The organism is Marinilactibacillus piezotolerans (genome assembly GCF_900169305.1).
In the GTDB taxonomy this organism is placed as follows: domain Bacteria; phylum Bacillota; class Bacilli; order Lactobacillales; family Carnobacteriaceae_A; genus Marinilactibacillus; species Marinilactibacillus piezotolerans_A.
Window position 1 is genome coordinate 807,400 of record NZ_FWDP01000004.1, and the last position, 115,343, is coordinate 922,742.

Genomic DNA, 115,343 nt, shown 5'->3' on the forward strand with positions numbered 1-115,343 from the left:
GCTTCGCGGATCCCTTTTTTATTATCTAAAAGGACCTGACGAATATTGGGATGATCAAGCTGTCGATCTAATACGACGATCGAATGCCCCGCATTTGCATATTCAAGCAATTGCTCGTCATGGTAATACCAGTCCATTACGATAATCCCATCGATCATTCCTTGAGGAAGAAACAATCTAGAACGCTCTCCTGAACAGGCGATGATATCATACTGCAGTTCTCGTGCCATGTGCTGAATCCCGTCCAGCAATTCACCATAGAAACTTCCGCTGTAACTGGAAAGATATACACCGATAATATTATTTTTTTTATTCCGCAAGTTCTGACCTGCGCGGTTTGGAACATAATTCATATTTTTAGCTATCGTTAAAATGCGATCCCTTGTTTTTTCACTTACTCTGGGACTTCCATTCAACGCATAGGAAACGGTGGATATGGAGACGTTGGCTTTTTTAGCAATATCTTTGATTCCTACCATATGGCTTACCTTACTTTCTTTTTTCATTCTTAGTTTCTATTGTATCTGCAAAAGAAAGGCTTTACAAGATAATATAAAAGCCTAATTTGGATCCAGCTTCATTTTAAGATGGACGAGAAAGGTCTAAGGCGCCCCTTTGACATTTTTGATAGTGAAAGACTGTTCATTAAAGCCTTCCTCAATTGGTCAGCTTTAATGAACAGTACTTTTGCAACTTCAGTCTATTTACTTAAACCCTATTTCCTGACTATTTAACGTCAGTTTCGTTATCCATAAACGGGATACCGTACTTCGATCACGGTCTCTGAATCGTCCAAGCTTTGTTCTAGAGCCGCTGGAGCAATTCGAACACCGGCATTCCGGTAGGGATTAGAGATTGTTTCTTGATCGACTGTTGACCCATTAATGGTTACTCTTAACTGTTCTTCTTCTGTATAAAGATAATGAATCGTCAGTGGATGACCGTTAAATCGGTACTGTATCTGCAGTCCGTCCATTTCTTTTGTCAGTACCGGATCCAGTACAAGGGACTTTCCTTGTACCCGAAAACCTAGTCCGCTGGCAATGAGCTGGTTCAGATAAATCCCTGGTCCGCTGGAATAAATTCTCCAGCCGCCTTTGACTTTTACTTCACCTTTTTTAACAAGATCAAAGTTCTTCTGCGCTTCATAGCGGTCTGAGAAATCCGCATCTGAACTGCTGAAATAGTTGTTGCTCTGTCTGATTTCTGCATTTTCGACGACTTCAGGAAGGTTGATTGGATTAATAGTCTCGAACCCTTTCCAGACTTCATCCGCTTTACCGATTTTTGCCATGGCTTCAATATAACGAATATGCGCATGTACATACATCAATCCAATCTCACGACCAAAGTTCGCTGCTTGCTCAGCTCGCTTGAACTGATGGCTCACGCCTCCGCGGTATGTTGCCGGACGATTCATCAGCCGCACGCCGTCTGGTGTATTCAAGTGTTTTTGGATAACTTCATAATGCGCCAGTGCTTGTTCTTTGGAGAACAGTTCACTGATCATACCACGAATCATCGGCAGCAGACGATACTGAATGCCGGTCGTCTGATCATCTGGATGAATCATCTTCTCTACTTCTTTTTCACTTGGCATATAGACAAATCCAGGTACCACTTCATTTGAAGAAATGTAGCGATCGAAGTCTGAGCGGATTTTTTCTGCCAAGGTCTTAATAGTTTCAGACCATTTATCTTCTTGCTTTTTCAATACTTGAGCAAATTTTGTAAGTGTCTGATACGTCAACGCAATCGTCCAGCTGCTCGCCATATATTTTTTCAAACTTTGGTCATGCGGCTGCAGGGTATCATCCCAGTCTCCATCGCCATAGGAAGATAAAAATGTATCCCAAAGAAAATGCGACTGTATATAATCAATCTGTTTCTGGACGTGATCTCTGATTGAAGCCGTTTGGGCAGTCCGTTCTTTTGTCGTCTTGTCAAAATAAGGAACCTCAACGTCTAAAATGCTGACGTCATTTGTCGCCTCAATATAATCCGACAGCATTTTAAGCGGCCAGACGATGACATCTCCATGACTCTCATCTGCCTGTACATGCGTATAAGAATCGAACATGAACCATTGCGGCCAGTTGCCATCTTGAACATGTTGATGACCGTATACGCGCTTAACCACTTCTTTTAAGCTGTCATATTTCTGCATCGCCAGCAAGTACTCTGAAGGTCCCTGAGAGACATCTCTGGTTCCCCAAGCTGCACCGCCGAATTGTTCTAAGCCATGCGGTACCAGATAATGAACCAGCATATTGTGCGTGTACCACCAAGTCGTCAAATTCATTTTATCTGAAAGCTTTTCTACTGCATCGGGTCCTGACCATTCCAGTCCATTACTCATTGTTTCAAAAAATTGATGGAAAGCAATGACTTCTTCTGCAAAAGACAGTTTGACATCCGGGAACGATTCACCTTTAAGCGATCCTTGCATCAGCAGCTCAAAACGTTCTGTTTCCGCAATCTTGAAGTTGACTAGATTAGCTGTTCCTTCTCCAGCACCTTCCAGAAATACTTCTTCGCCGACAACTGTGTAGTCAGCTTCTTTAATAGAAAATCGGTATGTCAGATTGGGCAGCTTCTCATGTGCAGCAGTATGCTCGTCAAAGGTAAAGTAAACGCCATCCGCTTTTTCTTCATACCAGATCGGTGTCTGATATTCTCGACTGTTCAGTGTCATCTGATTCGTTACTAAATATTCGTAAGGTTGTCCGCTGGTACTTTCAACCGATAGCTGAATCGCTGATTCATTTGAAGAAGATAAGTTTGTAACAATAAATGTCTCATCGGCTGTTTTGTAAAGCCATTTTACATAATTGATGCCGATCTCCATCAAAGAAGGCAGCGCCAGCAAGTGATACTGTTCATTAATCCAAACATAGACGCGCTGTCCGCTTGTCTTGAAATAATTGACAGCATTTCGTGCATTAGATACTGCTTTATTCATGTCCGTATTGCCCATGACCAACTGAGCATTGAAAATGCCGTACATCCATGACGTTGTACTCATGATCGATTCATCCGGTACAGTATGATTATGCGTAAATAATATTTGTCCATGCGGACGTTCCAATCGTACTTCTTTTTCCTTTAAAGCAACATGCGCTTTTTGATCCGTGAAAAATGACAGCAGTTCACCATCCATTTTTTCTTCTTGGGTTCTAGAAGGATACAGTTCATCCAACTCCGCTTTCGAATATGCTGCAGTGCTCAGCGGTTGTCCAAAGATCGGGTTCTTTTTGACTGGTTCTACCGGCTCTACGGTTTCTTTTGCCAATTGCTGATAGGCCGTTTGAATTTGATCAATTCCTTCAAGTTTTTCAACGGCTTCCGGATGCGACGGCTGATAGTATTGATAGAAAACAATGTTGGTCTGACCCTCTAAGTTGACTTTTTTTGATTTCAATACACTGTAGGCAAATTCATACTGCTTGTTTTTATTATACAGCTCGGCATTCAGCAGCGCTTTTGGAATAGCCGTTTCTTTGTATTCTGTTCCGAAGAATTGGAATCCGTCAGTTAGAAATCCGTCCGCTCCTGTCAGACTCCCTTCCTGCAGATAAGGATGCTTCCCATCTTGCGGCTGGTTTTGTCTGGAACTGATAGAATAGCCTAAATCGGATTCAATGATTTTATGATCTACATATTGGGCAACATAAGCTTCATTCGCTTTCAGTGCTGCTTCTCCTGCCAACCCTAAGTCTTGTCCATAGATCACGTCGACTGTCTGCTGCGCACCGGAAAGTTCTACTTCCCAGAACCAGACTGATTCCTCTGCCAAGCTGAATCGAACCGTATACTCGATTTCTTCAGCCGTTCCCGTCCAGGTTGCCTGGGATTGGCCGGCTGAAAAAGTACTGTTGGATCGAATACCGAGTAAAGGTGTATAGGATTTTATCGTACCGTCTTGGTCGTATGTTCTTAAATACAAATTGTTCAAGGAACCGTCAATCATGTTGCTTTCGACCTGATTGATCATGATGTCTTGGTGTGATAATTTATAAAGATCCCCAGATTGTAAAAAGACTGCTTCAGTGTTTCCCGACGTCAGCGTCGTCATCTGTTCTGCTGATTGCTCTAATTTTTTCATTATACTACTCCTTAAAACGAATGCTTTTTCTTGTCATACTGTTTTATCATCCTGCTAAAATGATTTGAATACTTGCTTTAACTGCTTCTGGTTATTTGGTCAATCGAAAAGCATGTGTCAATTCTAGAGAACTATTAGAGCCGATCCCGACTAAAAATTCTCCTGCATCACTTTTCACTGCATGATCTGAGTGTGTATACCGCAGTTGTTCTTCTGATAGACTGAACGTAATGGTCTGACTTTCTCCTGGTTCTAGTGTTACTTGTTTGAAATCAATCAATTCTTTTACAGGACGAACGACTTCGCCCGCTTTATCTCTTGCATACATCTGAACTGTTTCAGTACCTGAACGTTCACCGGTATTTTTCACCGTAACGGACAGCTCAATCGCTTCTTCGTTTGTCATTTCTGTATCAGACAGTGTTAATGCAGAATACTCAAACTGAGTGTAGGATAGTCCATACCCAAATGGATAAAGCGGTGAATTAGCACGATCGATATAGCGAGAAAAGTATTTTTCGCTTCCTTTGTCTGCTGTAAAAGGTCGGCCGGTGCTGTCTTCGTTATAGAAAATCGGGACTTGTCCAACTGAGCGAGGGAACGTCATCGATAATCTTCCGGAAGGACTGGTTTTTCCATATAAGAGATTGAAGACTGCCTGAGCTCCAGCTGTTCCCGGGAACCAAGCTTCAATCAGACCATCGACCAGCGGCACTACATCTGTCAGATCCAGCGGACGTCCATTGAATAAGACCGCAACCACTTTTTTATTTAATGCTTTCAACTCTTTAAGGAGCAGCAACTGTGATTCTGGCAGCTTAATGTTCGTTCTGCTGGCTGCCTCTCCGCTCATTTCAGAAGTTTCTCCAAACGCTACAATAATTGTGTCCGCTTCTTGTACATCATTCATCAAAAAGCTGTGTGCGCCATTGAAGATTTCAGCTTCTTCGACGATAGTCAACTGTTCTGTCGGTACTTGTGCCGCTAGAATATCTTCCAGTGTCGCCGTTTTCGAGCGATCACCTTTCCATGACCACGCACCCAGAAGATCATTGGACCGTTTCATTGGACCCGTCAAAATAACTTTTTCTTCTTTTGTTAACGGCAATACGCCGTTGTTTTCAAGTAAAACGAGTGACTGTTCAGCCGCTTTTAAAGCAACTTGCTGATTCGCTTCACTATAAATCTCAGCCTCTTCTTTTGCTTGATCTGCTCCTCGATAAGGCTGTTCAAAGAGTCCCAGATCATTTTTCAGTGTTAAAATATTCATGACCGTCTCATCCAGCAAGGCTTTAAGCGTTGAATCTGTCTCGACTAATTTGACAAGATGTTCACTGTACGCAGCTGACATCATCTCAATGTCTACACCGGCTTCCATCGCCAGTTTGGCAGCTTGTTCAAGATCTTCTGCCACACCATGCGGTACTAATTCGCCGATTGCACCCCAGTCAGAGATCAATACCCCGTTAAAGCCCATTTCTTTTCGTAAAATGTCTCGCATCAATCTTTTATTTCCAGTTGCCGGGATATTATCGATCGTATTGAAAGCCGTCATGACTAACTTAGCCCCGGCATCTATTCCCTCTTGATACGCCGGCAAGTAATGCTCTCTCAAGGTATTTTCGTTTAGATCCACAGAATTATAGTCCCGTCCGCCTCGCGGTGCTCCGTAACCGGCAAAATGTTTCACACATGCTGCCAGCTTCGTAAGATCCTGCTTTAAATCGTCTCCCTGATACCCTTCAACAAAAGCTCGGGCATGCCGTTTGTTTAACAGTTTGTCTTCTCCAGTAGACTCCATAACTCGGCCCCATCTTGGATCTCTGACAAGATCGACCATGGGTGAGAAGGTAATATGCAGCCCTTGTGCTGCTGCTTCTTTAGCTGCAATACTGGCTGTTTCTTTAACCAATTCAGGATTCCAAGTCGCGCCCAGTCCTAACGGGATCGGAAAGATCGTGTGATCACCGTGAATAACATCCGCCATAAACAGCAAAGGAATATTTAATCGATGCTGTTCCATAAAGCTTTTTTGCAATTCAATCGTTTCATTTGCGCCTGCTACACCTAATACAGATCCGACTTGATATTTCTTTTCTTCTGTCATCGCCATTTCATTCATAGGGCCCGTGATATCTTCAGACTTATCTGAGAAAAAATCCGCTGACAACTGGATTGTCTGACCGACTTTTTCTTCAATCGTCATTTCATCTAGTAATGCTTTCAGTTCTTCTTTTTTCATCTGTCTGCTCCTTTTTGTATTGCTTTTAGTTTCTCCTGATATCCAAAAGTGCTTATTTGCCGCCGGAAATATTAAATCCGCTGAGGATATATTTTTGGAAGATGATGAATATGATCAAGATCGGAACCACCATGAACGCTGCTCCTGCCATTTGTAAGGCAAAGTTTGTAGCATGCTGTCCCTGCAGCAACTGAAGGCCTACAGATAGTGTGTAGAAGCTTTGATCATTTGCGATAATCAACGGCCATAAGAAAGAGTTCCAACCGGCGATAAAGGTTAAGATCCCTTGTACAGCAATAATTGGTTTGGACAACGGCAAGGCAACTCGGAAAAACACATAAAAGTCACTGGCTCCGTCTAATCTCGCTGCTTCAAAAAATTCTTCAGAAATACTAGAGAAAAATTGTCTAAACAAGAAAATTCCGAATGCGCCGGTCAGACCCGGCAAAACGATCCCTAGGTAGGTGTTTGTCAATCCCATTTGATTCAGCAGCAAGTACACTGGAATCATCGTTACTTGTCCTGGGATCATCATCGTCGCCAGCACTAATATGAATAAGAAGTTTTTGAATTTAAAATCATAATGTGCGAACGCAAAGCCTGCCATGGCGTTAAGGAATAGCCCAACGAAGCCAAGCAGCGTAATGATCGCTGTATTAACTAGATAAACATCGAAGTTCAGACGCTGAAACAGCTCAGCAAAGTTCGCAAGTGTCCATTCACTTGGAAAAAGGTTGGGTTGAGTCGACACGATTTCAGCATTGGTTTTGAAAGCTGATAAAATCATCCACAAAAATGGAATAACGGTAACCAGTCCCCAAAGCCCCAAGACGACCCCTATCGTAATCTTTAGTTTTTTACTGATATTAATCATTGATTGATCCTCCTCTTAATTCTGTCCACGTCTTTGCAGTCTTAACTGAATCATAGTCGCTGCAATAATCACAACGAATAAAAGCAGTGAACCTGCTGCGGCATAACCGAACTGGTTATTTTGGAAACCGTTGCGGTAGATAAATAGCGCCACACTCATTGTACTGTTCAACGGACCTCCGTCTGTCATTACAAATGGCTCTTCGAAGAACTGCAGCCATCCGATGATCGTAGTGATCGTAACGAATGACGTTGAGAATTTAAGCTGAGGAATCGTAATATGCCAGATTTGTTCCCATTTTGTTGCGCCATCCAGTTCGGCAGCTTCATACATGGTTTTGGGAATGTTTTGCAAAGCTGCTGAGAAAATCAGCATATTAATCCCGATCCCTCTCCAAACTGCAAGGATAACTAGTGAAAATTTTGAAACATCAGTGTTTGTCAACCAGCCGATCGGTTGAATGCCCACTGTGCTTAACATTTGATTGATCAATCCGATACTTTCACTAGGGTTAAATAGAAACGCCCAAACAATGGCAACAGCTACAATATTCGTGATTGATGGAGAATAAAACACCACTCTCATAAAGGAAAAGTACTTCGTTTTCCCCATATTGATCAAGATCGCTATCGTCAGTGAAAAAAGAATCACCAGGGGAACACCAAACAAAACATAAAATAAGGTGTTGGTAATAGATTGAATAAAGACATTATCCTGCAAGATATTTTGATAATTTTGCAGACCAAGAAACTCAATTCTTGAATAATCTGCCAAGCCAGCTAGGCTCATATCTGTAAAACTGATCAGCAACGCAATCAGGATAGGGAAAATGGAAAACATCAGCAGTAATATAATAGCTGGTGCAATAAAGAAATAGGGTGCTTTTTTACTCTTCATATAAAACGTCCTCTCTAAAATCAAAATTCAGAGAATGAATAGGATCTATTCAATTCTCTGAATTTATGGAGTTTACTTTTCTAATAATCTGATTGATTATTCGATGATCGATTGTACTTCTTGGTTCAAGTTATCCAGCGTTTCTTGAATGTCTGATCCACCAACCATAATTTGTTCGAAACTTGAAAGATAGGCTTGTGAGACTCTATCCCATCCAACGATCAATGGCATATGTTCAGAGTTTTCAAGCTGTTCTCCAAAGACGGCAACTTTTTCATCTTGGAACGGCTCTTCTTCCCAAGCTGACATCAATGCCGGCAGAGAACTAGTTGTATCATAGTAAGTCAATAAGCTTTCCGTACTGACAATATGCTCAATCAAATCAATTGCCTGATCCGGGTTGTCTGATCCTTCCCATACGGCTAAGTTTGCGCCGCCGGTGTTAGAAACGTTGCTGACAGGTCCTTCTGGAAGTGTTCTGATATCCCATTCACCTTCAATATCCGTCGTCTGATCTTCAATAGCTGTAATTGACCATGGTCCGGAAATAAACATTGGAACGATTCCTTCACCACCGAAGCTTTGAGAAATTTCAATACCTAAGTCCTGCATCGGTGAAGCTCCTGCTTCTGCAAAACTGTGAAGATATTCAATGGCTTCTACAAATTCTGGTTCATTCATTACAGCAGTATTGTCTTCTGTGATCACTTCAGAACCATTTTGCATTGCGAACATAGGTCCAAAGGTCTGCTCTTGTAAGTTGATATCAAATCCGTACATGTTGTCGCCGCGTTCTGATAATTGTACAGCCGCGTCATATAATTCATCCCAAGTGCTCGGTCCTTCTGGATAACCAACTTCTTCCAGCAAATCTGTTCTGTAGTATAGCGCACGTGTTTCTGTATACCAAGGTACAGCATAATAGTTGTCTTCAAACATTGTTGTCGCTACGTTTCCTTCAAAAAAGTTATCAGGACTGAGCGCTTCTTCAGATTCAATATATTCAGAGATATCCATCAATGCACCTGCATCAACAAATTCAGCCATATAAGTTGATCCCATTTGCACAACATCCGGACCTTCTCCGGAAGCTACAGCCGTTAATAAACGGTCATGAACAGCTGACCAAGGAATACTTTGAAGATTGACTTCTACGCCAGTTTCTTCTGTATATGCGTCAAAAATCGGTTGAACAGACTCATTTCCGTCTCCCATTACCCAAACAGATAATGTATCTGACCCGCCTTCTGAAGCACCTTCATCTCCGCCATCTCCACCGTTTCCGCATGCTGCTAGCAAACTCATTGATAGTAGAGATGCAGTTCCAAATACTAATTTATTCATTTTTACCATTGTGGTTCCTCCTAATTTTTTCTTATTTGATCATTTACGCTAATTTTGAAATCTGGTTGTCGAAACGTTTCGACAAAACTTCAAAAAAATTTAATTCACCTAAAATATAGCATGTTCTTTTATAGTTGTAAACCCTTACGTGTTTAGCTGTTCTTTTTCAGTCAGCCAATCTAAAGCTGATATAATCTGCTGATTCCAGAATTCCCAATTATGGTCTCCTTCGTCTTCCACATATTGATGAGGATAGTCTGCTTGCTTCAGATATGCGTGAAATTCTACATTATCTTTATACAAAAAGTCACTAGTCCCGCATGCCATATAAAGTGCTGGTTGCTGACCGCTGTTTTCCGCTAAATGATATAAATCCATTTCATCCGGCATATCTGCTGTCTTGTCACTTCCAATTAATACTTTCATAATGCGATCCGGATAAGTATGCGTCGGATCTTCCGGCTTCCTAGTCAAGATCCGGCTGGATAGTGCAGCAATTTTACTAAATGTCTGATCATAGTACAGACCATTTCTTAACGCTCCGTATCCGCCCATCGAAAGTCCAGCAATCCATGTATCTTCTCTCTTCTCAGAAAGCGGAAATAAAGATCTAGTTTCTCTTACTAATTCTTCTCCAGTAAGCTTTCCGTATCCTAATCCGTTTGGATGATCAACATAGTAACTGTTCTCTCCATTAGGCAGGATGACTGCAATGCCATAATTCTCTGCCAACTGTTCAATCTGTCCTGCATATAACCAATCTTTACGATCACCACTGTATCCATGTAAAAGATAAAGTGTCTGCAATGCACCCGATGCTCTGTTATTTTCAGGAATAATAGCAGAAAAGCTGACTTTCCTTGTTAAATTCTCTGAAAAAAATGAAGCATCAATGATTGTCATATCCAACCACGTCCTTTCGAAACGTTTCGATAAATGAATTATATTAAATCAAATTTATTTTTGCAAGCCTTTTCTTAAAGATGAGATTTTTTTAATAAAACGGTTTCGCTGAATCCATTAATTTGCAGCGAAACCGTTCTCTAATATTTCCCTTTATTCTTCTACCATCCACTGTGCTGCTTGCTCTATATAATGGTCCCAAAAATCCCATTCGTGACCACCGGCTGAAGTTTTATAAATGTGATCAATCTCATTTTCATTTAAGTACCTATGGAGCGCTTGACTATCTTCATAAATAAAATCTTCTGTTCCGCAAGCAATGTATAACTCTGGACGAGGTTGCCCCAGCACAAGCTTGTAAATATCCATTTCTGGCTTGAGATCCTTGTAGGAGTTGGAGCCTATGATCGATTGTAGTTTAGAGTTTAATCGATCCGTAGTGGACAAGTCGTGCAGCGGCTCATCAGCTTTAAGCACTCTACTGGAAAACGCAGCAATTTTTGAGAAGGTTTCCGGATAGGCTAAACCATTTCGCAAAGCACCATATCCTCCCATAGAAAGTCCGCCGATATAAGTTTCTTCTCTTTTAGACGACAAATTAAACAGGTGTCTTGTTTCATTAATCAGTTCTCCCCCAATAAATTTTCCATAATTTTCTCCGCTCGGGTGATCCGCATAGAAACTGTTCTCTCCAGAGGGCAAAATCACTGCAATCCCAAACTTCGTTGCTACCTCCACAATCCTGGAATTTTGAATCCAGTCATCGTGATTTCCGTCCCATCCATGCAGAAGATACAAAGTTTTAAAAGGCCCTTGCGTCGCATATGCCTCCGACTGCGGGTCATAGATCGATTTTGTGCTTGAAGGAAGAATCGCGGAGAATGTTACTTTACGCATCAATTCCTTCGACTGCATCGTTCCAGTAAATGTTGCCATTCAATTCACTCCTTATGTAATTGCTTTCTTTACTTTCAGTTTAGAGATTTTTATTTAGGAAAGCAATTCAGAAGATAGATGGAGCTTGGTATTTTAAAAGGTGGTCATAGAGATTTTAGTCCGCTGCTGCGGAGTTTCATATGTCGGTTTAAGAAGATGTTTTTGGTGCTGAGTTGGAAATTTGATCTGACTTCTTAGGCGAAGTCGCGAATTTTTGGTGCTTAACTTGAATGCTGTGGTGAATTGGTAGAATGTGTTGCGGATTGTCGGTACTCGTTTTGAGTGCTGCGGTGAGTTGGTAGAATACGTCGCAGTTTCTCGGTACTCAATTTGGATGCTGGATTGAGTTCGTAGAGTAGTCCGCCCATTTTTGGTACTCATCCTGTTTGTTGGCTTGAGTTCGCAGAATAAACCGCAAATTCTCGGTACTCATCCTGTTTGTTGGCTTGAGTTCGGAGAATAAGCCGCCTATTCTCGGTGCTCACCCTGATTATTGGCTCGAGTTCGCAGAATAAGCCGCCTATTCTTAGTACTCACGCTAAACGCTGGCTCGGCTTCATAGAATAGCCGCCTATTTTCGGCACTCAGCATAAATTACGATATGAGAGCGCAAAATAAGGAACGGTTCTATGCTGCTTAACGTAACATTCAACTAAGGCCTACAGTATTTGCTACTGGACTTCACTATTATCCTATTGAAAAAAGCCTCTTTCACTTGTCGTTAAATACGATCAAAGCGAGAAAGGCTTCCCAACATTCAATTTAATTTTGTTCGACTTCTTCTCCATTTAAAACGACTTTATAACTCAATTCAGCTTTCAATGAATTAGCCACTGAGCAGTATTTTTCATCGCTTAACTTTACAGCACGCCATACACGGCTTGCCGGAACATCTCCGTCTACATGAACGGTTACTAAGACTTTTTTGAAATATTTTGGAGGTTCTTCATTTCTTTCGCCGTCTGTTTCGATTTCAATATTTTCCAATTTCTCTTGATAGGGTTTTAATATCATATACATATCAATGCCCATACATCCGGCTAGTCCACCCAGAACAGCTTCCATTGGAGAGACTCCATTGCCGTTACCGCCGGCTGCTTCTCCAGCATCCATTTTCAGTTCTTTTCCTTTGCCATTATTCATTGTGAAAGCCAGATTGCCTTCCCATTTCGTAGATACTTTCATGTCTACCACTCCATCTCATTAGTCTTATCGTCATTATATGATAATTCGTCTTACTTTTCTATAGTAGTTAAGAATCCATGTCACCTTTTCAGCAAAAAAAGGAATTTTCTGATATAATAGTTGAGTTACATTCGTTTATTGATTTTTTAAACTGTCATGACCCTATAGCTCAGTAGGATAGAGCAAGTGCCTCCTAAGCACTAGGTCGGGGGTTCAATTCCCTCTAGGGTCGTTTACTTTTCCCTCCGTTTACTTTTACACCACGTTTTGACGATTGCTCGTTTTAAGCCTTTTGAGGATGCGAAAAACTACTAATTAGACTTTTATTCCATATGTTATTTTCAATATTCATACTTATCTCGACGAATAGGTTCATTATTCGGTACGTTATTTCCAATCTTATCTTTTATCTCACTGTATTCATCCTTTATTCTGCATGTTATTCAAATCTCTAACCGATAAGTCGTCGAATCAAGTCATTATTCCACACGTTATTCTCAATATAGATCCGTATCTCGTCGAATACGCATCTTATTCCACACGTTGCTTTAAATTTATCTTCGTAAGTCGTCGAATCCTGTTGTTATTCTACACGTTATTTTCAGTATAGAACAGTATCTCGTTGAATCTATCCTCTATTCACCATGTTACTTCACTTATGCAACGCTAAGTCGCTGAATTTCCCCTTTATTCTACATGTTATTTTCGAGAAGAATCATTAACTCTCCGAATCCTCCCTTTCGCCCTCGTATTATTTTAAAATCTAACCGTACCGCTCTTCACTTTTCTCCAAAAACAAAAAGGAATGCTGAGACACTGCTCAACATTCCTTTTAATATTATGAGACCATTTTTACGCCTTTTTTCTGCATTTGGTACATTTCTGCGTAGGCGCCTTTTTGTGACAGCAAACTATCATGGTTGCCTTGTTCGATGATTTCTCCTTGATCCAATACTAAGATCTGGTCGGCATGTTGGATCGTAGATAGGCGGTGAGCGATGATGAATGTCGTTCTGCCCTCTTTCAACACGTCCATGGCATGCTGGATGATGTCTTCTGTTTCAGTATCAATGGAGCTGGTTGCTTCATCCAGGATCAAAATCTTCGGATTAAAGGCTAAGGCTCTGGCAAATGAAATCAATTGCCGTTGACCGGAGCTTAAGGTGCTGCCTTTTTCGACGACCGGTTCGTCCAGTCCTTTTTCAAATTTTTCCAGCATTTCTTCTCCGCCGACATCTTTCAATGCTTTCATTGCGGTTTCTTTAGAAATATTAGGATTGTCCAATGTGATGTTAGACAAGATGGTACCCGTAAACAAGAATGGATCTTGAAGAACGATCCCCATTTTTTCTCGAACGGACTGTCTTGAATACAGCTTAGTATTCTGTCCATCTATTTCAATGGTCCCTTCTTGCGGATCATAGAATCTGAACAGCAAGTTCATGATTGAGCTCTTACCTGATCCTGTATGTCCGACTAAAGCGACGGTTTGTCCGGGTTCAGCAGTGAAATCAATTTGTTTCAATACTTGTTTTTCTTCATTATATCCGAATCCGACATTTGTAAATTTCACTTGTCCATTTGTCATGGTCATTTTTTCTGAAGCATTCTCTTCGGGTTCTTTGTCCAGCAGCTCAAATACTCTATCTCCAGCTGCAATGGCTTGCTGTACAAATGTCATTTGCTGAATCGTTCCTTTGATCGGTTCATACAAACGACTGATATAATCGCTGAACAAGTAGAGCATCCCGACTGAAACACCTAACGTACCGCCGATGAATTGAGTACTGAAATAGACGAATACAATTAATAGGGTCAGTCTTCTCAGCAGATCGGCTACTGTAAATTGGAAGCTGGCATCGAGTATCACGTATTTTTTCATGACGCCGTACCATTCTTCATTGATTTCTGAAAACTCTTCTTCAATCTTGCCTTCTTGTTCAAAAGCTTGAATAATCGGCATACCCTGGATCGACTCGTTTAATTTAGCATTGATATCTGAGTTTAAGTCCCGTTCTCGGCGATTATATTCACCTGCATATTTCGTATAAATCTTGTTCCAGAAATAAATGACTGGGATCAATAGCAATAAGAGCAATCCAAGCGTTTGGTTAAAGATCGTAATAGCCGCGTACGTTCCGACGACATACATGACGTTCATCAGGATTTGCCCGATTGCAGTAACGTAAAAGCGCTGGCGAAGAGACTCCGTATCATTAGTGATTCGGGCTACGACTTTTCCAGCCGGCAGATTATCAAAGTACTGGACCGGCATTTTTTGAACTTTTTCATATACTTCATCACGAATCATTTTTACGGAACCATTAGCGGCTTTCATTCGAATGATTTGGCTGAAGTACCTGAGTACAGCTGTAGAAAACATCAAAATGGCATAAATGATGACCAGCTGCATCAGTACAGGACCGAATGCTTCTCCACTTTCGGCGGCCGGTGTAATGACATTATCAATGATTCTTTGTGCAATGATCGGTGCACTTAAATCTGTGATGGTTGCAAAAAGCAGTAATAAGATACCGATTCCAAACTGCCATTTAAAATATTTCATATATGAGAGGAGTCGTTTGACTGTTCGCATAAATTATTCTCCTTCCTCATCTATTGATTCTTTGGACTTGATTTCTTGTCGGAGGAACTGTTCATAATACCAGCCTTGCTGCGCAATCAGTTCATCATGCGTTCCCCGTTCAATGATTTTCCCATTATCCATTACAATGATTTCATCGGCTTGTTTCACTGCTGATAATCTGTGTGTAGTGATAATGGTGGTTTTGTTTTTTCTGACTTCCTGGATATTTGAAATGATATTCTGTTCCGTTTTGGCATCCACTGCTGATAAGGAATCATCTAAGATCAGTATCTGCGGATCTTTCAGCAATGCTCTTGCGATTGAAATTCTTTGTTTTTGACCGCCTGAAATGGACATACCTTTTTCACCGATCAATGTATCTAAACCGCGCTCCATTTTTTTCAAATCTTCTTCAAATGATGCGTAGCGAATGCTGGTCATAATTTCTTCATCCGTTGCACCCGTTTTACCAAAGCTGATATTTTCACGGACACTGCGGCTGAACAAAACGTGGTCTTGCGGAACATACCCGATCAGACGGCGCAAGGCCGGATCTTGATAGTGATGATAAGCATTTCCGCCCATATTGAAGGCGCCTGAACCAATGGGATACTGATTCAGCAGTTGACGAATCAATGTTGTCTTTCCTGAACCAGTTTTCCCGACAATACCCAGCATTTTCCCTTTATTCAGATCCAAATCCAGGTTTTCAAGATTGATGGATTCACTGGATCCATAGGTGAAGTTAAAGTGATTAAACTCAATGTCTTCTACTTCTGATATATCTGCTTTTCCATTTAGGTTTACACCATCAGTTGCATCCATAATTTCTTCTACGCGGCGCATTGAAGCACTACCCTGACGCAAAATCAAAATCAGTTCTGAAACGGCAATAATCGGCCAGATTGTCATCCCCAAGTATAGTTGGAACGCTACAATGTCTCCTACCGAGAGTGCTCCAGATGCAACCAGGAAGCTGCCGTAACTTAATGCAACGATTACACTGATGCCTTCAAAAGTTTTGACTGTCGGTCCGAATATCGCACCGGTTTTTGATACTCGATTATTTTTCTCGTATAAATCTTGTGTTTGCTGTTTGAATTTATTGATGAAATCTTCTTCTTTAACATATGCGCGGATGACTCGTGTACCGTCCACCATTTCCAAAACATCATCATTGACTTTAGAAAATGATTGCTGTGATACTTCGAATTGTTCATCGATTTGTGCACCCATTTTTCTAAATACCAGAATAATCGGAATCAGCGGCAGGATCGTAGCTGCCGTCAACGTCCAGCTGACAGATACGCCCATCATCACGATGAGTACACCTAGATAAACAGTAGAAGTCATCAATACTTCCATTCCGTAACCAGCTGTATCTGCTAAGGCACGTATATCCTGCGTTCCGCGGGCCATCAGATCCCCTGTTCTGAATTGTTCAAAATAAGGGGCACGCATCCTTAATAGGTGACGCATCATTTTGCTGCGCATTTGTTTTTGAAGTTTGTAAGCTCCAGAAAATAGTCCGAATACCCAAGAAAAATCTAGTAGGTACGTGATAATAATGAGTGCAGCAAATGCAATACTGTACATTTGCAACCGCTGGGTATTCATTGCTCCACTGACAATATCATCGATTATTCTACCAACAATGTAAGGAATGGTTACTGCACAAAGATTCCCTAATCCTAAGGCGATAAATGATAATATGTACTGAAGAGCATTTTCTTTGAAAAAGAATTTCAGTTTTTTGATTACATCGAACATAACATCTTCCTCTCGTCCTTTTCCTCAAGTGAATGAGGTAGTTGTGTGACCCTAACTTTTTTGTAATTGAGTGCAAAAAAATACAGTCTACCCCTCGAAACTCGAGAAATAGACTGTGGTCACTATGTGTGTTCCTTGAGGTTTTCTATGCGTGCACACTGACACTCATCACTCAAAAAACAAAACTACCATTCTATTTGGGAAAAGGAGGTTTTTGGTCGTAAAATATTAACGTATAATGAATTTAGACTCAGCTGCAATTGAGTAATAATTAAATTTTTCATGATGCAGCGCCTCCTTTCTATGTATGAAATAAACCATTATAATTGCTATTGCTAAGGTAAAGTTAAAATAAATCACTTAACAAAATTTACTATACACAAATTCAATTTCAAAAACAAGCCTTTATTTTAAAAAAATTTAAAAAGTTAAATATGTCCCTTTTTAAAACTAGTTATATTTCATAAAGTGTTCAATTTTACAGTAAAAAACGCTTATGAACCAACGTCGATCCATAAGCGTCTTTCTTATTCTTTATTGGGAAAGTTCTCCCGTTTTACTTACCTGCATGGCTTTTTCTAATATTTTTTCTCCGTTTAGCATACCGTAATCCTTGATCTCTATCACGTCTACAGCAATGTTTCTTTCTTTCAATGTCTTGGTGTATTTGGATCTCATGTAACGAACTTGAGGGCCCAAAAGCAGTACATCAATTTCTCTGGTTGCCAGTTGAGCCTGGGCATCACTAGCAGATACAGCCGTTATAACCGCGTCTATTCCCTTTGCATCAGCAGCTTTTCGCATTTTAGAACTCAGCATTTTAGAACTTAATCCTGTAGCACAAATCAACATGATATGTGTGGCAGCCATATTCCTTCTCCCCTTTATGGAATCCCCTTGACCCTTTCACTGATACACGTCATCGAATGCTGGATAATCAACTATATCTTTATTTTACCTTATTTACTGCTTCCCGTCATTAAAAGACAATTTTGCACTCGTTCTTAGTTTAAACAGCGTACGGTTTACGGCTTTTCCTAATTCTGTCCACTCTGCCAATTTTTCTTTTGATTCTGGTTCTTCTTTCTGGTTGATCACTTTAGCAAAAGCTTTTGCTTCTTCATAGAGTGTGTTCTCAGCTGCTGGGTGAATGTCCACTTTAGATTCTGATCCATCTTGAGTACTGATTTCTTCCAGCGCTTCGATTCCTACCACGCCATTTAATCTCAACGTTTTTTCGATACTGTAAATTTCTGATGGCAAGGTGGATGTTGCCGTTTTTCCAAAAATCAATGTGATGTCAAAGTCAGTATATCTTAAAATCGCAGTTCCTTTACCATCAACTCCTGTGCGAACTTTCTGAGCAAAGTAATGCGCTTCTTCAGGCTCTCCAAACCAGCTGACCGCTGCATATAACGTATAGATCCCAAGATCCATTAATGCCCCGCCGGCAAATTTCGTAGAAAAGATATTCGGTTCTTCGCCTTCCAGTACCAGATTGTACCTTGAGGAGTACTTCATATAAGTCAAAGTCGCTCCTTGAATACTGTCCAGCTGACTGATTTTTTCTTTCACAGTATGAAAGTTATCTTCGTGAATATGTCTGGCTGCTTCCACAAGGACCAGATCATTTTTTTCAGCAAGCTGACTGGCTTCTTCCCACTGATCAGGATTGGTAAAAGCCGGCTTTTCAACGATGACATGTTTCTTGCCGTTCAGTGCCGCCATCGTCTGTTCAAAATGCAGTCCGTTTGGCGAAGCAATATATATGACATCCAGGTCCGGGTGTTGGACAAACTGCTCAAAGTCATCAATATACTCTTCTGCATTAAATGGTTTCCCAAATTTTTCCGCTTTTTCTTTTGTTCTTGAATACACTGCTTTTAATGTATACGCCTCCGTATCCAGCGCCGCTTGAACGAAAACCTCGCTGATACTGCTTGTCCCGATAACACCTAACTGTAGTTTACTCATATCATCGCCTCTTTCATTAATTATTTTAGTTTGAAATCCTTTAATTTAATGTAATCAATACTAGTTCCGGTCGGTTATTCAATCTGAAAGGAAAACTGGAATTCCCGATACCTCTTGTGATGATCATTCTTTTTGAAGCATCTTCTTCATCTGAGAAAATACCGTAGTCATATTTCGGTAAAAATCCTTGTCCCGGGGCAAATGCTCCTCCTATAAAAGGCACTCTCATCTGACCGGCATGGGTGTGCCCAGCCAGTGTTAAAGCAGGAGCTTTGGTTTTATCGTCCAGATATTCTTTGAAATGTTCCGGACGGTGCGCTAATAAAATCTTGGGCTGTTTGCTCATTTCTGGCGTCAGCTCAATATATTTCAGTCTCGGTCTGGGAACTTCTGCCGTTTTGGCACGTTCAGCGAGTCCCATCAGCACAATGCCGCCTTCCTTTTCTCCAAAATCAATCCATTCCGCCTCATCTAAAAGTATTCTTACCCGGGACGTATTCAATACAAAGGTTAAATCTTCAAATTTTGCCGTCTGGATATCGTGATTGCCTGTTATAAAATAAGTAGGGGCAATCGATGTCAATCCATCACATAATTTTCGTATTGGTACATCCGTTAAATCTTCCAGACCAGCTTGAACCAAATCCCCAGTCAATACAATTATATCCGGTTCACAGTCTTTAGACTTTTGGATGATTTGTTCAATATAGCCCTTATTGTATCGAGGTTTTAAATGTATATCAGAAAGATGCAAAATCTTTTTCCCTTTTAAATTTGTATGTAACTTGGGAATCGTTACTGTGTACTGATTTATTTCCAAGTAATAATTCTGCAGATAAAGGTATATCAACAATCCAATACTGAATACTACTAATATAATTAAAAGCCAATCCATCGTTCTTCCTCCTATGCTCCCTCTAGTTTACCATATTTATTGGTTTATTCTTATGAGAATCGATCGGCAGCATATCTATTTTCCGCTTATATTCTTCTTCATTGTATCACAGAATCGTTTCGTAAGCGCTTTTTAATTTTAGATGATACAATAGAAATAGATTTGCGATGAAAAGAAAAAACAGAAAGGTGGATAACGATGCCAAACTCAGATGATCCGTTATTTAAAGGACCCTATCCATTAGGAGACCACAGTGATCAAAACGGTCATATACCTGACCGTGATAAATCCTTATTAGGCGATGAAAATTTTTCGGAAATGAATCACAATGAGGAAGAAACTCGTCCAGAAGATTTTGAAAAATTTGATGTAGACAAGATCGACCAACTGGAAAAAGAAAAAGAAGAAGAACGCAAAGATAGAAAAGAACGAGAATAACGAAAATAAGAAAATATTCGAAAAGATCAATAATAGACTTATCATTTTATAAGCACTTAAACTTCGCCATCCAATCTCTATATACAGCAAAAAGCACAATCGGCTTATATATCTAGCAGTTAGATATATAAGCGATTGTGCTTTTTATTGAGACCTTGCCTCATCTTTAAAAGATTATTTATTTAATCTTAAGTTTTCAAATGAAATACTTCTGATCAATTTACGGGCGCTGCAGGCTTCTTCCATCAATGAAACTGTCGCAACTTTCATCGCAAATAAATCTTCTAACCCTAATTTGTATTTACTGAGTACAGAGTCCAAAGGACAATCGATTTCACCATCTGCATTTTCCAAAATCTCATTGTCTTCAATCAGCAATTCCCTTGACTCTGTAGCGGTTTCTATGACATAAATGAATCTTTTTTGTTGTTCTTGCATCACTTTACAGCCTACTCTCTTAAAACAGTCATAAATATCCACAATATTTTTTGCAGTTTTTTAACGAAGCTCCGTTCATCGCTTATCGATAAATAAAATTATACAACAATCTTTATTAAATGTCTGTGTCCATTTTGCGACTTCTTCTAGTTCACAGTTGGACTATTGTTTCCACTGCTTATCTAACAGGACTCGTCAGCAAATATTCTACTGTATATTCATAAGATATTAACTAACACTTCACTTTACAACCGCTTTATCCTATGTTGGCGTGGCGGCTTTTGTTCATAATGTAACCGCTGTATTCAGCGTCTTTAATTAAGTTAAATTTGAATCAACAAGTTCAAATGTTTTCAATTTTTGTCATTTCTGTGTCGATTTTTTATGGATTAATCAACTGTAAAATGGTCGCTGTAAACAGCAAAAAAAACACGACTTCCCTTATTAGAAAGCCGTGCTTTATCCACCTCTATATCATTAGAAACGATCAGTCATCTGTCTATTTCCTTATTGAGGTTTATTTGGTTTTTTTGGTAAATCTGGTTTTGGGTCTTCATTTTTTGATGCTTTTGGCATTGGGTTGTCCAAGTTTGGTTTTGCGTTCGGATCTCCAGTTTTTTGTGCTTCTTCATCAATTTTTTGATCTAAACGGTGTAATTGTTTCTTAGCAAATTCTCGTCCGCCTAAACCGAATGATAGTGCAAAAGCAACAGCTAATCCACCAATGATAAAGATGAAGGCATATTGAACGATTTGAGAAGCAAAGTTCAATTGATCAAGTGCCATAAAGATTGAAAAGACAATCAAGATATATTTCGTTACAAGTCCAGCCATCATGCTGCCTGTTGTACTCTTGATTGCAGAAGCTAACAATTGGCCTCCGATAAACCCAAGTCCAATAATAATCACTGCGAACAGGACATTTGGAAGGTAACCAATCACTACATTAAGAATCTGGTTCAACATTTCAAGATTTAATGCATTCAATGCTTCAACTAAGAAGAACAAGCCAATTAGTACAGCGACAGTTTGTCCAATAATCTTCGCAAGATCAATATTCATGTTGCTGGATTTTTTCATATAAGAAGTATATCTGTTGACGCCTGTACTTTGCAGCAGATCTGTCAGGATATCCCCAGTAAACTTAGCAATAGCAAATCCTACTGCAAGCAGAACGATTGCTACTAAAATGTTTGGAATCGCTGAAAGAATTGTGTTCAAGACAGAACTAATCGGTTGAGCGATCGTATCAATGTTCAAGACGTCCAATGCTACAAGTATAATTGGAATCAAAATCAAGAAGTAAACGATATTTGCAACCACTGAAGCAAGTGTACCTTTATTTTTCTGGATGTTAGGAGAGTTTTCACCTTGTCCAGTTAATTTAGAAAGATGCTTATCAATGTTTGCAGCCAATAAGATGTTATACACCAGATTCTTAACAAACTTAGCTGCGACAAATCCTACTGCCAATACAATTGCGGCTGCAATCAGACTTGGCAAGAAGTTCAGTACAGTATCCATCATATTTGTGATTGGCTGACTGATTGAATCTAACCCGAATGCAGAAAAGATTGCCGGTAAGAATAATACCCATACTAGATAATAAGCTACTTTGCCTAGTGTATCGACCATTGATGGTGATGAACCATCTGAATCTGAATTCCACATTTTCTCCATGTGCTTTCCAGCACCTGTTGCTTTCAACCCTTTAGTAACTGCTTTACCTACTAATGTAGCAATAATCCAGGCCACTAATATAAGAATAATACCCGAAACTAACTGCGGTAAATAGTTAATAAACGATTGTAGTGCATTTTGGAACATGTCTCCTATGTTCTCCATTTGAACCTCTCCTTTTTGTTTTTTTCTTAACTACTACTTAGTATATAGACAGTGTTTTCTGTATACAAATAATACGCTTATACACAAAAAAACCATCCAGCACGTTGATGCAGGATGGCTTTTTGTGTAATTTATTTTTATAGTTTGTATGTTTATTCTTCTATATACAAATATGTTTCCGGCTCCTCATCGAAGTAAAAGACACCGACGCCTCCGATTCCTAGATGGGCTGCCAGTACTGCACCGATATCAAAAATCTGCGTAGAGGCATTGGGTAAAGCTTCTTTGACCATCTCTTCCAATTTTTGAGCAGATGCCAGATCATTAACATGACTAACGGTAACAAGTTGATCATCAAAGGTTCCGACTCCCTGTTTAACGTCTTGGATGATCTTTTTATAGATTTTTTCTTTTCCTCTGACCAGTTTTTTAACGATAATACCCGTGTGATCGACCGTTAGATAAGGTTTAATGTTTAAGGCAGTTCCAGCTGCACCGGCTACTCTTGATAAACGCCCGCCTTTTACCAGCCAATTCAAGTCACTCAATGTGAAATGATAGCGGATATGCTTGGCATTCTTTCGTGTCTGCTCAACAACGGTTCTAAAAGGCACATTTTGCTTGGCCATTTCCATTGCCTGAAGCGCCAGTAATGCACCTCCACCAGATCCGCCGAGAGAATCTACAAGTTCAACATTCATCTCCGGGTGGTTGGTTTTATACTCATTGATCAGAGAATGCGCCACTTGGAAAGTACCGGAAAATTGGCTGTAGATAGAAATATAGAGAACATCTTCTCTATTTCTTCGGCTTTCTTCAAGAATATCCAGTAAAGACTGTGGAGAGATTTGAGAAGTCTTCGGAAGAATGCCTTGTCTCATATATTCATGAACTTGCTCCAGTGAGATCTCTTTTTGATCCAAGAAGTCTTTTTCATTAATGATGACGCTAAGCGGAAGAAATTGATAATCATACCGTATTCTCATAAATTCATTTTGGTCAATTCCCGAGTCTATTACGATGTTCAAGGTAGATCCCTGCTTTCCTTCAGATTATTGATCAGATAATTGATCATTTATAATGTATTCAATCTCCTGAGGTGTCAACTGTTCTGTGTAGTAGCGATTCCAGACAGTGGAAAGATATTCTGGGGATACATTCCCATATATGTTCTCAGCATTCTGTTTCCATTGATGCAGAAGTGCATAAGATCCTGCTTCTTTATTGAATGTATCCCTTACTGCAGCACCTTCTTCAACGACTTTCGGATCCAGTTCGATAAAAGCTGTTTCTACCTCATCTGTACTCGTATCATTTTGTGTAGATTCCCAAAGTTCATCTGGAATGACCAGCACCAGCAAGTCGTCTTGCTGATAGACAAAGAATATTCCTTTGTTGATCAGGGGAGCTAGCCTTTCTAATTGCTCAACATTGCTGAAGCCTGTCGCTTGTTCCATTTCACTGCTGAATTTATCCAGCAGATCCATAACGACTGGTTTATAAAACTGTTCAAACTTCAGTTGAATGTCTTCAGTAAGTGTATTGATCAACACTTCTTTTTTCGAGCTTTTTTTGATCTCACTTGCAGCTTCTCCTGCTAGTGCCACCAGTTGCGGCTTGGTATAGTTTGCTAATGATCCTGCTAGTGACGTACTGATTTCTTTCGTTATGATTGGAAAACTTGCCTGCAGTTTCACGTTCATTTCATCCTTTACTATAAACTTGACCTATAATATGATTAATATTCCATCATTTCTGTTTCAATGATCTCAACTTCATAGTTTGCTTCTATAAAGTCAATAGTTTTACGCAGCACTTTTTCACAAAGTACGCGATTATTTCCGACGATTCCAATACCGATGACTGCTTTATTCAATGTATCCAGCTCGTCGATTTCAGCTGTACTGACATTATATTGATTGCTTAATTTGTGAAGAATACTTTTAATGACACTTCTTTTGTCTTTTAAAGAATAAGCGTCAAATAAAAGTATTGTCAGCTGCATGCCCATCAATACCATTATCATCCCTGCCTTTTATGTTTGAAAAGTGGCAGTATTCATAAAATGCCACCCTCTTCTTTTAGACTATTTAGACTTGTTTCAACTTAATTATCATACCATATTTTTTATTCTTGTAGAAATTGAATTCATAGAATGTAAGCTGTCAGGTAAATAATTTGTGTTTTTAGTCTATCTTCGATAGTTTTCAATATAGACGCTATATTTTATCTCAGCAAGGAGACCGACAATGAAAAGCTCTCGTACATTTAATATAGAAAAATTAACTTATATTGCACTGGGTATTCTGATTGGATCAATAGTAGGATTGGTGATCAGTGTATTCCGTATCATCGTCGTCTTCTTTTTAAACCACTTAGGAAGCTGGTATCAAATCATTAAAAGTGATCCCCCTCTTTTAATCGGGTGGATTTTATTCATGACAACATTAGGACTCATTGTTTCAAAGCTCAGTAAAGATGAACCGGATATAAAAGGATCAGGTATACAAAATATCGGCGGTCAGCTTTATGACTTATTTGAAATCAACTGGTTTTCTGTAATGTGGCGCAAGTTCCTCGGCAGTCTGATTGCTCTAGGAGCAGGACTGGCTTTGAGTCGAAGAGGCCCAGCTATTCAGGTTGGCGGAGCGATCGGTCAAGGCATTAATGCTTTCATAAAAGGTGACTTAACGCAGAAAAAAATCTTGATTTCTGCTGGCGTGAGTGCAGGCCTTTCTGCTGCGTTTAATGCTCCGATTTCAGGGATAGTATTTATTCTGGAAGAAATTCATCATAAGTTTTCCAGTATTTTACTGCTTTCCGCTTTCTCTGCATCTATCATGGCAAATTTTGTTGTATTGAAGATTGTTGGTCTCAAACCGCCTTTGCAGATCGAAACCTTACTGCAGTTTCCGATCGAACACTATCTTCATTTAGTCATTATGGGCATAATGCTTGCTGTTGCTGGAAGAATTTATCAAGCTTCGCTTCTATTTACGCCCAATTTATATCAGAAATTGCCGATTCCTTCCCACTATCATGGTGTTATTCCATTTCTGCTGGTTATTCCAATTGGTCTTTTTCTACCTGATCTGCTTGGTGGCGGAACCAGTGTCATTACAATGATCACTTCGACACGTTTTCCAACGATCGCTTTACTGGGGATCTTTCTGGTTCGTTTCTTGTTTTCTCAGTTGTCTTATGGTTCTGGCTTACCAGGCGGTATCTTTATTCCAGTGCTCAGTATTGGTGCACTGATTGGAGGAATTTATGGGAACGGTGTATTACATTTTACTGGGATAGAAGATGCTTTTATACGCAGTTTCATCCTTTATGCCATGGGTGGATTTTTGACAGCTGTTACGAAGTCTCCTCTGACCTCTATAATATTAATGATCGAGATGACAGGCAATCTTGCTCAACTGATGCCTCTGGCTATTGTCGTGTTAAGCGCTTATATCGTCGCAGACTTGATGGGCTCTGAATCGATTTACGAAGAATTATTGAATCAAAAACGCGCGTCTCTTAGTGCTTATCCAGATCGTCCGGATTCTTCAAAAAATTAATTATCAAAGTTCTTTAATCTGTTTCTTTAAGCTTCTATGGCTTATCACTTTCTGGATTATTTAAGTTAAAGTTTCTATTCATTCGTATCATTCAGATTTAATTGTTCCTTATTTTGATAAATTTATCCAAGTTTCATTTTTAATGCATCGTTTTGATTCTTAAAATGGCGAAAGTCTTTCTTGTTTGTCTTATTAAACGATAATCGTTTCAGTATTTGTCATCCTTCTTTTAAATTTTTCCGGATTCTTTTCGTTTAATTGTGATAGAATGTAATCTGTGTTCTAAGTTCTATATTCATAAGTTAAAGGAGAAGATTATGCACTATATATGGATGATCATTAAAGGAGTTTTCATTGGGATCACGAATGTCATACCAGGCGTTTCTGGCGGCACTATGGCTGTTTCATTTGGTATATATGATGATGTGATTCATGCAGTTACACATATCAAAAGCGAGTTCAAGTCAGCTAGTAAGATTTTAGGACCATTATTTATTGGAGCTTTGATTGGGGTTGCTGGTTTTTCATACTTCATCGAATTATTGTTGGAACAGTACACATTGGCAACGGCGATCGCTTTCATCGGCTTGATTTTAGGCGGTCTGCCAATTCTCTGGAGCGCTTTCAAAGAAAGCATGCAAAGAGAGCAGCAACAGCTTAATGTTATTCATGGCTTGTTTTTTCTGTTCTTTTTTGGAATTGTGGCATGGATGGCTTTCGTCGAAACCGGCGGCAACACCGGACAATCAATTTCTTTTAGTGTTGGCCATATGATTGCCATGTTTTTAGTCGGACTTGTCTCGGCAGCGGCAATGGTCATACCTGGTGTCAGCGGATCTTTACTGATGCTGATCCTTGGCTACTATTATGCTGTAATTTTTGCAATCAATGGATTTACCGAAGCATTGTCAGCAATGAATTTTGATGCATTGTTAACTTTCGGTACGCTGCTTGGGGCTTATGCTTTAGGTATGCTGTTTGGAATTATTCTGATCAGTAAGGCAATTGATTATTTCTTTAAAACAAAACCGACATATACCTATGCCAGTATTTTAGGGTTAGTTGTCGCTTCACCGATAGCTATTTTAACGAACACCAATTCTCTAGCAGATTTTCAGTCTGACAAATCAATCTGGTATTTCTTGATTGCCTTAATTTTAGGCATTGGATGTTTCGTATTAACGTTCGCTTTAGGAAACACGAAAGATACGGGTGCTTCAGTCGAGCCAGCTCAAGCTGCCGACTAAAAAAAGACGCAAACTTGGTCAGGTACTGTTCAGCATTTGCTGATTCATTCCTTTCAAGTAAGCGTCTTTTTTTAGTTGATTTCTTTTAGTCTATTAGTTATTTTTGATGTTCTTTTACTATTTCCTGGACTCGTCCTACTTGATCTCCCTCTTCCAGCATTACTTTAATGCCATGCGGATGAGTAGGACTGTTAGTTAAAATCCGCTTAACATGCCCTCTTGTCAAGTTCCCAGAACGCTGATCTTTTTTCAAAACAATATCAACTAATGCGCCGATTTGAATATCCGCTCTTTTTTTACCATTCATGAGTTGCTTTTGCCTCTTTTCTATCTTTCTGTTTTCTTATTCAGCGTTACTCGCTGATTTTCTCGTGCTTGCTTGATTATCCTCTTCTTCATCTTCATTTTCAAGGTCTTCGATCAATTGATTCATTTCTTCAATTTCACTTCTCTGTGCACTAATGATATCATCAGCCAGTCTTTGTACCCTCGGATCAGAGATGTTCGCACGCTCACTTGTTAAAATGGCGATAGAATGGTGCGGTATCATCGCTTTCATATATGAAACATCTTCCACTGTCGTCTGACTTCTAACCAGCCACAGTGATACACCGAATACCAATGCAGATACTGCAAGGATGATCCCGTTCAATTTTTTATTTTTGTACATTTTCCACATGAACAGCATCATGATGACTGACATAACTGCTCCCATCATAATGGCCATGTAGATTCTTGTTTCACTTAAATGAATATGAGCGAAATCGAAGACGTTCAAAAACATTAAAAAGTACATAATAACTGTAGATGTTAAAATCATTAATCCAAATCTGATATATTGTTTCATGTTTCTCCTCCTATTAATTACGAATGATATTTATTATTGGCTTTAATAGCCGCCAGTTCCGTTTCATACCGCTGTTTTGTGTGAGCATCAAAAGCCACAAGTATAACTTGCTCTATCGTTGGGTAAGAATTAAGGCTTTCATTGATGGTTTTAACGGCAATTTGTGCAGCTTCTAAAGCCGGATACTGATAAATCCCCGTGCTGATCGCCGGGAATGCGATTGTTTTGATCTCATGATCTGCGGCAACTTTTAGTGAGTTGCGGTAACAGGCTGCCAACTGTTCTGGTTCCCCTTGGTTGCCGTCTTTATAGGCTGGGCCTACAGTATGAATCACATAATCTGCCGGCAATTGGTACCCCTTTGTCAACTTAGCCTCTCCAGTTTCTGCACCATTCAATGTCTTACATTCTTCTTTCAATTGAGGACCAGCAGCTCGGTGAATAGCACCGTCGACTCCGCCGCCTCCAAGCAGTGAGTGATTCGCCGCATTTACGATGGCTTCCGCTTCCAGTGTTGTAATATCGCCTTGCCAAACCTTTATTTTCTCCATTTCCACACCTCCTCGCTTATCTATTCTGCTTCTATGACGTTAACTTTATACTATATCCTTAAGTAATCATGAGCAAACAAAAAGCTTAGACAGAATGAGCAGAACCGCTAAAAGGGCTTCTCATTATGCCTAAGCTTATTAGGTTTTATTCTATTACTTCTTTACTGAGATTTTCCGTTGTATCTACTTTACTGCCGAGCAAGTAGACCATAGCGACTACTGCTGCTAACGTAAGCGGCAGAGATAGCCAGATACTCAATCCCATAGCTACCGGCAAATATCCAAATAAAATGGAGATCCCGCCAACGGACACTGCATAAGGTATTTGTGTTTTCACATGATCCAGTAAGTTTGAACCAGCACCCATTGAAGATAAAATCGTAGTATCCGAGATTGGAGAACTATGATCTCCAAAAATCGCACCGGTTAACACTGCTCCAGCTGACATAATGACAAACTGCGGATCTTCAGGGCGCATTCCTGTGGCCAATGGTATTGCCAGCGGCATCAAAATCCCCATCGTTCCATAAGAAGTTCCTGTGGAAAACGAGATAATGGCACCAAGCAGGAAAATCACCGTTGGCAAAAGAACTGACGGCATCGTATCACCAAGCAGCGATACTAGATAATCAGCCGTGCCTAACTCGTTCATCACACTTGATAATGACCAGGCAAGCAACAAGACAACCCCAGTGATCATCAGCGTTTTCATCCCATTGACCCAAATTTCGATCCCTTTAGCAAAATTGAATATTTCCTGTGACACACCCATAACCATTGCAATTATACTTGAAATCAGTGCTGCCTGAAATAGTACAACAGAAGCATCTGAAGCGCCAAACGTTTCTCTAATCGTACTGAAAGAGAAAGGAGCATTGGAAATGCTTTGTGCTAGTGCAGCATTGTCGCCGCTTAATATCGCTGAGCGGCCATTCATGTAAAATCCGATAAAACTAAACAAAATCAGACTTCCAATTGGAACTAATGCATTCATAATAGAAGCTTTTTCATTTACCATGCTCTCTTGTTCTTCTTCGCCGCTTTCAACTTCTGAATCTTCTGCTATCAGCAGTCCAGTATCTCTAGCGCGTTCCTGTGCTTTTTTCATTGGACCAAATTCTCTTAATGTAAGGGAAGTTACAACAACAAAGAACAGCATCAGAATGTTATAGAACCGATAAGGAACGGTTTCTAAAAAGATACCATATGCATTGACATTTTCACCTATTGATTGATAGGCATCGTTGATCAACCCTACTTCATAACCGATCCAAGTAGAAACTAACGCGATCCCTGCAATTGGTGCTGCAGTCGCATCGATCAGAAATGCTAACCGTTCTCTTGAGATGTTCACTTTATCTGAAACCGGCCGCATGATTGGACCAACAATTAGAGCATTGGCGTAATCATCAAAGAAAATCAATACTCCGAGTGCCCATGTGATCAATTGCGTACTGACCGGCCCTTTAGCTTTTTTAGCCAAACTTTCTGCCACTGCTTGAGCACCGCCCATACTCGTAATCAGTGCAATCAGTCCGCCGATCGTCATCACTTGTAGAATGATTCCCGCATTCCAAGGATCCGCTAAAGACCCTAAAATATAGTCAACGATCGCTGTAAATCCGTTGATCAGCGCCATCAGCATATTTTCTCCCATAGAGAACTGAATGATGATTGATCCAGAAAAAATGCCTACAAATAAAGACAAAACCACATTTTTTGTAACAAACGCCAACAATATAGCTAGGATCGGCGGTATCAATGTCAACCAGCCGATTGATCCAGCCATGCTGGCTTCTACCTCTTCCGCATGAACTGTCTGCGGTATTAACCATAAGATGCTCATCAGAATCAACATACCCCATTTTAATCTTCTCATACCTCTTTTTACTCCAATCATCTCTTTTTGTTTCGACGCTCTCAAACGATCGAAAGGTGCAGTATACTCTCTATTTTTGCTCAAAAAAAAGAGCATTCAAGGCCTTATCACCCTAAATGCTGTTATCTCTGCACATAGCTTGATAGTGCTCCACGAAATTCGTGACAGTTGCCCGCTTCTTCAACGGACCCCCAGCAAAATGGTTTGACGAATCCACCCTGCTTCGGCAAAGAACCCTTTCTGATCCCTTCATCGGCTGTCCGCCTCCAGCATCATACTGATTTTCCCCGCACCTCTATCTGTATTTAATTACCTAAAATAGTTTACAAGGAAATTAAAGGGAATGCAAGGGATGATTAGAATTTGTTATATTTTGAAAATGTCGTTCATCAGTTTACTGTTCATTCTGACTTTAGTTTAGGAATCCCTTTAACTTGTATATCCTCATGTTTAGGTCTGACGGATCTTATACTAGGTATTCTTAAGATTTGGCATTTTTTGATTTTAATGCTGAGGATTTGTTTCTATTTTCTGGACTTTGTCTATTTTTCATTTTGAGTAAAGAGAATTTTGCTTCTATTTTCGGTACTCGCTCTCTTTCCGCTTTGAGTACGGAAAATTTTGCGCTTATTTTCGCCACTCACCCTATTCCTAACTTTGAGTACGCATAATTCGGCTTCTATTTTCGGCACTCATCTTCTTTCCATCTTTGAGTACCTAAAATTCCGCTACTATTAACAGCACTCGTATTCTTTTCTGTTTTGAGTACGAAGAATATCACGCCTAATTTTGTTACTCATGCCATTTCCTGTTCCGAGTTCAAACAATTCCTCTCCTATTTTCGGCACTCACACCTTTTTCCACTCTGAGTTCAAACAATTCCTCTCTTATTTTTGCTACTCGAACCCTTTCCTACTCTGAGTTCAAACAATTCCTCTCTTATTTTTGCTACTCGAACCCTTTCCTACTCTGAGTTCAAACAATTCCTCTCTTATTTTCGCTACTCGACTTTTTTCCAACTCTGAGTACAAACAATGCACCTCCAGTTTTCCCCACTCATGCATTATTCAATACTCAGCCAGGAAATTTCCTATCTCATCTTCCTTATTCTCAGCACTGTCTGTTTTGTCATACGACAAAACACCCTTTTTAAACAAAAAACTAACCTTCTCAATTGATTACTCAATAGAGAAAGGTTAGTTATGTTCAGTAGATTAATAAGCTTTGACCATGCCGCCGTCTACTAAGATCGTTTGACCGGTTAAATAAGTGTTGGCTCCTGATACTAGGAATGTTGCGACTTTTGCAAATTCTTCTGGTTCACCGTAACGTCCCAGCGGAATTGTTTTTTCCATTGCTTCGGTAACTTCTTCTTGCGTTTTGTTTTGTTTTTCAGCTTTTTTTGAATCCAGTTCGACGATACGGTCTGTTTCGATACGTCCAGGTCCGATCGTATTGACTAGAATTCCGTCCGCTGCCAATTCTTGGCTTAAACTTTTAGATAATCCTGAGATACCCATTCTGAACACATTGGACAATGTCAGTCCGTCAATCGGCTGTTTGACGGATGAAGACGTGTTATTCAGTATATGACCACCTGTTTTTTTCAAATCAGGCAGCACTTCTCTGATCGTTCGGATAAAGCTGAACAGGGTTAAATCAAATGCCTTTTGCCAATCTTCATCATCAAAATCTTCAAAGGTTCCCCCTGGAGGACCTCCAGCATTATTGACGAGTACACTGATCGGACCAAATTCAGAACGAGTATTTTCAACTAGATTTTTGATATTTTCTGCATCTGTAATATCTGCCACTGTATAGGCAACTTTTCCTACAGCTACTTTTTCAATATCTTTTTTGGCTGCGGCAAGCTTTTCCTCATTACGGCTGGTCAGCATTACATTAGCCCCTTCTTTAGCCAGCTCTTTGGCGATCGCTTTTCCAAGACCAGAACTGGAAGCCAGTACAAGGGCAACTTTTCCTGTTAAATTCAAATCCATTTAGTGATCCTCCTTTATCTTGATAAACAGTTATTTTCATTATAAATAAAATCTTATCTTTGGTAAATGACTTTGGGTTTTCTCGCAGCAGTAACTTCGTCTAATCTGCGGACGGCTTTTGATATGGGTGCTTCATGCAAGACTTCTGGCTGTTCTTCTACTTCTTTTGCAATGGTGATCATTGCATCCGCAAATTCATCCAGCATTTCTTTAGATTCCGTTTCTGTCGGTTCGATCATTAGACATTCTTCAACAATCAGCGGGAAGTAAACGGTCGGCGCATAAAAGCCATAGTCAAGCAGTCGTTTTGCAATGTCGAGCGTCCTTACGCCTTGTTTTTTCTGGCGTAGTCCGCTTAATACAAATTCATGCTTGCAGTGCTGCTTGTAGGGTGTGTCGTAATAATCTGTCAATCTGGCTTTCAAATAGTTGGCGTGCAGGACAGCATCTTCTGAAACCTGCTGCAATCCTTCTGCACCCATTGAACGAATGTATGCATAAGCTCTGACGTTTACCCCAAAGTTTCCAAAGTAGCCTTTAACTCGACCGATTGATAGTGGATAGTCGCTATTCAACAAGTAGTGATCTCCATCTTTTTCAATTCTAGGCACAGGTAAAAAAGGTGAGAGGAAAGATTTAACGCCAATCGGACCAGAACCTGGGCCGCCTCCACCATGAGGCGTACTGAATGATTTGTGCAAGTTCAAATGGACCACATCAAATCCCATTTCTCCTGGCGTTGATTTTCCTAATATAGCATTGGCGTTGGCACCATCATAGTACAACAAACCGCCTGCTTCATGAACGATTTCTGCGATTTCAACGATGTCTACTTCAAATAATCCCAAGGTGTTCGGGTTGGTCAGCATCAATCCAGCAGTATCTGGTCCAAGCGCAGCCTTCAAAGCTTCAACTCCGACCGTGCCGTTTTCGTTAGATTTGATCTCAACGACATCATACCCTGCTACGGCCGCACTGGCAGGATTGGTTCCATGCGCAGAGTCAGGTACTAAGATTGTTTTGCGTGTTTGCCCGTCGCCATTCTGCTCATGATAGGCTTTAAATACAAGTAGTCCAGCCCACTCGCCTTGTGCCCCCGCTGCTGGCTGTAATGAAATCTCATCCATTCCTGTAACTTGTTTCAAATCTTCTTGGAGTCCATACATCAGCTGCAATGCGCCTTGTGTGGTCTCAGGATTTTGCAAAGGATGGATATTGGCAAAGCCATCTAATCTGGCAATATCTTCATTGACCTTTGGATTGTATTTCATTGTACAAGATCCTAATGGATAGAAGCCGGTTTCGATACCAAAATTATTGTTGGCAAGGGCAGTGTAATGGCGCATCAGCTGCAGTTCAGAAACTTCCGGCAGTTCTGCTGCTGCTTTACGCGATAAATGCTCCGGCAGTTCTGCTGAAAGGTCATACATTTCAACATCATTTTCCGGTAAACTGTATGCTTGTCTCCCTGTTTTTGACTGTTCAAATATCAGTTTTGTTTCCTTCATCATCTTTTTGCCACCTCCGCTAATGCCTCAACGAACTGGTCGATCTCTTTTTTCGTTCTTTTTTCTGTTGCACATAACAAAACAGCATGGTCTACTCCAACTAGTTCAGACACATCATAGCCGCCGATAAAGCCTTTTTCTAGTAATGCTTGATTGACTTCTTCGATCGGCAGACTCAGTTTCAATATAAATTCATTAAAGTAAGCAGACTGGTTCAACACTTCAAAGCCTTTCTCCTGAAGTTGTTTGGCTAGATAATGAGCTTTGTTGATGTTCTGCTGAGCCATTTCTTGAACACCGACTTTGCCTAGAGCAGACATGAATACAGAGCTGGCCAATGCATTTAATGCCTGGTTTGAACTCATATTGGATGTCGCTTTTTCTCGACGGATATGCTGTTCTCTTGTCTGCAAGGTCATTACAAATCCGCGTTTTCCTTCGATATCGACGGTTTCTCCTACGATTCGGCTGGGAACTTTTCTCATATATTTGCTTTTAACAGTAAAGTAGCCGCAGTGTGGTCCGCCATAAGACATGGAAAGTCCAAGCGGCTGCATATCTCCCACTACAATATCGGCACCAAGATTCCCAGGAGCTTCAAGTTTAGCTAAGGCAAGTGGATTCGCCACCACAATCAGCAGTGCCTTCGTTTCTTTCATCCGCTCTTTAATGGCTTTCAAGTCTTCGATCGATCCGAAAAAGTTAGGATACTGGATAACAACAGCGGCTGTTTCATCATTTAATTCATTTTCCAGCTGCTTCAAGTCTGTGACCTCTGTGTCCAGACCAATCGGTGTGACCGAATACTCCATTCCATAAGCATATGTACCAACCACTTCTTTTGCTTGCGGATGAAGTGCAGCTGACATCAGAATACGGTTCTTTTTAGTCACAGCGGCAGCTAGATTGCACGCTTCGCCTAAGGAAGTAAAGCCATCATATAAACTGGAATTAGAGACATCCATTCCGGTCAGTTCGCAGATCATCGTCTGAAATTCAAATAAAGCCTGCAGTTCTCCCTGGCTGGCTTCCGGCTGGTAAGGTGTGTAAGCTGTCATAAATTCTGACTTCAATGTTACATGATTTACAACACTCGGAATAAAATGATCATACGTCCCTGCGCCTAAGAAAAACGGATAATCAGTTGCCGTTTTGTTTTGATCAGCCAATTTCTTCATATGCTTGACCAGCTCAAGTTCACTTAAAGAATCTGGCAATTCAATCGCCTTTTGATCCGTTGCTCTTGTAGAGACGGGGATATCTGAAAATAATGCCGCCACAGAGTCTACGCCGATTTCAGCCAGCATTTCTTTTCGGTCTTGTTCAGTTGTCGGTAAATTCTGATGTTGATGGGTCATCCCTAACACTCCTTGTTTAGTTGAATAGGTTCCAATACAAAAAGAGACTTCTCCGCTAAGTGAGAAATCCCTTTTAGACTCTCCAGTGTCATACATTTTAACTTCTAATCAGGCTTATAACCCGCTCACGTAGGTATCGTAGGCATCCGCATCCATCCACTCTGAAGTATCCAGTGCTTCAGTCGTCTGAACTTCAACAATCCAGCCTTCCCCAAATGGCGACTCATTCAATTTTTCTGGTTCATCTTCCAAAGCATCATTCACTTTTGCGATTTTCCCAGTCACCGGTCCATAAATCTCAGAAGAAGACTTCACCGATTCTACTGTCGCAAATTCATCTTCTTTTTCCATCTCATCATTCAAAGCCGGCAAATCAACGAAAACTACATCGCCCAGTTGCTCAACGGCATAATCTGAAATACCGATTCTGACATAATCCTCATTCACTATTTCAATCCACTCGTGTTCCTTTGTAAAATACAACGTTTCTTTTTCTGCCATCTTGATCGCCCGCTTTCATTATTGTTTAATTATTTTCAACCAATCTTTTTTCGTGATTCGTGCTTCAATTCTTTTCTTTCTCACTTGAATCCAGACAGATTCACCCAGCTCAGCTGCCTCTTTTTCCACCAGCATCATCCCGATACTTTTATCTAGCGAAGGAGATTTTGTTCCCGACGTCACCACGCCGATCTCTTCGCCATACGCATCTAACACCGGATATCCCGAGCGCGCAATCCCCTTATCCACACACTCAAATCCACGAGAAACCCGCTTCAACCCTTCCGACTTCTGCTGTTTCAAAGCCGCTTGTCCGACAAATGATTCAGACTTGTCCACTTTGACCGCAAAGCCAACCCCGCCTTCAAGCGGTGAAATGTCTTCGGTCAATTCTTGTCCATATAGAGCCATCCCGGCTTCCATACGCAACGTATCTCTGGCACCTAAGCCGCATTCTATCAAATCAGCTGATGACCCTGCATCCAGCAGTGCTTCCCAAAGTTGGCGTGTCTGCTTCCAAGGGACATAGAGTTCAAATCCATCTTCCCCTGTATAACCGGTTCGAGCAATCAATATTCCTTCTATACTCGCTGCAGTTTCATCCGGAAGAAAATGATAAGATTTTAAGTCTGGCAATCTTGCATCAGTTATTCTTTGCAGGATTTCTGCTGCTTTCGGCCCTTGCAGAGCAATCAGCCCATAGTCACTGGACACATTTTGCAGCTGAATTTCATCTGTCTGGTGCTCTTTCATCCATTTCCAGATTTTGTCTGTATTCCCTGCATTCGGTGTCACTAAGAAATGCTGATCTGAATATTTGAAAAGAATCAGATCATCCAGTGTACCGCCCGCTTCATTCGTCATCGTATTATATTGCGCCTGACCTGTCCTCATTAAAGACACATCATTTGTCACTAAACTGTTCAGCCACTCGGCAGCTTTCTCCCCTGATACATCAATCTCCCCCATATGAGAGACATCGAACAGGCCGGCTTTTTGTCTGACAGCCTGATGTTCTTCACCGATTTTTGAAAATTGTACCGGCAATGCCCACCCGCCAAAATCAACCAGCTTTACTTCCTTTTCTAAATAATACTCATACAGCGGCGTCCGCTTGAGCGTTTCTGTTAATGATCCAGACATCTAACTCCCTCACAATCTGCTTTCATCCCTGCCTGTCACAAGATTTTGGTTATCTTACCGTGACTGAAGAGCTGGTAGAAGCATCGTATTCCTTGTTATGTATTCCTATTTCTTTGCTTAATTGTTGTTTGAAACTAGCAACTCATTGAATGAGTTCATTCTATCAGATTCTTATTCGTACTGAAATAGAAAATCGATTAATTTTTGATAGATAATCCGCTTTCTTTTAATAATATTCGAATAAAAAAAATATAAATAATGATATTATTCGTATATTATAAGGTGTAACCCGCTTTCAACTTTATTTTCTTTAAAATCTGATCGTTTTTTGTCGATTTGCTTTCATATTTTTACAATCGCATTTTGTGATACAATGGACTTACTTAATAAAAAAGGAGCGCTATATTATGCAGCAGGAAGTCGCAAATTTTATTTTTCATAATCCTACAAAAATTGTTTTTGGAAAAGACCAGATTCCATCTCTTTCAACATTGATCCCTAAAGATAAAAAGGTTTTGATTACTTATGGTGGCGGAAGTGTCAAACGCTTTGGAACATTGGATCGTGTTCGTGAAGCATTAGCAGACTATGAGATTGGTGAGTTTGGCGGAATTGAAGCAAACCCGACTTACGAAACTTGTATGCGAGCTGTTGAGCTGATTCAAAAAGAAGGTTACGACTATATACTAGCAGTCGGCGGCGGATCAGTCATTGACGGATCTAAATTTATTGCGGCTGCAGCTGAATTTGACGGTGACCCTGTCAATATTTTCGCTAAAGGCGTTGGAACCGGTGAAGAAGTGAAGTCCGCTCTGCCTCTTGGTACGATTCTGACATTGCCGGCAACGGGATCAGAAATGAACGGAACAGCTGTCGTTACTTTCAAAGAAAAAGAAGCAAAAGTCAGCTTCAACAGTATCAAAGTTTATCCGGCATTCTCCATTTTAGAGCCTGAATTAACGTATACTCTGCCGAAAAGACAGTTGGCGAACGGCGTAACCGACTCATTTGTGCATATTTTAGAACAATACTTAACCTATCCAGTCGGTGGTGCACGTGTTCAAGATGGTTTCTCAGAAAGTCTGTTGCGGACACTGATCGAAATCGGTCCAGAAGTTATTGATGAAGAAAAACAAGATTACGCTATACGTGCTGACTTTATGTGGACAGCTACGATCGCTTTGAACCGCCTGCTTTCTACCGGAGTTCCAGGAGACTGGTCAACCCATGCACTAGGTCATGAGATCACAGTGCTGAATCACACCGATCACGCCCGTACGCTCTCAGCGATTCTGCCTGCTGTCTTATCGGTTCGTAAAGAAGCGAAATTTGACAAACTTGTTCAATATGCTGAAAATGTCTGGAATATCCAAGAAGGTTCTGATGAAGTAAAAGCGGACGCAGCCATACTGAAAACAGCTGCTTTCTTGAAATCTATCGATATGCCTGTGTCTTTAACTGAAATCGATGTAAAGCAAGAAGATATCGATTATTTAGTCAAACAGCTTGAAGCTCACGGCAATACAGCAATCTCTGAACGCGGCGATCAGACATTAGCAGTTTCAAGAGACATTTATGAAAAAGCATTATCACTAGAAATTTAATCACACCAACTATACAGATTCCTAGGAGGAAAAAAATGTCCTATCAATCGATGTTCAAAAAAATGGCTTTCCTATCCTTATCTGGTCTTGTGCTGGCTGCTTGCTCAGATGAAGCTCAGCCGACAACAGAAGATACTACCGAACAGACAGATTCGGCTGCCGGAACAGATACTGATACCAATACAGACAGCTCAACAGATGAAGAAACTACGGAAAACCTTTCGCAAAATATGCTTGACTGGATTCCCATGAACGAAAATACGCGCTACGTCTACGAAGGTGAAGGCGCGGAAAGTGCTGCTTACACGGTCTATCCGCAGTTCACACACAGCGATACTCTGCAAGTCGTCCAGTCTGGGACTGGTACTGATTCAGTGAAAGTTTACGAATACGCAGAAAATGAGGTCCGCGAAGTCTTTTTAAGAGGCGAAACTTACTTCCGCGATGATGTGGTGGATACTGGATTGACCAGCGAACAGGATCAATACGAAGTTCTTCTTCAGGCACCTATCGAAGTCGGACACAGCTGGGAGAGCCCATCTGGTTCAATTTCTGAGATCACTGACTCAAATGTTTCCATTGAGACACCTGCCGGAACCTATGATGCTCTGGAAATTACGCGCACACTGAATGACACAACGACCCTGTTATATTACGCACCGGCAGTTGGTATGATCCAAAGTATTTATGAACCAGATGGTGATATGACGGTAACTTCTACATTGAGCCAGCTGGAAGATGAAGTACCGGAAGAAATACCGTTGACGGTATATGAATTGAATGAAATGGCTACTGCTCTAAATACTGTTGAAACAACGTTGGAGCTGTACACCAACGATCCGGCTCGGTTAGCGTTGACCGAAATCTTAAATGGCAGCACAGATGTAATGTCCGTTCCTTCTCTAACAGAAAATGTTGAACTCAACTATTTGTATATGGGAAATGATGGAATCGTGCATGCTGACTTCTCTGAAGAACTGATTACAGAAATGAATGCAGGTTCAGGGATAGAAGCACTCCTGCTGCAAAGTATCGTGAATACAATCGGCGGTTATTATCAGACCGATGAAGTATTGGTGACTGTTGAAACAGAACCGTATGAATCAGGACATATTGCTATGGATGAAGGTCAAACGATGCAAGTAGATCTTTCTTCTGTAGAAGAATAAGCGTTATCTAAAAAGAGCAAGCGACTTAGTTTGAATCACTAAGCCGCTCGCTTTTTTCATTTGTTGTTGAAAAGAATCTGTAAAAGAAGTATGTATTCATTAGTTCTAAAAATGAATACATGGCAATAACCACAAAAATATTGCTTTCATTGTAGGTGGCTAAAACGGAAACCAGGACAATCAGCACAACCGAAATTTGAGTTTTATAAGGATGACTGTAGACGGTCCGGTCAACTTCTGCAAACCAGCGGCTGATCCCTTTTCTTAAAAGGACTACAATGATAAAAATCCCAATATACACAGGCCAATTCTGATCCGTTCTTTCAGCGCCATATAAAAGCATAAAACCTATAGCTAAAACGATGATATCCCCCAATAGCATCTTTTTAAACATGTTCTCCCCCCATTTTGCATGATTTCTTAATAGTGTATCACAACATTCGTTCAGTTCGATCAGTTATTTTGATTCTTTTAATCGTTCTTTTTTATAGAAAAATAAACTGAACCGATAATGGCTTTTCTATACATCTTTCTATTCCTTTCGTTGAAATAATGAATTTATATGTAAATAACGCTCTGTATGCATCGTAACATACAGAGCGTTATAATTGTAAAGATTATTTTACTAATTCATAGATTGCTTCAGCGTAAATGGCCATCGCGTTCATAAGATCATCTACCGCCATAAATTCATTGGCCTGATGCATAGTGTCAACACTATCAGGGAACATTGCGCCATATGCAACGCCTCGTTTCATCAGACGTCCGTAGGTTCCGCCGCCGATGACCTGTTCAGTCGCTTCTAAGCCAGTCTGACGGTGATAAACATCTAACAAAGTGGTCACTAACGGATCATTGCCTGGAACATAATGAGGGACTTTTCCTTCTGGCAATGTCACTGTAACGTTGTACTGAGACATTTTTTCTTTTATGCGGGTACCAATCGTCTCTTCGTCCGTTCCTTGCGGATAACGCATATTGACAGTAATCTGTCCGCCTTGATCAACGTTGAAGTTGAAGACTCCTGTATTGGAAGTCAGTTCACCCATTACGGCATCAGTGTGTGCAATTCCCAATTTTTCGCCAGCAGGATCTTCATGCAAGTATAATGCAATGACTTGGATAAAGTCTTGTGCGTCTCCTCCGAAATTATAATCGGATAAGAAACGAGCCAGATAGGTTCCGGCATTGACCCCTTTAGCCGGTGTACTTCCGTGTGCAGCTTTTCCGACTACTCTGATCGTTACTCGATTGCCGTCAACAGCTAGATCGCCTGTTACAGATTGTCCGGATAAGAAATCCTGGAACCCACTTTCTAATTCTGAAGGATCTTCAGAATCAATGACAGCGACTGCATCTTGCGGTACCATGTTCGGGCGCAGACCAGATTCGAATTCAACAAGCTTGTGCGTACCGCCGTCAGCATTTCCTTCAAAGGCTAACTGCGCTGACACATTCCCTTTTTCTCCATTGATGATCGGGAACGCTGCATCTGGTGAAAAGCCGAAGTCAGGTTCCGGTTGTGTTTCAAGGTAATGCTTGATTCCTTTCCATTCACTTTCCTCATCTGTTCCAAGAATGAAACGGATTTTTCTAGATACTGGCAGTTCCAGCTCTTTAATCATTTTGATTGCATAGTAAGCAGCCATTCCCGGACCTTTATCATCACTTGAGCCGCGGGCATATAATTTGCCGTCTTTGATTACTGGATCGAAAGGATCTGTTTCCCAGCCTGTACCTGTTGGAACAACGTCCACGTGCGCAAGTACGCCCATTGTTTCATCTCCGTCACCATATTCAATATGTCCAGCCCAGTTATCGAAGTTTTCAGCCTTGAACCCGTCTCTTTCTCCGATTTTCAAGAATGCTTCTAACGCTTCTTTTGGTCCCGGACCTACCGGAGCATCTTCTGTTGCTTTTGAATCATCTCTAACACTGTCGATTCTAAGAATCGTAAACAAATCTTCTAGAAAGTCCTCTTTGCGTTTTGCCGCTTCTGCTTTCCAGTCAATTGATTGATTGGCCATTGGTAAAATTCCTCCCATTGCATTATCTGAATCGTAAAGACCGCGTTTTTTAAAATACGTACACGATCTTTGCTTCTGTATACCATTTTAGCACTTTTTCCGTTAAACACCAATTTTTCAATTACTAAGGAAAAGTGTCATAAGTGCAAAGGTAAATGGATTATCGTAAAATAAGCTTTAAAAGCATTATGGTGTTAAGTCAAGAGAATAGATTAAAATGACAACCTATTTTCATAAAAAAGGGTACACTGAACTAAACCGCCACGTATTCGAAAATACGTTCGGTTTATATCTTCGGATAGTCGTCCTTAAGAAATAGTTTCTCTTAAGACTCCATCGCCTCCGATCTTGCGATATAGAGTTGGTGATCGCTTAGGAGTGCAAACACCAGACGCACTAATTTTCGTGCAGTTAAGACGAGGGCTCGTTTGTGTTGTGTTTTCGGTACTTCTTTATATTTTTTCTGGTAATAGGCTTCATACTCAGGAATATATCGTCTTACAGAGTTGGCAGCTTGAACTAAGTAATAACGTAAATAACGGTTTCCTGACTTAGACATCGGTGTCTTTTCTTTTTGATAGTTACCAGATTGATGTTTTGGCCAATAAAGACCAGCGTATTTTGCCAGTTGAGCTTCATGGTTAAATCGGTCAATTTGACCAACTTCAGCGATAATGCCTGCGGCATAAACAGGTCCAATGCCTGGAATGCTTAACAATGTTTTGGCGCTATCGATGGTTTCCATAATATTCTCAATGGCTTTATCAATGATTTTTATTTCTTGTTCAAATCCACGTATAACACGCATTTGAACACCTAGATTGATATCAATACTGTCTTGTGCTAATTTGCCTAAGCGATAAGAGTCTGAGACAGATTTTCTAATGACTTTAGCTAATTTGACAGGATCTTTAAAGCGTCCTCGTCCAAACTTTTGAAGTAAAGCAGCTAGCTCAACGCTATTCATTGTCCGAATCTCAGCCATTGAAATGTCGCCATTCATTAATTGAATCATCGTTGAACTAAACACAGACGTGCTTATATTTTCAGCTTTTAAGTCACTCGAAAGAGTGTTGCACTTGTAATAAAGATTTTCCACGTAGTGCTGCTGGGCTTCGGTCATCTGTCGAATCAACTGATAGCGTGTACGAGTAAAACGTAGAAGAGCAACGAATTTTTCTTCTCGTGGTTGAGATTTCGTATGCTTTCCAGTTGTCAAAAACTCTGCAATGATTTGGGCGTCTAATTTATCATTCTTTTCTTCTGTCCAGACTTTAGAAAAACGATGAATAACCCGCGGGTTTTCTACAATGGTTTCAACGTTAATCAGTTTCAACTCTGGATCATTTGAGAAGAATAGGGACGGGTGCATACTGTATTGACCCGTCGCTTCCATACCTACAAGTATTTTGTCAAAATCCAACTCCTCGTGAAAGCGAAGGATTTTATCTTTAATCATTGTGGCGCCTGACTCACTATTCGCTACTGTCTCTTGCCAAAGAATCGTATTGGTATCATCTTCACGTAAGAGAAAACAAGCATCAAGCTTCGCTTTACTTACGTCTAAACCGACAAATAATTTCATGGAAGGGTTCCCCCTTTCGTTATAAATTTGGAAGGTAAGCTTGGTCACTCCGGGCTATCCCTGTAACACAATGCGTGCCTTAACCTCGAGCATAAGTATTTAACTCGTTTCTTGTGTAGCTGCCAAGACCGAAGGTTTCCTAAGACCAACGGACACAAGAACCAAGCCATACAGCTTATGAGTAAATAGTCTCAACATTGTGACGGGAAGCATGCTTAATGAGTAGTCGAACTACAAGGAGGGGAAAGCTTCATCCCATTTAGAACCATCTTCCATCTAGTTCTATTTTACACAGAAACAGCACGGAATGACCAAGCGATAACCAAGATATTTAATTATCAAAGAACTAAAGTGAATGGATCATCAAAAGCGACTTTTTGAAATTTTTCTCCCCCATGGGGGAGAAAGCTCCATTCTTTCAAACAGTTAATCCATCAACTAAGTTAAGAACAATTCTTAACTACAAACTTATTATACGAGGAGGGTTTCAACTTGAAACCAATAGAAAAATCACTTGTTGAAAAGGCTATTCCTGTCAGAAAAGAGAATAGCTATAAAGGAAATTTCGGTAAACTGCTTTTTGTGGGCGGCAGCGCGCAGATGGGCGGAGCCATTATTATGTCATCGTCCGCAGCAGTCTATTCTGGTGCTGGTCTAGTGACTGTTGCCAGTGCACCAGAAAATGTTCACGCTTTACACGCCAGATTACCTGAAGCAATGTTTTTGAATATGTATAATCTAGAAGCACTGGGTAATATGGTAGAAAAAATGGATGGTATTGTAATGGGGCCTGGTCTTGGTCGAAATGAAAAAGCCACAGAAGTATTCAAAACGGTTTTAACCCATTTAAAAAAAGAGCAATTTTTATTGATTGATGGAGATGCCATTTCAATCTATAAAAATGAGCAAATGCCTCATCCAAATGCACAAGTCGTGTTTACCCCGCATGTCGGTGAATGGAAAACACTCTCCGGACTAAGTAAAGAGGAAGAAAATGAAGAAGATAATCGCAATAAACAGAAAGCGTTAGATGCCATCATTGTATTGAAGAAAGGACAATCTGAAGTTTATTTTGATGATGAAGTATGGCAGAATATTCCTGGCAACCCTTCTATGGCAACAGGTGGTATGGGAGATACTCTGGCTGGAATGATCGCCGGATTTATGGGACAGTATGAAGACCAGCATCTTGGTATCCTATCGGCTGTGTATCTTCACAGTGATATCGCCAATACTTTATCCAACACACACTACGTTACTTTACCTACTATGATCATTGAAAAGATACCTGAAACGATGCACGCCTACGCACAAAGACAGTAGATTTCCTCTTTTTTCTTCGTTATACTGGATGAGAGAAAAAAGAAAGGTCGAGTTTGATGAATAAAAAATTAATAGGGTTTTGTGCAGGTGCTTTTATTTTAGGATTTCTATTGATGTATTATGGATTAGAAGCCGGATTCTTTTTGGGAATGGTTTTAATCGCATTATACAGCTTTACTGCTGGTCCTAAATATGATCAGAATCCGGATGATGAAGCCTTTAAGCGAGACAGACAGCGGATCATCATCATGATGTGGGTTGGCTTTTCATATGTACTATCTGGATTTTCAGCTTTGTTTATTGGATAACCGTATCTGGACATGACTAGGAAGCATACTCGTCCTTCAGCTGAAAGGCTGACGCTTTGCGAGTATGCTTTTTTATTATTGCTTATCCTGTTTATGCTTTCTTATAAGTCCTATTTGTCAGGATCCTATTTAAAAAAGCTGCCTCAAAGATTTCCTTTAAGACAGCTCAAACTTATTCAGCTTTTAATTGTGCAATCTCCTCTTTTGTGCATTCTCGATATGCACCCAGTTCCAGATGCGGATCCAGTGTTAAAGGTCCCATCGAAAGTCGTTTTAGATAAAGCACTTCTTTTCCGACTGCGTGGAACATTCTTTTGACTTGATGGAACTTGCCTTCTTGAATAGTGATCTCAATGTTAGAAGTCTGACTTTCTTCATCTACAGCTAAAACCTTTAGCTCGGCCGGCATGGTCTGATATCCATCATCTAATTCTACGCCTTTTCTGAAAGCCGCAACATCTTCTTCGGTTACGATTCCTTCAATCTCAGCCAAGTAAGTTTTATCGACATGATGTTTTGGAGACAATAAACGATGAGTCAGTCCCCCATCATTTGTCAGCAGCAGCAATCCTTCTGTATCGATATCTAATCGGCCGACAGGATGCGGTTCTTGAACAATATCGCTGAGCTCAAGCAGATCTAGCACGGTTTCATGCATCACGTCTTCCGTGGCACTGATGACACCTGCTGGCTTGTTCAGCATAAAATAAACAAACTCTTGATAGTCCAGTTGATCCCCAGCTATCTTGATTTCATCCTGGTCAGGATCTACCTGTGTCTTCGGATCCTTCACGATTTCGCCATTAATCTCTATAATAGACGATTTAAGCAGTTTCTTGACTTCTTTTCTTGTTCCTAATCCACTATGAGCTAATAATTTATCAATTCTCATCTAGTCACCTCACTTTCAGTGTACCGTATTTCTTTGAATTTCACACTATTTCATTCTTAATTTATTTCTGACAGAAGCAGCTTGTGAGCCTATGAGTCTATCTGCTAAGCGTGTTTTTAAAGAGAGATAGCCGTATACTGCAATTCCGACAGCAGCCATAATCGGCAGAGATAAACCGGCCTGTACTTTGTTCTCGAAATCTAAGAACAAACTGACACCTTCTCGTGTCACCATTGTGACTGCTCCCATAACGAGCGATAAGATCAAGATCAACAAGGATCGTCTGAACAGCAGACTCGCAGAGTAGTTTGTCGCTCCGTGCATAATACGCATCATCAGCCAGCAAGTAACGCCAAAACCGGCGATCGTAGAATACAACATCCCGTAAGCACCTAGTCCCATTATTCCCACAAATAGAGGTTGAGTAATCAGCTTTACTGCAAAACCAATCATCAGCGTTTTGATTGCTGGCCTAGTTTGACCTGCAGCTTGAAGCATATTTCCTAAAACAGCATATAACGCAATAAAAATACTCATATAAGCAGAAACGACTGTCACGGAAGTCCCCAGATCACTCGCAGGGAAAAAGACATTGTATAACGGTTCCGCTACAACAGCCATACCGACTGCTGCAGGAAACATTGCGAAGAATAATAATTGGACGCCTTTAGAGAACTGTTTGCTGACTTCTTTAATGTCTCTTTTCGCCATTAGGTTACTGATCAGCGGAACAGTGGCAATCGACAATGCTGTACCGAAGGACGTCAGTATCATAATCAATTTATGCGCATTCGCTTGGGTAATCCCATACGTTTCTTCAATGGCATCTTTGCTTAACTCTGAGAACCATTCCATGATCGGTGCATAAGTGATCTGATCGATCATCTGGAAGATTGTAATGCCTGTTGCAATAATAATAAAGGGTATAGAAGTTTTTATAATTCCTTTAAGCAAAGCATTAGAGGAGACTTCTACTTTTCCGGTACTTTCTTCTGCTCCATAGTTGAAAGCAGTATCAATTCGTTTAATTTTCCAAGCTAAATACAGTAGTGAAAACAGCGCACCGATAAAAGCAGCGAATGTAGAATAGGCTACTGCTGTAACCATTTCCCCTCTAAGCAGCTGAGTGATCATGAAAGCAGATGACAGCATAAATAAAATTCTGGCAAACTGTTCTATAATCTGTGAGATTGCCGGACCCGCCATTGTATTGTGCCCTTGAAGAAATCCTCTTGTTACGCTTTGAGATGGAATAATCAGCAATGCAGGAACAAGAGCCCGCATGACTAATACGGCGTCATCTGTACTTTCGGAAGGACTTGTGGTCGCTAAAACAGGTGCTAAAATATATAACGCCACTGCGGAAATGAGTCCAGTTAAAGCCATTAGTTTAAGTCCCTGTTTATAAATCGATTTGGAAACTTCATATTCACCGAGTGCGTTATAATGACTGATTTGCTTGGAAATTGCTGATGGTACGCCGGCAGTAGCTAGTGCTAGAAAGAATGCATAGGGCGTGTAGCCGATTTGGAACAGTGCATTTGCCGCATTCGCCTCCGCACCCATCCAAGCCATCCAGGGAATTATATAAATGATTCCCAATACTCTGGAAACCATGCTGCCTGCGGTCATCCAGGCAGAGCCGCTGACCATTTTCTGATCATTTGATAATTCTTTTTTTATAGGTTTTGAAGTTGTTTGATTGTCCATCTGAATTGAACCTTCTTTCAATAATTCGGGCTTCATTAAGTGCAGCTTATAATTGATCAACTGGTATTCATTTAAAGCATAGAAAAAGGAGCCGCTGAGCGCTCCTTTTCAACTAGATTCTATTTTACTGTTTTACCGTATGCGTTGCAATCTCGTTTCACGAGAAAAGTCTATTTTATTGAAATCTTAATGCTTTTGACTTATTTAAGACAGAACTAACTAGTTCAGTTGCTGTTTCGCAAATAATGCGTACAATGGATGATCCGCGAGCAATTCTTCATGCGTTCCCATCCCAGTAATTTCTCCATCTTCTATGAATAAAATCTTGTTTGCATCAATGATAGTGCTGAGACGGTGAGCGATCACAAACGTTGTCCGCCCTTCCATCAACTTATTCAAAGCTTGAGAAACGATTCTTTCTGATTGACTGTCTAAACTAGCGGTTGCTTCATCCATCATCAAAATCTTCGGATCGCGTAAGAAGGCTCTGGCAATATTGATCCGCTGCCTCTGACCTCCAGAGAGCTTGATACCGCGTTCGCCAATCATTTCATCCAGTCCATCCGGGAAAGATTCAATAAATCCTCTGGCGTACGCCATTTCAGCGACCTTCCATAATTCTTCATCTGAAACATCTTTTTCTTCCGGCAATCCGTAACAAAGGTTTTCCCGAATCGTTCCGGACATCATTGCATTTTCCTGCGAGACATATCCGATCTGACTTCTCCAGGACTGAATAGAAATGCTTTGGATCGGCGTATCACCGACTGCAATTTCTCCAGACTTCGGTTCATAGAACCGTTCGACCAACGCAAAGAGTGTTGTCTTTCCACCGCCGCTTGGTCCGGCAAAAGCAATTTTTTCACCCGGAGCAGTTGAGAAGGTTATCTGTTTTAAGATAGGATTATTTTTATTATAGGCAAATGAAACATCTTTGAAATGGAGCGGAAGGTCCGTAATGTTCACTTCTTCTCCTATATCGTTAGGCTCTTCCGGCTCATCTAAAATAGAAATAATTCGGTTGGTCGCACCTGCTGCTTTTTGGATCTGCATGAAGAAATTCATGAAAGTGACTGCTGGAAAGATCACTTGAAACAGATAAAGCAGAAAAGCTACCAACGAACCAGTGGTCATGACACCTTGAGCTACTCGATATCCGCCGTAACCGATAACAACTACAATAATACCCATCATCATTGTGTACATCAGCGGTGCAATAAAAGCCATGTATCTTGCTTCTTTTAAACCGATTTTATATAACCGGTTGACGCCTTTTTTTCCTTTTTCCTTTTCATAAGATTCAGCAGTCGATGACTTCATCAGTCGTGCTTCAGAGATTGTCTGCTGAATTCTTCCTGAGAATACTGCCGTCTCGTCTTGCATTTCTTTGGATATAGAAGCAATTTTATTTCCCAGCGGCTTGATTACAAACGTTGCCAGCGGAATGGCGATCAGCATAACTAATGTCATTTGCCAGTCCATAAAGATCAAGATAAAGAAAACACCGATAACCGTGACGATCCCTGTAACAAACTGCGGAAAGAATGCAGTAATCAGATTCTGTACAATAATCGTATCATTCGTAATTCGGCTGACAATCTCACCAGAAGCGTATTGATCAAAAAATCTAACGGGCAGCCTCGTGACTTTATTCCATAGAAAAGTCCGTAAACCGGCGATAACTTGATGTCCTACTTTGTGCAGGATATAATTGGACATTGCGTCCAATAATACTTGCAGTATAAAGACACCGACAATTCCCGCAATCATCCATGGTGTGAAAAAGTCCAGTTCTACTCCGTCAATGAATCTCTGGGTAACGAGAGGGATCATCAATTGGGTCATTGTTGTCAGAATACTGCCCAGCAAACCGAAAATCAGTAAAGATTTTGATAGGTTTGTTGACCAGATCAGTCTAATAAATTTTTTCATATCATGTTTGCTTAAGTTTTGTTGTACGATCAGTTCATTTTGCATAAAATTTTGTTGCATCAAAGTTTCTCCTCTGTATAAAACTAAAAATTCAATCCAGTGATTTATGTATTTAGCATAGTGCACTAACATTTTAACAAACTATTCTAGTCTATGCACTTTTATTTTAGAAGTGATTATACTACCAGGTCAACAATTGTTTAATTTACCCGCCTTTTGAGTATATCTAAACAAAATGATATTAACCATTTCAAAACTCTTAATTCTTTGATAAGTTTTTTCAAATTTGTTTAAAAAAGTATAAAAGCAGCAGGAGTCCATTTGATAGATGCTCCTGCTGCTTTTTTTACTGTAAATTGATTAGTTTGGTGCTACTATATTGACGAGTTTTCCGGGTACGACGATCACTTTGCGAACCGTTTTCCCTTCCAGATGTTCTTGAATATTTTCATTTTCCATTGCCATTTTCTCAAGCTCTTCTTTTGAGATTGATTTCGAAGCCGTTGCTTTACCGCGGACTTTACCATTAATTTGGAAGACCACTTCTACTTCATCTGTGACGAGTTTTGATTCATCATACGTTGGCCATGCTTCATAGGAAACACTTTCGCCGGTTTGAGCGATGCGTTTCCACAATTCTTCTCCCAAATGCGGAGCAATCGGTGCCAGCATTTTAATGAATCCTTTGATATAATCGATTGGCAGTCCATCTGCTTTATAAGCTGCATTAACAAAGACCATCAACTGAGAAATACCTGTATTAAACTGCAGCTGATCAAAGTCATTAGTGACTTTCTTAACAGTCTGATTATATACAACATCTAAGGTTCCATCGTTAAAGGTCGTAATCCGGTCTCTTACATGATCATTTTCATCGATCAGCAATCTCCAGACACGGTCCAGGAATTTTCTAGACCCTTCCAGTCCATCTGTACTCCATGCAATTGCCGCATCAAGCGGCCCCATAAACATTTCATACACTCTCAATGTATCCGCTCCGTACTCTTCGACTACATCATCCGGATTGACAACATTGCCTTTTGATTTAGACATTTTCTCGTTGTTTTCTCCCAGTATCATACCTTGGTTGTATAGACGTTCAAACGGTTCTTTTGTAGGAACAACTTCAAGATCATACAAGAATTTATGCCAGAAGCGTGCATATAGCAGATGCAATACAGCGTGTTCAGCTCCGCCAATATACAAGTCGACTGGAAGCCATTTTTTCAGTTTTTCTGGGTCAGCCAATTGATCCGGATTTTTTGGATCAATAAATCTTAGGAAGTACCATGAGCTTCCTGCCCATTGCGGCATTGTATTTGTATCGCGTTTCCCTTTTTTGCCGGTTTCCGGGTCTACCACATTTACCCAATCTTCGATCACAGCAAGCGGTGACTCGCCTGTGCCTGATGGTTTGATGGCATCTGTTTTCGGCAATTCGATCGGCAGTTCCGATTCTGGAACAGTAGTGGTTGTGCCATCTTCCCAGTGGATTACTGGTATCGGCTCGCCCCAATATCTCTGACGGGCAAATAGCCAGTCGCGCAGACGATAGGTCACTTTTCTTTCGCCGACTTTCAAATCTTCAAGATATGCAATCATCTGATTGATGCCTTCTTCTTTGTTCAATCCATCTAGAAAGTCAGAATTAATGTGTGGACCATCTTCTGTAAAGGCTGCTTCCTCTACATTGCCGCCTTCTAGTACAGGAATGATGGGCAAATCATATTTTTTCGCAAATTCCCAGTCGCGTTCGTCATGCGCTGGTACTGCCATGATTGCACCCGTTCCATAAGAAGCCAGTACATAGTCAGCAATATAGATTGGCAGTTCTTCACCATTTACTGGATTAATAGCATACGCTCCAGTGAAGACACCGGATTTATCTTTATTCAAGTCAGTTCTTTCAAGGTCTGACTTATTATTCGCTGTTTGGATATAGTTTTCTACTGCTTCCTTCTGTTCGGCTGTTGTAATGCTGGAAACAATCTCTGATTCTGGCGCTAGAACGGCATAAGTTGCACCGAACAATGTATCTGGACGAGTCGTAAAGACAGTGAAGTTAAGTTCTGAGTCTTTGATTTTAAAGGTGACGTTTGCCCCTTCAGATTTACCGATCCAGTTGCGCTGCATATCTTTAATGTGCTCCGGCCAGTCGACGTCTTCCAAGTCTTCAAGCAAACGGTCGGCATAAGCTGTAATCTTCAGCATCCACTGTTTCATTGGTTTACGGTAAACAGGATGTCCCCCGCGTTCTGATTTTCCGTCGATGACTTCTTCGTTTGCCAGAACGGTTCCAAGAGCCGGACACCAGTTGACCGGTACTTCTGCTTCATAAGCCAGTCCTTTTTCATAAAGCTTGATAAAGATCCACTGTGTCCATTTATAATAGTCAGGATCAGTCGTATTGATTTCTCTATCCCAATCATAGCTGAATCCTAGTGAATTGATCTGACGCTTGAATGTCTGAATATTTTTGGCTGTAAATTCAGCAGGGTCGTTTCCGGTGTCCAGTGCATACTGTTCAGCCGGCAGTCCAAATGCATCCCACCCCATTGGATGAAGGACGTTATATCCTTGAGCACGTTTCATACGGGAAACGATATCTGTAGCTGTATAGCCTTCGGGGTGACCAACATGCAGCCCTTGTCCAGAAGGATAAGGGAACATATCCAGTGCATAGAAGTATTCCTTATTTTCATCTTCTGTGGCTTTAAATGTTTTCTGTTCAGCCCAGTAATTCTGCCACTGACGTTCGATTGTTTTATGGTTGAATGACATTGTATTCTCTCCTTATACATTAATTAAATTGAATAAAAAAAGCCCTATAGACTATACAGTTGTATAGTCTATAGGGCGTTATTAACGCGGTACCACCTAATTTTATCGTCTCATAAGAAGACGATCTCAAATCCTTAACGCGGATAAACGGATCAAGCTAATAGAACTGGATCGTCCTTTCACTTGAGCAACTTCCAGGCGAGTTCTGTCTCCTTTATGTGCATTTCCACCAGCCATGCACTCTCTAGAAAAAAGGGTCAACGTACTATTCCTGTTTATCGTTTTTATGATTTGATTACTCAAATCTATTTTATGTTGGATTTTCTTTATCTTACCAAAGGGATTGCATACCTGCAACATCTTTTTGGTGTTGATTAATCTGCCAGCTTCTTATAAAGATAACAATTGATCAACAAAGATCAAGTCTGAAGACAGTTTGTTTTTCTCTTTCAATTGCTGGATCGTTGTATCAAACTTGCGGGCAATACCAGACAAAGTGTCTCCGCTGACTACACGATACTGATTCTTTGTTAAATCGGTCTGTTCAGCATTTGGCTTATCTTTAATAGTCTTATTTGATTCAGCGACTTGACCGACTGTTAATTTTTGACCGATGTAAATGGTATCTGATTCAAGTTTGTTCCACTCTTTTAGTTTCGCTACTGAAGTTTGATAGTCCAAAGCGATCTTGTAAAGTGAATCTCCTGATACAACTGTGTAATTTACAGCTGTATTGTGTGAATCTTCTTTTTCAGAAGGCTCGGACGATACTTGCTTGTCCGTTTTCTGTGTCTGGTTTTCAGCCTGAGGCACTGACAAAGTTTGACCGACAAAAATCAGATCTGATTTCAATCCATTAGCAGATTTCAAAGCAGCTACTGTTGTGTTATATGTTTTAGCTAATCCAGATAAGGTATTACCCGGTTCTACTGTAATCTTTCCTTTTGATTGAGCCGTTTCACTATCTGTTTTATTCTCTGTTTCTTTAACGGACTCTGCTTTTCCACTAACTTTCAACGTTTGACCAACGAAAATCAAATCTGATTTTAACTGATTATCGCTTTTCAGTTTGGCAACTGTCGTGTTATAGCTGCGAGCGATACCGCTGAGCGTGTCGCCTGCTTTCACTTTATGTGTGCCGGTAATGCTGGCTTCTTCAGAAGGTTTAGTTGTTTCCACTGGATCAGCAGATACAACTGTTCTATTGATAGACAGCGTCTGATTTACAAAAATCAAATCGGTTTTAAGTTGATTAGTCGACTTGATGGCTGATACCGTTGTGTTGAATCGTCTTGCAATTCCAGATAGTGTATCACCCGCTTTAACGGTATAACGCGTTTCTTTCGCTGTTTCAGAATTATCGGGTTTTGAAGTTTCCGTATTTCCTGCTGAAGCATTTTCACCCGTTTTCCTTGGAACCGCTAGTTTCTGATTCGCAAAAATCAAGTCAGAAGTTAAGTTGTTCGCTTTCTTGATTGCTGACACGGTTGTACTGAATTTTCTAGCTATCCCCGAAAGCGTATCTCCGCTTTTCACTTGATAACTGGATTGTATTGTTTCTTGCTCTTGTTCTTTTTCTGGAGCCGTTGGTTCTTTTTCATTGGTCTCTGCTAGTTGACCAGAAAGTTTTAAGGTCTGACCTACATAGATCATATCAGATGATAGTTTATTGGCCGATTTGATTGCTGAAACGGTCATATTATAGCGTCTCGCTATCCCAGAAAGTGTATCTCCGGCTTTAATCTTATAAGTCGTTTGAGTAGTGTCAGGTTTTGTTTCAGGCTGCTGACTCTCTGAAGGCGCAGTCTCTGCAGCTTTTCCAGGAATCATTAATGTCTGGTTCACATAAATCATATCTGACTTCAAGTTGTTTGCGGATTTAATTGCAGATACAGTTGTTTTATATTTTCTGGCAATACCTGATAATGTATCTCCGCTTTTTACTTTGTAAGCTGACTGACCAGCTTCTGGTTTAGTTTCCGGAGTTGAAGGTGAAGATGGTTCTGTTACTTTATCATCCTCTGTTTCTGATAAAGAACCCGGAATCAATAAAGTCTGATTTACAAAAATCATATCGGACGTCAGCTTATTCGCTGATTTAATTGCTGAAACGGTCGTATTGTATCTTCTTGCAATTCCGCTTAACGTGTCGCCGCTGACCACTTTGTAATTGATGCTATCCGTTTGTTCAGCTGGCGGCGTTGCAGGTTGGGCTGGTTTAGAAGAATCGACCGGCTTAGATGGAGTAGTTTCATTTCCAGTATCAGGAATGACACCATCGTATTTTGTAAGATTGTATAATTCAATCAAGTTGTTCAACTTGCTGGCATAAGTCGGATCTGTAGCGTAACGTCCTTGCAGCCAAGCTGAAGCATCTCTATATGAAGTCGTATTTTCTACCCAAGCTCCTGCATAGTACTCGTTATTCCAACTTGTACCATTACGAATCAATCGAGCATTATCTTGAAGCGATTCTGCGTAACTAGGATACTTTTTAAAGTAATCGGTAATGGTAATCCAACCCGTACTATTGTAGTATTCTCGGGTTTTCATTGCTACTGACTGACCATTGTATTCTCCTTTGATTCCAAATAAGTTGTGGTTTGGCGGAGACGACAACTGACTTTTTCCATAACCAGATTCCAGACTAGCTTGTGCAATCATAATAGAAGCATAGATTCCATTTTCTTTAGCTACTGTCTTAGCATATCCAGAAATTTGGTTGATGAAGTCTTCAGCAGATTGTGCCTTGTTCAAATTACCTGTATTGGCAGCTGTTGTCGTTACTGCTTCTAATCCCGCTGTATTGATTGCCAGTTTCTGTCCAACTTTGATCAAATTGGCGCTCGCTAATTTATTTAATGAAACGATTTTACTGACCGTTGTTCCATATTGTTTCGAGATTTTATTAAGCGTATCTCCTGATTTTACAGTATGGACAATTGCTTTTTCCTCAGTCTTGGTTTCTTTTGTTTCAGCTTTCTGAGTTTCGGCTTTTTTATTCTCCGTTATTTCTGCATCAGTTTTTTGAGTTTCGGTTTTTTCTGTTTTTTTCACTGTTTCTGTTTCGGTCACTTGTTCAGTTTTATCTTTAGAAACAGTCTCAGCTGACTGATTAGAAGAATTAGTTTCTTTTGCAGTTTCCTCTGCTTCATCTTCAGTATTTACAGCAGTTTCAGCAGCTTTATCTGTTGCCTTTTCTGTCGTTTCAGCGTCTAGCTCAGAGTCATTTTTTGCATCTATTTCTGTTATTGTTTCAGCAGAATTTTCTTGAACTGATTTACTTTCATCTGCTGCAGACTCCTCTTGTGAACCAGCAACTTTCACAGAAGCTGCTCTTGCTGATTCGATCGGTGCTGAATTTACGGGTTCAATGGTTTCATCATCATCAGGTGAAGATGTCACCTGAACATTTTCGGATTGATCTGTTTCTTTTTCCAGTTCTGCTTCTGTGTTCTCAATAGTATTGGTGGTATCGGCAGTTTCTTTGCTACCAAGTTCTTGTGTAATTTTTTCTTCCGTCTTTTTAACTGGATCAGATAGATTTTCTTCTGTTTTCTCTTCAGAAACTTCAGTGGTTTCTTCCGCAGCAGCATCTTCAGTTGGCTTTTCTTCAGTATGTTCAACAGCCTCAGTCTCTACAGCTTTAACAGCGCTGTTTGATTCGGCTTGTTCTAGTTGGTAAGTAAGTAATGTCTCAAAAACGGCATCCAACTCACTAGATGAAAGCTGGTCAACATTCAATTGCTCTACTAATGCTGTTCCTCCAGCCAGTTCGATCATTTTGATCAGTTGAGATCTTACAAATGCCATTTCTTCTTTTTCTGCTTCTGTTAAGACAGGGATATCAGTATCTTCAGTTGAATTTCCATCTGATTCCTGGTCATTGACGGTGGATTGAAGTTCATTATATTGATCATATAATGCCTGTATATCTTCTTTATTTAAATCGATTTCTTCAGCTTGTACCGCTTCTCCAAAGGCAGAAACAGCTACCATACTCGCTAAAATACTGGAAGACATTGTCAGCTTTAATGCACGCTTATTCTGTTGTTTTTTGTATAAAGCTAACTTTTCACTTCGATTGATCATTACTTTGTACCCCTCTCAAAAAAACAGGTCTTCTATTGTGTATTTTCCAGTTTATTATACAATTAGTAAAGAGCAAAAGGAATAAGAAGCTGGTGATTTTGTAAAATGTCATATGATTGTAACAGTGTCAATGATCTTATAAACGTTCAACACTGCACAGTAAATTGGCAACGATCACTAAAATTCCAGCAATACATTAGACACTCGCATATTTACAATTATTTAAAAAGATAGGAAGATGAAAATGCTGCTTTCACCTTTAAAATTCAGTCATACTTTGTTGTCGCAACTGGTTTCTCCAGGTGACCACGTTGTTGATGCTACAGTTGGTAACGGTCATGATACGATTAAACTGGCTCAACTTGTTGGGAAAACCGGAAAAGTTTATGGATTTGATATTCAGCCTCAGGCAATTGAAGAAACACAGAAAAAAGTCACTTTAACCGGGCTTACAGAACAAATTGAATTGTATTGTAAAGGTCATGAAACGTTGGATAAAACCCTTCCTGAATCAGTGACACTGCAAGCAGTCGTATTTAATTTAGGCTATTTACCTAAAAGTGATAAATCCATTATCACTTTGCCTGAAACGACGATATCAGCTATTGAGCAAGGATTGAACCGGCTTGCTATTGGTGGAACTATTCTGATCATGGTCTACTATGGTCATGAAGGCGGAACAGATGAAAAAAATGCAGTAAAAAACTACTTGCAAAAGCTGCCGCAAGAACAATATGCTGTTTTAGAGTATGGATTTATTAATCAGAAAAATAACCCGCCATTTTTGTTGGCTATCGAGAAAAAAAGGCATTAAAAAAAGCTGCGTCAGGTTTTATTAACCGGACGCAGCTTTTGTTTTCTATCTATTTTGTTTTAACGTAAGTTTCGCCTAATTTAGCTGGTGCTTCAGATCGTCCAATTACAACGACCAATACAATGATTGTCAACAAGTAAGGCATAATCAGAAGCAAGATAGACGGAATGTCTTGGATAATCGGAATATACGTACCGATTCGCGCCAAACTCTGTCCAAATCCGAAGAAGATTGCAGCACCCATAACACCGATAGGATTCCATTTACCAAAAATCATCGCAGCCATTGCGATAAATCCTTGTCCGGCAATCGTTAAAATACCAAACTCATTTGAAATCGCTTGTGCTTGGATCGCACCACCCATACCGCCTAATAAACCAGATAGCATAACTCCTGAATATTTCATAGCGTACACTTTGATTCCTAGAGTCTCAGCTGCATGCGGATGTTCTCCCACAGAGCGCAGGCGAAGTCCGAAAGTCGTCTTGAATAAAACGAACCATGAGATAATGGCTATAACGATCCCGAAAAAGGCAGGAGCTGATGTATTTCCGAAAAGAATCGGTCCTATTATAGGAATTCTATGCAATAAAAAGATATTTGTGATTCCGAATGATTCCGGAAGCGGTCCAGTTTGTGCTGCTCCAAAAATAGCTCTTGTTAAGAATACACCTAGCGCTGGAGCTGCCAAATTAATGACTGTTCCTGAGATAATATGGTCTGCTCTCAAGTTGATTGTAGCAACGGCATGAATCAGAGAAAACACAATTCCTATTATACCTCCGGCCAATAAACCAAGCCATGGTGTCCATCCTCCGAATGTAGAAGCAAAGAAAATATTAAAAATGGCTGACATGAAAGCGCCCATAACCATGATACCTTCCAGACCGATATTAACGACACCGCTTCGTTCAGAAAATGTTCCGCCTAATGCGGTCAAAATCAAAGGAGCAGCATAAATCAATGAGCTGGATACGATCAGTTGAATAATATCTAATGCGTTCATTCTTCTCCTCCTCTTGTTGCTGTTGTTGGTGATTGATCTCGAGAAGCTCTCTTCTCAATAAAATAACGAATAATGTAATTAGCACCTATAAAGAATATGATAGCAGCTGTTACAATGCTTGCCATTTCATCTGGAACTCCTGCACGATTAGGCATAAATGCAGCACCTACATTAAGGACGCCGAATAAAATGGATGAGAAAAAGATTCCGATTGGATTTCCTAATCCCAGCAGTGCTACTGAGATACCGTCAAATCCTATAGAAGGCAATCCAGTTTGAGTGAAAATGTTGCCGAATGTTCCTAGTCCATGGATCGCTCCGCCTAAACCTGCCAAAGCTCCACTTAAAAACATAGAAAGGATAATATTTTTCTTAGCACTCATCCCAGCATACGTTGAAGCGAATGAGTTCAGTCCTACAGCGCGAATCTCAAACCCGGCAGTTGTTCTAGTAATAAAGATCCAATACAAGATAACCACAGCTATTGCAATGAATAATCCGGCATTTAATCTCGATCCTTGGGTTAAATCAGTCAGCCACTGTAAGGATAAACTTGCGTTTTCTCCAACACTCTCTGTAGAGTTTCCAGTTTCTGAAAGAATATCTCTAATAATAAAGTTGGTTAATTGTAAAGCCGTATAGTTCAACATGATCGTTACAATAACTTCACTTGTTCCGAAAAACGCACGCAAGGTACCTGCAATCGATGCCCATAATGCACCGACAAGCGTACCTGCTAAAATACTTAAGGGCAACAATACGAGCTGCGGCAATTCAGGAAAAGCTAAAGCTACCCAAATCGCACTAACCCATCCAGCTAAAGCTTGACCGGATACCCCAATGTTGAAGAAGCCTGCTTTATAAGCTAAAGCGAATCCTAACCCGGTAAACGTCAGTGATGTTGCTTGTCTTAGAGCTTCACCAAGAAAGTACTGACTTCCAAACACACCAGATATCATTGCATCATAAGCTACAACTGGGTTATATCCAAATAACAGCATTAATATTGCACCGAAAACGAATCCGAAAATGATGGATAAAATGGGTACAACCAAACTACTTAAAAAGCCTCTAGATTGACGAATCAATTGTCTCTTTCTCCTTTCCTTTTGAATCTGCTTTTTCCTTCGCTTCTTTTAACGGTACTCCTGCCATTAAAAGACCTAATTCAGACTCATTGGTTTCATTCGCGTTAACAATCGCGATAATTTTTCCATCGTACATTACAGCGATTCTATCAGAAACGTTCATCACTTCATCTAACTCATAACTCATCAGCAAGACGCCTTTGCCGTTATCTCTCATTTCGATCAAACGACTATGAATATATTCTATTGCGCCTACATCCAATCCTCGTGTGGGTTGAGCCGCAATTAATAGCGCTGGATCTCTATCCACTTCTCTTGCGATGATTGCTTTTTGCTGATTCCCGCCTGAAAGAGAAGCTGCTGAATGCTCTTCGCTTGGCGTACGTACATCAAACTCCTCGATCAATCTCTTGGCATGTTGTTTGATTTCTTTATAATTTAAAAATCCGTGGCTGCTGAAAGGTTTTTGATAATAAGTTTGAAGTGCAATATTTTCTTCAAGGGTCATTGGTAAAATCAGTCCGTATTTTTGACGGTCTTCTGGAATATGCCCCAAACCTGTTTCTGTGATCTTTCTAGGTTTTTTATTTGTTATATTATTTCCATCTAAATGAATACTGCCGTTGCTGGACTTTGTCAGTCCAGTGATAGCCTGAATTAATTCTGACTGTCCATTTCCATCAACACCGGCAATCCCAAGGACTTCCCCTGCTTTCACTTCAAAACTGATACCTTTTACAGCATCAAAGCCGCGATTGGATTTAACGGTCAGATCTTCAACTTTTAAAACAGCCTCTTTAGGTGTTGCTGGCTTTTTATCTACTTTAAATGAAACTGAACGACCGACCATCATGTCTGCTAATTCTTGTTGAGAAGTCTTAGAAACATCAACGGTATCGATACTTTTTCCTCTGCGGATCACTGTACATCTGTTGGCAACTTGCTTAATCTCATCCAACTTATGCGTAATCAAAATGATTGATTTATCTTCATTTACCATCTTATGCATGATACCAATCAGCTCTTCGATTTCTTGAGGCGTCAGTACACCAGTTGGTTCGTCAAAAATTAAAAGATCTGCACCTCGGTACAACGTTTTTAAGATCTCGACCCTTTGCTGCATGCCGACACTGATATTTTCAACTAATGCACTCGGATCCACTTTTAAACCATATTGGTCTGATAAAGCTTGAACCTCTTTTTCAGCACTCTTTTTATCGATGTAGCCGAATCTGCTTTTTTCTCTTCCCAGCATAATATTTTCTGCTACTGTAAATTTATCTACAAGCATAAAATGCTGATGCACCATTCCGATACCTAATTCATTCGCAACATCTGGGGAGGTTATGTTAACAGATTTACCCTTTACTTTGATTTCACCTGAAGTAGGTTCTAAAAGACCTGATAGTATATTCATCAATGTTGATTTTCCTGCACCATTTTCACCTAATAATGCATGGATTTCACCTTTTTTCAAATCAAGATGAATATCGTCATTTGCTCTAAACGAACCAAACTCTTTCGTGATCCCATTCATTTCGATTACACGTTCTGAAGTCGGCAAATGAAGCCCTCCTTGTTATGATTTACTTATTTTTTACATTCCTACTTATTATCTATTATCACTTAAAACTATTCAAGCTGCTTTAGAAAATTGTTTTAAACCTCTATTTCATTTGTACTAAAAATGACAAATTTAATAAAGCATACTAACTTATTATCGCTCTAAAAAAGCGCTAGCCATACGACCAGCGCCTTTTCTATTCAATTGAATAATTTTAATGAAATTGCTTATTCAGCAGGTGCTACCGGCACTTCGATTTCGCCATCGATAATGGCTTGTCTTGCTTCTTCAACTGCAGTCCAAGCTTCTTCAGGCATATTTCCTTCAGTGATTCCAACACCATCATCTTCTAACCCATAAATAATGTTTTCTCCACCTGGGAAACCTTCTTCTCTAGCTCTCTCTGTTGCCAATTGGATAGCTGTTCCAACTTGTTTCAGTGTAGAAGTTAATGTTAGATTTCCTTCTTCCCATTCGCCTAGTTCAGCTTGGTCTCTATCTACTCCGATAACCCATAACTGATTCTCTGAACCAGATTCCATACGGTTGGTTGCTTCAGTAAATACACCGTTTCCTACTGCACCAGAAGCATGATAGATAATATCAGCACCTGAGCTGTACATACCAGCAGCAATTTGTTGTCCGATAGCAGCATCTGAGAATGATTCAGCATACTGAATATCGATTTCGATATTAGGGTCTACAGATTCAACACCTTCAACAAATCCAGCTTCAAATTTGTCGATAACTGGACCAGCTACGCCTCCGATGAAACCAACTTTATCTGTTTGAGTAGTGTTTGCTGCTGCAACACCTGCAAGGTATGCAGCTTGGTTATCTTCAAAGTTCAATGAAACAACATTGTCTGCTTCAACAACAGCATCAACAATTCCAAAATGCTGATCAGGGTTCTGACTAGCAACATCTGTTACAGCATCTGCTAATTGAAATCCTACTCCATAAATAATGTCATAACCATCTTGTACTGCTGTATTTAAGTTTTGAACGAATTGAGACGGGTCATCTGATTGATAGTAGTTAACAGCATCATCGCTGAATCCTGCTTCTTCCGCCCAAGCTTGCATACCTTCCCAAGCTGACTGGTTGAATGAACGGTCGTCTACTCCACCTTCGTCAGTAACCATACCTAGTGAAAATTCGTCAGTTGTTTCTTCAGTATCTCCGCCTGCTGATTCTCCTGAACCGCCTGTAGAGTCACCAGCGTCTTGTCCACAAGCTGCTAGTAAAAGTGCTGATGTTCCAATTGCAAAAAGATTTCTTAACTTTTTCGTCATTATGAAATTCCTCCAATTAAAATGGTCGTAGACATGTGGCAGAATAAGAAGTAAAGCATAAACATCAAAATGAATAAGTGCCGTCCATCCCGTTCACAACGTCTTCGTTTTTTATCTCGAACTAATAGTAACATCTTTGTAAAGAAAAATAAAGTTAAAATACGATTATTTAATGACTGAATATATCTGATTGTTCACTTGAAAACGCTGTAAAACCGTACGTTCTTTAAATTCGCCTCGATTTATCCTTAAATTAGCTGATCATTCAAAAAAAGAACCCAGCTCTGCAGCTGGATTCTTTACAGAATATTTACTTTAAATCTCTGTTGGTGTTTCAGATGAAGTCGGATCTAATTCTGCCTGAACCAGCACCTCTCTTGGCTTAGAACCTTCAGAAGGCCCAACGACGCCTCTCATTTCCATCTCATCAACAATTCGAGCGGCACGATTATAGCCGATTCTGAATCTTCGCTGCAGCAGTGAAATACTTGCAGTCTGCATATCGACTACCAGCGCAACGGCATCATCATACAATTCGTCTTCTGCCTCTCCCTGTGCTTGCTTCGGTTCGTCTTTAGGAATCATTTCTTCAACATAATTGGCTTCTTGCTGGTCTTTAACAAAATTGACAACTGCTTCTACTTCCTCGTCAGAAATAAACGCTCCTTGCACCCGGTTCGGTTTGTTTTCTCCCATCGGCTGGAACAACATATCTCCTCGTCCGAGCAGCTTCTCAGCCCCGTTGCCATCTAAGATTGTCCTAGAATCCGTTCCGCTGGAAACGGCGAAAGCAATCCTTGAAGGAACATTCGCTTTAATGATTCCGGTGATGACGTCCACACTTGGTCTCTGTGTCGCCAATATCATATGAATTCCTGCAGCACGAGCCATCTGTGCTAGTCGTGTAATGGCATCTTCTACATCATTGGAAGCGACCATCATCAAGTCGGCCAACTCATCTACGATAACAACAATATAAGGCAGCGGCAGCAGTCCTTCTTCTTTTTCTTCATTTTTCTTTTTGACAAACTGATTATACCCTGCCATATTCCGCGTTCCGCTGGCAGCAAATAATTCGTATCGTCTTTCCATTTCCTGTACAACTTTATGCAGAGCTTGTGCAGCTTTTTTCGGATTGGTTACAACTGGGGTCAGTAAATGCGGAATTCCATTATAAACATTCAACTCAACCATTTTCGGATCGATCATCATCAGTTTCACTTCATTCGGCTTTGCCTTGAGCAGCAGACTGGTTATGATACCATTGATCGCTACTGACTTACCAGAACCCGTTGCCCCAGCCACCAGTAAATGCGGCATTTTGGCTAAATCTGCCATCGCAACATTTCCGGCAATGTCACGCCCAAGCGGTACTTCAAGCAGCTGATCTCTGTTTTTGATCTGTCCTTCGATCACATCTCTGAACGAAACGGTACTGACTTCAGAATTAGGGACTTCTATTCCTATCAGAGCTTTCCCAGGGATCGGCGCTTCCATACGAATATCTTTAGCTGCTAAAGCTAGTGCAATATCATCTGTCAGTCCTACAATTTTACTGACTTTGACACCAGTAGCCGGCTGAATTTCATATTTCGTTACAGCCGGTCCTAGATTTGCTTTAGTTACTGTTGCTTTTACACCAAAGCTTTCAAAGGTTTCTTCAAGTTTCTTCACGTTTTCTTGAATAATGGTATATTCATCGGACTGGTCGACGGCTTCTCTCTGGTTCAATAAAGAGATCGGAGGCATTCTATACTGTTCATTTTCTTCTTCGCCGATTTCAAAGTCTACCGTACCTTCTTCTTCTGTTTCTTGTTCTGCTGGTTCAGTTTTACTTTGATTATTCTGCTGGAATCCTTCTATTTTCAATGCCATTTGTCCAGAAGAAGCTGTATCCAGTTCCTCTTCTTGTTGTGAAGCGGGAGCTAGCTGAGACTCCTGATCAGGTTCCGGAAGCGGCGTTTCCTGGTCTGATTGTGTTAACTGCTCAGCCCACTTTCTCTTTTTCTGATTCTTTTTATTTGCAGGTTTCTTTTGTTTTGGTTTTCTATTCTTACGATTTTCTTTGATGGCTGCAGCTTTTCCTTTTACAAAGTTCACAGCGTTTCTTCCTGCAGTACGCAGCTTATCTAACAATGCTTTATATGAAAACTGAAAAAATGTCATGATGCCTACAAAAATAAAGACACCCATCATCAGATATGTACCGATAGCAGAAAAAAGGAAATAACTGACTGCATAAAGAACTGCACCGATCATGCCTCCACCGACCGATTGACCAATTGTGTTCGTCGTAAACTGCGGCGTAATCAATCTCCATGTCGCTTGTATGATATTCACATCTGTTTCCATAATAGGTGCAAACAACTGTGCATGCTGCCAGACAACTGCTGCACAAAAGAGCAGTACACCACCCAGCCATCTTGGATTCTTAAAGTTCGGACTTTTTCCTTTGATAATCAGATAGCTCCCTATCCCGATTACAGCAATCGAGACGACTATATACGTCTCTCCAACAAAGAATCTGCCAAGATTAGCAAAAAACCTGCCCACAAAACCAAATTGTCCAATGGCCAGAAAGTTAACGAGCAGCAGGATAACGCCGATCAGTTCTGAAGATATTTTCTTTTGTTTCTTTTTAGGTCTACCTCTTTTACGAGCACGAGCCATTTTTGTTTCTCCTAACTATATAAAATTCTATTTTATTATAGCATGAAACCAGTCTAGTCGAAAGTTTGTTCTGACTTCATAGCCTTCTTTTCTGAACATTGCCTTTACTTTTGTAGTTTAGGTTCATTCCTTGTAGAATAAAGGAATAAGGTACTAAATAAAGGAGGAAAACAAATGGGTTCTCTATTTGACAGTTTTTTAAACAAAGGAAAGCAGAACAAGCAGCCAGCCCCTGTAGACTATCTGAACGAAAGAAATCCCCATACAGATCAAGACAAGATCTCAGCACAAGTGTATGGCCACGTCCAAGGTGTCGGATTTCGTATGAGTACTAAACAAGCTGCGGATGAGATCGGTGTTACCGGTATTGTTCGGAATGAAAGTGACGGATCGGTTTATGCTGAGGCAGTAGGTTCATCTGAACAGATCGATCAATTTATAGAAGTTTTGCGCAAAGGACCTAGTCCAGCAGCTTCAGTAGATAAAGTTGTGATTAAATTCGATGAAAAGATTGAAGAAAAATCAAATTTTTCACAGGCTAATTGAATTATCCTATCTAATAAGGTATAGTGAGAATTAGCGTTTTTAATGCTCTACTAACTTATTTAAAGGATTGAATATTATTGAAAACTAGAACAAAAAAATGGATGCTTTCGGGTGTCATGCTCTCGACACTGTTCTTTATGGCCGGGTGTATACGAATCGATCAGGAAACAGGACAACCTGCAGGCTCTATCTCACAATTTTTATATGACTATCTTGTCGTTCCAACACAACAATTGATTGAGTGGCTGAATGAAGTTACAGGAAGTTATGGATTAGCCATCATTGCGATCACGATTATCGTAAGAATTCTGATATTGCCGCTCAGCATTCGTCAGCAGCGTGCGACAATGGAACAACAAGTAAAAATGTCTGTAGTCAAGCCTGCTACAGATGAGATCCAAGCTGAGATGAAAGCAACGAACGATCCTAGAGAAAAACAAGAACTTCAAGCTGAAATGATGGAACTGTATCGTGAAAACAATGTAAATATGCTCGGCGGTCTTGGCGGATGTTTGCCTTTATTGATCCAACTGCCTATTTTTACAGCGATGTTCCAGGCGATCCGAATGTCAGAGACGATTCAGAACGCTTCCTTCTTAGGCATTGAATTAGGAAACCCTAGTATTCTGTTGGCTCTATTCACAGGTGCTGTCTATTTTGCTCAGTCAAAAGTCATGCTTTTAGGTATGCCTGAAGAACAGAGAAAACAGTCTAATATGATGATGCTGATGAATCCGATTATGCTGCTGGTCATTTCTATCTCAAGTCCAGCTGGTCTAGCCTTATACTGGTTAGTCGGTGGATTCGTTGCCATTGCGCAATCGGTCGTTACTACTTTTTACTATAAACCTAAAGTTCAAGCAGAACTGAAAGAAAAACACGGTGAAATGCAAGTGGTTGAACGGAAACGCAAACCACGAAAACCAGCTGAGAAAGTTGACACAACTGGCGGAAACACTCAAGAACCTAAACCTATTCGCAACAAACGTAACGCAAGTCCTTTTGAAAGCAAAAACCGTCGTAACGAAGGTAAACAGAAAAAGTAAATTAAGTACTAAAAAGAGCTGCAGACAAGGTTATTCCCCGTCTTGCAGCTCTTTTTGTGTATAATCATCTGGTTCTTCTAAAGAAGAAATCGGCAGAACGATGCGGAAAATGGATCCATGATCCACAACACTTTCAGCCCAGATTTTCCCTTTATATCCCTCAATCAACTGCTTGGCAATAGATAATCCTAAACCATTTCCGCCTTTATAACGGCTGCGCGCTTTATCGATTCGGTAAAAACGATTGAAAATCTTCTCGGTATCTTCCTCAGTCATTCCTTCTCCGTAATCTTGTATCGCAATCTGAATAAATTTACCATCTAGAGAAACAGAGATATGAACCTCTTTTCGCTCATTGGAATATTTAACGGCATTATCCAGCAAGATAATCAATATCTGTTCTAAGTGATTTCTGTATATATTTGCATATACTTCTTTTCTTAGATCATCATCCAAGATAAATACAAAGTCAGGATGAACCAGTTGAATATTATTATAGGTAGCATTTACGATCTGGCGAACTGGCGTCTGTTCATTTTTATAATGAATCTCAACTTGTTCAGCACGCGATAAATCAAGCATTTCCTGCACCAGACTCTTCATTCTTCCAATTTCCTGCAAGGAAGCATCCAGCGATTCTTCTAGTACAGTCGGATCGTCTTTACCCCAGCGATTTAATAGTTTCAAATGGCCTTCTACCACTGCCACAGGTGTTCTTAATTCGTGAGATACATCTTCGACAAATTGCTTTTGATGATCAATATTCCTCTGCATCCGGTCCAGCATTTTATTGTAGGCATTGGCTAAGTCCGTCAACTCATCTCTGCCTTCTCCTGAATCAATTCTTTCAAGAGAGTCAGGATCTTTTTCAATACTTTTCATAGCTGATGTCATACGTCTGATCGGCTGCAGAAATTTCAACGCAATAAAATAACCGATGATTGCACTGAATAACAATGCAATAATGCCTGTAACCAGGATAGCCACTAAGACGCTGTTCGACAACTGATGATAAGATGCTAGTGTATTGACGACTTGGACATATCCGATCTGCTCATTATTCAAATAAGAATAAACAGGCGTCCTAGCCGAATAGGCTTCTCCATTGGGTCCCTTAATGGTTTCAATCCGCAGTTCATCAACCGGTTCAAAAACTATATCTGACTCAGCAGATTCATATAACAGTTCGCCCTCCAAATTAAAAACGCGTATAAACATACCCCCATGATCAATACCCAAAGGGGTTGTTGATTCTGCATCATCTTCTGAAGTTTGTGTATGATCATTATCCTGTCCAGATAAAGAAGGAAGCAATTGAAGTCGGCGTAATTCTAATGTATCGGCAACGGATTCTTCATTCAAGGGAAAATACTGCTGTCCAAAACGATTGGCTACATTCTGGACAGTCGTTTTCAAAGCATCTTCTTCACTACCCAACATAATCTGCTGGAAGGTGACATATAAAACTGTTGAAAAAATAGTATAAGTCAGAAAAATCGCGATAGCCGCTCCAGTGGTCCACTTCCACCTTAACGAAATACGCTGCTTCTGATTTCGTCCTTTTTCTGCAGAGTTCGATTTCACGTACGCATCACATATCCTGTACCACGAACAGTTTGGATGTAGCTTTCTTTGTTGGGCACATCGATTTTATTTCTCAAATAACGAATATAAACATCTACCACATTTGTTTCCACTTCTGTTTCATAGCCCCAGACTTTGTTCAACAAGACTTCTCTAGAAAGGACAACATTGACATTTTCCATTAACTCAACAAGTAATTCATACTCGCGTTTTGTCAACTCAATTACGTCTTCACCACGGCGAACAACACGATTTTCTTTTTCAACCGTCAAGTCTTTATATGCCACTGTTGTTTGTCTGTTGGCATTTTCTTCTGTTTCGATTTCGATTCGTCTTAACAACGCACGCATACGTGCCAGTAGTTCTTCAATAGCAAACGGTTTAACGACATAATCATCTGCCCCATGATCAAATCCAGATACTCGATCGATTACTGAATCTCTTGCAGTCATCATGATGATCGGTACATTGCTGACTTGACGGATACGGCGGGCAACGTCGATTCCATTAAGCTCAGGAAGCATTAAATCAAGCAGGATTATATCCCATTCTTCACTTTCATCCAACGCAGCTTCTAAACCAGCACGTCCATTAAATCGGACTTCCGTTTCGAACCCTTCGTGGTTTAATTCTAATTCAACAAAACGAGCAAGGTTTTTTTCATCTTCTATAATCAAAATTTTACCCATTTTTTCAGCTCCTAGCCATCATTTAAATTTATACGGACCCTCTTTTTAAGAAATTTCACCAGGGATCGATATACATGTATATTAAAAAAAGATAAGAATGTAGAACTTTTTATTCTAATCCAGTTATACACAACTAGTTTAACATAGTTGATGGATAGAAAAAAAGCAAGCTTAGTACATTATTCTAATTTTTTTCTCATTTCTGACAGATATGTGTCACCTGTCGGCACGCAAAAAAGCGGGACCCAAAAGCGGACCCCGCAATTTTACTGGTTGGTTTTTAACTTTACCGCAGAATGTTCTTTAGTCCCATTGCTCTTGTCCGTCATTACCGTACCAGTCAAAGTGGAAAGTACCTTCTTTGTCTGTTCGCTCGTAAGTGTGGGCACCGAAGTAATCCCGTTGTGCTTGAATAATGTTGGCTGGCAAACGTTCAGAACGATAAGAGTCGTAGTAAGCGATCGCTGAAGAGAATGCGGGTACAGGAACACCTGCTTGAACAGCAACTCCTACTAATTCACGAAGAGATTGCTGGTAGTTTTCAGTGATACCCATGAAGTACTCATCCAACACTAAGTTTTTAATGTCAGGTTTTCTTTCGTAAGCTTCTGTGATTTTTTGCAAGAAGCCTGCACGGATGATACATCCAGCACGGAAAATTTTGGCGATCTCACCGTACTTAAGGTCCCAGCCGTATTCTTCTGAAGCTGTTCCCATTTGAGCAAATCCTTGAGCGTAGCTCATGATTTTACTGAAATACAAGGCTTGGCGAATTTTTTCGATCAATTCTTTTTTATCGCCTTCATAAGGCTTATGCTCTGGTTTAGGCAAGAATTTACTTGCTGCAACACGTTCATCTTTAAGCGCTGAGATATAGCGCGCAAATACTGACTCTGTGATTAATGGTAATGGTACGCCTAAGTCCAAAGCGCTTTGAGAAGTCCATTTACCAGTCCCTTTATTACCAGCACGGTCTAAAATGATATCGACCATCGGCTGGCCTGTTTCAGGATCTTTTTTCGTTAAAGCATCTGCTGTGATATCAATCAAGAAACTATCCAGTTCTCCGGTATTCCATTCCTTGAATACTTCTGCTGTTTCTTCATTAGATAAGCCGGCTACATCACGCAATAAATGATAAGCTTCAGCGATCAGCTGCATATCTCCGTATTCAATACCATTGTGAACCATTTTTACATAGTGTCCAGCACCATTTGGTCCGATATACGTTACACATGGTTCTCCATCTGCAGGTGCCTTAGCCGCAATTTTTTCCAAGATCGGTGCAATCAGATCATATGCTTCTTTTTGTCCGCCGGGCATGATTGCTGGTCCTTTTAAAGCACCCTCTTCTCCACCAGATACACCTGTACCGATAAAGTTGATGCCTGACTCTGCTAACTCTTCGCTTCTGCGCATGGTATCTTTATAGAACGTGTTTCCGCCGTCTACTAAGATATCGCCTTTATCTAAGAATGGAAGCAGTTGTTGAATGACTGCATCCGTTCCTTTACCTGCTTGAACCATTAGTAAAATTCTGCGTGGTTTTTCTAATGACTGAACGAACTCTTCCAATTCATGTGTAGCTACGAGATTTTTCCCAGGGTTTTCCTCAATAACTGCATCTGTTTTTGAACCGGTACGGTTATAAATAGATACACTATACCCTCTGCTTTCAATATTTAAAGCAAGATTTTTCCCCATGACGGCCATTCCGATAACGCCGACTTGTTGTTTACTCAATTGCTTTCTCTCCTCTCAAAATTGATCGCTCAGTTATTTTCAGGCAATTGACCTATTTAGTCTGTATTTTCATTGATATCTTTTGACTAAGGAGTACCTGGTCTGTTCTGGCGACCATTCTAGCATATTATCAAAGTCACTTAGACTATTCTCCCTGTATATACTCGAACAAAGAAAAAGTAAAGAATAAGTCTGGAAACTTTTTTGTTTAGCTTAATAGTATCAAACTTTGAACACTTTTAAAACAATCTTCTATACTCTTGAAAAAAAAGATCATATTGCGTACACTGTAAATTGATTCAACGTCATCAATATGAAAGTTGGTGTAGACACATGTCAAAGAAAGACAACAAAAAAAAATCTAACATTATTTCTAAGATTATTATCTGGGGGATGGTCATTACAATGATTATTCCAGCGATCGCAGCGCTGCTACAAGCGATTTTGTAGACGAAGTCATGGAACCTGTTTCCATGACTTTTTTGTTTACTGAATAAAACACCGCTAAGCTTTTTTCTTTTGTCCTGCTAATGACAATAATTCTTTGGCTGTATCCATCGTCAGCTTTGTAATCTCGCTACCGGCCAGCATGCGTGCAACTTCAGATACTTTATCTTCGTCTGCCAGCTGTTCGACATGTGTACTGGTTCTTTCGTCTATAACAACTTTGCTGATGTATAAATGCTGATCCGCCATTGCTGCCACTTGCGGAAGATGGGTAATACATAAAACTTGTGAATGATAAGCTACAGAGTAGATTTTATCTGCAATGGCTTGAGCAACTCTTCCGCTCACCCCTGTATCCACCTCATCAAAAATGATACTCGTGATTCCCTGTTCTTTTGAAAAGACTGTTTTCATTGCCAGCATCATACGGGATAGTTCTCCGCCTGATGCAACCTTGACTAAAGGTTTCAAAGGTTCTCCAGGATTGGTCGCTACATAAAATTCAACCTTATCCATTCCATTCTCATGAGCCGTCTCGATCGTAAAAGATTCAATCGACTGACTGAAATGAACTGAAAAAACGACTTTGTCCATAAACAATTCTTTTAATTGTTCATGAATCGCTTTTTCCAGCTTCACTGCTGCTTCTCTTCTAGCGCTCGACAATCGGCTCCCGACTTTCAGCAACTCAACTTCCAGTTCTTTGATTCTCTTGATCAGGTGATCCATCTGACCTTCTCGGTTTTCGATTTTCTCCAGCTCTTCAACTGCATTGTTATAAAAAGATTTGATTTCTTTGATCGAACTGCCATATTTTCTTTTCAGCTGCTGAATCAGATTCAACCTTTCTTCAATCTGATTTAAGCGCTCTTCATCATATTCCAAGTTATCCATTTCGTTATAAATATCACTGGAGGCTTCTTGAATCTGGAAAAAAGCTGCAGAAATCGTATCAGAAATTTGCTTGAATCGTTCATCCATCGACTCGATCGAGGCCATAATATCCATTGCCTGTCCTACAAGGTCCAAACCGCCGCTCTCTTCTTCACCCTGAAGGGCTTGATAACTGTTTGAAAGAGCTTCAACGATTGACTGATAATTGGACAGCTTCTGTTCTTCTTCTTTTAAATGCTCTTCTTCTTGATCTTCTTCTAATTCCGCTTCACCGATTTCTTGAACTTGAAAACTCAGAATATCTTGTCTCTGCGCTAATTCCTGTTCATTATACTGCCAGTTTTTCTGTTCTTTTTTAACCGCTCTATATTCTCTGAAAAGTGATTCAAACTGTTTTTTTGCAGAAACAAGGTCTTTATCTCCATACTGATCGAGCAACTCGATATGACTTTCAGGAAGCATCAGTTCTTGATGTTCATTCTGACCATGGATATCGATCAAAGCATTACCAATCTCCTTCAAAACGGCTATCGTTACAATACTGCCGTTGACCCGGCAGACATTCCGTCCGGTAGTATAGATTTCTCTCTGGATCATAATCACTTGATCATCGGAATCAATCGCATGCTTCTCGAATAATTCTGCTAATTCTTTATTACCATTTAGAGAAAACTGCCCTTCAAGCAGACACTTCTTTTCACCATAGCGAACGAATTCAGAAGAGCCTCTACCTCCTGCAAGTAGTCCTACAGCATCAATGATAATAGACTTCCCCGCACCTGTTTCTCCTGTTAAAACGGTCATGCCTTGTTTAAAATCTAATGTTAATTCTTGGATAATCGCAAAATTTTGAATATGCAATGCTTGCAGCAAAGCAAACCCTCCCACTCTAAAGATGATTAACCGCTTCATAAGTTTTATACAAATGAAATCATACGTCTTTGAAATACATCTGCCTGTTTTTCTGATCGACAGATAATCAAAACAGAATTATCTCCTGAGATACATCCGAAAACTTCTTCATAATTTGCTGTCTCTACCAGCGCGCCTAATGCAAATGCATTACCAGGCAGCGTTTTGATCAGTACAAACTCTTTCTGTGTATCAATGGAGACAAAAGCATCTTTCATCAATCTAGACAATTTTTTTGAAATATTGAAATTCATTTCAGGCGGCACACTGTACTGATACCCTCCAGATTGAGAAGGCACTTTGATCAGCTGCATTTCTTTTATATCCCGGGAAATAGTAGCTTGAGTCACTTCGATTCCCCGCTCTTTTAATATACTGACAAAATGTTCTTGCTTTTGAATCGTTTCTTGCTGGACAAGCTGTTTTAATAACTGATGGCGTTCTTTCTTTTTCATCTATACGACACTCCTACTCTAAGCTCAGTGATCACGTTAAGGTTTAATGTACTCGTCAATTTAAGTTTAAGAACATAAATGCTGCTCTAAACTATATATAAAAACCGATGGTCATATACAGTATATTTATGCATTTGTTCACCCTATAGTATACTCTAGAAGACACTGAGATTAAAGCAAAATGTACATTCTGATTATGAATTTTTAAACTATTTAAAAAAGTTATATACAGGAATACATCATTCTTTAGATAGATAATCCTCGCTGGAAAGAACTTGTTCGATGATTTTCTCTAAATCGATGTGGTCAGAATTTATATTTTTCAAATATGCTAAAAATTCTATATTCCCTTTTCCGCCTGTGATCGGAGAAACCGTCAATCCAGCAATTGTATATTCATTCTGCTGGACAAATGATAGAATATCTTGAAGAACTGTTCTATGGACTCTTGTATCCGTGATGATTCCATTGTCACCAACATCTTCTCTATAAGCTTCAAACTGAGGTTTAATGAGCGCAACCACTTCGCCATTCGGCTCTAGTATTGTTTTCAAGGCTGGCAGTATTTTTTTTAAGGAAATAAACGAAACATCGATTGTTGCTGCCTGAGGTTGACCAGCTTTGAAGTCTGACAGTTGGCTGTGTCTAAAATTCGTCTGTTCCATTACGGTAACCCGGTCATCATTCCTCAGTTTCCAAGCCAGCTGATTGGTACCAACGTCCAATGCATATACGCGTGATGCACCATTCTGCAGTGCTGCATCAGTAAAGCCGCCTGTAGAAGATCCAATATCTAAGACGACTTTATCTTTCAAATTTAGCTGGTAGTGGTCAATCGCCTTTTCAAGTTTCAAACCACCTCGGCTGACGTATTTTAATGGTTTGCCTTTTACATACAATTCTGTTTCCAACGGCCACTTCTCTCCAGCAGTCAAGACCTGTACTTCATCTCGATTATAGACGGAACCAGTCATAATCAGTCTTTTTGCTTTCTCACTGTCCTCAGCCCATCCTTGTCGAACCAGCAGCTGATCCGCACGCTGTTTTTTCAATAGAGGTTCCTCTTTTCATTTATATTTTTAGAGTTCATTTATTCCAGTGCCAGCGAATCTATAAATGTTAGTAATATTTCAGCATCAAACATCTGATTCGATTGATGGACTTTTTGAACGTTTTCTTTGGCTGAATCCAGTTCTTGCTGCAATCGGTTCTGAGCATTTTCAAGCCCCAACAGAGAGGGATAAGTGCTTTTCCCTAACTTGCTGTCCGCACCGATTGCTTTCCCCAGTTCTTCTGAATCTCCAATTACATCTAAGATATCATCTCGAATCTGATAAGCAATACCTATTTTACGAGCTGTTTCTTCTAAATAATCAATTGATACTTCATCCGCATCAGCGATAACGCCTCCAGCCAGCATAGCAAAACGCAGTAATTCGCCGGTTTTTCTAGCATGGATGGCTTCCAGATCTTCTAGATCGAGCTGTGCATTTTCACCGTCGATATCCGCTTGCTGACCGCCGATCATTCCTTCATACCCAGCGCAATAAGCCAGTTCCTTAATCAGATATACTTTTTTCTCGGGAACGATTTCTCCACGAGTGATTAATTCAAACGCCTTTGTTAAAAGGGCATCACCTGCAAGGATGGCAGTTGATTCAGAGAAGCGAATGTGACTGGTTGGCTTTCCACGGCGCAGGTCATCATCATCCATTGCAGGCAGATCATCATGAATCAGCGAATACGTATGGATATATTCCAACGCTGCTGCAGCTGGATAACCAGCCTCGACAGTTTGATCAAATGCCTTCAGTACTGCCAATAACAGAAGCGGACGCAGTCTTTTACCGCCAGCTTCCAATGAATACTGCATAGCTTCTTCAATCACAGTATTGCTGACAGAATCAATTAAATTAAGACTGTAGGTTTCAAACGGGGTTAATTCTTTTTGATAAAACTCCTGAAACTTCATATCGCCACTCCTAGTTTTCCTGAATATTCAAATCTTCATTAAACGGTTTTTCTTCGCCATTCTTATTAACGATCTTCGTCATTGTTTCCTCTGCTTCTTGAAGTGTTTTTTTACACTGTCTGCTCAATTTAATGCCTTCTTGGAACTGATCCAGCGCTTCTTCCAGCGGTACATCCCCCTGCTCTAATTTAGAGACAATTTCTTCCAACTGTTTTAAAGCAGTATCAAATGTTACTTCTTCTGACATGATTTCCCCTTCTTTCGAATCTTTTTTTATCCATCTCTTTTTAATGTTTATCCTGTTTAATGTCTACAACTTCAGCTGTAAATGATCCATCTGATAACTGTACAGAAATTTTGTCAGAAGCTGATAGATCGTCCGTCGACTTGATCACTTGCGTTTCTTTTCGAACATACGCATATCCTCTGCCTAGTATCTTTAACGGCGAGAGATGTTCCAGCGACTGAATATTATAAGTCAATTGCTTATCTGCTTGACGGATCAGTTGGTTTTGGGCACGAATCAGCTGTTTTTCCAGCTGATCCACATCCCGCCGATATTGTTCGATCTGCTGGGTTGGATCTACTGCTTTTAATCGCTGACTCAACAACCGGCTTTCTTGATTTGCCTGCATCAGTTTTTCTTTCATAACTTGCAAAAGCTGCTGGTGAAGCTGATCCGCGTTTTGGCTGTATCCTTCATAAAGACGCTGCGGTTGTCTGAAAATATAAGATCGTTCAATCCGGTTCAACCGTTCTTTCAAAGCTTGAAGTCTGGTTTGATAGGCTCGTAACAAGCGATGTTCCTGCTGTTCGATCTTCATTAATTCTTCTGATAGTACCGGAACAGCCAATTCAGCAGCAGCTGTAGGCGTTGCTGCTCTGACATCCGCTGCCAGATCTGATAAAGTTGTATCTGTTTCGTGGCCAACAGAAGAAATAATCGGAGTTTCAGCAGCCACGATCGCCCGTACCACAATTTCTTCGTTGAATGGCCATAGATCTTCAAAAGATCCCCCGCCGCGAGCAACAATCAGCGTATCAAAATGGCCTTTTGCCTCCGCTCTGGTAATATTCTCAGCTATAGAGGCTGCAGCTTTTTCCCCTTGAACCAATGTAGGGAAAAGAACCAGTTCAACAGAGGGAAATCTTCTTTTTACAGTTGTTATAATGTCTCTGATTACTGCTCCGCTTTGGCTAGTAATGATTCCGATTCTTTTAGGAAATTTAGGAAGCTGTTTTTTCAGAGACTCATCAAAAATCCCTTCAGCTGCCAGCCGTTTTTTTGATTCTTCATAGGCTTTGTATAAAGCTCCTACGCCGTCAGGCTCCATGTGCTCAATATAGATCTGATACGCCCCGGTACGTTCGTAAACAGAAACACGTCCGATGACTAAAACGCTCATACCCTCTTCCGGCTGGAACTTCAATTTTTTGTACTCTCCATAAAACATAACTGCAGATAATTTTGCCTGATCATCTTTCAAACTGAAATACTGATGACTGTTTCGGCGATTACGGTTAAAGTTGGAAATTTCTCCTGTCAGAAAAATCCTTTCCATATAAGGATCCTTATCAAACTTCATCTTGATGTATTTCGTCAGCTGAGAAACGGTTAAGTATTGTTCTTGCATGTTCTTTTCTGCCTCCTTTCTGTGTTCATTTTTATACAAAAAGAAAGAGAGCGAAAAAAGAGGAATGCCGATAATCCAATGCACTCCTGTTTCTTCCCTCTTCATCTGATCACGCTTACTGCGGCAATAAACGCAACCTTCTTTGATTATTAGAAGTTAAGTTCATGTGTCTATTACTGGAGCAACTTTTTTCATTATGAAATCATATTAAGACTGTGTGTTTACAATGCTTTGAAGAACACCATTAACAAATTTGCTGGCTTTTTCATCATTAAAGTCTTTTGTTAACTCGATTGCTTCATTCATTACTACACGCTTATCTATTTCTTTTTGATACAGCAGTTCATATGCAGCAAGTCTTAAGATCAATAAATTTGTTCTTTCCAAACGCGATAATGTCCAATTTTTTAAATGTTTTGAAATCGTATGGTCGATTTCATTTTCATTTTTTTGAACACCAGTGACCAGCGTATTAAGATACACAAGAGCATCGTTAATAATCTGAGTCCCATTTTTATCTTCTGGCAGAACTTTCTGCATAGCTTCTTCAGCTGTCAGTTCTTCTTTGAATTCCAGTTCACTGCCAAGTGAAAACTGGATCACTTCATCTACTGTACAATCAATATCTGTGGCCAACTGGAAAAGAGACTGAAAGGCTTTTTCCCGAATCACACGCCTAACGGTTCTCACTTTTCCTCATCTTCTTCCGATTCCAATTCAAATAATTCTTGGAGATTTGATTTTTCAGGCACTATTCCTACAATATGAATATTGATTTCAGATAGTGCGATTTCTGTCATATGATACACTTGTTCACGAATACGCTGTTGGATTTCAGTAGCCACTTTAGGCACATTTACACCGTATTTAAAGTAACAGTAGACTTCTACTTTCAAGCCTTCTTCATCAGATACAAGGTGTACCCCTTTGTTATGACTGGTTTTTCCAAACATGGATTTTACTTCAGTTGCAAATCTTCCCTGCATTGCATAGACGCCGTCCACTTCATTCGCTGCAATACCGGCAATGACTTCCAGTACTTCTGGTGCTACTTCGATTTCTCCATAAGGATTAACGTCGCGATGTGTAATATTGGTTTGTTCCTCCACTACTATTCCTCCTTTTAGATCTTTACTGAGTTAAAATGCTCAGGCACGTGATACGTATGAACCTTCAGCAGTGTTGACGATCAGTACGTCGTCTTTGTTGACAAACAATGGTACGGTAACGACTGCACCTGTTTCAAGTGTAGCTGGCTTAGAGCCTCCTGATGTTGTATCACCGCGGATTCCCGGTTCTGTTTCAACAACTTTCAGTTCAACTTTTGTAGGCAACTCTACCCCTAAAACTTCGCTTCCGAACATCATGATGTCGACCAGCATATTTTCTTTCATAAATTTCAATTCATCTTCGATTTGATCTTGAGGAATTTCAAGCTGCTCGTAAGTCTCTGTATCCATGAAGACATGAGTTCCAGCATTATCATAAAGATATTGCATGTTTTTGTTTTCGATATGAGCCGTTTCCAGTTTTTCTCCAGCGCGGAATGTTTTATCTTGTACCGCACCTGTTCTAAGATTTTTCAATTTTGAACGAACAAATGCCGCTCCTTTTCCTGGTTTAACATGTTGAAATTCCAGTACTCTCCAGATATTTCCGTCGTATTCAATCGTAAGACCTGTTTTAAATTCATTTGTTGAAATCATTCTGTCAGTTTCCTCCTAAAATCGTTTCCTATTATTCAGTTTTCCTCTTTGATCAGTCCCAGATATCGATTTGTTATTTGGCTGATATAGATACGTTTATTGTACCATGCTTTGAAGAGAAATGCTTATATTCCGAGTGTTCTGCTGTCTTTTTTCATTAGAATTTCACTTTCGGTTTCCCTTTTTACAGGATAATCAATTCTTTTGTTGATTTCATCAAGTTGCGATTTCCCGATTCAGTGATCAGCAAGTCATCTTCAATACGTACTCCGCCTAAACCTGGAATATAAATACCGGGTTCATTTGTGATCATATTTCCCACGACAAGCGGCTGATCGTTTTTAAAACTGATGCCAGGTCCTTCGTGAACTTCCAGCCCAATACCATGACCTGTAGAATGTCCGAAAGCTTCGCCGTATCCCTGTTCAGTAATATAGTCTCTGGCAATGGCATCCAATTCCGCACCAGTCATCCCTGCTTTTGCAGCGGCCGTGACCTTTAAATTAGCATCAAGAACGATCTGATGGATTTTTTTCAGTTCTTCTCCTGGATCTCCAACTGCAAACGTACGCGTCATGTCTGAAATATATCCTTTGTAGTAACAACCGAAGTCGATCGTGACCATGTCTCCCTGCTCGATCACTTTATCGCTGGCTACTCCATGCGGCATAGCTGAACGAATCCCGCTGGCAACGATCGTATCGAAAGAAACGCCTGAAGCTCCACGCTCGCGCATAAAGAAATCCAGTTCATTCGCTACTTTGATTTCTGTCATGCCAGGTTTGATATAAGTTAGTATATGTTCAAAAGCTGCTTCTGTGATTTCAATCGCTTGCTGGATCAATTCAACTTCAGTTTCATCTTTGATTTCTCTCAACTGTTCAACCAATGAGCTGACAGGTACGAGTTCACATCCTAGAGAAGCATTAATGGATTGATATGCAGCATAGCTTACATAGTTTTCTTCAAAACCGAGTTTGCTGATCCCTTCAGCTTCAACTATTTTAGCCACTTCATCGTAGATAGGCCCTTTATTTTGAATAACTTTAAATCCTTCTGCCTGTTTAGCCGCTTGTTCTGTATATCTGAAATCCGTCACAAAGAAAGCTTTCTCTCTCGTGATGACACTTAATCCTGTAGTCCCAGTAAACCCAGACGCATATCTCAAATTATAGCTGCTGGTAATTAAAATCGCATCAAGTTTCTGTTCTGCAAGTTTCGTTTGTATATTGTTTATCCGTGACATCTTAACACCCTATCTATAAAAGATCTCTTAATTCATTCGCTGACCTGTCGATTATTCGGTATTCAGCATGAAAAGAGTCGTTTGAACTCTTTTATTATAACAAACGATTGAAAAAAAAGAAACGCGCGAACAGAGCCGCTGACGTTTCTTATGTTGGTACGCTTGAGATTCGTTTGAATCAATGATTATAGATCAGCGTTTAGTCAGTCAGCCGGAAGCCGTCACAAGGAATCTCCTTCCCTCATGCTCGTCATTCAGTAGATATTTGTCTTGTTTCCTTTTTGGCTGCTGCCGGATTCTCTGCTGCACTTACTTTGATGATTCTATCTAGTGAAAATCCGCTATCCAATACAGTTTTCAGTTCAAACTGAGTATCCGTTTGCTGCTCGATCGTGACTCTGCCTTTATTAAACACAATCGTTCCGCTATTCGGCGATACCGGATCCTGATCCAACTGTTGATTTAATTTGCTCTCAGCAATATGGAGCATACTTCTCACCTGATAACTTTCTTGGATCTGATCTAACTGAGATACTTGCTTTTGGATAATGACTGCTAGTCCCGTCACAAAAATTGCTGAAACAGAGATAAACAGGAGCGCAGAAATCAAGATACTTCCGTTTTCATTTTTCATGGTTCACCTTATTCTTTTACCTGCTTTGGATTTTCAACTCCGCCTGATATTGATCGTCATTTTGGAATATTGCTGTAATCAGCAAACCTTCTTCCTTTTCCTCAAAACGAATGCTCTGCAATTTAGTCAAAACCGGCTGATGTCCTTCCCCTTCTACTTTTCTTCTTAGAAGGGTGTAATATCTTTCGTAAGTAATCGTTTCTGACTGGCCATCCTCTGCTGGTTTTTCCGCAGAAAACTCATCTCTATGAACAGACTTGAGTCTCCCATCAGACAAATCATATTCCAGCTGATTTAAAAATAAGTGCCATTCGATCTGACGATCTGCTTTTATTTCATCTTGTATTCTGGAAGCCTGTTCTGTAAATATAGACAGCAGCAAAAAACTTAAACTCATAATACTTAAGGCTGCCAGCACTTCCAGGAGAGTAAATCCCTCTTCATTTTTCCCATTCAATGGATTCAATTTCCAGTTTATTTTGTCTCCCACTGTTTAGCTCCTTAACAGTTAGCTGATCTTCAGTATAGTTTGTGATCAAATTCAACTCATGTGAGTGAATCGTTTCTTTGACCGAAATATTTGACCCTCGATTTTTTGAGAGATCGTACAGTACTCTATTTATCTCTACTTCTATTTGTTCAGCTTGTAGATGCGAGACTAACTGCACAGTTAAAGGCAGCGTAACCCCGAGAACAAATACTAGTAAACTCAAACTTACCAAGCTTTCTAAAAGTATAAACCCTGCAGCTTGCCTAATCTTCTTCAGCGAGCTCAAATCTTCCACTTCCCAACTTGAATTTCAAAACAATGAATCCATTCTTTGTTTTGAATCGGACAATATTCAGATTTCCTTGATTTCCTGAAAAACCCCTGAAACGATAAACCTTTGCCCCGCCTAAAATGTCCATATGCTCCGGCAACTCTATTGTTTGGTTAAGTTCGCTTTCTAATTGACCAATTACTCTGAACGAAAGGTCTCTTGCTTGCGGTCGAACAGTCAATACGGTTGTTTCTCCATTCAAAACAGCATGATGTTGTATCCTTGTAATAGAGGCAGCGACATCTTCAAAGAAAAGATCCTCTTCCATTGTTGTCTTAAGGTGATCATAAGGAATAATCGGTAATAACATCATTATGCTGATCAAGGCTAGTACCAGCAATGTTTCGATAAGCGTAAAGCCTTCTGAATGGTCTACTGGCAGTCTCATCTTCGTTATTCTCCGCCTATTTTTACTAAATTACCACTGCTGTCAAGTTCAAACTGTTCTTGTACTTTTTCCAATTGACTCTTACTTAAGAATCCAGCTGTCTGTAATTCACTAAGCGTAGCCGGCTTTATTTCTTTTTCCATTTCATATAAGTCGATCTGAGTCTGTACCACTGTTTCTAATGCCTCGTTTCCTGTCTCTTGAGCCGTCCCTTGGTGTGAACCGATATTGGGAATAATCAGCAATAGTAAGACAGATATAATAAATAGGACAAGAGACATTTCAATTAAAGTAAAACCTGCATCATTAGTAATGAATTTTTTTATAGCTCTTTTCAAAGTGTTTTTCATCATTTATAATCCTTTCATCATAGAAAATGTGGGCAGCAATAAAGCAGCGTAGATGGCAATAATCATTAAAGCGACAAAAATAAAAACGGCTGGTTGAATTTTTTCGATCAGCTTTTCTACTTTACGGTTCAGTTCTTCTTCACAATCTGAAGCATAAACCTTCATCTCACTGGCAAGCTTCCCTGAGTTCTGACCATGCAAAGCAATTTCTCTAAAATCTGACTTTAAAAATGGTAAGTGAGCGATGGCCTCTTCAAAAGGTTTTCCCGATTTCATTTCTTTTTCCAATTCGCCCCCGACTTCTCTAACTAGAATAGAAGCTGTGTCAGCTTGCATCAACTGAACAATTTGTATAAAACTGCAGTTGCTTTTTAATAACTGGCTCCACTCATGAGAAAAAAACTGAGTCCAGTACAATTGAATAAACGGTCGAATAAATCTTATACCTGCATAAAATGAAGTTTTTTCTATTGCCGAACGGTTTCTCATCATCCTTTGTATAACGATCAGCATCAGAAGTATAGAGACAAACAGACCGATCAACCAGAATGGAGCAGTATTCACGAGCGACATCATCATTCTAGTACCGAAGTCAATCGAATCGGAGTCAGGAGAAGCGATCCGTTCTATATGAGGTAATAATACATAGCGCATGGACAACAGCATCAGCAGTACAAATAGCAGCAGCATAATGGGATACTGGATAATCGATTGGATTTTCTTTTTTCGATGAGCACTAGCGATCATCTGCGTGCCCGTTAACAAAACTGTTTCAGAAAATGCACCGTGAGCAGCCGCTAAATAGATCTGCGTACAGATGCGCTCGCTGAACCCTATTTTGCTTAATGCCTCAGAAAGCGTATCTCCAGAATGGATTAGTTCCATTATGTTTTCTGCCCACGACATCTGTTTTTTTGCCGGGGCAATGGCTACAAAATTCAAGGCTTCTTTTAGAGAGAATCCTTCGCAAAGCAGTCGTCCTATTCTTTTCAAGAAAAGTCCCTGTGCTCGAGAGTGTTCAGCACTAAGGAATAGCATACTGTCGGCATGTTTTTTCTGAGATAAACCCATAAAGTTGCACCTTCTTCAATAAATGATTGAATGATCGATCAATTGTCCGTATAGCTTCATTTTGATGATTGCTCTCTGATTCAAACATGCAGGAAAGATCTTTTCCTGAGACTACCTCATATAATGCAGCTCTTTTTTGTTCTGGTGAAATATGGGTACAGTAAGAACTGCAGTGCTTTGCACAAAGAGGACAATAAACTGGAAGGAGTTTCTGAAAAACAGCTCCAATAATCGTTTGTTCCAATAATTCCTGAGAAATCCCAAGCTCTTTTAATCTAGAAATGATGCCTTTGGTATTTTTTGCATGGACTGAGGCGATAATCAAATGTCCAGTCAGTGCGCCTCGAATCACCATCTTCGCGGTTTCCTCGTCTCTGATTTCACCAACGATCAACACATCCGGGTGATGGCGCAGACTGGATTTAAGCAAATGTTCATAAGTAATACCGGCTTTTTCATTGACTTCGGTCTGCAGGAACTGAGATTCATGAATTTCAACCGGATCTTCAACAGTTACGACTTGCTGTTTCTCTTCAGTGATACGATTTTTGACCAGTTGATAAATCGTCGTCGTTTTGCCAGAGTCGACTGGACCAGAAAACAGGATCAATCCGCTTTTATAAGAGATCAGCTCTTTCAGCTGGTTAAGCTCATGTTGAAAAAAAGTATTAACGGTATGGTCAGAAGCTTCTTTTTGCTGCAGCAGCCTAATGACCAGTGATTCCTTCGTATGATAATTTGCTATAGTTGAAAATCTTAGATCGATTTTTTTCTCGGGCAATTGAAAAGCCAGCGAGCCGCTTTGCGGTTTTCTCCTCTCTCCCACGTCCATGTTAGAGACGAACTTAAAATAAGAGATGAGTCTTGTGCCTTCATCTATATCCAGAAAAAATTGTTTTTCCATTCTTCCATTCAATCTAAAATAAGCGGAATAGTGTTTTTCTTCAGGCAGAATATGGATATCACTTGTCTTAAATGTATCCGCTAATGTTACAAGGTGCTGGGCAAAAGCTTCTATATCCACGTACTTCCTCCTCTACTGGTGCCTGTTTTATTACCAGGCATTTATACTTGTCTATGTATATATTGTCTAAAAATATAGGAAGTAACGAAAAAAAACGAAATAAAAAAGGATGACCTCATTGTCATCCTTTCAAGTATTATTCAAAAATTTACAGTTCAGCATTATGGAAGACTTCGCTGACATCATCGTCATCTTCTAATGCTTCAATCATATTTTCAAATGTTTCAAGCTTATCTTCAGGAACTGGAACAGTTGTCTGTGGAACCATAGTCAGTTCAGCTTGGTCTAGCGTATACCCGGCAGCTGTTAATGCATCTCTTACGTCAGCAAAATCTTGAGGTTCTGTATAGATCTCAAATACATCTTCTGAAGTTTCCAGCTCTTCACCGCCAGCTTCCAGAACACTCATCAGCATCGTATCTTCATCAACATCCAATCCTTCTCGGGCAATTGCGATATATCCTTTACGATCAAACATGTAGCTGACCGAGCCTTTTTCACCCATTGATCCGCCATTACGGTTAAAAGCTACGCGCACATTTGTACTTGTACGGTTCAAGTTATCTGTTAATCCATTGACGAGAACAGCAATACCGTTTGGTCCGTATCCTTCGTAAACAACTTCATCATAATTGTCGCCTTGACTGGAGTCTGTCGCTTTCTTGATCGCACGGTCTACATTGTCGTTCGGCATATTATTGGCTTTTGCTTTATCCACAGCTAGTCTAAGCGCTGCGTTTGTGTCTGGATCGCCACCGCCATCTTTTGCGGCTTTATAAATTTCTTTTGATAATTTCTGAAAAATTTTTCCGCGTTTAGCATCTTGAGCCCCTTTACGGTGCTGTATATTTTTCCACTTCGAATGTCCTGCCATGCTTTTTCCTACTTTCTGATTTACATTATCGTTCGGACGTTTAACCTATCCTATTATAGCAAATTTTTCATATTGTTCAAATCTGTATTGAACGCTTTCAATAGGATCTTATGCCTATTTGATCTTTAATTTCTTTATTTTGCTTTTTGGTTTCCGTCTTTTAGTAAAAAATATCCAAGAAATCAAGATCCCTGTGAAAGCTCCCATGGAATCTAAGAAAACATCTTCCATCAAAGCCGTTCGATTTGGATTGAATGATTGGTGCAATTCATCAAAGCTAGCATACCCGGCCGTTAATAATAAAGCAATCATCACCGTAAGCCAGATAGGTTGGACTCTGTTTTTTATTCCTAAAAACCAGAACAGGCCTAATAAGAAATAAGATACAAAATGAGCTGCTTTGCGGATAAAGAATTCAATAAAGCCAGTATAGCCTGAAGCTTGTATGCTGACTTCACTTCCAGCATAGGAAAAGCGAATGCCTTCCAATAATCCTCTTAATGGTTCCCCGGACAACAGTTTTTCTAAAAGCGGCTGAACATTCTGATCCTGATAAGTCATACTTGAACTAAAAAAGAGTATGATCATCATTATTAAGGCCAGAATAATAAAAAGATTGTCTTTCCATCCCGTTTTTTTATACATATAACCCCAACTTTCTCTCGAATATACATATTCTAGCTGATGTGTATGGATATGGAAAGAAAAAACTTGTAGAATAAAGAAGTATACAATTTATATGAAAGGGAGTTATATTTTATGTCTTATCCAATTAATTGGGATATGGATTCAATTTTTAATGGGGGAAGCGATTCATCTGAATTGCGTAATAAAATTGAATCAATGAAAGAAGAAATCAAAAATGTTCACAAATCAGTCTCCGAATGGAGTCCTGAGGCAGATGCACCAGAGTATGATCAATTAAAAACGTTGCTTCAACTTACTGAAACAGTCGGAAATGGATTGTCAGAAGCCATGACCTACTCAAGAGGATTGTTATCTGCTAATGTCAGAGATAAAAATGCAGCTAAGCTGACAAATGAAATCAGCACGCTCTACAGTACTTTGAGCAACAGCAACACGATTTTAACGAAAAAATTTGTAGCGATCAGCGATCGTGAATGGACACAGCTGCTGGAAAAAGAGCCTTTCAGCGCCAGTGCTTTTCCACTGAACGAACAGAGAGAACAAGGGAAAAAACTGCTATCTAATGAAGAAGAAGCTGCCATCAATGTTTTATCAAATGACGGTTTTAAAGGATGGGGCGACCTGTACAATACTTTGGTGGCAACTGTACAAGTCGAATTTGAGAATGAAGACGGAACGACTACAGCCTACTCTGCCGGCCAAGCGGCAAACGTTATGGGATCAGCAAAAGACCCGCAGACACGCCACCAAATGCTTGAAAAATGGGAATTGGCATGGGCTGAAAAAGCTTCTCTGTTCGCTGACACACTCAATCATCTTGCAGGGTTCCGTCTGGAAAACTATAAACTCCATGGTACAGAGGATTTCATGGACCGCCCGCTGGAATATAACCGTCTTAAAAAAGAAACTTTGGATACGATGTGGGAAACCATCACGAAAAATAAACCGAAAGTAGTCGAATACTTAAACCGCAAAGCTCAACTTTTGAATATTGAAAAATTATCTTGGGCTGATGTTACAGCTTCTGTTTCTGTCGGCGACTTTGAACCGCGTCAGTACTCTTATGATGAAGCTGCGGAGTTCATTATGGAAAACTTCGAAACCTTCAGCGGCAAAATGAAAGACTTAGCACAAACGGCATTTGAGAACGGGTGGATCGAAGCAGAAGACCGTGACGGCAAGCGACCAGGTGGATACTGCGCAAATCTCCCGGAATCAGAACAATCTCGCATTTTTATGACTTTTTCGGGATCAGCCGGCAATGTGTCGACGCTGGCACATGAATTAGGTCATGCCTTCCACAGTTATGTCATGAGAGACCTGCCAGTCATGAATCGGCGTTATGCCATGAATGTTGCTGAAACGGCTTCTACTTTTGCAGAATTAGTAGTCTCAGATGCGACTGTCCGAGAATCGGCTTCTGAAGCAGAAAAAATCAATCTTTTAGACAGTAAAAATGCTAGAGCTGCTACAATGTTTATGAATATTCACGCACGCTACTTGTTTGAAACAAGCTTTTATAATGAACGTAAGTCCGGTATTGTGACAGATGATCGTTTATCAGAATTAATGGTGGAAGCACAGAAAGAAGCTTACCAAGATTCACTTTCGACTTATCACCCTACTTTCTGGGCAAGCAAACTGCATTTTTATAATACAGGTGTACCATTCTACAATTTCCCATACACATTCGGGTTCTTGTTCAGCTTAGGAATCTACGCTCGTTCACTTGAAGAAGGTACAGATTTTGAAGAGCAGTATATTGCTTTGTTGCGTGATACTGCAAGTATGACAACAGAAGAATTAGCAGAGAAACACTTGAATGCAGATTTAACGAAACCAGACTTCTGGCAGTCAGCGATCGATATGGTCTTAACAGACATTGATGACTATCTGGAAATCACTGAAAAATATATTAATAAGTAAAGGAATGAGTAAATGTCTTATAGTATGAAATGGGATCTGGAATCCATCTATTCAAGCGTCACTGCTCCAGAACTGGAACAGGATTTATCAAGATGGGAACAGGAGATTCCTGAACTTGGTCAGAAAATCAGCCAATGGGATCCCAAAGCGGACCATCCGGGTTACCCTGAAATGCAAAGTATCTTAAAACAGTTAAATACCCTGCAGCCGCAAATTTCTGAAGCAGGTATGTTTATCAGCGGAACCTTATCAGCGGATGTCAATAACTCAAAAGCAAAAACCTTAATGGGACGGTTAAGTGTTCTGTATAGTGAATTATCTACAATTACTGTCCCTTTTTATAAGAAATTTGCGACCATTTCAGATGAAGATTGGCAAACTTTGCTGCAAAACCCTGCCTTAGCTCCGTTCTCATTCAATCTATCTGAAGACCGAGAACAAGCAGAACAACTGCTTTCTGAAAAAGAAGAAGCGCTGCTGGCTAAGTTATCTGTAGATGGCATCCAAGGCTGGGAACAGCACTATGATACACTCGTTTCAAAAATCGAAATTCCTGTTACAGATGAAAATGGAAATGAGCAATTGCTTTCTGCTGGACAAGCAGAAAACCGTATGTATAATGATCCGAACAATAAAGTAAGAGCTGAGCTTTTTGAAAAATGGGAAGCTGCCTGGAGCAGCCAATCGGAATTATTTGCAGATACATTGAACCATCTAGCAGGTTTCAGACTGACTGACTATAAAGCGCACGGTATAGATAATTTTCTAGAAAAACCGCTTAAAGCTAGTCGAATGAAACAGGAAACACTAGATGCAATGTGGCAAGCTATTGCTGAAAATAAAGCTCCGTTTACTGACTATTTATCTAGAAAAGCTGCACTGCTTGGCAAAGCACAATTAAGTTGGCAGGACGTAGAAGCACCCGTTACAGTTGGTAATGGCAAGCCAAAGTCTTACAGTTTCGATGAGGGAGCTGCTTTCATAATTGAAAACTTCCGAAAATTTAGTGGTAAAATGGCTGATTTTGCGGAAATGGCGTTCGAAAAGCGCTGGATTGAAGCAGAAGATCGCCCTGGTAAATCACCAGGAGGATATTGTGCTGAGTTGCCTGTTTCAAAAGAATCGCGCATTTTTATGACATATTCTGATTCACCGGGAGAAGTAGCGACTTTAGCACATGAATTAGGTCACGCCTTCCACAATCATGTTATTTTTGAATTACCTTATATGAAGCAGCATTTTGCAATGAATGTTGCAGAAACAGCTTCTACCTTTGCTGAACTCGTAGTTTCCGATGCAACAGTTAAGTCAGCCTCTTCTGATGAAGACAAAATTGCTTTACTAGATACAAAGATACAAAATGCCTTAGCTATGTTCTTAAATATCCATGCTCGTTTCATTTTCGAAACAAACTTTTACAATGAACGTAAAAATGGACTAGTTTCAGCAGAACGATTAAATGAGTTAATGGAAGAAGCTCAAAAAGAAGCTTATGATAATAGCCTGTCTGACTATCATCCAAGCTTCTGGGCAAGCAAACTTCATTTTTACATCAGCGGTATCTCTTTCTACAACTTCCCTTATACCTTCGGCTACTTGTTCAGTTTAGGTATCTACGCTCAAGCTCTGGAATCCGGTTCCGATTTTGAGGATCAATACATTGCATTATTGCAAGACACCGGCTCAATGAATACTGAAGAACTTGCTGAAAAACACCTGAACGTAGATTTGACATCTACTGACTTCTGGGTAAAAGGAATCAATATTTTGAAAGAAGATGTTGCACAGTTCATCGCATTGACTGATCAGTATACAAAAAACTAAAGATTTAAAAAAGGATCGAGATCACACCTGATGTGATCTCGATCCTTTTTCTGTTTACTAATCGTTATTGGCTGATTAATATCTTCCGTATCCAATAAATCTTGAACCCCAGTAACCTGAATGAACATTGGCATATGCTACACCAGTGCTGGTTTGTGCCCCGATAAATCTGCCGCCGCCTGCGTAAATCCCTACGTGAGTGACTCTTCCGTTACCAAAGAATACTAAATCTCCTGGTTGAGGATTAGATACTTTTTGAGAGCTTGCATATTGAGCAGCTGAATTACGAGGGATGGTTTTTCCAACTTGACGGAATACCCAGCTAGTAAATCCGGAACAGTCAAATGTGCTTGTTCCTCCAGAACCCCATTCATAAGGTGTTCCTAATTGGCTGTCAGCATATGACTTGATTGCAGACCATGAAGCTCCGCTTGTTGTTGGAGTCGGTTTAGATTCAACTTTTTCTACTGTCTCTTTTTTAGGAGCAGTTTGTGTCTCTTCAGTTCTTTCATTCTCTGAAGAATTATTTGAACTACTATTGTTTGAATTTTGATTATTGTTGCTTGAACTATTGTTATTAGAATTATTGTTATTTGAGTTATTGTTGCTTGAACTGTTGTTATTAGAATTATTGTTATTTGAGCTATTGTTGCTTGAGCTTTGATTATTTGAAGAACTTTGTGAAGCTGATTCTGTTCCAGTAGATTCAGCCGGTTCAGAATCATTAGCAGACTCTGAAGAACGTTCGCTAGATTCTGCTGGAGTTGAAGAAGCTGTTGTTACAGTATTTTCTTCTTCAGCTGCCTCTGCTTCTGCTTCTGCTTGAGCCAATGCTTGCTCTTCTGCTTCTCTTTGACGTTGTTCTTCTGCTTCTTGCGCTGCGCGCGCTGCTTCTTCTCTTGAAGCAATCAATTGATCTACTTTCAGTTCAGCTGCTTCGCGCTGAGCTAGAAATTCTGAACGCTCTGATTCAGCTGTTGCTTTTTCAGCGGATAACTGGGCAACCAGTACTTCTTTTTCCAGCTGTTGCTGCTCTAGATCTGCAGATACTTGTTCAAGTTCTTCAGCCAGTGCATTTTGCTGAGTAATGGTTTTTTCAACTTCTGCCTGCTTAGTCACTACAGATTTTTTGTCTTGCATTTGAGCTTCCATTAATTCTTTGTTGGATTGCACTAAGTTTGTTACGACGTCTATACGTCCGATAACGTCAGTAATTGATTCAGAATCTAACACAAATTCTATGTAATTTGCTGTCTGACCATCTACTTGAATTTTACGTGCTTGTTCTTCCAGTTGTCCATTTCTTTTTTCAATCAATACTTCTAATTCTGCAATTTCTACTTGTAAAGTATCGAAATTGTTGTGTGCCGTCTGTAAACGCTCAACGGTTTCTTTAATTAGGTTTTCATTGTTGGTAATCTCGTCATTGATTGATGCTAATGCTGCTTCAGTATTTTGTGATTCAGATTCCAGTGAATTGATCGTTTCATTTAATGAGTCAATTTGCTGATTATTATTTTCTACTTGAGTTTTTGCTTCATCGATTTTTGTATCATAATCTTCAGCTGATACTAATGGAGCTGAGATTAATGAGCTTAATATCATTGTTGTAGTTGCGGACAATACGAATAATTTACTTTTCAAGATTGCTTCCCTCCAAGAAAGTGTCTTCCGGTCCATCTGCTGTAATTTGTCTTTATAGACTTTTCATCGAATGAGTTTATTAACGGGTAACATAGTATTGTTGCTCTTCCTCAGTTTTTTGAGGACTAGAGAAAGTATAGCATGTTTATCTGCTCATTAGATTTCAACAGTATTACATCTTAATTTCTTTTTAACATCTCTTTTCAGAGATATAGTAACAAATTCTTGCAATCTCTGTGTCCTTCGAGTATAATTTTAATGTTTATGATACGAATCGAAATTGTAGAACGAACAAGGAGGAACACCCCGTGAGTGAATACCAAGTATTGCTTTACTATAAATATGTAGAAATTGAAAATCCTGAACAATATAGAAGTGAGCATATGCAGCTGTGCAAGGATCTTAACCTTAAAGGCCGTATATTAGTATCTGATGAAGGACTAAACGGTACGGTATCAGGTACGATTGAAGAAACTGAAAAATATATGGAAACTATGCATGCTGATGAGCGCTTCAGCGACATGATGTTTAAGATCGATCCATCAGAAGGACATGCTTTCAAAAAATTGCATGTACGTTATCGTCCGGAAATTGTATCACTTCAATTAGGTGAAGAAGATATCGATCCAAACCGATTGACCGGAACCTATCTGGAACCGGAAGAATTTCGTAAAGCACTTGAAGATGAAAACACAATTGTGTTAGATGCACGAAACGATTATGAATATGATTTAGGCCATTTCCGCGGTGCGATCCGTCCTGATATTCGTAATTTTAGAGAACTGCCGGATTGGATTAAAGAAAACAAAGAAAAATTTATGGATAAACGTGTAGTTACCTATTGTACAGGCGGTGTACGTTGCGAAAAATTCAGCGGCTGGCTATTGAAAGAAGGCTTTGAAGATGTTGCTCAACTACACGGCGGCATTCATAATTATGGCACCAACCCCAATACTCAAGGAGAATTGTGGGACGGCAAAATGTATGTATTTGACGAGCGTATCAGTGTAGATATTAACCGGAAAGAAAAAACAGTTATTGCACGCGACTGGTTCGATGGTACCCCATGCGAACGTTACGTAAATTGCGGAAACCCATTTTGCAACCGTCAAATCATAGCTTCAGAAGAAAATGAGCATAAATATCTGCGCGGATGCACACATGACTGTAGAATTTCTCCAGAAAATCGTTATGTTGTAGAACATCATTTAAGCCGTGAAGAAGTTGCTGAACGTTTGGCACTAATAGGAGAAAAATTTCCTGAAACTGTATAACGGATTGGATTAACCCTTTTATCATTAAAATTGCTTCATCAATTTTAGTGGAAAGAGGGTTTTTCTATCCATTTCCATGAATGCGTTTGCTCTTCAGCCCCTATTGTCTTCTTTAAAACAAACCACAGTAAAATTTGTAACATCTATTCGTTTTACTTTTAAGGCGTGTTTGCTATAATATAGCAAGCTATACCTTATTTAAAATAAAGATAAAGGAGTCTAGAATGAATCAATCTGAAAATAAGAAATCCGAACAAGCAGAAGAAACAAAAGAGACTTCTTCAAGTAAAGGTTTTTTTTACTATTTTGATATCTCTTATCGAGTAGCAAAAGCACTTGTCATTATATTAGCTGTTACCCTTTTAGTAGGAGGTTCTCTTGGAGCTGGAGCAGCAGTAGGGTACTTTGCTTCTCTCGTTCACAGCAGCGAAATTCCAGAATATGAAGAAATGGAAGCTCAAATCGATGACTATACGTTAAAATCTTCTATTTATTATGGAAGCGGCGAACTAGTCAGCGATGTCCGCAGTGACCTTGTCAGAACACCCGTCAACTTAGAGCAGGTTTCTCCTTATGTCGTCAATGCTATTATTGCAACCGAAGATGAATACTTTTTTAAACATAACGGAATCGTTCCTAAGGCTGTGGCTCGAGCTCTTGTTCAAGATCTGACAAACAGTGCATCCTCTTCTGGAGGTTCCACTCTTACACAGCAGTTAATCAAGCAGCAGTTGGTCGGAAATGAAGTCACTCACGAGCGTAAAGCCAATGAAATTTTACTCGCTATGCGTTTGGAAAACTTTATGTCTAAAGAAGATATTCTGCAATCTTATTTGAATATCTCCCCTTTCGGGCGTAACAATAAAGGCGAAAATATTGCCGGTGTTCAAGAAGCGGCTCAAGGAATCTTCGGTGTTGCAGCTGCAGATCTCACTTTACCGCAGGCTTCTTTTATAGCAGGATTACCGCAGAGTCCTATTGTGTATAGCCCTTATACGCAAACAGGTGAATTCAAAGACAGCTTTGAGTACGGACTGCAGCGTCAAAAAGAAGTATTATTCCGTATGTACCGCGAAGGATATATTACTGAAGCAGAATATCAAGAAGCTGCTGAGTATGATATTACTCAGGACTTTATCAATCAGGAAAGTATTGAAGAAGAAGATCAGTCATACGTTTATGATCTTGCATTCCAAGAGGCAAGCAAAATTCTAAAAAACCATCTCATCCAACAAGATGGTCTCACAGCAGAAGAAGTTGCTGATGATGAAGAACTGAATAATCAGTATTTAGAAGAAACCGATGCTGCTATGCGTAACGGCGGTTACAAAATCTATACAACGATTGACAAAGCTGCACATAATGCTGTGGAGCAAGTAGTTGCAGAGCAGATCGATACGTTAGGCAGAACCCGAGAATATACTTGGACCGATGCAGATGGTGAAACACATACCCAGACGTATCCTATGCAAGTCAGCGGCTCACTGATCGATAATGCTACTGGAAAAGTCCTAGCCTTTATCGGAGGTCGCGATTATGAAGAAGACAATTATAATATTGCTTTTAAACCCGGACGAAGCCCAGGATCTATTATAAAACCGCTGGCAACTTATGGTCCCGCCTTAGATGTCGGAATGATCACACCGGCAACTTTAATACCAGATACGAAAGTCTCTTTTCCTCAAGTTGGACAGGATCCTTATGAACCAACAAATGCCGGCCCTATTACAAACCGTTGGATGACAGCTCGAGAAGCTTTGACGATTTCTCAGAATATTCCTACAATCAAGATCTTTAATGAATTAAATGATCAAGTAAACCCTGGAATCTACATGGAAAGAATGGGTATCGGTAATGACAGAATTCCTCTGGATGTCTATGAGTCTCAGTTAGCTACTGCTATCGGCGGAGTTTCTACTGGACCTTCTGCAGTGGAATTAGTCAGTGCATTCTCCAGCATCGCAAATGACGGTGTCCATGCTGATCCATATGTCATCGAGCGTATCGAAGATCAATCCGGAGAAGCAATTTATCAGCATGAACAAGTTGAAACGCGTGTCTGGAATCCGCAAGCTAACTATCTGCTCTTAGATATTCTGCGAGATGTTCATACAGAAGGAACAGCTAGAAATACAATCAATCAGTTGAACTTTAATTCTGACTTTATTTCCAAAACGGGTACTGCCGGTCGTTCTGATTTAGTAACGGATATTTGGTATGTTGCCAGTACTCCTAAAATCTCTTTAGGTACTTGGATAGGTTACGATAATATCAATGTTGGCATAGAAGATGAATTTGGTCTCTCTGCCAGTCGAAGAAATCGAAATTTCTGGGCACAAGTAATGAACAGAATCTATGAAGTAAATCCAGAATTAGTTGGTGCGGGCGAAACTTATCAGCAACCGGATAATATTGAACAGCGATCTGTTTTAGAAAAAACAGGCATGCTGCCGGGAACAATCGAATTGCCTAATGGCGATACCCGAGAAGTTTCGGGAGAAACATTTACAGAAATCTTTAGTACAAATAACCTCCCTGAAACGTCACAATATGATTTCGCAATCGGAGCTACAGATGAAGAGCTTGCTGAATATTGGAATACAACTTTATCTAAAAATGATCAAACAGAGGAAGAGCCAAATCAAGTTGAAGTCAGTATAGCTTCTGCGAGCACTGAAACGAAACCTGATACTGTAAAACCCGAAGAAACCGAAGAAGAACAACCGCAAGAAGAGGAAAAACAAGAACAAAAACCAGAAAAAAAGCCTGAATCAAACAGTCCATCTGATGAAGAACCAACAGATGAAACTCAAACAGACGAAAAACCGGAATCTAAACCCGAGAAAGAGGAAGAAACGAGTGAAGATCCACCGGACACTTCTCCTGATGAACCAACAGCTCCTTCAAAACCGGATCCAGAAGAAGATTCATCTAAAGAAGGAACGCCCGATGAGTCTGCCAACTCATCTCCTGATAATGAATAAAATAGAAAAAAGGACTTGCGGGATAAATTTACCGCAGGTCCTTTTTTAGGTATTACAATTTAATTTATGCTTCTTTAGTCGTTCCTTTTGTTGCAATATGATAAGGTAATTTGATGGTTTTTTCATCAATCTCTTCTTTATTCATTAATTTTGTCAGTAATCTCATAGATACTGCTCCGATATCATATAACGGTTGAACAATTGTACTTAACTGCGGACGAGTCATGTCAGTTAGTTTGGAATTATTTGATGTAATGACTGCAAAGTCTTCCGGTACACTGATTCCTCTATCCAAAGCTGCATTCAATACACCAACCGCTAGTTCATCATCTGCCACTACGGCAGCCGTTGCACCAGCTTTAGAGATTTGTTCAAAGACTACATCGCCGACTTTATACGTGTATTCTGATTGTACAACAAGATTTTCATCATAGTCGATTCCAGCATTTTTCAAAGCTGATTTGTACCCTTCAAGTCGGTATTGCCCATTGATTGGTTCATCATGACTTTCTGAAATGAACGCCACTTTTTTGTGCCCTTTTTCAATCAGTGATGTTACGCAGTCTTCTGTAGCAGCCGTATAGTCAATATTTACACTTCCAACTTGGCCATCTGGATCTACAGTTCCAGCAAGAACCACCGGTGTGCGAGAGCGTGAAAATTCAGCGCGCAGCTCTTCGGTGATTTTATTTCCCATAAAAATGACACCGTCTACTTGTTTTGCTAACAGTGTATTCAACACTTGTACTTCTTTTTGTTCATTTTCATCAGAGTTTGCCAAGATGATATTGTACTTGTACATGGTTGCTATATCATCAATTCCTCGCGCTAAAGATGAAAAGTACAAGTTGGTTACATCAGGAATAATCACTCCGACAGTGGTTGTTTTCTTGCTCGCTAATCCTCTGGCCACTGCATTAGGTCTATAATCTAAACGATCAATGACATCCAATACTTTCTTTCTAGTTGTAGGTTTAACATTAGGATTTCCGTTTACGACACGCGAAACCGTAGCCATTGAAACGCCCGCTTCTCTCGCCACGTCATAAATCGTGATAGTTTGTTTATCCATTTTATTTTCTCCTTTGGTCAAATACCGGTTTTTAATGTTCAGCCAATCAGTCAAATTGCCGGCTGAGTAAGGCTGAATCAGGTAAAATTGTTTTCCTGTTTTTACTTTATCAAAGCATGAAAGAGATTTCAATATAAAATTATTATTTTCATGAAAATTTCTTTGAGTTTTTCAGAAAAGGCTTACTTTCAACTTCGTGCTCTCTCATTATAATCGTGTTACAATACAAATAGCAAACAATTTGATGGAAATGAGGAATACGATGAACACAGCATTACAACAACTGATCCAGCGAGTTTCAGACAAACAGTTAGACATGATCTATATTGATGACCCTAATCTGATTGGGTATTTAACAGGTTTTGAAAGCAATCCTCATGAAAGAGTACTAGCACTCTTTGTGTTAAAAGATTCTGTATTCTTATTTACTCCGTTTCTGGAAGCGTCAGAAGCACGAGCTCAATCCTCTATCGAAGAAATCATCAGTTACAAGGATGAAGAAAACCCATGGAAGATTATCTCTAAGCAATTAAACCGTTACAATCAATCCTTTGAAACGATCGGATTAGTTGAAAATCAATTGACGGTTGACCGTTATAAGCAGCTGCTTGCTATGACGAATCCTGAACAAACCATAGATATTTCAAGTATGATTCAAGAGATCCAGCTAATCAAATCAGACGATGAGCTCTCAAAAATGAAAACAGCTGGAAAAATGGCAGATCGAGCTTTGGAAATTGGAATGAGTGCTCTTAAAGTTGGCATCAGCGAACAAGAAGTGGTTGCTGAGATAGAATATGAACTTAGAAAATTGGGGATCTCTGAAATGAGCTTCCAGACGATGGTCCTTTTCGGCGATCATGCCGGCAGTCCGCATGGCAATCCAGGTTCACGCAAACTGAAAGCGAATGAACTGGTATTATTCGATCTAGGTGTAGTCGCTGATGGGTACACTAGTGATGTGACACGTACAGTAGCTTTTGGAGACATTTCCGAAGAATTGAAACAGGTGTATAATATTGTTTTAAAAGCGCAGCAAACCGCTCAAGCTGCTGTTAGACCCGGGATCACTACTGGAGAACTAGATCAAATCGCTCGTTCTATTATTGAAGAAGCCGGATACGGAGAGTATTTTACCCACCGTCTTGGACATGGATTAGGTAAAACCGTTCATGAATTTCCAAGTTTATCAAAAGGAAGTTCTATGGTCGTTCAAGAAGGTATGTGTTTCTCACTTGAACCAGGTATCTATATTGAGAATCAAGTTGGGGTAAGAATTGAAGACTGTGTTTACGTCACCGCAGATGGCTGTAAATCTTTCACACATACGCCAAAGACACTTATAACCGTCTAATTAACCATTTAAAAAGCCTGCATGAGCTTCATAAAGCTCATGCAAGCTTTTTAAATTATTCTACATTTCTTAACGTTTCTTCGCTATCTGCTTTTTTCTTTAGGACAGAAAATGTGCCGTCTGTTTCTAAAATTACTGCTGATACTGTGTCAGTAGACCCAATTCCTTGTGATCTCAACGCCTGTGTAATCTCATTTTTTGCAATCCTCTCTTTTTTCAAAGCTCTTTCATCATAATCTCCATTGTAATAAAGCATAGTCGGCTGTGACTTCAAAAGTTTATTTGCCAACTTAAACCGTACTGATAACCAGCTGGTAAGAAACTGCAGAAAGACCAGTAGACAGAATGCTATAATGCCCTGCCATAAGTTTCTTTGAAAATTGATTAAAAGACTTGAAAGCGTTGAACCCAGTGCAACTGTCACAATGAAATCAAAAGCATTCATCTTAGATAATGTTCTCTTTCCAGAAATCCTCAGTACAAAAATGATCAACATATAAGATAATGTTCCGATAATAATCATATTGATAACTGAACGTAAAGACATATAGGAAACCTCCTTTAGACTAAAATAAATAGAGATACTCCCGGTTAGAGTGAGTATCTCCATTCTTTGTTATAAGACTTGAAGTGAAAGTAACAGAATTAAATTCCAACATTTGTGTTTGTTGTATCTTTATCTTGACGTCCGTCTTCGGTTGTTTGTTCCGTACTTGTATTCTCTGTACGTTGTCCTTTTGCTTCATCTTCAGCCATTTTTGCTTCATCGTAATCAAAAGACATTGTACGATCTTTTGCACCTTCAACTCCAGTGTCGTTAGACTGGTTATTCATGTCTTTTCCTTTTTGAACACCATCATTCACTGTATCCATCGCTTCTTTTTTGATTTGGTCTAAAGTATCTTTATGCTGATCTTTGCCTTTATTCAAAGAATCTGCAACTTGGCTGTACGTGTCTTTAGCATTTTTCATATAGTCTGAACTTGCTTTTTGCGCGGTTTCTTTAAGTTCAGTACCTTTTTCTTTTGCTAAGTCTGCATACTCTTGAAATTGACCTTTAGATTTATTCGTTTGCTTAGTAATATCATCGCGCATTTCTTTTCCAGATTTTGGAGCAAATAACAGTGCACTCGCTCCAGCAATAACTGCTCCGACAATGGTTCCTAGTAAAAAGCCTTCTGCTTTATTTTTCCCCATAACTATCCGCTCTCCTTTTAAGTTTGTTTCTTTTCTATTCATTGAGTCTAGTAATTATTTCTTGGCAATCTTATTGTTGATCTTTCTTGATAAACCAATTGATGCACCACGTTTAGAGGCACCCGCTAATGATGAAGTCAGATTTCTAGTCGAATCATTCAAGCTGGAAACAGAAATTCCTAAATCTCCAACAGCTTTGAATAACGGATCTGTTAACCCTAACTTCCCATTCACGTCATCTAAGGTTGTATTTGTCTTATTAAGCAACCCTTCGACTTCGATCAGTAAATGATCTGCATCTTTAGTGATTGTTCCTAAGCTCTTGTTCGCTTCCTCAACTGTTGTATTTAGTTGAGACACAACACTCGCTACTTTAAATAACACATAGCATAGTCCTAAAACTAAAACTGCAAATGCAATAGCTGCAATCAGAGCAGCGATTTCTCCACCTGACATATTTTATCCCTCTTTCGTAATTTATTTACATTTTTAGAATACCATTCCGCAAATCAAAAAAGCAAATAGTAAGATTGCAGCTTTTATTCAATTCAAATAATCTTAGGTAATCCAATCATATTTCAGCTATCTATTTAAAGCTCTTTCACGGTATAATAGCTATGTCTGAATAACACTCTTTAAACTTATTAACTAACTAACTAACTGAAAGGTGGAGTCTAATGAATAAAACGCGTTATCAATTTGGCAAACCCCAAAATCAGCAATCAGGTATGAAGATCAAACACAAACGATTCTTTTGGATTTTCTTGTCTATTGTCCTTTTAGCAGCTATCGGTATTTTACTGAGCTGGTACTATAATCTGGGGTCTTTTGCAGAGGAAGAAGTCAGTGGTCTTTCTGATCAGCATATTCGTATTTCTGAAACCAAGCAATCTACTCCCAGTTCTCTACTGTTCAGCGACTATGAAAGTTATGAGATGAACTATGAAGGTAGAGCTGTTGAATTAAGACTGGACTATTATGAATTCGAAAATAAAACAGCTTCCATCGGATTTGCTGGATTATCATCTTCCGGAAAGTCTGATTATAATGGACTCATTACTTGGGGAATTCTTCCAGATGATTCTGTTGATTCAGATTTTGGAACACTAAAAGCAAAATTTTTGTTGTCTGGAAAAGGCACATCCAATACTGAAAATCTGACCGATCTGTTCTCTTCCTTTAACCATTCGATGACGATGTATAGTGAAATTGAAGGACCGACCGAAATTTCTTCTGGAGAATCCATTCCGCTGAGAATCTGGTCTTCTAACCGAATATCTTTTACAAATTTTGAAGATTACTTGAAACCAGAGAATATGACTAACCAAGAAGGATTAGCAGTCCTCTATTTAGATCTGAAATAGCCTTTACATTATAATCGTTACATATTTGCAATAGGATTCTGTCCCTTTTTTTGATACAATTTATTTTAGCAAATTAAAGCGGCTGTATATAAACGCTAGTAAAAGGGGTATCAACGATATGTATTTAGCATCAGGAGAGGGAACAGATCAAGTCATTAAAGAAGTAACTGAACAGACAAACATCATCACCGATTTCTGGAACTCTATAGACTGGAATGCCATTATGGTCAGAGCGATCGTTGGAGTCATCCAGATCTTATTAGCAGTCATTGTTTTCTTTATTCTCAAAAAAGTAGGACGCTATGTCATTGAAACAGTATTCAAAAGATATATGAGAGAGAAACAAACTGTACCGAATCGTTATAACACTTTATATAAATTAAGTAAAAATCTATTTAACAGCGTACTGTATTTTTTCTTGGTCTACACAATATTAGAGATAATCGGAATTCCAGTTGGAACACTCGTTGCTGGTGCCGGGGTTATTGGTTTAGCTTTATCTCTAGGTGCTCAAGGATTTGTTTCTGACATCGTCAACGGCTTCATGATTTTACTGGAAAAGCAGTTGGATGTAGGAGATGTGGTTAACGTCAATGGCATTTTAGGAACTGTGGAAGATGTGAACCTTAAAACGACCAAATTAAAAGACTTTGATGGTACGATTCACTTTATTCCCAATCGATCCATCACTGTCATCAGTAACCGTTCACGAGCGGATATGCGTGTAATGATCCAGTTGCGCTTATTTCCTAATACAAACCTCGATCAAGTTAGAGCAGTATTAGAAGATGTCAACAAAAAACTGATTCCTCAATACGAAGAAATAACCGTTGAACCAGCAGAAGTTGCTTTTGTGCCAATCGGAGCAGGTCAGACAGCAGCTCAGATTATTATGTATTCAAAAGCAGGAACAGAAATCGGTGTCCGCAATGCTTTCTATGAAGGATACGTAGATGCATTAGTGAGAGAAGGGATTGAATTGCCTAGAATCAACTTTGATACAACGGCTATTTAATTGAACAGACAACGTTAAAAAACGATAGATCACTGAGTGATCTATCGTTTTTTTTCTACTTTAAAGGATCTGTTAGCAGTTTTTCGCGTACATCATATACTTTTTCAAACTCATGAGCAATCCGATTGGTTCCTTTTAAGATTTCACTTCTGGTAATGATCCCTTTGAATGTCTGGTCTTCGTCAATGACTGTAATAAAGGCATGGTTGACCAGCATGTGTAACACATTTTCCAGCTCATAATCTTCAAAAACATGCGGAAAATCCGTATCCATTATTTCCTCTACTTTTATTTCTCCGAGTTTTTCGAAATGAACATCTTCAATCTCCATAATCGCCTGCATAATTGAAGGCATAGAGATTAATCCTTTCATTCTGGATTTTTCATCTAACACTGGTACCACTGCATATTTATCTGTTGTTAATATCAGCAAAGCATGATTCAATCGATTCTTTGTCCCTACTACTGCTACTTGATCAGCAGGTTTTACTAAGTCCTTATCTTGGTCAATCAGTAAGGTTTTGATTTTCTCACCAATCATATTCCCACTCCTTGTAAACGTTCTTACCACTCATCTATTTTACTATCTTTGAAGACATTCACCAAATCAAACTGTCAATTAAGAGAATTTTCTTAGAAAACATTTTTACGATTTGAACTTTTTCATTTTAATCTTGTTGTTTTTATTTCATTATTTTACCACTTTTCCAGTTAACGAATTCTGCTCGCAAAAAAAGCAGAGCATCTTTTTCAACTCACCTAAATACGCTGGCAAGTTGAAGACCTCTCTGCTGTCTGTTCACGATTATCAATTTTACAATTCTATCTTCTGAGATAGCTGAGGAAGCGAATGATGATCTTCATCATAAAACGTGATATTTCCACTATTATTTTCTATCTCGAGAATGGCGTAACTGCCTTTGTTGATTGGACCTCGTGGTTGTGAGATGCTGCCTGGATTAATAAAATAGATTCCCTCTTCTTTATCGACTTTCGGGATATGTGTATGGCCGTAAAAGACAATTTGACAGTCTTCCTTTCTTGCAGCTTTTTTCAAAGCATCAAAAGAAGTCTTTACATGATGAAGATGCCCATGTGCTACAAAGAATTTTTGACCGTAGTATTCGATGACATTTGTCTCTGGGAACGCTTTTGTAATATCCATATTCCCTCTTACTGTCTGATAAGTTTGCCAAACAGGGTTATCTTCTTTAAACTCAGAATCTCCGCAGTGTATCCATACATCTACTTCTTCTTGATAAATAGAGAAGATTTCCTCCATTAAATAAGCTTCACCATGGTTATCACTTATGACTAGTACTTTCATCTCTGCATCCCTCTTTTTCTATTGATTTTTTATCCAATCTTCCAATACTTTATCTAGTTTTCTAACTGCAATCGCTCGGTGACTGATGCTATTCTTTTCTTCTTGTGTCAGCTCAGCCATTGTCTTTTCTTTTTCAGGAACATAGAATAACGGATCATAGCCAAATCCATTCTGACCTCTTGGAACGCCTAAGATATATCCATCCAGTTCTCCTTCAATCGTCAGACTTTCTTTTCCAGGAGCAGCTAGCGCCAACGTACAGTGGAACTGAGCCGTTCTCTCATCAAATGGTAATTCTGAAAGCTCTCCTAGTAGCTTGGCATTATTTTTGGCGTCATTTTTTTCCTCTCCGGCATACCGAGCTGAATAGACCCCAGGTTGTCCCTGCAATGCGTCAACTTTTAATCCAGAATCATCTGCTAATACCATTGTATCAAGTATTTCGGCAACTCCTTCTGCTTTTAATAAAGCATTTTCCGCAAACGTTTCTCCTGTTTCTTCAATACTGTCAATCTCAGGATAATCCAGCAGCGTACGTACCTCAAATCCTTGTTTCTCAAAGATAGATTTAAACTCTGAGGCTTTCCCTTTATTTTCTGTTGCGATGACGATCACTTTATTTTCTGTCTGATTCATTAAGTTCTATTCCTTTCAATTCCTCTACTGATACGTGTTCTACTTCGATTTCATTCATTTTCAACCAGCTGGAAGCGATATCTTTGAACATATTAACGGATCCCGTGGTGTAAAATTTCCGCTCATTCGGTTGATCGGTCTTTTCTTCTGCGAGATCGTAATAGTCCAGCAGCACACTTACTTCATTGACTGTTTCAGCCCCTGAATCTATCAAAGTAACCTGTTCGCCCATTACATTTTGAATCAACGGTTTCAGCAGCGGATAATGTGTACAGCCCATCACAAGTGTATCTACCTTCTGCCTTTTCAGATCTCTCAAGCTTTCTGTCACAACCTTTTTAGCAATTGCACTGTTGAACTGGTTACTTTCTACTAAAGGTACAAATTTAGGACACGCTTGGCTGAATACTTCTGTTTGCTGCTGTTTTTTTTTGATTGCTTTTCGGTACTCTTCGGATCGAATCGTACCTTCCGTTCCAATGACCCCTATTCTGCCCTGATGAGTGGTTTTAATGGCTGCTCGGCTTCCTGGAAGGATCACACCAATCACTGGGATTTTCAATACCCTTTTTAACTCCGGCAAAGCCGCGGCAGTTGCTGTATTACAGGCAATAATCAGCATTTTGATATTTTTGTCTAATAAAAACCTTGTTAAATCCCAAGTGAATGCTTTGACTTGTTCTTCAGGCCTTGGTCCGTATGGACAGCGGGCAGTGTCTCCAATGTAATAAAAAGACTCATTGGGCAGCTGTTTCATTGCTTCTTTCATGACGGTCAATCCACCGACACCTGAATCCAATAATCCTATGGCTTGTTTCTTCATATTTCCTACAACCTTCTCAAACGATATCAGCACTATCCATTATACTGATACAGTAGTTCTATAAGCTGACTTTTGTCTATTCCAGCTTCACTTTTCTATTTTCTCTTTTTTTTATAAAAATCGCAAGCAGAACGTAACACGAACAATACCTGAGTTTGAATGTTTATGTATTTTATAAATAGCACATTCTTATGAACAATTTAATTTCTATTAGAAATCATCTGGATTCTAAGTTATACTATAGAGGTTAAATTAAGACTATGAGGTGGAAATCTTGGCAGAAGAGTTACCGAAAAATGCTTCACTAGATGCCATTCTTTTATTAAGAGATCAACTGCTTGAAAATCTTTTAGGTGAAGAAATAGACGACATTTTATACTGGGCAGGAAAAGAGCTTGCTCGACAAAAACATGCACACTCAGTAAATGATTTGCCCGCTATGTTTGATCTGTTTTCTTTTGGTACGCTGACTTTAGAGAATCAAAGGAAACATAAATTAGAATACAGGCTAACAGGTGAAGTCGTAGAAGAAAGACTGAACCATCACTCTTCAGCATCTTTTGCTTTAGAAACCGGCTATTTAGCCCAGCAGCTGCAAGTCATTGACCAAATTTATACGGAAGCTATTTATGAAGTTAAAGTTAGAAAAAAGGAAGTTTGGATCACTGTTCAATCAGACCCAAAAGAACCGCTTTCATAATATAAAAAAAACAATCTTTTGAAGGAACCCAGTCACACTTCTTTCTGAAAGGTTGTTTTTAAATACATAAAAAAGCGTCATGAACCAGCAGTCATTCTCTCTATCCCAGTTACTGCTTTGTTCAAAAACACTTCGTCTGTTCTTTTTAATTTTATTTTTGACTTTTACTATAGATTAACATTAAGTATGACGCTGTTTATAACATTTTCCTTACCATTAACGACTTGAATAAATCTTACTTCTCTTGCATCCCAACTCATTAAATCCTGTAGTGTATAATCGTTTTTTCTTAATACAACATCCAAAGGACAATCCAATACATCGTCTGCATTATAAAAGACATCACGAACATCTACTGTTAAACGTACTGTTTTTTCTCTGCATTCTACTACATATTCATACGTTGAGGTGTCTTCCACATCATTATTAAGCATATTTTGCTGGACCATCTACAACACACTCCATTCATTACACAAGTAGTCGTACCAAAATTGACTTTAAGAAGAACTGTTTATAATTTTATAGTATCTATATTATAAGTAAATCCGTTTAAGTTTCTTTAAGTAATCTGGTTTTTCTTTTACTATTATATTGGCTACATTTTAGCTCAAACAATATGGAAATGAAAGCTTTGTATACATTTCTTCAATTTAACTGAAAATTCTGTTGAAAATTAGACACAATTAACTATAAGGTTCTTAAACATAAATATACACAAAGATACCCCTCTGCAATTCGCGGATCATTCATTGACACGGTATATCTTATTGTGTCTATATTTATTTCCGGAATTTTTGGAGGGGTGTCCTTATTCAGATCTCAAGCATTTTCAATTTGAAATTATTTGTGTTTCGCTAAGGTTGCTTCAATTTGCTCTTTGCTGTGATATCCAATTAATTTTTCTACAACTTCTCCATCTTTTTTCACTAATAAAGTTGGAATACTCATGATACCGAATTTGCTGGGTGTTTCTTGATTGGCATCTACGTCCATTTTGAAGTAGTTAACTTCTCCATTAGATTCTTCATCTAATTGATCGATAACTGGAGATTGCATACGGCATGGTCCGCACCAAGTTGCCCAAAAGTCAACGAGTGATAAGCCAGATCCTGTTTGTTCTTCAAAAGTATTGTCTGTTAATTCTTTAACCATTCTAAATCCTCCTATAAATTTACTAATAAAAAGTAAGTTTGTATCAACATTTTCAGTATACCAAACATTTTATAAAAAATCTATTCTCTTCTCTTATTTTCTCTGCTTATTTGAAAGTAACATTTGTTGCACCATTCCCACCTTGATTAGCAGGGGCATCACTATAGGATTTAACCTGCGGATGCTTTTTCAAATAATCCTGAACCGCTTTTCTGACGGCTCCTGTACCCATACCATGAATAATGGTCACTTTAGGATAATTGGACAATAGTGCCTGATCGATATATTGATCTAATTGGTTTAACGCAGCTTCCACGCGTTCACCTCTAAGATCTAGTTCAGTAGAGACAGATCCTACTGAGTAAGATTTCAAAGTCGTGCGAGTTGATTTAGGTTCTTTTTCCGCTTGAGTCAGTGTTAAGTCACTTTCATTCAATTTCATTTTCAGCATACCCATTTGAACGACCCACTGTTTATTGCCGGCTTTTTCAATGATCGTTCCTTTTTGACCGAAGGATTCTACCTGAACAGCATCTCCTGGTTTCAGTTCTTTTTTACGTTTTTGTTTCTGCAGTACTTTATTTTTCTGCAAAGTTTCTTCTTCCGTTTTTAAGTTAGATAATCGGGTTTGTGCATCGATAAATTCGTGTTCTTTAACATTGCCTCCTGCTTGCCCCTCTAGCTGTCGCGCTCGCAGTTTTTCAATAATCCGGCTGGCATCTTTTTGTGCTTTTTCAACAATTTGATTTGCGTCAGCTTCAGCTTGTTTCTTCAAGCGTTCTTTCTCCGCTTCATACTCATCAAAGGCAGCTTTTAACTCTTTATGCAATCGTTCTGCTTTTCTGAGTTCTTCTTTCGCTTTAACTGTCTCTTGATTGGCCTGTTTGCGTTTGGTTTCAAGATCTTGAATCATTTCATCGACGCTTTGGCTTTCTCCGCTCATCAATTGTCTAGCCGATTCAATAATGGTCTGATCCAGTCCAAGTCTGCTGGCGATTTCAAAAGCATTGCTTCGGCCTGGAATCCCAATCAGCAAGCGATAAGTTGGACTAAGGGTCTCTACATCAAATTCCATGCTGGCATTGATGGTTTGCGGCCGGTTATAGCCATAAGCTTTTAATTCTGGATAATGAGAAGTGATCAGTACATAACTCCCTTTAGCTGCAATAGCATCCAGCATGGCGATTGCCAAAGCCGCTCCCTCTTGCGGATCGGTTCCTGCACCCAATTCATCCAGAAGAATCAAACTATTCTCGTCAATGCGGTTTAAGATATCTACAATATTTGTCATATGTGAAGAAAAGGTCGATAGACTTTGCTCAATCGACTGTTCATCTCCAATATCAGCAAATACGCTGGAGAAAATCCCCATCGTACTATTTTCTTCTACAGGCAGCTGCAGTCCTGATTGGCCCATCAGCTGAAGCAGTCCCAGTGTTTTAAGGGCAACGGTTTTCCCCCCGGTATTTGGACCTGTAATAATCATTGTCTGATACTCTTCTCCAAGAATCAAGTCATTGGCTACGACTTCATCCTCTCCCAGAAGCGGATGTCTTGACTGTATAAAAGAAACATGATTTTCGGTACTGATCAAAGGTCTGACGCCATTCAGCTCTCTTGCATATTTTGCTTTAGCATTGATAAAATCTAGCATAACCAGTACGGTCATATTCTGATCAATCTCATCCGTATGCGGCATCAGCTCTTCAGTCATTTCAGCTAAGATTCTGGCTACTTCATTTCGTTCCTCGCTCTGATACTGTTTCAGTCGATTATTTAGATCTACTACACTTTGAGGTTCAATAAACAGCGTTTGGCCGGTTGAACTTTGGTCATGGACCACTCCGCCGAAAGTCTGTCTGTTTTCTTGTTTGACCGGGATAACATAGCGATCATTGCGCATGGTAATAATAGCATCCGTCAAAAAACGGGCTTGGCTTCCTCTAACAATACTTTCCAGCTTTTGTCTTACACGGCTTTCTGTTTGTTTGATACCTGTACGAATCCCTTTGAGTTTTGTACTGGCATCATCCAGTACATATCCTCCCTCGTCAACTATAGCGAAAATACTGCGTTCCAAGCCTTTTAAAGGGACAAACTGATCACTGACCTTATAAAGCTGTGTCAAGGCAATTTCTTCTTCACGCATGAGCGTAAAAAACTGATTGATTTCTCTGACACTTCTAATGACTTTACCGATCTGGGCTAATTCTTTTCCATTCAAAGCTGCACCGATCTTCACTCTCTTAAGATGCGGTCTCACATCCATGAACGGAGAGATTGGAATACCGCCTTTCATACGCAGAATCCTTACCCCGTCGTCTGTTTCTTCTTGTCTATATCTGACTTCATCATAATCAGACGAAGGCGTCAAATGTTGGATTTTTTCTTTTCCCAGAGCAGAAACAGCATGGCCAGAAAGCTGCTGGATCACTTTGGGAAAATCCAATGTTTTATAGGACTTTTCAATTTTCATCTTCAAACTTTCAAACCTCTCTCATCTCTGATTGTTGATTGCGCTGATTTCTTAACAGCTGCTGATCCATTCAAAAAAAGTGCGGCTGGAAAACGGCTAGTTAAGCTCTCGTTTTCTAGGCCAACACCTCTTTTCATACTTATTTGATCAATTTCTACATAATAATATTAACGACTATTCTTCTTCAATTGCCGGTTGCTCAGGTGCTGTATCTTCTACTAAACCTTCCTCAACCCACCAGTTGTAGATATTGGAAGATAGTTCTGGTGTCTCAGAAACAATGACTCTGGCTAATGCACTGGATTCAAACTGAGATTGAATGAAGCTGACTGGAATCATCGAAAGTAAAAATAGAATCAAGAATACTCCAACATATTGAACAATAAACCCGACAACTGACCCGCCGATGGCATTCAGCTGCTTGACTACGGGGATTTTAGTTAAGAAATTCAATAACCCGCCGATGAATCTTGTCAAAATCCACCCGATGACTAAGATGCCAATAAAGGCTGCTCCATTATAAAACCCTTGATCTAGACTAAAGGTGAATTCCTGTCCATATAGGACAAAAGGACTCTCAGCAGAAGCAGACGGGCTTGGATAAGGCACCAGCATTTCAACCCATTCACTGACTGTTTTATAATAAGTCAAAGCAAAGTAAAATGAAATGACATATCCGATAGTCAGCACAAGCTGCAACACTAATCCTCTTTTAGCTCCGCTGTAAAGCGAGAGTAAAAGTAATAATATAATAATTAACGATAATAACATGGTGTTCTCCTTATTGGCTATTTAATTTCTTTTCTTGTGCTAACTGGTGCTCCAGTTCTGCAATTCTATCTTCTAGTTTTGTAACTTTTTTCTTCATTTCCAGTTGATCAGACACTGCGTTGATGGCCATCAGCATGGCGCGTTTCTCTGTATCCAATCCCTTTGTCATCTTCTGCAGCAATGTCATTTGTTCATCTACTGTCTGCGCGACGACTTGCATATGCTTTTCTGACCGAGGGCCGACAATCGTATAAGTTTGTCCAGCAATCTCAGCCTTGAATCTTCTTTTTTCTTCAGGCATGCATTAGCCTCCTAGACATGCAAATTCTCTATTATAATAACATGAAAAAGCGGTTCATGCATCCTTTGATCGTCGTTTTCTAGCCTGTTTGCTGTTTCCAACTCTTACAGACCTTCCGCTGACTGATTTTTTACCGTCTGCTAACAGCACAAAAAGACTTTTACATAGAATCATCTCTACGTAGAAGCCTTTTTGTTTTTTGTCTTACTTAACACTTAACTGTTTTGATTATCAGATCAATCCGTTCAGTGACTGTTCAACTTTATCTGATTTCTGCAGAAAGTTTTTCAGCTAATGCTGTTTTGACTTTTTCAAAATCTTTGTTGACTTCTTCTTCTTTCAACGTTGCTTCAGGATTCAAATACGCAAGCGAGTACGCCAATGATTTTTTGCCTTGTTCAATGTGCTCTCCTTGGTATAAATCGAATAAGCGTACTTGCTGCAGCCATTTTCCACCATTTGCTTCGATGACATCCATTACTTGACGATGCGTAACAGACTCGTCAACCAGTAATGCAATATCTCGAGAAGTCCCTGGATATTTAGGAATCGTATTGTAAAGCACTGGATTTTTTTCTGCTTGTACAAGTGCTTCCAGGTTCAATTCAAATACATAGGTGTCTTCTAAATCAAATTGCTGCGCAACCAAAGGATGAACTTGACCGATTATACCAATCGGAGTGCCGCCTAATTGGATTTCTGCTGTTCTACCTGGATGCAAGTCTGGATAAGCTTGGGAAGCATTGTATCGAATAGACTCTTTTAATCCGATAGTACTGAACAATTCCTCCAGAATTCCTTTCAAGGTATAGAAATCAACTGGAGTGTTGTCTGCAGACCACGTTTTTTCTGTTAATGATCCCGTTACCAGCCCAGCAACATGCTCTTCTTCATTCGGCAAGACCGATTCATTATTTTCGTAGAACACATGCCCAACTTCATAAAGAGCAGCCTGTTTTGACTGACGGGCAATATTATAAGCTGCATTGTCCACCAGGCCGCTGATCAAACTTAATCTGAGGGTTTTATGCTCTTCACTCATTGGCCAGTCCAAGCTGGTCGTTTTAGAAGACTTCAAGCTGAATCTTTCCGCTTTTTCAGGTGTAGTCAATGCATAACTGATTGTTTGCGCTAATCCGCTGCCTTCCAGGAAACGGCGAACATAGCGTGTTAACCGTTGTTTCTCGTCTAGTTCGCCTGGTGTAGATTCCATCGTTGGTAATGTTGAAGGAATCTTGTTATAGCCATAAACTCTAGCAACTTCCTCTAATAGATCCGCTTCAATCGAAATATCCCATCTTCTAAGGGGAACTGTCACATTGAATTGATCTTCAATAAGGTCAAATTCAAATTGCAGGCGCGTAAATATCGCGGCAACCGCTTCAAGAGAAAGGTCAGTTCCAAGTACATGATTGATTCTGCCCAACTTGATTGAAACCACTTTTTCAACCGGCTGTTCAGCGTTGATCTCTGCAGTACCGGATAATATGGTTCCCCCGCTGATCTCCGCCATTAATGCAGCAGCATGATCTAATGCCGTTTGGATCGTCGCCAAATTCAGTCCGCGTTCAAATCGAGAACTAGATTCGCTGCGCAAGTTCAAAGATTGTGCAGTTTTACGAACTAATGCAGAAGCAAACGCAGCAGATTCAATTAAAACAGTTTTCGTTTCTTTTGTGACATGAGAATTTTGTCCGCCCATAACTCCAGCTAATGCAACTGGAACTTCACCATTTGTAATGATTAAGTTTTCTGAAGACAAAGTTCTTTCCTGTCCGTCCAGTGTAGTAATCGTTTCGTTATTTTCTGCTCTTCTGACGAATATTTCTTTTGAACCTAAAGCATCATAATCAAATGCATGCAACGGCTGACCGTACTCCAGCATAATATAATTTGTTACATCAACTACTGAGTCAATAGGTCTGATTCCTGCATTCATCAGCTTTCTCTGCAGCCATAGCGGACTTTCTTTTACGGTAACATCTTTGACCATTCGCAATTTATAATATGGCGTATCTTGCTGGTTTTGAACAGCGACTTGAACTTTATCGATAATCGATTCTGTACTTTCGGATATTGTAATTTTTTCAAATTCAGGCTTTTGAGAAAGGATTGCTCCTGCTTCAAAGGCTACACCGCGCATGCTCATTGCATCTGCTCTATTTGGTGTAATATCCAGATCAATGATGACGTCGTCCAGTCCAATATAAGGCAATGCTGATTCACCGACGACTGCCTCTTCCGGAAGAATATAAATCCCATCTTCGGCATTTTTAGGGATCACTGAGTCAGAAAAGCCGAGTTCTCCTAAAGAACAGATCATTCCGTTAGAGACATGTCCGCGCAGCTTGCTTTTTTTGATTTTAAAGTTCCCAGGCAACTTTGCGCCTGGCAAAGCCGTTATCACTTTCTGACCGTTTGCCACATTAGGTGCTCCGCAGACGATTTGATACAGCTCTTCTGCTCCAACATCGACTTGAGCAATATTCAAATGATCAGAATCTTCCATTTTCTCCAATGACTTGATATGGCCTACGACCAAGTTATTCAACCCTTTGCCTGGTTCAATCAGACTGTCCACTTCAATCCCTGTCAGCGTAATCTGATCTGCCAGTTGTTCAGGTGTTACTTCCTGCAGATTTAAATATTCTTTTAACCAGTTATATGATGCTTTCATCTTTATCTTATCCTTTCACCTTGAATTGTTCTAAGAAACGCTGATCATTCAAGTAGAAGTTTCGAATGTCATCAACTCCGTATTTCAGCATAGCGATCCGATCAGGACCTAGACCAAATGCGAATCCGCCATAAATCTCTGGATCCACTCCAGACATTTTCAGTACTTCAGGATGCGTCATACCGGCTCCTAGTATTTCGATCCAACCCGTTCCTTTACATACGCTGCATCCTGAACCGCCGCATTTAAAGCAGCTTACGTCAACTTCGACAGAAGGTTCAGTGAACGGGAAATAGCTTGGACGCAGTCTGATTTCTCGATTCTCGCCGAACATTTTTTTCGCTAACGTTTCAAGTGTTCCTTTTAAATCTGCCATTGTAATATGCTTGTCAATGACCATTCCTTCGATTTGATGAAACTGATGTGAGTGAGTCGCATCATCTGTGTCGCGTCGGTACACTTTTCCGGGACTGATCATTTTCAGAGGTCCTTTAGAAAAATCATGCTGCTCAAGCGTTCTTGCCTGAAGAGGTGATGTATGCGTACGCAACAGTACTTCTGGTGTGATATAGAATGTATCTTGCATATCTCTTGCGGGATGGTTTTGCGGAAGATTTACACGTTCGAAGTTATAATAATCTTCTTCTACTTCGTTTCCTTCAATAATCTGATAGCCCATTCCTAAGAATAGATCTTCTATTTCTTCCATAATTTGAGTAATGACATGTGACTGACCTTTTTTCGGTTTGCTGCCGGGCAGTGTTACATCTAAAGTTTCTTCAGCTAATCGTTTGTTTAACGCTTCTGTTTCGATTCTCTGTCTGGTCACAGCCAGCTGCTCAGTCAACTGGTCACGCACTTGGTTGGCAAGCTGCCCAATAACTGGACGTTCTTCGGCTGATAAGTCTTTCATTCCTTTTAAAACTTGAGTAATCTCGCCTTTTTTCCCTAAGTATGAGACTCTTAGATTTTCCAATTCTTCTAATGAAGAAACGACTCTGATTTCACTGGATGCTTTTTCAGCAATGGCTGTTAATTTATCCTTTAATTCCATTCTTTTGCTCCTTAATAATGATAAATTTTGTATAAAAAAAGACCCCATCCCAATTAGGGACGAGGTCAACACGCGGTACCACCCTTGTTTAAAACCAATTACGATTAGTCTTACACTTTTGCATAACGGCGCATACCGAGATTTCTTTTAAAATGATCGAAATCTACTTTATAAAGAATCAAGAAAAGCTGACTCTTGTACGATGAAAGTGAACTTCATTCAGGTTCCTATTCGGATACTTGCAGCCTTTGATATCCGATCTCTTAATAGTCCGCTCAATTACTCTTTTTCACCAGTAGTTTTATCTTATTCAATTATTTGCTGATTGTTTATCGATTGCTTACGCATGTTTGTGACAATCTTCTTCGCTGATCCAGTCGTCCGCCCATGTTTGGACTTCTTGCATCACGTTTTTTAATGCATGTCCCTTCGTTGTTAGACAATAGCCAGATTTCAAATCACAATCTTCGTTCAGTTCTTTTGTGACGATTTCTGATTTTTCAAGTTCTTTAAGTCTTTCTACAAGCACACGATCACTAACGTCGGGAATAGCTTGAGAAAGATCTTTAAACCGACGAGGTCCATCCAACAAAACATCAATAATAAGTCCAGTCCATTTTTTACCTAAAATAGAAAAAGTTTGTTCAAATTTAGGACAGATGATTTTATTTTGTGTAGCTTCAATCATGTATGTTCACCTCTACTTTCAAACACTATCAGTATAACACCAATCGTTCTATATTGTAAGAAAAGATAAAACAATTTCCTAAAATTTTAAACAGTTTGTTCAATCTTTCAAATTTTTCACCCGTATTTATAAATATTGCAGTAAAGAAGTTGCAATCGTAAAGTAAACGACTAGCCCGATCGTATCATTCAGCGTGGTGATAAAAGGTCCGGAAGCCACTGCCGGGTCGATTTTAAATTTGTTGATGACGACCGGAATAACTGTTCCAATCACTGATGCTAGACTTACGGATAAGAAAATGGAAGACCCAATGATAATACCAAGAATCAGATTGCCATATATAACCATGACAATGCCGAGCAGCACTACTGCTGCCATTACACCGATCATCATTCCAGCACTCAGTTCATTTTTAACCGTTTTTATGAAATTATCTTTGTCATTATCATCGACTGTGAGATTTCTGACTGCCACAGCCAGTGATTGCGTCCCCACATTTCCGGCAGTCCCCATAATCATAGGAATAAATGCAGCAAGGATAACGACAGATTCCAGCGTATCTTCAAAATAACTGATCAGACTGCTGGTAATAAGACCTAGAAATAGTAAAATAATAATCCATGGTGCTCTTGATTTTGCTGCGTTAAATGGCGTCATTTTTCTGTCGTCTCCGCCTCTTCTGATACCGGCGAATTCATTAAAGTCTTCTGTTACTTCGTCTTGGATGACATCCATGACATCATCGACCGTTACGATCCCAAGCATTGTTCCATCATGCGCAATAACCGGCAATGCCAGCAAGTCGTAGTCTTGGATGACTTGGGCAACTTTTTCCTGGTCTTCATCCACTCGGACTGAGACCACTTGCGAATACATCAAAGACTCAACCGTTTCTTCTTCTGAAGAGAGCAGCAAGTCTCTCAAGGAAAGAACGCCCAGCAGCCGATATTTTTCATCTACTACGTACAAGTAATAGATGGTTTCAGCATGATGCCCGATCTGGCGCAGTCGTTTAATAACGTCGCTGGTCGTAGACTTGTAGTTGATCGAGATAAACTCTTTTGTCATAATGGATCCTGCTGTTTCTGGTGCATAAGACAGCAGCTCCTGTACCCGGTCGCTTTCTCGTTTATTCATCATTGACAGTAAAGCTTGATTATCAGTATCCTCGCTGTTGGTTAAAAAATGCGCAACATCATCTGCTGCCATATGATTAAAGACTTTAGCCATATAAGCATCAGGAAGATACTGAACAGCATCTTCCTGATCTTCGATTTCCATCCATTCAAATACTTCAGCAAACTCTTCTGGGGAAAGAAATTCAGAAATTTTTGCTTTTTTTTCTGGATACAATAGATGAAAAATTTCATGCTGATCTCGGTCATGCAGCTGCAGAAATAGTTTGCGGAATGCTTCTCGATCGTTCTGCTTAGCTGCCTGAAAAATTTCATCGTAATTTTTTCGTTCTGTATTTTCTACTATTTTCATACTTGCCACTCATTTCGGA

98 protein-coding genes, 1 tRNA gene, 1 pseudogene, 1 riboswitch and 1 other annotated feature (1 of these 102 running past the window's edge) are annotated in these 115,343 nt (G+C 39.8%); of the genes and pseudogenes, 19 read left to right on the top strand and 81 right to left on the bottom strand.

Annotated elements, in window-relative coordinates; translation table 11 throughout:
- The 9 genes from B6F02_RS10945 to B6F02_RS07725 form a co-directional block, all read right to left on the bottom strand.
- Positions 1-506: the 5' portion of a LacI family DNA-binding transcriptional regulator gene (locus tag B6F02_RS10945; protein WP_256864669.1), read on the bottom strand. It extends 475 nt beyond the left edge of the window; 506 of the gene's 981 nt are visible here — the first part of the coding sequence; the start codon lies at positions 504-506; its stop codon lies beyond the left edge, outside the window.
- A gap of 239 nt (positions 507-745) precedes the next feature.
- Complete coding sequence (locus B6F02_RS07690; protein ID WP_256864670.1) at positions 746-4,105, bottom strand: GH36-type glycosyl hydrolase domain-containing protein; 3,360 nt, start codon at positions 4,103-4,105, stop codon at positions 746-748.
- Positions 4,106-4,196: 91 nt separating this feature from the next.
- A complete protein-coding gene (locus B6F02_RS07695) occupies positions 4,197-6,347 on the bottom strand; it encodes a glycoside hydrolase family 3 N-terminal domain-containing protein (RefSeq protein ID WP_080146776.1) in 2,151 nt (716 codons plus the stop codon).
- 52 nt (positions 6,348-6,399) lie between these two features.
- The gene (locus B6F02_RS07700; protein WP_080146777.1) at positions 6,400-7,221 is read right to left on the bottom strand and encodes a carbohydrate ABC transporter permease; all 822 of its coding nucleotides are present in this window, start codon (positions 7,219-7,221) and stop codon (positions 6,400-6,402) included.
- Between the two features lie 15 nt (positions 7,222-7,236).
- On the bottom strand, positions 7,237-8,118 hold the full coding sequence (locus B6F02_RS07705) for a carbohydrate ABC transporter permease (RefSeq protein WP_080146778.1): 882 nt from the start codon (positions 8,116-8,118) through the stop codon (positions 7,237-7,239).
- Positions 8,119-8,214: 96 nt separating this feature from the next.
- The gene (locus tag B6F02_RS07710) at positions 8,215-9,471 is read right to left on the bottom strand and encodes a sugar ABC transporter substrate-binding protein (RefSeq protein ID WP_080146779.1); all 1,257 of its coding nucleotides are present in this window, start codon (positions 9,469-9,471) and stop codon (positions 8,215-8,217) included.
- Between the two features lie 135 nt (positions 9,472-9,606).
- Positions 9,607-10,365 carry an alpha/beta hydrolase gene (locus B6F02_RS07715; protein WP_080146780.1) on the bottom strand — a complete coding sequence of 253 codons (759 nt, stop codon included), beginning with the start codon at positions 10,363-10,365 and terminating at the stop codon, positions 9,607-9,609.
- A 153-nt stretch (positions 10,366-10,518) separates the two neighbouring features.
- On the bottom strand, positions 10,519-11,301 hold the full coding sequence (locus tag B6F02_RS07720) for an alpha/beta hydrolase (protein WP_080146781.1): 783 nt from the start codon (positions 11,299-11,301) through the stop codon (positions 10,519-10,521).
- 762 nt (positions 11,302-12,063) lie between these two features.
- Positions 12,064-12,486: an OsmC family protein gene (locus B6F02_RS07725; RefSeq protein WP_080146782.1), complete on the bottom strand. Its 423-nt coding sequence runs from the start codon at positions 12,484-12,486 to the stop codon at positions 12,064-12,066.
- A 158-nt stretch (positions 12,487-12,644) separates the two neighbouring features.
- Between B6F02_RS07725 and B6F02_RS07730 the strand changes: the two genes are divergently transcribed.
- Positions 12,645-12,718 (top strand) — tRNA-Arg (locus B6F02_RS07730).
- Between the two features lie 606 nt (positions 12,719-13,324).
- Here the strand turns inward: B6F02_RS07730 and B6F02_RS07735 are convergent.
- The 5 genes from B6F02_RS07735 to B6F02_RS07755 form a co-directional block, all read right to left on the bottom strand.
- On the bottom strand, positions 13,325-15,082 hold the full coding sequence (locus B6F02_RS07735; RefSeq protein ID WP_080146783.1) for an ABC transporter ATP-binding protein: 1,758 nt from the start codon (positions 15,080-15,082) through the stop codon (positions 13,325-13,327).
- A 3-nt stretch (positions 15,083-15,085) separates the two neighbouring features.
- The gene (locus B6F02_RS07740) at positions 15,086-16,843 is read right to left on the bottom strand and encodes an ABC transporter ATP-binding protein (protein ID WP_080146784.1); all 1,758 of its coding nucleotides are present in this window, start codon (positions 16,841-16,843) and stop codon (positions 15,086-15,088) included.
- A gap of 534 nt (positions 16,844-17,377) precedes the next feature.
- Positions 17,378-17,713 carry a PTS sugar transporter subunit IIB gene (locus B6F02_RS07745; protein WP_080146785.1) on the bottom strand — a complete coding sequence of 112 codons (336 nt, stop codon included), beginning with the start codon at positions 17,711-17,713 and terminating at the stop codon, positions 17,378-17,380.
- Positions 17,714-17,806: 93 nt separating this feature from the next.
- Positions 17,807-18,817 (bottom strand): Gfo/Idh/MocA family protein, encoded by a 1,011-nt coding sequence (locus tag B6F02_RS07750; RefSeq protein WP_080146786.1) that lies wholly within the window; start codon positions 18,815-18,817, stop codon positions 17,807-17,809.
- A gap of 40 nt (positions 18,818-18,857) precedes the next feature.
- Positions 18,858-19,712, bottom strand: a complete 855-nt coding sequence (locus B6F02_RS07755) for a metallophosphoesterase (protein ID WP_080146787.1) — start codon at positions 19,710-19,712, stop codon at positions 18,858-18,860.
- A 198-nt stretch (positions 19,713-19,910) separates the two neighbouring features.
- Here B6F02_RS07755 and B6F02_RS07760 point away from each other — a divergent pair, with 198 nt between their 5' ends.
- Complete coding sequence (locus B6F02_RS07760; protein ID WP_080146788.1) at positions 19,911-20,150, top strand: hypothetical protein; 240 nt, start codon at positions 19,911-19,913, stop codon at positions 20,148-20,150.
- Between the two features lie 174 nt (positions 20,151-20,324).
- On the opposite strand, the gene B6F02_RS07765 is transcribed toward B6F02_RS07760, so the two are convergent.
- The 5 genes from B6F02_RS07765 to B6F02_RS07785 all read right to left on the bottom strand — a co-directional run bounded on the left by B6F02_RS07765 (position 20,325) and on the right by B6F02_RS07785 (position 24,459).
- Positions 20,325-20,591: a hypothetical protein gene (locus tag B6F02_RS07765; protein ID WP_143745253.1), complete on the bottom strand. Its 267-nt coding sequence runs from the start codon at positions 20,589-20,591 to the stop codon at positions 20,325-20,327.
- A 504-nt stretch (positions 20,592-21,095) separates the two neighbouring features.
- Positions 21,096-22,433, bottom strand: coding sequence for a mechanosensitive ion channel (locus B6F02_RS07770; protein ID WP_080146790.1), 1,338 nt, complete (start codon positions 22,431-22,433; stop codon positions 21,096-21,098).
- A gap of 152 nt (positions 22,434-22,585) precedes the next feature.
- Entirely contained in the window at positions 22,586-23,461 is an 876-nt protein-coding gene (locus B6F02_RS07775; protein ID WP_256864671.1) for a DegV family protein, read from the bottom strand.
- A 24-nt stretch (positions 23,462-23,485) separates the two neighbouring features.
- Positions 23,486-24,130 carry a hypothetical protein gene (locus tag B6F02_RS07780; protein WP_080146791.1) on the bottom strand — a complete coding sequence of 215 codons (645 nt, stop codon included), beginning with the start codon at positions 24,128-24,130 and terminating at the stop codon, positions 23,486-23,488.
- Positions 24,131-24,171: 41 nt separating this feature from the next.
- On the bottom strand, positions 24,172-24,459 hold the full coding sequence (locus B6F02_RS07785) for a DUF503 domain-containing protein (RefSeq protein ID WP_256864672.1): 288 nt from the start codon (positions 24,457-24,459) through the stop codon (positions 24,172-24,174).
- Positions 24,460-24,682: 223 nt separating this feature from the next.
- Between B6F02_RS07785 and B6F02_RS07790 the strand changes: the two genes are divergently transcribed.
- The gene (locus tag B6F02_RS07790) at positions 24,683-25,999 is read left to right on the top strand and encodes a ClC family H(+)/Cl(-) exchange transporter (protein WP_080146793.1); all 1,317 of its coding nucleotides are present in this window, start codon (positions 24,683-24,685) and stop codon (positions 25,997-25,999) included.
- 317 nt (positions 26,000-26,316) lie between these two features.
- Complete coding sequence (locus B6F02_RS07795) at positions 26,317-27,246, top strand: DUF368 domain-containing protein (RefSeq protein ID WP_080146794.1); 930 nt, start codon at positions 26,317-26,319, stop codon at positions 27,244-27,246.
- Between the two features lie 97 nt (positions 27,247-27,343).
- Here B6F02_RS07795 and B6F02_RS07800 read toward each other — a convergent pair whose 3' ends face one another.
- The 10 genes from B6F02_RS07800 to gcvT all read right to left on the bottom strand — a co-directional run bounded on the left by B6F02_RS07800 (position 27,344) and on the right by gcvT (position 37,033).
- Entirely contained in the window at positions 27,344-27,553 is a 210-nt protein-coding gene (locus tag B6F02_RS07800) for a YwbE family protein (RefSeq protein ID WP_080146795.1), read from the bottom strand.
- Between the two features lie 36 nt (positions 27,554-27,589).
- A complete protein-coding gene (locus tag B6F02_RS07805; RefSeq protein ID WP_080146796.1) occupies positions 27,590-28,093 on the bottom strand; it encodes a DUF305 domain-containing protein in 504 nt (167 codons plus the stop codon).
- 17 nt (positions 28,094-28,110) lie between these two features.
- Positions 28,111-28,644 (bottom strand): O-acetyl-ADP-ribose deacetylase, encoded by a 534-nt coding sequence (locus B6F02_RS07810; protein ID WP_080146797.1) that lies wholly within the window; start codon positions 28,642-28,644, stop codon positions 28,111-28,113.
- A gap of 145 nt (positions 28,645-28,789) precedes the next feature.
- The gene (locus B6F02_RS07815) at positions 28,790-30,523 is read right to left on the bottom strand and encodes a Na+/H+ antiporter NhaC family protein (RefSeq protein WP_080147406.1); all 1,734 of its coding nucleotides are present in this window, start codon (positions 30,521-30,523) and stop codon (positions 28,790-28,792) included.
- A gap of 135 nt (positions 30,524-30,658) precedes the next feature.
- A riboswitch (Lysine riboswitch) is annotated at positions 30,659-30,829 on the bottom strand.
- A gap of 175 nt (positions 30,830-31,004) precedes the next feature.
- Positions 31,005-31,163, bottom strand: coding sequence for a hypothetical protein (locus B6F02_RS11010; RefSeq protein WP_179128548.1), 159 nt, complete (start codon positions 31,161-31,163; stop codon positions 31,005-31,007).
- Positions 31,164-31,737: 574 nt separating this feature from the next.
- On the bottom strand, positions 31,738-32,523 hold the full coding sequence (locus tag B6F02_RS07820) for an SDR family oxidoreductase (RefSeq protein WP_080146798.1): 786 nt from the start codon (positions 32,521-32,523) through the stop codon (positions 31,738-31,740).
- Positions 32,524-32,576: 53 nt separating this feature from the next.
- Complete coding sequence (gene gcvPB / locus B6F02_RS07825) at positions 32,577-34,034, bottom strand: aminomethyl-transferring glycine dehydrogenase subunit GcvPB (RefSeq protein WP_080146799.1); 1,458 nt, start codon at positions 34,032-34,034, stop codon at positions 32,577-32,579.
- Positions 34,031-35,389, bottom strand: coding sequence for an aminomethyl-transferring glycine dehydrogenase subunit GcvPA (gene gcvPA, locus B6F02_RS07830; RefSeq protein ID WP_080146800.1), 1,359 nt, complete (start codon positions 35,387-35,389; stop codon positions 34,031-34,033). The genes gcvPB and gcvPA overlap by 4 nt, the downstream gene beginning before the upstream one ends.
- Positions 35,390-35,503: 114 nt before the next feature.
- Positions 35,504-35,890, bottom strand: coding sequence for a glycine cleavage system protein GcvH (gene gcvH, locus B6F02_RS07835; RefSeq protein WP_080146801.1), 387 nt, complete (start codon positions 35,888-35,890; stop codon positions 35,504-35,506).
- A gap of 18 nt (positions 35,891-35,908) precedes the next feature.
- Positions 35,909-37,033 carry a glycine cleavage system aminomethyltransferase GcvT gene (gcvT, locus tag B6F02_RS07840; RefSeq protein ID WP_080146802.1) on the bottom strand — a complete coding sequence of 375 codons (1,125 nt, stop codon included), beginning with the start codon at positions 37,031-37,033 and terminating at the stop codon, positions 35,909-35,911.
- A gap of 407 nt (positions 37,034-37,440) precedes the next feature.
- Here gcvT and B6F02_RS07845 point away from each other — a divergent pair, with 407 nt between their 5' ends.
- Both B6F02_RS07845 and B6F02_RS07850 read left to right on the top strand, forming a co-directional pair.
- A complete protein-coding gene (locus B6F02_RS07845; protein ID WP_080146803.1) occupies positions 37,441-38,637 on the top strand; it encodes an iron-containing alcohol dehydrogenase in 1,197 nt (398 codons plus the stop codon).
- Positions 38,638-38,672: 35 nt separating this feature from the next.
- Positions 38,673-39,806 carry a GerMN domain-containing protein gene (locus tag B6F02_RS07850; RefSeq protein ID WP_080146804.1) on the top strand — a complete coding sequence of 378 codons (1,134 nt, stop codon included), beginning with the start codon at positions 38,673-38,675 and terminating at the stop codon, positions 39,804-39,806.
- Between the two features lie 25 nt (positions 39,807-39,831).
- Here the strand turns inward: B6F02_RS07850 and B6F02_RS07855 are convergent, their stop codons facing one another.
- The 3 genes from B6F02_RS07855 to B6F02_RS07865 all read right to left on the bottom strand — a co-directional run bounded on the left by B6F02_RS07855 (position 39,832) and on the right by B6F02_RS07865 (position 43,418).
- Positions 39,832-40,200 carry a hypothetical protein gene (locus tag B6F02_RS07855; protein ID WP_080146805.1) on the bottom strand — a complete coding sequence of 123 codons (369 nt, stop codon included), beginning with the start codon at positions 40,198-40,200 and terminating at the stop codon, positions 39,832-39,834.
- A gap of 223 nt (positions 40,201-40,423) precedes the next feature.
- Positions 40,424-41,833 carry a dipeptidase PepV gene (gene pepV / locus B6F02_RS07860; RefSeq protein ID WP_080146806.1) on the bottom strand — a complete coding sequence of 470 codons (1,410 nt, stop codon included), beginning with the start codon at positions 41,831-41,833 and terminating at the stop codon, positions 40,424-40,426.
- Positions 41,834-42,158: 325 nt separating this feature from the next.
- Positions 42,159-43,418, bottom strand: a complete 1,260-nt coding sequence (locus B6F02_RS07865) for an IS110 family transposase (RefSeq protein ID WP_080145550.1) — start codon at positions 43,416-43,418, stop codon at positions 42,159-42,161.
- A gap of 492 nt (positions 43,419-43,910) precedes the next feature.
- Between B6F02_RS07865 and B6F02_RS07870 the strand changes: the two genes are divergently transcribed.
- Positions 43,911-44,741, top strand: coding sequence for an NAD(P)H-hydrate dehydratase (locus B6F02_RS07870; RefSeq protein ID WP_080146807.1), 831 nt, complete (start codon positions 43,911-43,913; stop codon positions 44,739-44,741).
- A 56-nt stretch (positions 44,742-44,797) separates the two neighbouring features.
- The gene (locus B6F02_RS07875; RefSeq protein WP_080146808.1) at positions 44,798-45,049 is read left to right on the top strand and encodes a hypothetical protein; all 252 of its coding nucleotides are present in this window, start codon (positions 44,798-44,800) and stop codon (positions 45,047-45,049) included.
- A 172-nt stretch (positions 45,050-45,221) separates the two neighbouring features.
- On the opposite strand, the gene B6F02_RS07880 is transcribed toward B6F02_RS07875, so the two are convergent.
- The 5 genes from B6F02_RS07880 to B6F02_RS11160 all read right to left on the bottom strand — a co-directional run bounded on the left by B6F02_RS07880 (position 45,222) and on the right by B6F02_RS11160 (position 56,456).
- Positions 45,222-45,941, bottom strand: coding sequence for a pseudouridine synthase (locus B6F02_RS07880; RefSeq protein ID WP_080146809.1), 720 nt, complete (start codon positions 45,939-45,941; stop codon positions 45,222-45,224).
- A 45-nt stretch (positions 45,942-45,986) separates the two neighbouring features.
- Positions 45,987-47,651 (bottom strand): putative polysaccharide biosynthesis protein, encoded by a 1,665-nt coding sequence (locus B6F02_RS07885; protein WP_080146810.1) that lies wholly within the window; start codon positions 47,649-47,651, stop codon positions 45,987-45,989.
- A gap of 219 nt (positions 47,652-47,870) precedes the next feature.
- Positions 47,871-49,643, bottom strand: coding sequence for an ABC transporter ATP-binding protein (locus B6F02_RS07890; protein WP_256864673.1), 1,773 nt, complete (start codon positions 49,641-49,643; stop codon positions 47,871-47,873).
- Between the two features lie 300 nt (positions 49,644-49,943).
- The gene (leuS, locus tag B6F02_RS07895) at positions 49,944-52,364 is read right to left on the bottom strand and encodes a leucine--tRNA ligase (RefSeq protein ID WP_080146811.1); all 2,421 of its coding nucleotides are present in this window, start codon (positions 52,362-52,364) and stop codon (positions 49,944-49,946) included.
- A gap of 68 nt (positions 52,365-52,432) precedes the next feature.
- Positions 52,433-52,652: a binding site (T-box leader), on the bottom strand.
- Positions 52,653-52,754: 102 nt separating this feature from the next.
- Entirely contained in the window at positions 52,755-56,456 is a 3,702-nt protein-coding gene (locus B6F02_RS11160; RefSeq protein ID WP_080146812.1) for a LysM peptidoglycan-binding domain-containing protein, read from the bottom strand.
- Between the two features lie 244 nt (positions 56,457-56,700).
- Between B6F02_RS11160 and B6F02_RS07905 the strand changes: the two genes are divergently transcribed.
- A complete protein-coding gene (locus tag B6F02_RS07905; RefSeq protein WP_080146813.1) occupies positions 56,701-57,270 on the top strand; it encodes a class I SAM-dependent methyltransferase in 570 nt (189 codons plus the stop codon).
- 49 nt (positions 57,271-57,319) lie between these two features.
- Here B6F02_RS07905 and B6F02_RS07910 read toward each other — a convergent pair whose 3' ends face one another.
- The 5 genes from B6F02_RS07910 to B6F02_RS07930 all read right to left on the bottom strand — a co-directional run bounded on the left by B6F02_RS07910 (position 57,320) and on the right by B6F02_RS07930 (position 64,893).
- Positions 57,320-58,276 carry an ABC transporter permease gene (locus B6F02_RS07910; RefSeq protein ID WP_080146814.1) on the bottom strand — a complete coding sequence of 319 codons (957 nt, stop codon included), beginning with the start codon at positions 58,274-58,276 and terminating at the stop codon, positions 57,320-57,322.
- The gene (locus tag B6F02_RS07915; protein ID WP_372924837.1) at positions 58,273-59,361 is read right to left on the bottom strand and encodes an ABC transporter permease; all 1,089 of its coding nucleotides are present in this window, start codon (positions 59,359-59,361) and stop codon (positions 58,273-58,275) included. Before B6F02_RS07915 ends, B6F02_RS07910 begins: the two co-directional genes overlap by 4 nt.
- Positions 59,348-60,901 (bottom strand): ABC transporter ATP-binding protein, encoded by a 1,554-nt coding sequence (locus B6F02_RS07920; protein ID WP_080147408.1) that lies wholly within the window; start codon positions 60,899-60,901, stop codon positions 59,348-59,350. The genes B6F02_RS07915 and B6F02_RS07920 overlap by 14 nt, the downstream gene beginning before the upstream one ends.
- A gap of 254 nt (positions 60,902-61,155) precedes the next feature.
- Entirely contained in the window at positions 61,156-62,223 is a 1,068-nt protein-coding gene (locus B6F02_RS07925) for a BMP family lipoprotein (protein WP_080146815.1), read from the bottom strand.
- A 315-nt stretch (positions 62,224-62,538) separates the two neighbouring features.
- The gene (locus B6F02_RS07930) at positions 62,539-64,893 is read right to left on the bottom strand and encodes an FtsK/SpoIIIE family DNA translocase (RefSeq protein ID WP_080146816.1); all 2,355 of its coding nucleotides are present in this window, start codon (positions 64,891-64,893) and stop codon (positions 62,539-62,541) included.
- A 174-nt stretch (positions 64,894-65,067) separates the two neighbouring features.
- Between B6F02_RS07930 and B6F02_RS07935 the strand changes: the two genes are divergently transcribed.
- Positions 65,068-65,439, top strand: a complete 372-nt coding sequence (locus B6F02_RS07935) for an acylphosphatase (RefSeq protein ID WP_080146817.1) — start codon at positions 65,068-65,070, stop codon at positions 65,437-65,439.
- A 77-nt stretch (positions 65,440-65,516) separates the two neighbouring features.
- Positions 65,517-66,485: a membrane protein insertase YidC gene (gene yidC / locus B6F02_RS07940; RefSeq protein ID WP_080146818.1), complete on the top strand. Its 969-nt coding sequence runs from the start codon at positions 65,517-65,519 to the stop codon at positions 66,483-66,485.
- Between the two features lie 30 nt (positions 66,486-66,515).
- Here yidC and B6F02_RS07945 read toward each other — a convergent pair whose 3' ends face one another.
- The 21 genes from B6F02_RS07945 to B6F02_RS08050 all read right to left on the bottom strand — a co-directional run bounded on the left by B6F02_RS07945 (position 66,516) and on the right by B6F02_RS08050 (position 85,574).
- Positions 66,516-68,069 carry a HAMP domain-containing sensor histidine kinase gene (locus tag B6F02_RS07945; protein ID WP_080146819.1) on the bottom strand — a complete coding sequence of 518 codons (1,554 nt, stop codon included), beginning with the start codon at positions 68,067-68,069 and terminating at the stop codon, positions 66,516-66,518.
- Positions 68,066-68,758 carry a response regulator transcription factor gene (locus B6F02_RS07950; RefSeq protein WP_080146820.1) on the bottom strand — a complete coding sequence of 231 codons (693 nt, stop codon included), beginning with the start codon at positions 68,756-68,758 and terminating at the stop codon, positions 68,066-68,068. Before B6F02_RS07950 ends, B6F02_RS07945 begins: the two co-directional genes overlap by 4 nt.
- 303 nt (positions 68,759-69,061) lie before the next feature.
- Positions 69,062-70,501 carry an NADP-dependent phosphogluconate dehydrogenase gene (gene gndA / locus B6F02_RS07955; protein ID WP_080146821.1) on the bottom strand — a complete coding sequence of 480 codons (1,440 nt, stop codon included), beginning with the start codon at positions 70,499-70,501 and terminating at the stop codon, positions 69,062-69,064.
- A gap of 504 nt (positions 70,502-71,005) precedes the next feature.
- Positions 71,006-72,715, bottom strand: a complete 1,710-nt coding sequence (gene recN / locus B6F02_RS07960; RefSeq protein WP_080146822.1) for a DNA repair protein RecN — start codon at positions 72,713-72,715, stop codon at positions 71,006-71,008.
- Between the two features lie 44 nt (positions 72,716-72,759).
- Positions 72,760-73,209 (bottom strand): arginine repressor, encoded by a 450-nt coding sequence (gene argR, locus B6F02_RS07965; protein WP_080146823.1) that lies wholly within the window; start codon positions 73,207-73,209, stop codon positions 72,760-72,762.
- Positions 73,210-73,448: 239 nt separating this feature from the next.
- The gene (locus B6F02_RS07970) at positions 73,449-74,261 is read right to left on the bottom strand and encodes a TlyA family RNA methyltransferase (protein WP_080146824.1); all 813 of its coding nucleotides are present in this window, start codon (positions 74,259-74,261) and stop codon (positions 73,449-73,451) included.
- Between the two features lie 38 nt (positions 74,262-74,299).
- Positions 74,300-75,181, bottom strand: coding sequence for a polyprenyl synthetase family protein (locus B6F02_RS07975; protein ID WP_080146825.1), 882 nt, complete (start codon positions 75,179-75,181; stop codon positions 74,300-74,302).
- A gap of 10 nt (positions 75,182-75,191) precedes the next feature.
- Entirely contained in the window at positions 75,192-75,428 is a 237-nt protein-coding gene (locus tag B6F02_RS07980; protein WP_080146826.1) for an exodeoxyribonuclease VII small subunit, read from the bottom strand.
- A gap of 40 nt (positions 75,429-75,468) precedes the next feature.
- Positions 75,469-76,815 carry an exodeoxyribonuclease VII large subunit gene (gene xseA / locus B6F02_RS07985; protein ID WP_080146827.1) on the bottom strand — a complete coding sequence of 449 codons (1,347 nt, stop codon included), beginning with the start codon at positions 76,813-76,815 and terminating at the stop codon, positions 75,469-75,471.
- A 207-nt stretch (positions 76,816-77,022) separates the two neighbouring features.
- Complete coding sequence (gene nusB / locus B6F02_RS07990; protein WP_143745255.1) at positions 77,023-77,505, bottom strand: transcription antitermination factor NusB; 483 nt, start codon at positions 77,503-77,505, stop codon at positions 77,023-77,025.
- Positions 77,502-77,924: an Asp23/Gls24 family envelope stress response protein gene (locus B6F02_RS07995; protein ID WP_080146828.1), complete on the bottom strand. Its 423-nt coding sequence runs from the start codon at positions 77,922-77,924 to the stop codon at positions 77,502-77,504. The genes nusB and B6F02_RS07995 overlap by 4 nt, the downstream gene beginning before the upstream one ends.
- 39 nt (positions 77,925-77,963) lie before the next feature.
- A complete protein-coding gene (gene efp, locus B6F02_RS08000) occupies positions 77,964-78,521 on the bottom strand; it encodes an elongation factor P (protein WP_080146829.1) in 558 nt (185 codons plus the stop codon).
- 184 nt (positions 78,522-78,705) lie between these two features.
- Complete coding sequence (locus B6F02_RS08005) at positions 78,706-79,767, bottom strand: M24 family metallopeptidase (protein WP_080146830.1); 1,062 nt, start codon at positions 79,765-79,767, stop codon at positions 78,706-78,708.
- A gap of 250 nt (positions 79,768-80,017) precedes the next feature.
- Positions 80,018-80,401 carry a hypothetical protein gene (locus tag B6F02_RS08010; RefSeq protein WP_080146831.1) on the bottom strand — a complete coding sequence of 128 codons (384 nt, stop codon included), beginning with the start codon at positions 80,399-80,401 and terminating at the stop codon, positions 80,018-80,020.
- Between the two features lie 16 nt (positions 80,402-80,417).
- Positions 80,418-80,891 carry a competence type IV pilus minor pilin ComGF gene (gene comGF / locus B6F02_RS08015; RefSeq protein WP_080146832.1) on the bottom strand — a complete coding sequence of 158 codons (474 nt, stop codon included), beginning with the start codon at positions 80,889-80,891 and terminating at the stop codon, positions 80,418-80,420.
- Positions 80,892-81,154: 263 nt separating this feature from the next.
- A complete protein-coding gene (comGD, locus tag B6F02_RS08025) occupies positions 81,155-81,610 on the bottom strand; it encodes a competence type IV pilus minor pilin ComGD (RefSeq protein ID WP_080146834.1) in 456 nt (151 codons plus the stop codon).
- 5 nt (positions 81,611-81,615) lie between these two features.
- Positions 81,616-81,960 carry a competence type IV pilus major pilin ComGC gene (comGC, locus tag B6F02_RS08030; protein ID WP_080147411.1) on the bottom strand — a complete coding sequence of 115 codons (345 nt, stop codon included), beginning with the start codon at positions 81,958-81,960 and terminating at the stop codon, positions 81,616-81,618.
- Positions 81,961-81,963: 3 nt separating this feature from the next.
- Complete coding sequence (comGB, locus tag B6F02_RS08035) at positions 81,964-83,031, bottom strand: competence type IV pilus assembly protein ComGB (RefSeq protein ID WP_080146835.1); 1,068 nt, start codon at positions 83,029-83,031, stop codon at positions 81,964-81,966.
- Positions 82,985-84,055: a competence type IV pilus ATPase ComGA gene (gene comGA, locus B6F02_RS08040; RefSeq protein ID WP_080146836.1), complete on the bottom strand. Its 1,071-nt coding sequence runs from the start codon at positions 84,053-84,055 to the stop codon at positions 82,985-82,987. Before comGA ends, comGB begins: the two co-directional genes overlap by 47 nt.
- 148 nt (positions 84,056-84,203) lie before the next feature.
- Entirely contained in the window at positions 84,204-84,929 is a 726-nt protein-coding gene (locus B6F02_RS08045; protein WP_080146837.1) for a YebC/PmpR family DNA-binding transcriptional regulator, read from the bottom strand.
- A gap of 114 nt (positions 84,930-85,043) precedes the next feature.
- On the bottom strand, positions 85,044-85,574 hold the full coding sequence (locus tag B6F02_RS08050; protein WP_080146838.1) for a VanZ family protein: 531 nt from the start codon (positions 85,572-85,574) through the stop codon (positions 85,044-85,046).
- Between the two features lie 114 nt (positions 85,575-85,688).
- On the opposite strand from B6F02_RS08050, the gene B6F02_RS08055 reads away from it, so the two are divergent.
- Positions 85,689-87,503 (top strand): M3 family oligoendopeptidase, encoded by a 1,815-nt coding sequence (locus tag B6F02_RS08055; RefSeq protein ID WP_080146839.1) that lies wholly within the window; start codon positions 85,689-85,691, stop codon positions 87,501-87,503.
- A 12-nt stretch (positions 87,504-87,515) separates the two neighbouring features.
- A complete protein-coding gene (locus B6F02_RS08060; RefSeq protein ID WP_080146840.1) occupies positions 87,516-89,327 on the top strand; it encodes a M3 family oligoendopeptidase in 1,812 nt (603 codons plus the stop codon).
- A gap of 75 nt (positions 89,328-89,402) precedes the next feature.
- Here B6F02_RS08060 and B6F02_RS08065 read toward each other — a convergent pair whose 3' ends face one another.
- Positions 89,403-90,971, bottom strand: a complete 1,569-nt coding sequence (locus B6F02_RS08065; RefSeq protein WP_080146841.1) for a C40 family peptidase — start codon at positions 90,969-90,971, stop codon at positions 89,403-89,405.
- 308 nt (positions 90,972-91,279) lie between these two features.
- Here B6F02_RS08065 and trhO point away from each other — a divergent pair, with 308 nt between their 5' ends.
- Together trhO and B6F02_RS08075 are read left to right on the top strand one after the other, a co-directional pair.
- On the top strand, positions 91,280-92,245 hold the full coding sequence (gene trhO, locus B6F02_RS08070) for an oxygen-dependent tRNA uridine(34) hydroxylase TrhO (protein WP_080146842.1): 966 nt from the start codon (positions 91,280-91,282) through the stop codon (positions 92,243-92,245).
- Positions 92,246-92,469: 224 nt separating this feature from the next.
- Positions 92,470-95,229, top strand: coding sequence for a transglycosylase domain-containing protein (locus B6F02_RS08075; protein ID WP_080146843.1), 2,760 nt, complete (start codon positions 92,470-92,472; stop codon positions 95,227-95,229).
- 64 nt (positions 95,230-95,293) lie between these two features.
- Here B6F02_RS08075 and ccpA read toward each other — a convergent pair whose 3' ends face one another.
- On the bottom strand, positions 95,294-96,301 hold the full coding sequence (ccpA, locus tag B6F02_RS08080; protein ID WP_080146844.1) for a catabolite control protein A: 1,008 nt from the start codon (positions 96,299-96,301) through the stop codon (positions 95,294-95,296).
- A gap of 262 nt (positions 96,302-96,563) precedes the next feature.
- Between ccpA and B6F02_RS08085 the strand changes: the two genes are divergently transcribed.
- Positions 96,564-97,655, top strand: coding sequence for a M24 family metallopeptidase (locus B6F02_RS08085; RefSeq protein WP_080146845.1), 1,092 nt, complete (start codon positions 96,564-96,566; stop codon positions 97,653-97,655).
- A 55-nt stretch (positions 97,656-97,710) separates the two neighbouring features.
- Here B6F02_RS08085 and B6F02_RS08090 read toward each other — a convergent pair whose 3' ends face one another.
- From B6F02_RS08090 to B6F02_RS08100, 3 genes are all read right to left on the bottom strand, one after another.
- Positions 97,711-98,202 carry a DUF421 domain-containing protein gene (locus tag B6F02_RS08090; protein WP_080146846.1) on the bottom strand — a complete coding sequence of 164 codons (492 nt, stop codon included), beginning with the start codon at positions 98,200-98,202 and terminating at the stop codon, positions 97,711-97,713.
- Between the two features lie 98 nt (positions 98,203-98,300).
- Complete coding sequence (locus B6F02_RS08095) at positions 98,301-98,852, bottom strand: YtxH domain-containing protein (RefSeq protein ID WP_179128549.1); 552 nt, start codon at positions 98,850-98,852, stop codon at positions 98,301-98,303.
- 54 nt (positions 98,853-98,906) lie between these two features.
- Positions 98,907-99,308, bottom strand: a complete 402-nt coding sequence (locus B6F02_RS08100; RefSeq protein WP_080146848.1) for a DUF948 domain-containing protein — start codon at positions 99,306-99,308, stop codon at positions 98,907-98,909.
- A 221-nt stretch (positions 99,309-99,529) separates the two neighbouring features.
- On the opposite strand from B6F02_RS08100, the gene B6F02_RS08105 reads away from it, so the two are divergent.
- Complete coding sequence (locus tag B6F02_RS08105) at positions 99,530-100,216, top strand: hypothetical protein (protein ID WP_080146849.1); 687 nt, start codon at positions 99,530-99,532, stop codon at positions 100,214-100,216.
- A 118-nt stretch (positions 100,217-100,334) separates the two neighbouring features.
- Positions 100,335-101,231 carry a mechanosensitive ion channel family protein gene (locus B6F02_RS08110; RefSeq protein WP_080146850.1) on the top strand — a complete coding sequence of 299 codons (897 nt, stop codon included), beginning with the start codon at positions 100,335-100,337 and terminating at the stop codon, positions 101,229-101,231.
- A 55-nt stretch (positions 101,232-101,286) separates the two neighbouring features.
- Here B6F02_RS08110 and cbpB read toward each other — a convergent pair whose 3' ends face one another.
- The 4 genes and pseudogenes from cbpB to racE form a co-directional block, all read right to left on the bottom strand.
- On the bottom strand, positions 101,287-101,772 hold the full coding sequence (gene cbpB / locus B6F02_RS08115; RefSeq protein WP_080146851.1) for a cyclic-di-AMP-binding protein CbpB: 486 nt from the start codon (positions 101,770-101,772) through the stop codon (positions 101,287-101,289).
- Between the two features lie 273 nt (positions 101,773-102,045).
- Positions 102,046-102,558: a metallophosphoesterase family protein gene (locus B6F02_RS08120; protein ID WP_080146852.1), complete on the bottom strand. Its 513-nt coding sequence runs from the start codon at positions 102,556-102,558 to the stop codon at positions 102,046-102,048.
- 18 nt (positions 102,559-102,576) lie between these two features.
- A pseudogene (locus B6F02_RS08125) lies at positions 102,577-103,182 on the bottom strand (XTP/dITP diphosphatase); the annotation flags it as partial.
- Positions 103,175-104,017 carry a glutamate racemase gene (racE, locus tag B6F02_RS08130; RefSeq protein WP_080146854.1) on the bottom strand — a complete coding sequence of 281 codons (843 nt, stop codon included), beginning with the start codon at positions 104,015-104,017 and terminating at the stop codon, positions 103,175-103,177. The pseudogene B6F02_RS08125 and the gene racE, both read right to left, overlap by 8 nt.
- 274 nt (positions 104,018-104,291) lie before the next feature.
- Here racE and B6F02_RS08135 point away from each other — a divergent pair, with 274 nt between their 5' ends.
- On the top strand, positions 104,292-104,717 hold the full coding sequence (locus B6F02_RS08135) for a DUF2507 domain-containing protein (protein WP_179128550.1): 426 nt from the start codon (positions 104,292-104,294) through the stop codon (positions 104,715-104,717).
- Between the two features lie 167 nt (positions 104,718-104,884).
- Here the strand turns inward: B6F02_RS08135 and B6F02_RS08140 are convergent, their stop codons facing one another.
- The 9 genes from B6F02_RS08140 to mgtE form a co-directional block, all read right to left on the bottom strand.
- Positions 104,885-105,166 (bottom strand): hypothetical protein, encoded by a 282-nt coding sequence (locus tag B6F02_RS08140; RefSeq protein ID WP_080146856.1) that lies wholly within the window; start codon positions 105,164-105,166, stop codon positions 104,885-104,887.
- Between the two features lie 391 nt (positions 105,167-105,557).
- Positions 105,558-105,869, bottom strand: a complete 312-nt coding sequence (trxA, locus tag B6F02_RS08145) for a thioredoxin (RefSeq protein ID WP_080146857.1) — start codon at positions 105,867-105,869, stop codon at positions 105,558-105,560.
- A 106-nt stretch (positions 105,870-105,975) separates the two neighbouring features.
- Positions 105,976-108,345, bottom strand: a complete 2,370-nt coding sequence (locus tag B6F02_RS08150; protein ID WP_080146858.1) for an endonuclease MutS2 — start codon at positions 108,343-108,345, stop codon at positions 105,976-105,978.
- A gap of 174 nt (positions 108,346-108,519) precedes the next feature.
- Positions 108,520-109,116, bottom strand: a complete 597-nt coding sequence (locus tag B6F02_RS08155; protein WP_080146859.1) for a CvpA family protein — start codon at positions 109,114-109,116, stop codon at positions 108,520-108,522.
- A gap of 10 nt (positions 109,117-109,126) precedes the next feature.
- Positions 109,127-109,417, bottom strand: coding sequence for a cell division protein ZapA (locus tag B6F02_RS08160; RefSeq protein ID WP_080146860.1), 291 nt, complete (start codon positions 109,415-109,417; stop codon positions 109,127-109,129).
- Between the two features lie 262 nt (positions 109,418-109,679).
- Complete coding sequence (gene pheT / locus B6F02_RS08165) at positions 109,680-112,094, bottom strand: phenylalanine--tRNA ligase subunit beta (RefSeq protein ID WP_080146861.1); 2,415 nt, start codon at positions 112,092-112,094, stop codon at positions 109,680-109,682.
- Positions 112,095-112,101: 7 nt separating this feature from the next.
- Positions 112,102-113,148 carry a phenylalanine--tRNA ligase subunit alpha gene (gene pheS, locus B6F02_RS08170; protein WP_080146862.1) on the bottom strand — a complete coding sequence of 349 codons (1,047 nt, stop codon included), beginning with the start codon at positions 113,146-113,148 and terminating at the stop codon, positions 112,102-112,104.
- Between the two features lie 340 nt (positions 113,149-113,488).
- On the bottom strand, positions 113,489-113,833 hold the full coding sequence (locus B6F02_RS08175; protein WP_306293722.1) for a winged helix-turn-helix transcriptional regulator: 345 nt from the start codon (positions 113,831-113,833) through the stop codon (positions 113,489-113,491).
- 129 nt (positions 113,834-113,962) lie between these two features.
- Positions 113,963-115,324, bottom strand: a complete 1,362-nt coding sequence (gene mgtE, locus B6F02_RS08180) for a magnesium transporter (protein ID WP_080146864.1) — start codon at positions 115,322-115,324, stop codon at positions 113,963-113,965.
- Positions 115,325-115,343: the final 19 nt, after the last annotated feature.

Coding starts and splice junctions, on each gene's coding strand:
- B6F02_RS07755 (WP_080146787.1), bottom strand. CDS start 19,712: ATGGATTGGCTTTTAATTATATTAGTAGTATTCAGTATTGGATTGTTG.
- B6F02_RS07785 (WP_256864672.1), bottom strand. CDS start 24,459: ATGATAATGGTATTGATGGGCATGCAGCTGACAATACTTTTATTTGAC.
- B6F02_RS07890 (WP_256864673.1), bottom strand. CDS start 49,643: ATGCAACAAAATTTTATGCAAAATGAACTGATCGTACAACAAAACTTA.
- B6F02_RS08055 (WP_080146839.1), top strand. CDS start 85,689: ATGTCTTATCCAATTAATTGGGATATGGATTCAATTTTTAATGGGGGA.
- B6F02_RS08100 (WP_080146848.1), bottom strand. CDS start 99,308: ATGTCAGGTGGAGAAATCGCTGCTCTGATTGCAGCTATTGCATTTGCA.
- B6F02_RS08005 (WP_080146830.1), bottom strand. CDS start 79,767: ATGTCACGGATAAACAATATACAAACGAAACTTGCAGAACAGAAACTT.
- B6F02_RS07980 (WP_080146826.1), bottom strand. CDS start 75,428: ATGTCAGAAGAAGTAACATTTGATACTGCTTTAAAACAGTTGGAAGAA.
- B6F02_RS11160 (WP_080146812.1), bottom strand. CDS start 56,456: ATGATCAATCGAAGTGAAAAGTTAGCTTTATACAAAAAACAACAGAAT.
- argR (WP_080146823.1), bottom strand. CDS start 73,209: ATGAAAAAGAAAGAACGCCATCAGTTATTAAAACAGCTTGTCCAGCAA.
- gcvT (WP_080146802.1), bottom strand. CDS start 37,033: ATGTCTGGATCATTAACAGAAACGCTCAAGCGGACGCCGCTGTATGAG.
- B6F02_RS07690 (WP_256864670.1), bottom strand. CDS start 4,105: ATGAAAAAATTAGAGCAATCAGCAGAACAGATGACGACGCTGACGTCG.
- B6F02_RS08140 (WP_080146856.1), bottom strand. CDS start 105,166: ATGGTCCAGCAAAATATGCTTAATAATGATGTGGAAGACACCTCAACG.
- B6F02_RS07735 (WP_080146783.1), bottom strand. CDS start 15,082: ATGCGAACAGTCAAACGACTCCTCTCATATATGAAATATTTTAAATGG.
- B6F02_RS07790 (WP_080146793.1), top strand. CDS start 24,683: ATGAAAAGCTCTCGTACATTTAATATAGAAAAATTAACTTATATTGCA.
- ccpA (WP_080146844.1), bottom strand. CDS start 96,301: ATGGATAAACAAACTATCACGATTTATGACGTGGCGAGAGAAGCGGGC.
- pheT (WP_080146861.1), bottom strand. CDS start 112,094: ATGAAAGCATCATATAACTGGTTAAAAGAATATTTAAATCTGCAGGAA.
- gcvPB (WP_080146799.1), bottom strand. CDS start 34,034: ATGATGAAGGAAACAAAACTGATATTTGAACAGTCAAAAACAGGGAGA.
- B6F02_RS07905 (WP_080146813.1), top strand. CDS start 56,701: ATGCTGCTTTCACCTTTAAAATTCAGTCATACTTTGTTGTCGCAACTG.
- B6F02_RS07750 (WP_080146786.1), bottom strand. CDS start 18,817: ATGAGTAAACTACAGTTAGGTGTTATCGGGACAAGCAGTATCAGCGAG.
- comGD (WP_080146834.1), bottom strand. CDS start 81,610: ATGAGACTGCCAGTAGACCATTCAGAAGGCTTTACGCTTATCGAAACA.
- racE (WP_080146854.1), bottom strand. CDS start 104,017: ATGAAGAAACAAGCCATAGGATTATTGGATTCAGGTGTCGGTGGATTG.
- B6F02_RS07695 (WP_080146776.1), bottom strand. CDS start 6,347: ATGAAAAAAGAAGAACTGAAAGCATTACTAGATGAAATGACGATTGAA.
- B6F02_RS07705 (WP_080146778.1), bottom strand. CDS start 8,118: ATGAAGAGTAAAAAAGCACCCTATTTCTTTATTGCACCAGCTATTATA.
- B6F02_RS08045 (WP_080146837.1), bottom strand. CDS start 84,929: ATGGCAGGACATTCGAAGTGGAAAAATATACAGCACCGTAAAGGGGCT.
- trxA (WP_080146857.1), bottom strand. CDS start 105,869: ATGGTTAAAGAATTAACAGACAATACTTTTGAAGAACAAACAGGATCT.
- comGC (WP_080147411.1), bottom strand. CDS start 81,960: ATGAAAAACACTTTGAAAAGAGCTATAAAAAAATTCATTACTAATGAT.
- B6F02_RS08085 (WP_080146845.1), top strand. CDS start 96,564: ATGAACACAGCATTACAACAACTGATCCAGCGAGTTTCAGACAAACAG.
- B6F02_RS07760 (WP_080146788.1), top strand. CDS start 19,911: ATGCCAAACTCAGATGATCCGTTATTTAAAGGACCCTATCCATTAGGA.
- B6F02_RS08010 (WP_080146831.1), bottom strand. CDS start 80,401: ATGAAAAATGAAAACGGAAGTATCTTGATTTCTGCGCTCCTGTTTATC.
- B6F02_RS08155 (WP_080146859.1), bottom strand. CDS start 109,116: ATGTTATTATCGTTAATTATTATATTATTACTTTTACTCTCGCTTTAC.
- B6F02_RS07770 (WP_080146790.1), bottom strand. CDS start 22,433: ATGGAGAACATAGGAGACATGTTCCAAAATGCACTACAATCGTTTATT.
- B6F02_RS07850 (WP_080146804.1), top strand. CDS start 38,673: ATGTCCTATCAATCGATGTTCAAAAAAATGGCTTTCCTATCCTTATCT.
- B6F02_RS07815 (WP_080147406.1), bottom strand. CDS start 30,523: ATGAGAAGATTAAAATGGGGTATGTTGATTCTGATGAGCATCTTATGG.
- B6F02_RS07715 (WP_080146780.1), bottom strand. CDS start 10,365: ATGACAATCATTGATGCTTCATTTTTTTCAGAGAATTTAACAAGGAAA.
- B6F02_RS08060 (WP_080146840.1), top strand. CDS start 87,516: ATGTCTTATAGTATGAAATGGGATCTGGAATCCATCTATTCAAGCGTC.
- B6F02_RS07885 (WP_080146810.1), bottom strand. CDS start 47,651: ATGGACAATCAAACAACTTCAAAACCTATAAAAAAAGAATTATCAAAT.
- B6F02_RS08160 (WP_080146860.1), bottom strand. CDS start 109,417: ATGCCTGAAGAAAAAAGAAGATTCAAGGCTGAGATTGCTGGACAAACT.
- B6F02_RS07745 (WP_080146785.1), bottom strand. CDS start 17,713: ATGGCTGCCACACATATCATGTTGATTTGTGCTACAGGATTAAGTTCT.
- mgtE (WP_080146864.1), bottom strand. CDS start 115,324: ATGAAAATAGTAGAAAATACAGAACGAAAAAATTACGATGAAATTTTT.
- B6F02_RS07925 (WP_080146815.1), bottom strand. CDS start 62,223: ATGACGAAAAAGTTAAGAAATCTTTTTGCAATTGGAACATCAGCACTT.
- pheS (WP_080146862.1), bottom strand. CDS start 113,148: ATGGAATTAAAGGATAAATTAACAGCCATTGCTGAAAAAGCATCCAGT.
- B6F02_RS07855 (WP_080146805.1), bottom strand. CDS start 40,200: ATGTTTAAAAAGATGCTATTGGGGGATATCATCGTTTTAGCTATAGGT.
- B6F02_RS07805 (WP_080146796.1), bottom strand. CDS start 28,093: ATGAAACAATATATCAGATTTGGATTAATGATTTTAACATCTACAGTT.
- B6F02_RS07865 (WP_080145550.1), bottom strand. CDS start 43,418: ATGAAATTATTTGTCGGTTTAGACGTAAGTAAAGCGAAGCTTGATGCT.
- B6F02_RS07930 (WP_080146816.1), bottom strand. CDS start 64,893: ATGGCTCGTGCTCGTAAAAGAGGTAGACCTAAAAAGAAACAAAAGAAA.
- B6F02_RS07950 (WP_080146820.1), bottom strand. CDS start 68,758: ATGGGTAAAATTTTGATTATAGAAGATGAAAAAAACCTTGCTCGTTTT.
- B6F02_RS08095 (WP_179128549.1), bottom strand. CDS start 98,852: ATGGGGAAAAATAAAGCAGAAGGCTTTTTACTAGGAACCATTGTCGGA.
- B6F02_RS07725 (WP_080146782.1), bottom strand. CDS start 12,486: ATGAAAGTATCTACGAAATGGGAAGGCAATCTGGCTTTCACAATGAAT.
- B6F02_RS08090 (WP_080146846.1), bottom strand. CDS start 98,202: ATGTCTTTACGTTCAGTTATCAATATGATTATTATCGGAACATTATCT.
- B6F02_RS07720 (WP_080146781.1), bottom strand. CDS start 11,301: ATGGCAACATTTACTGGAACGATGCAGTCGAAGGAATTGATGCGTAAA.
- B6F02_RS07875 (WP_080146808.1), top strand. CDS start 44,798: ATGAATAAAAAATTAATAGGGTTTTGTGCAGGTGCTTTTATTTTAGGA.
- efp (WP_080146829.1), bottom strand. CDS start 78,521: ATGATTTCAACAAATGAATTTAAAACAGGTCTTACGATTGAATACGAC.
- B6F02_RS07975 (WP_080146825.1), bottom strand. CDS start 75,181: ATGAAGTTTCAGGAGTTTTATCAAAAAGAATTAACCCCGTTTGAAACC.
- B6F02_RS07795 (WP_080146794.1), top strand. CDS start 26,317: ATGCACTATATATGGATGATCATTAAAGGAGTTTTCATTGGGATCACG.
- B6F02_RS08110 (WP_080146850.1), top strand. CDS start 100,335: ATGTATTTAGCATCAGGAGAGGGAACAGATCAAGTCATTAAAGAAGTA.
- B6F02_RS07820 (WP_080146798.1), bottom strand. CDS start 32,523: ATGGATTTGAATTTAACAGGAAAAGTTGCCCTTGTACTGGCTTCCAGT.
- gcvH (WP_080146801.1), bottom strand. CDS start 35,890: ATGGCAGAAAAAGAAACGTTGTATTTTACAAAGGAACACGAGTGGATT.
- comGB (WP_080146835.1), bottom strand. CDS start 83,031: ATGGGTTTATCTCAGAAAAAACATGCCGACAGTATGCTATTCCTTAGT.
- B6F02_RS07880 (WP_080146809.1), bottom strand. CDS start 45,941: ATGAGAATTGATAAATTATTAGCTCATAGTGGATTAGGAACAAGAAAA.
- B6F02_RS08150 (WP_080146858.1), bottom strand. CDS start 108,345: ATGAAAATTGAAAAGTCCTATAAAACATTGGATTTTCCCAAAGTGATC.
- B6F02_RS07910 (WP_080146814.1), bottom strand. CDS start 58,276: ATGAACGCATTAGATATTATTCAACTGATCGTATCCAGCTCATTGATT.
- B6F02_RS08075 (WP_080146843.1), top strand. CDS start 92,470: ATGAATCAATCTGAAAATAAGAAATCCGAACAAGCAGAAGAAACAAAA.
- B6F02_RS07810 (WP_080146797.1), bottom strand. CDS start 28,644: ATGGAGAAAATAAAGGTTTGGCAAGGCGATATTACAACACTGGAAGCG.
- B6F02_RS07935 (WP_080146817.1), top strand. CDS start 65,068: ATGGGTTCTCTATTTGACAGTTTTTTAAACAAAGGAAAGCAGAACAAG.
- cbpB (WP_080146851.1), bottom strand. CDS start 101,772: ATGATTGGTGAGAAAATCAAAACCTTACTGATTGACCAAGATAAGGAC.
- B6F02_RS07740 (WP_080146784.1), bottom strand. CDS start 16,843: ATGTTCGATGTAATCAAAAAACTGAAATTCTTTTTCAAAGAAAATGCT.
- gcvPA (WP_080146800.1), bottom strand. CDS start 35,389: ATGACCCATCAACATCAGAATTTACCGACAACTGAACAAGACCGAAAA.
- B6F02_RS08050 (WP_080146838.1), bottom strand. CDS start 85,574: ATGTATAAAAAAACGGGATGGAAAGACAATCTTTTTATTATTCTGGCC.
- B6F02_RS07845 (WP_080146803.1), top strand. CDS start 37,441: ATGCAGCAGGAAGTCGCAAATTTTATTTTTCATAATCCTACAAAAATT.
- B6F02_RS08105 (WP_080146849.1), top strand. CDS start 99,530: ATGAATAAAACGCGTTATCAATTTGGCAAACCCCAAAATCAGCAATCA.
- leuS (WP_080146811.1), bottom strand. CDS start 52,364: ATGTCATTCAACCATAAAACAATCGAACGTCAGTGGCAGAATTACTGG.
- xseA (WP_080146827.1), bottom strand. CDS start 76,815: ATGCAAGAACAATACTTAACCGTTTCTCAGCTGACGAAATACATCAAG.
- B6F02_RS07800 (WP_080146795.1), bottom strand. CDS start 27,553: ATGAATGGTAAAAAAAGAGCGGATATTCAAATCGGCGCATTAGTTGAT.
- B6F02_RS07700 (WP_080146777.1), bottom strand. CDS start 7,221: ATGATTAATATCAGTAAAAAACTAAAGATTACGATAGGGGTCGTCTTG.
- B6F02_RS08120 (WP_080146852.1), bottom strand. CDS start 102,558: ATGAAAGTACTAGTCATAAGTGATAACCATGGTGAAGCTTATTTAATG.
- B6F02_RS07710 (WP_080146779.1), bottom strand. CDS start 9,471: ATGGTAAAAATGAATAAATTAGTATTTGGAACTGCATCTCTACTATCA.
- pepV (WP_080146806.1), bottom strand. CDS start 41,833: ATGGCCAATCAATCAATTGACTGGAAAGCAGAAGCGGCAAAACGCAAA.
- B6F02_RS07920 (WP_080147408.1), bottom strand. CDS start 60,901: ATGAATGGGATCACGAAAGAGTTTGGTTCGTTTAGAGCAAATGACGAT.